This window comes from Roseicyclus marinus, assembly GCF_030163795.1.
GTDB lineage: Bacteria > Pseudomonadota > Alphaproteobacteria > Rhodobacterales > Rhodobacteraceae > Roseicyclus > Roseicyclus marinus.
In genome coordinates this window covers 440,578-541,581 of the sequence record NZ_JASJOF010000001.1, presented here as the reverse complement: position 1 = coordinate 541,581, position 101,004 = coordinate 440,578, and the positions used below count along the sequence as shown (strand labels likewise).

The window sequence follows — 101,004 nt, the reverse complement described above, 5'->3', positions numbered from 1 at the left end:
ACCTACGGGCTGGGCCTGATCGCGCTGGCGACCTTTCTGTCCTGTCTTGCGCTGCCGATGCCAGCCTCGCTGGTGATGCTGTCGGCGGGAGGGTTTGCGGCGGCGGCCGGATCGAGGCCGTGGGGCCGAGGGGACCACCGGAGGGCGTTTCGGCCTCGGTCACGATTTCGGTCGTGGCTTCCTCGGGCGCGGCTTCGGGCTGGGCCTCGGTCACTGTTTCAGCCGGGGCGGGTTCGCTGGCCTCCGGCGTCGCCTCGGGGGCGACGGCGACATCTTCCTCGGGCGCGGGTGCGGGCAGCGGCGCAACGCGGTCTGCGGAGCGCGGTGTCGGACGGCCATCGGGGGGCAGATCGGGCGCACCCGAGAGCGGCGCGGGCGGCGCGATCGTATCCGTCACCTCGCCCGGCGGGGTCGGTTCCGGCTGGGGTTCGGGTTCGGGCGGCGGTGCCTCGGCCTGCGGTTCCGGCGGCGCCTCGGGCTGGGGTGGCGGCGGCACGGGGCGCGGCGGCGGCGGGGTTGTCTGCACCGCCACGGGCGTGGGTTCGACGGCTGCGGTCAGCGCCTCGAATTCAGCGGTGGAGAGGATGGTTACGCCGGTGATCTCGAAGGGGACCGGATCGCTTTCGCGGAACAGCGAATCGCCGAAGGCGACCCAAAGAAGGATCGCCGCGTGGATCGCTGTCGAGGCGTAAAGGGACCGGCGCATGACGATCGCTTCCCCCTCACTGCCCGGTGCCGTCGAGACGCGGGCCGCCCGCGTCGGTCACAAGCCCGATCTCGCGGAAGCCGCCGGCGTTGAGCGCGCCCATGACGCGCATCACGTCCTCGTAGGGGATCGTGCCGTCGGCGCGCAGGAAGACGCGGGTCGAGTCGCGTTCGGCGGCGATGGCCTGAAGCCGGGGGATCAGGTCGGTGACCGGCACGGCGGTGGTCTGGATCATCACCTCGCCCTCGGGGGTGAGGGTGATGGTCAGCGGTTCCTCCTCCTCGGCGGGAAGCGCCTCGGCGGAGGTGTCGGGCAGGTCGATGGGAACGCCCACGGTCATCAGGGGGGCGGCGACCATGAAGATGATCAAGAGGCACAGCATGACGTCCACGAAGGGCGTCACGTTGATTTCCGACATGGGCTTCAGGTTGGCACGGCGGCCCCTGCCCCGGCGGCGCGAGCCGCTGTTGGTGGCCAGAGACACGCCCATCAGTCGAGCTGCCGCGACAGGAGGGTGGAGAATTCGTCGGCGAAACCTTCAAGGCCGGTCACGAGGCTATCGGCGTCGGCGCTGAGCTTGTTGTAGAGGATCACGGCGGGGATGGCGGCCAGAAGGCCGAGACCCGTGGCCAAAAGCGCCTCGGCGATACCGGGGGCGACGACGGCGAGCGAGGTATTGCCCGAGATCGCGATTTCCTGAAACGAGCGCATGATGCCCCAGACGGTGCCGAAGAGACCCACGAAGGGTGCCGCCGAGCCGGTGGTGGCGAGGAAGTTCAGGCCATGGGTCCAGCGTTCGCTTTCGCGGGCGATGGCCACGTCCATGGAGCGGTCCACGCGCTGCTGAACGCCGGGGATCAGCCCGCCATCGTCGCGCAAGGAACGCCGCCATTCGGTCATGCCCGCGACGAAGACGCGTTCATAGGCGCTGCCGGGATTGTCGGCCATCTGGTCATAAAGCTCGTCGAGCGGTTCACCGGACCAGAAGGCGGCATCGAAGGCGGTCGCGTTGGCGCGCGCGCGGCGATACATTTTCGTCTTGGTGAAGGTGACGGCCCAGACCCAGATCGAGGCGGCGATCAGGCCCAGCATGACGAGCTGCACGATCAAGGTCGCGCGGAAGAAGAGCGCAATCAGCGTATAATCCGCCTCTTGCGCCAGAGCGAGCGTTTCGGTTTCCATATCTGTGTCGGGTTCCTTTGCCCCAGCCTCAAGCGGTCAAGGGCGTTTTGCACGCCTCATTTGGGACTCAATTTAGCAGGTTGTCAGGGGGAATGCGAACACTTCCGCGTCAGTGGCCCGCTTCCGCCGCAAGGGAAGCCACGCGTGCGCGGATATCTGCCGGAAGACGACCGGGGCGGCCGGTTTCGGTCAGGATCACGATGGTGACGCTGGCGCGGAACAGGAGTGTTTCGGCGCGCCAGATCTCTTGCGTCATGGTGAAGCTCGCGCCCTTGAGATCGGTGAGGTCGGTGCGGACTTCGATCTGGTCGTCGAAGCGGGCGGGGCTGAGGTAATCGGCCTCCACCCGTCGGACGGCAAAGACGAGGCCCGCAGCCTTGAGCGCAGTCTGGTCGATGCCCGCGGCGCGGACCATTTCGGAGCGGGCGCGTTCGATGAAGCGCAGGTAATTGGCGTAATAGACGATGCCCGCGAGGTCGGTGTCCTCGTAATAGACGCGGAGGGGGAAGCTGTGGGTCATTGCGGCCTCGGCAGGCGGGCGGCCAGACGCAGCGCATGGGCGGGATCGGTGGCCTGCGCGGGCAGGACGGGATCGTAGGCCGCGCGGATCAGGTCGGCGATGGCGGGTTTGAGGATGGCGGGACCGCCGGCTTGGAGGATGGCAAGCGGCGAGGACCCGAGGAAGGCCGTGTCGGACCACAGGAGGATCGTCTGCACGACCTGGCTGAGCGCGATGGTTTCGGCGGGGGCCTGCGACAGGGCCTCATCCATGCGGAGGAAGACGAAAGCGGCCTTGATCGCGCCGGTCTGGTCGAAGCGGAAGGCGCGGTATTGGTTGGCGTCTGCCGCCTTGAGGCGGTCGACGAGGGGGGCGAGGTCGGGGATGAGCCGGTCGAGATTGGGGGTGGCGGTCAGTTCGTCCCAATCGCGGAGGAAAAAGACCATGAGGTTCGCGCCCAGTTCGGGGTCGGTTTCGGCCATCTTGTGACCCGCAAGCGCCACGACGGCCTCGATCGCGCCCTTGAGGATGGAGACGGTGCCATCCTCCACCCCGAAGACGACGGGCACGATCGGCCGCCCCCAGCGGGCGAAGAGATATTGGCCATCGGCGCGGGTGAAGAGCGCGGTGATCGCCTCGGGGGTCAGGGGGGAAAGGCTGGTGTCGATCATGGGAGCGTGTGTGGTCTTCACGGGCGATGGGCGGCGATGGCGGCGCGCAGGATCGGGTCGGTCGCGGCGGCAAGAGGCGCGAGGCAGGCGGGCATGATCCGGATCATCGCGGCGCCCCCCCTCAGAACAGATCGCCCTGCCCCTGCCCCGCCACGGGCGGCACGGGCAGGCCCAGATGGGTCCAGCCCTTTTGCGCCAGCATCCGGCCGCGCGGGGTACGGGCGATGAGGCCCTGTTGCAGGAGATAGGGTTCGATCACCTCTTCGATCGAGTCGCGGCTTTCGGACAGGGCCGCCGACAGGGTTTCGACGCCCACCGGGCCGCCGCCGTAATTCTCGGCCATGAGGCGCAGGTAGCGGCGGTCGGCCCCATCGAGGCCCAGATGGTCGACGCCGAGCCGCGTGAGCGCGGTATCGGCGATGGCACGGGTCAGTCGCCCGTCGCCTTCGACCAGTGCGAAGTCGATCACCCGGCGCAGGAGCCGGCCCGCGATGCGGGGCGTGCCGCGCGCGCGGGCTGCGATCTCGGCCACGCCGTCCGGGTCGGAGGAAATACCCGAAAGCCGCGCGCCGCGTTCGACGATGCGCGTCAATTCCTCGGTCGTGTAGAAATTGAGGCGGGTGGGAATGCCGAAACGGTCGCGGAGCGGCGTGGTCAGAAGGCCCATGCGCGTCGTCGCGCCCACCAGTGTGAAGGGTTGCAATTCGATGCGGACGGTGCGGGCGGCGGGGCCTTCACCGATCACGAGGTCCAGCTCGAAATCCTCGAGCGCGGGATAGAGCACCTCTTCGACGGCGGGGTTGAGGCGGTGGATTTCGTCGATGAAGAGGACGTCGCGCGCCTCAAGATTTGTGAGGATCGCGGCGAGATCGCCCGCGCGGGCCAGAACCGGACCCGAGGTCATGCGGAAATTCACGCCCAGTTCGCGCGCCATGATCTGCGCGAGCGTGGTCTTGCCCAGACCCGGCGGGCCGTGGAAGAGGACGTGATCCATCGCCTCGGCCCGCCGCCTTGCGCTTTCGATAAAGACCGACAGGTTCGCCCGCGCCTCGGCCTGACCGATGAAATCGGACAGCGTCTGGGGGCGCAGGGCGCGGTCGGCATCCTCGGGCAAGGGCGCGGGGCGCAGGGTGGGATCGGGCTCGGTCATCGGGGCCATCTATGGCGGAGCGGGGCGGATCGCGCCACCCCTTCAGTCCTTGGGGGCCAGAAGCCGGAGCGCGGCGCGGATCAGCGCCGGGGCCTCGGCCACGGGATCGTTTCCTGCGGCCTCGGCCACGGCGCGGGCGGCCTCGGACGGGGCATATCCGAGGTTCGACAGCGCGGAGAGCGCATCGGCCTGCGCGGCACCCGAGGAAGGTTTGGGCGGGGCGGCGGGCGTGGGCCGTTCGGGCGTGTCGGGGTCGATCAGCGGGTCGGGGATCACGCCGGCCGCCTGCCCCAGCGTGCCGCCCAAGGCCATGATGCCCGGCGCCTTGTCCTTGAGTTCATTGACGACACGCTGCGCGAGTTTCGGGCCGACGCCGGGGGCGGCCTTGACCGCGCCCCAATCGCCGATGGCGATGGCGCGCGCGATGCCGTCGGACCCCAGCGTGCCGAGGATCGCCATGGAGGCCTTGGAGCCCACGCCCTGCACCGAGATCAGGAGCCGGTGCCATTCGCGGTCATAAGGGGTGAGAAAGCCGAAAAGCTGCAACAAATCCTCGCGCACCAGCAATTCGGTATAGACTGCGGCCATCTGGCCGGGGCCGGGCAGCGCTGCCAAGGTGCGGTCGGAGCAATGCACCGTGTAGCCCACGCCGCCCACGTCGAGGAGCACGTGATCGGCCGCCTTGTAATCCACGCGGCCCGTCAGCTTGCCGATCATGACGCCGCCCCGATCGCCTGCGCCAGCCGCCCGGCGGTCTGGGCGTGGAAGGCGTGGCAGATGGCGATGGCCAGCGCATCGGCGGCATCGGGGCCTGCGGGATCGCAGCCGGGCAATTGCATCCGCACCATGTGATCGACCTGTTGTTTCTCGGCATGACCGACGCCGACCACGGTCTTTTTCACCGCGTTGGGGGCGTATTCGGCCACCGGAAGTCCGGCCTGCGCGGGGACCAGCATGGCGATGCCACGGGCCTGTCCCAGTTTCAGGGTGCCCGCCCCGTCGCGGTTGACGAAGGTCTGTTCGACGGCGGCCATCTCGGGGGCGTGGCGGGCCACGATCTCGGTCAGCTGGACATGGAGCGCCAGAAGGCGCGTGGCGAGATCGCCCGTGCCGCTGAGGATCTGCCCATTGGCGATATGGCGCAGACGCGGGCCATCGGCCTCGATCACGCCCCAGCCGAGGCATCTGAGCCCCGGATCGATCCCGATGATGCGCATCCGCCTGTTCCCCGCCGCCCTTGCCCGAACATGGCCGCTTGTTGCGACCTTTCTGCATCACTAGCACGAAAGGCGAACATTGCCTAGGGCGGGGTCCGTTTCGGCGCGGGAAATGTCGGTTTTTGCAAGTGTCGGAAAACTGGCATCCAAATACGTCATCCCTCAGTCTGAATGCGACATTCATGAGCGATTTTTTGCCAAGTATTCCGGGCCTTTAGGCGGGTTTCGCCGCCATGCAGAAATCGCATGTGACCCATGCGAAAAACGCGGCTTGTGTGACGCTTTCGCGCTCTCTAGATGCCGCTTGTTCTCAAACCGCCCAAGATCTGGGCACCGTCGCCCCAAGCACGCCCCCGGGGTGGCGACCCGCAAAAGGATACGACCCATGGCCATCATGACCAACCGCCCGCTCGGCGCCGGCTTTGGCGCCAACCGCCTTCTGGCCGATCTGGTCGGCCGGATCGCCGCGTGGAATGACGCCCGCATCACCCGCAAGAGCCTGTCGGCACTGACCGACCGGGAGCTGGATGATCTCGGCCTCGTGCGCGGCGACATCGACGATATCGCGCGCGGCACCTATTCCCGCGACTGATCCGTCGGACGACACAGGATCGGGGCGCCGCCGGACATGGTCCGCGGCGCCGTTTTTCTTGTGCCCGCTGCTCAGGGCCACAGGGCCGCCACCTGCTCCGCGATCCAGTCGTAGAGGGTGACCGTCCGCAGCGTCAGCCGGTCGGGCATGAGGATATGTGCGGCCGCCTGCTGGGCCCGGGTGCCGTCGAGCAGGCGCGCCATCTCGAGATTGTAGCGGTCGGGGCCGAGGACCCAGACAAGGTAGGCCTTGACGAGCACGGCGATGACCAGCGCCAAGACGAGCCCGCGCACCGGCAAGCGGACGCGCATCCTGCCGTTCGGGGGAACGCGCGGCCCGTCGGATCGCAGCACATGGCCGCCCGACGCGCGGGTGCGGCGGGCCTGCTCGATCCGGTCGAGGCGGGCGTGAAAATCCGGGCGATCCTCTGTCATCAAAGACCCCACCAGCGCGGCATGGTGCCCATGGGCACGCGTGAGGCTGCAGGTTAGGCCGCGAATGCGATGAAATTAAGGCCGAGCCTTAGCGGCGCAGGGTGAGCGTGCTCCATTCCCCGATCACGCGCCGGTCAACAAGCGCAAGGCCCGCATCGGTATAGGCCGCGATCACCGCCTCGGCCTGTTCGTTCAGGAGGCCCGACAGGATGACGTGGCCCGCGGGGGCGAGATGGGCCGCCATGTCGGGCGCAAGCTCGACCAGCGGGCCCTTGAGGATATTGGCGAAGATCAGGTCATAGGGCGCGCCTGCGCCGAGGTCGGGGTGGTCGAAGCCTGCCGCCTCGACGCAGGCGAGATCCGGCACGCCATTGGCCGCGGCATTGGCGAGGGCGACCTCGACCGCGACCGGGTCGATGTCGGAGGCGATCACGTCCGCCTCGAGCACCTTGGCTGCCGCGATGGCGAGAACCGCGGTGCCGCAGCCGATATCGGCGACCTTGTCGGGCGTGACCCCTGCCGCAAGCAGGCGGTCGAAGGCCTCGAGACAGCCCTTGGTGGTGCCGTGATGGCCGGTGCCGAAGGCCATCGCCGCCTCGATCAACAGGCCCACGCGATCCCCGGGCAGCCGGTCCGCGTCATGCGACCCGTAGAGGAAGAACCGCCCGGCCTCGACCGGGTGCAATTCGCGGCGGACATGGGCGACCCAATCGGTCTCGGGCACCTCGGAGACGGCAAAGGGCCGCGCGCCATGAGCCATGGCGAGGATCGTCAGGGCGATGTCGTCGGGCTGTTCGAGGAAATAGCCGCCCACTTCCCAAAGGCCCGATCCGTCCTCGAGCTCGAACACGCCGACGCCGGTGGGTTCGGGTTCCAGATCTTCCAGCGCCGCGCCGAGCGCTTCGGCCTTCGCCTTGTCGGAGAGCGTGGTGAGGGCGGTCCAGGTGGGCATGGGCGGAGCTTTCAGGCTGCTGCGGATCGCATTTGGCCTACGCGGATCGGACGCGATTGGCAACGCCGCCCGAAGGGCGGGACACGAACGATGCCGCCCGAAGGGCGGGACACGAACGATGCCGCCCGAAGGGCGGGACAGGAACGATGCCGCCCGGGAGCGCGCGTTTTGAAAGGCGACGCCTATTCGGCGGGGGCGGGCAGCGGGCGGGCGAGGATGGTCTCATGCCCCGGCACCGGATGGCGCGGCACCAGTAGCGACAGCAGGAGCGACACAAAGGCCATGCCGGCGGCAAGGAAGAAGACCGTCGTGGGCGAGGTCAGCCACAGATAGCCAAGGCCCGCGGGCAGGAAGACGGCGGCGATGTGGTTGATGGTGAAGGCCACGGCGGCGGTGGGGGCGATGTCGCCCGGCTCCGCGATCTTCTGGAAATAGGTCTTGATCGCCAGCGCCAGCGCGAAGAACAGGTGGTTCAGGACGTAGAGCGCGCCTGCCATCCACGGGCCCCAATCGTAGATGTAGAGCGCGGCATATAGCAGGAAGATCGCGCCCAGCCCCGCATATTCCACCACCAAGGCCAGCCGTTCGCCGAAGCGCGCGACGATACCGCCCAGAAGCGGGGCCGCGATCATGTTGGCCAGAAGCGTCCCCATGAACAGCGCCGTGATCTGGTGCACGTCGAAGCCGTAGCGTTCCACCATCATGAAGGCGGCGAAAACGACGAAGATCTGCCGCCGCGCGCCCGACATGAATTGCAGCGCGTAGTAGAGCCAGTAGCGGCGGCGCAGCACCATCTTCTTGCTCTGGGGATTGGGGCTTTCGAATTGCGGAAAGGCGAAAAACGCCACCAGCGCGATCAGCACCGTCGTGCCGCCCGCGACCCAATAGACCAGATCGTAGCTGAGGTCATAGGCGCGCCATGTCACCACGATCAGCCCATAGGCCAGAAGCGTCGCGCCCGACCCGATGGACAAAAGCCAGCCCAGCGTCTGGGGCGCCTTTTTCTTGTCGATCCACTGCAATTGCAGGGATTGGTTCACCGTCTCGTAATAATGAAAGCCGATCGAGCTGATCAGCGTGACGAACAAAAGCCCGCCGAGGCTGGGGAATTGCGCGGTGAGCGCGGTGGCCACCCCCAGCATCACCAAGGAGACCAGCGCCAGCACCTGTTCGCGGACAAACAGGATGATGGCGATGACGCCGATGGCGAGAAAGCCGGGGATCTCGCGCACGGTATGGAGCCAGCCGATATCAGCCCCGTCGAACCCCGCCATCTCGATGACGAAATTGTTCAGAAGCGCGGACCAGGTCGCAAAGGCGATGGGCATGCCGAAGGCCATCAGCGCCAGAAGCGCCACGGGCCGCCGCCAGATCGGCCAGCGCTCCGCGTCAGTCAGCGGAACGGTTCTGAGTGTATCGCCGAGTGCCATGTGGCTGGCCTTACGCCCGTTTTCTTTCGCCGTCCATCGCCAGAACCCCTGCAAAAGCGCACAGATGCGGCTTCATCTTTCCGAAAATACGGCGGGGGAGACAGCCAAAGGCTGTCGGGGGCAGAGCCCCCTGCCCGCTTGCCGCTCGCGTGCCACGTTCCTTCGCAGTCACGCGTCACGCTCTTTACCCTTTTAGGTCCGCATGTTCGAGAAGCGCAAAACCGGTTCCCACTTTTGCGCAACATGCTCCGGCTCAACTGGCCAGAACGTTGCGGAAGGCCCAAGGCTCCTCGGGGTCGATATCCTCGGGGAACAATTCCCAGCGGTCCTGCAGGGGGGTCCAGTCGGTGTAATGCGCTTCGAGCGGGCCGAGATAGGGGCGCTGCACCTGAAGGCAGCGGGCGTGGTCCATCTCGTCGGCCTCGACAATGCCCGCGCCGGGGTTTTCCAGCGCCCAGACCATGCCGGCCAGAACCGCCGATGTCACCTGAAGCCCCGTGGCGTTCTGATAGGGGGCCAGATCGCGCGCCTCGTCGTTGGATAGGCGCGAGCCATACCAAAGCGCGTTCTTTTCATGGCCGTAGAGCAGCACGCCCAGTTCGTCGATCCCCTCGACGATCTCGTCCTCGGCGAGGATGTGGTGACGCTCCTGCGCGCGGCCCGAGCCGAACATCTCGTGCAACGACAGGACGGCATCGTCGCAGGGGTGATAGGCGTAATGGCAGGTCGGGCGATACTCGGGCGCGGCACCCGCCCCGACCGTGTAGTAATCCGAGATGGAAATCGCCTCGTTATGCGTGACGAGGAACCCGAATTGCGGCCCCGGCGTCGGACACCAGGTGTGGACGCGGGTGATGGCGCCGGGGCGTTCGAGCCAGATCGCGGCCTGACAGCCGGTCTCGTGGCGGTGGCCGTTCTCGGGGAACCAAGGCTCATGCGTGCCCCAGCCAAGCTCGGCGGGCTGGAAGCCTTCGGCGATGAAGCCTTCGACGGACCATGTGTTGACGAACACGCCGCGCGGGCGCGGCACGCGGCGGGCCTGGGTGTCGCGTTCGGCGATATGGATGCCCTGCACGCCCAGTCCCAGCATCATCCGCGCCCAGCCTGCGCGGTCGGCGGGCGGCGTGGCATCCTGCCCGGTATCGCGGGCGAGCGTCAGAAGCGCCTCTTTGACGAACCATGACACCATGCCGGGATTGGCCCCGCAGCAGGAGATCGCAGTCGAACCACCCGGATTGGCGGCCTTTTCGTCGCGCATGGCCTGTCGCAGCGCGTAATTGGTGCGGGCGGCATTGTCGGTGGTGTTGAAGTAATAGCCCGCCCAGGGTTCGACGACCGTGTCGATATAGGGCACGCCCAATTCGCGGCAGAACCGGATCAGGTCGAGCGAGGAGACATCGACGCTGAGGTTGACGCAAAACCCCTTGCCGGGTTCCAGAAGGCGGCCCAGAACCTCGCGGTAATTCTCGGGGGTCAGCGCGGTGTCGACGACATTCAGCCGATGCTGGCGCAGGAAAGTGTGCTGGCCGGGATCGGGTTCGATGATTGTCAGCTTGTCGGCATCATAGTCGAAATGGCGTTCGATCAGCGGCCATGTTCCCTTGCCGATCGAGCCGAAGCCGATGATCACGATGGGGCCGTCGATGCGGCCGTAAACGGGATAGGCTTGGGTCATGGCGGGCTCCGGCCGGGGATCGGGACAGGCGGATCGTAGAATGCTGGTTCTGAAACGAAAAGGGCCGTGCCAGTGTGGCACGGCCCCGTGACATTCGCGTGCGGCAGATATCAGTTCTGCGCGTAATATTCGATGACGAGGTTGGGTTCCATCATGACCGGGTAGGGCACATCGCCCAGACCGGGGGTCCGCACGAAGGTGGCGGTCATCTTGGAATGGTCGGCCTCGATGTAATCGGGGACGTCACGCTCGGCCAGCTGGACGGCTTCGAGGAGGACGGCCATCTGCTTGGACTTCTGGCGCACCTCGATCACGTCGCCTTCCTTGACGCGGTAGGAGGGGATGTTCACGCGCTGGCCGTTCACGAGCACGTGGCCGTGGTTCACGAACTGGCGGGCCGCGAAGATGGTCGCCACGAACTTGGCGCGGTAGACCACGGCATCGAGGCGACGCTCCAGCAGGCCGATGAGGTTTTCACCGGTGTCGCCGCGCACACGCTCGGCTTCGGCGTAGATCCGACGGAACTGCTTTTCCGTCATGTCGCCGTAATAGCCCTTGAGCTTTTGCTTGGCGCGCAGCTGCAGACCGAAGTCCGACATCTTGCCCTTGCGGCGCTGGCCGTGCTGGCCCGGGCCGTAGTCGCGCTTGTTCACCGGGGACTTGGGGCGGCCCCAGATGTTTTCGCCCATGCGGCGGTCGATCTTGTACTTGGCAGAGGTGCGTTTGGTCACCGTCTGATCTCCTTCTGATGTGCCGACCCCGTGCGAGGCCTGCTGTGAAGGGCGTTGTCCTTTGCCCGAAGGCCGACAGGTCATCCCTTGCGGGAGCCACCAACACCAAAAATAGCAACCCGGCCCTTGCGGACCGGGAAACGTGCGCGGCTGATAGGCGCTGTCGCGCGGGGTGTCAATGCCGTGCGGTGACCGAAAGGGCGGGCGAGCCGCCCACAAGGATCGCGGCCTCGGCGCGGGTGACCATGCGGCGGACCGGCGGGCCGTAGAGATCGGGATTGGCGGCCAGTTCGGGGCGCAGGTCGAACATCAGGTCGCGCTGCATCCCCGTCAGGGTCTCGAGGCCCATGAAGCCGGGGTGGAAGGTTTCCACCTCGAGCCCGTTGGCCCAGATCACCTCGTGGCGTTCGAGCATGAGGTGGATGTACCATGTCTCGCGCAGGGAATGGTCGATGGTGATGTAGCGGTCGCCCACCAGGTCGGCGGCGCGCACCAGAACCTCGGGTTCGCCCCAGAGATCGCGGGCGGCGCGGCCGCGCAGCAGAACGCGGTGTTCGGGGCTGACGATCAGGTCGTCCTCGGGGCGGTCGACGCCCAGCGCGCCACGGCGGATGCGGACGGGCCGGGTTTCGGGCATGGCGAAGAGGCGCGCGCCGGACATGCGGCGGTGGCCGGTCCAGAGCACGGATTGCGGGCCGTTGTCACGGGTCAGAAGCCGATCTTCGGGGCCCAGATCCTCGATCGCGACCTCGCCCTTTTCGGTGCGCAGGCGCGTTCCGGGGGTGAAGCAGATGACCGAGGGCCGTTCGGAGGGCGTGGGGCGCAGCATCCGGTCGGAGCATTGCACGACCATGAGGTCGCGGTCGGGCGGCGGCACGTCATCGGCGAACATCAGCAGGGGCGTTGCGCCGTCTTCGACCAGGATGGGCACCATCGTGAAAAAGCGCACCCCGTCCGACACGACGAAGGCCCCGCGCAGGAGCGTATCGGTGTCGTCGAGCGCCAGTTCGGCGGGGCCGGGTTCGGGGCGTTGGAGGAGTTTGCGCACGACACGGGCGGCGCGGCCACGGATCGCATCGTGATCGCGGCTGGAGGGAAGCACGAGCGCCGCGCCATCGCCCTCGAGCGGGAGGGCCCGGCCGTGCCAGCTCCATGTCATGCCGGCGATCAGATCCGCCTGATCTTCCGCCGGAAATCCCTCGACGCGGGTTTGCGCCCATGAGATCACGAACGCGCCCCGAAAGCCCGTGCCCATCACCCTGCCTCATCAGGTTATGAAAGCCGGCCGTTGGTCGGCCGTGCTGTTCCGGACACCATATCAGAGGTGATTCGCTGTGTATAGCGTTCGAGAGGGCGGCACCCCCAAAATATCAGAAGCGGATATCGATGGAGAGCGATCCGATGGCTTGCCCGACGGGCTGGCCCACGAATTCCTCGGAGGCCCAGGTGATGCCGTAGAAGAGGTTGCTCTGGCCAAAGCCGTAATTGACGCCAAGGCGCGCGCGATGGCGATGTTCCTCGGCCAGAAAGCCGCGTTCCTCGGGCAGGAAGATGGAACTGTCGACCCATGCCGTATCGGCCCCGAGAAGGAGCGACCAGCCGCCTTCGTCGGCGATATTCGTGATGCCTGCGATGCGTTGGCCGGTGATCGGGTCGCGGGCGAGGAAACCGCCCTGCCCCAGCGAGCCGAAGGTCAGGTCGAAGCCGAGGCGGGCCATGTTCTCGACCCCGCCCTGAAGCTCGATGAAGGGGCGCATCTCGCCGCCCTGCCAGCGCAGGGAGCGGGCGACCTCGAGCGTGCCGTGCAGGTAGACGCCATCCTCGACCTGATAATTCTCGACCCCGATGCGCGACATCGAGAACGCGTCGTGGATGCCGGCCTGTAGCGACCGGATCCCCGATTGTTCGCCGGTGATGGCGATATCGGCCCCGGCCGAGACATCGAACCCGTGCAGGTCGTAATGGGTATGCACGCCGGCCCAGATCGTCCCGGCATAGAGACGGTCGCCACGGGCAGGATTGATCGTGTTGTCGGGCGAGATCGCCTCGCCGCGGAACCGGTATTCGAGGATCGAGAAAGCCTCGGTCGGGAGCGCGCCGGTCCAGGCGGGGCCGCGGAAGACGCTGACCGAGAAGGCCCCGGTGCGCCAGCGGTCGCGGCGATCGGCGAGCGTGTCGTTGGTGAACAGCCGCACCACGCCCAGCGTCTCGCGGCCCGAGGCGGCATCGCCCGATGTGGCCAGAACGGTTTCGCCGTAGGACAGCGGTTCGGCGGGGGCCGGGGTTTCGGCCAGCGCCGGGGCGACCAGCGCCAAGTATGCAAGGGATATCGCCCCGAAACGGGTAAAAATCTGCGCCATGTGACTGCCTCAAGTCCGATGGCGGTTAGCCCGCCTTCTGTTACCGGGCGAGACTAGCAATAGTTGCGCGCCTTTCCAAAGACGTGCTGTTCAGGCGCATTTCGAATGGCCGCAACTGTTGCAGGTGAGGCACCCTTCGGCCATGCGCATGTCGTATTGCCCGCAAGACGGGCATGCAGGCCCCGGCTTGTGCCCAAGATTCACGACCTGCGCCTGCGGGTCGGATTTGAGGCCCATCCCCTCGCCTTCGAGAAAGCCTATGGCGACCATGTGCCGTTCGATCACCCCGCCGATGGCCGCGAGGATGGAGGGCACGTATTTGCCGTTCATCCAGGCCCCGCCGCGCGGGTCGAAGACGGCCTTGAGCTCTTCGACCACGAAGGAAACGTCGCCGCCGCGCCGGAACACCGCCGAGATCATCCGCGTCAACGCCACGGTCCAGGCGAAGTGTTCCATGTTCTTGGAATTGATGAAAACCTCGAAGGGGCGGCGGTGACCGGAAAGCACGATGTCGTTGATCGTGATGTAGAGCGCGTGTTCGCTGTCGGGCCATTTGACCTTGTAGGTGTTGCCTTCGAGCGCCGCGGGCCGGTCGAGCGGTTCGGACATGTAGATGATCTCGCCGCCCGCGGCCTCGGTCGCGGTCTGGCCTTCGGGCTTGTCCTGCGTCTCGGAGACGGTGAGGACGGAGCCTGTTACGTCATTGGGGCGGTAGGTGGTGCAGCCCTTGCAGCCGGTGGCATAGGCTTGCGCGTAGACATCCTTGAAATCCTCGAAGGAGATGTCGGCAGGCACGTTGATGGTTTTGGAGATGGAGCTGTCGATCCAAGGCTGGGCCGCGGCCTGCATCCGCACGTGATCCATCGGCGCAAGCGTCTGGGCGGTCACGAAATGATCGGGAAGGGGCACGTCGCCCATGCGGTCGCGCCATGCGGCCACGGCGTAATCCACCACCTCTTCCTCGGTGCGGGTGCCATCGGGTTGCAGCACTTTGCGGGTGTAGGAATTGGCGAAGATCGGTTCGATCCCCGACGACACATTGCCCGCGAAAAGCGAGATCGTGCCGGTGGGCGCGATGGAGGTCAGGAGCGCGTTCCGGAGACCGTGTTCGGCGATCAGCGCCTGCACGTCGGACGAGAGCCGCGTGATCATCGGGGCCTTGGCATAGGCGGCGGCGTCATAGAGGGGGAAGGCGCCCTTTTCCTTGGCCAGAAGCGCGGAGGCGCGGTAGCTCGCGTTGGCGATGGCTTCCATCCATGCGCCCGTCTGCGCCACGGCCTCGTCCGAGCCGTAGCGCAGGCCGATCATGGCCAGCGCATCGGCCAGACCCGTGACGCCCAGACCGATCCGACGCTTGGCCTGCGCCTCCTGCGCTTGTGCCCCTAATGGAAAGCGGGAGGCGTCGACGACATTGTCCATCATGCGGACCGAAGTGGCGACGAGATCGGTCAACCGGGCGGGGTCGATCCGGGCGGCCTTGGTGAACGGCTCCTCGACCAGACGGGCGAGGTTGATGGACCCGAGCAGGCAAGCGCCATAGGGCGGCAGGGGCTGTTCGCCGCAAGGGTTGGTCGCGGCGATCGTCTCGGCGTAGTTCAGGTTGTTCTCGGCGTTGATGCGGTCGATGAAGATCACGCCGGGTTCGGCGTAATCATAGGTCGCGCGCATGATCTTGTTCCACAGGTCGCGGGCCTGCACCGTGCGGTAGACGCGGCCGCCGAAGGTCAGGTCCCACGGGCCGTCCTTGTCCACGGCCTCCATGAAATCGTCGGTGACGAGAACCGAGACGTTGAACATGCGCAGGCGCGCGGGATCGGATTTGGCGTCGATGAAAGCCTCGATATCGGGATGGTCGCAGCGCAGCGTCGCCATCATCGCGCCGCGGCGCGAGCCCGCCGACATGATGGTGCGGCACATCGCGTCCCAGACATCCATGAAGGACAGCGGGCCGGAAGCATCGGCGGCGACGCCATGCACCTCGGCCCCCTTGGGGCGGATGGTGGAGAAATCATAGCCGATCCCCCCGCCCTGCTGCATGGTCAGCGCGGCCTCTTTCAGATTGTCGAAGATGCCACCCATGCTGTCGGGGATCGTGCCCATGACAAAGCAGTTGAAGAGCGTGACCGACCGGCCCGTGCCCGCGCCCGCCACGATGCGGCCCGCAGGCAGGTATTTGAAATCCTCGAGCGCGGCATAAAAGCGGTCTTCCCACCCTGCCTTGTCCTGTTCGACGGTGGCGAGCGCGCGGGCGATGCGGCGCCACGTGTCTTCGACGGAATGGTCGAGCGGCGTGCCGTCCGCCTCCTTGAGGCGGTATTTCATGTCCCAGATCTGTTCGGCGATGGGGGCAGCGAAACGGGTCATGGCGGCTCTCCTTTGGGCAGGCAGTGAAGGTAGCGCGCCAGGCGCGGCGGATCAACAGATTGCACATCCCAATGACAGCACTACGATATGAAGTGGCATGGGATTCTGTGGAGAGAGCTGTGGGAAAACCGGGGACAACCCATATCATCAAGCTTTGTGTCGGCGCGGAGGCGGTCGAGGATCTGCTCGACTGGCAGCGCAATCCGCGCGCCAAGGGACCGGACGGGCTGCCGCGCCATGTCACGCGGATGTTTCCCAAACGCGTGGACGAGGTGCTGAACGGCGGTTCGCTTTATTGGGTATTCAAGGGCCTTGTGCTGTGCCGCCAGCGCATCTTGCGGCTGGACGAGGTGACGGGAGGCGACGGGATCCTGCGCTGCGGGATCGTTCTGGACCCCGAGGTGGTGCGGGTGGCGGCAAGCCCCAAGCGCCCGTTCCAAGGATGGCGCTACCTGACGCCCGAGGATGCGCCGCGCGATCTGCCCAAGGGCCGCGAGAGCGAAGAAGCGCTGCCGCAAAGCCTGCAGAACGCGCTGGCCGAAATCGGGGTTCTATAGCCCTTTGTCCGCATTTTCGAGAGGCGGAGAACCGGTGCCCGGTTCTGGGCAACGGTCGTGCGGTTTCACGCCACCCCGATGCGCGCCACCAGATCCTTGAGCGCGGCGCGTTCGGCATCGCCCCATTCCGCGCCGCGCGCGCGGAACAGCGTCGCCTCGGAGCGGTGGATCAGGCCATCGTCGAGGATGCGCAGGTGGTTGGCGCGCAGCGTCTCGCCGGTGGAGGTGATGTCGGCGATGGCTTCGGCATTGCCATGGGCGACGGTCCCTTCGGTCGCGCCCTGGCTGTCGACGAGCTGGTAATCGGCGACGCCTGCATCGCGCAGGAAATCGCGCACGAGCCGGTGGTATTTCGTGGCGATCCGCAGACGGAAGCCGTGGCGTGCGCGGAAGGCGGCGGCGACGGCATCGAGATCGTCCAGCGTGGCCACATCGACCCAGACCTTCGGCACGGCGATCACCAGATCGGCATGGCCAAAGCCCATGGGGGCCACGATTTCGACCGCCTGATCCCAGGCGGGGATGCGTTCCTGCACCAGATCGGAGCCGGTAACGCCGAGGTGGATGCGGCCCGCCGCCAGTTCGCGCGGGATCTCGCCCGCCGACAGCAGCATCAGTTCGACATCGGCACCCGCGACCTCGGCGGCATATTCGCGGTCGGACCCGCTGCGCCGCATGTCGATGCCGCGATCGGCGAACCATGCGAAGGTCTTGTCCATCAACCGCCCCTTGGAGGGCACGCCGAGCCGGATGGTCATGGCCGCCCCCCTTGGGCCGCACGGGCCAGAACCTCGGGGCGGATCACGCCGCCCACGGCCGGGATCTCGCGGCCCGCGCCGAGGATGCGGGTGAGTGCATCGTAGCGCCCGCCCGTCGCGGCAGGCGGCAGGTCGGGGCGGGAGGGGGCGAGAAAGCCGAAGACGAAACCGTCGTAATATTCCATCGTCGAACGGCCATAGCTGGCCTCGAACGGGATCGTGTCGACCCCAACGCCCGCCTTGGCGAGCGCATCGATCCGGGCCGCGAAACGGTCGACGGCGGGGACAAGCCCGGGCATGTCGACGCACAGATCACGCAGATGTTCGCAGGCCTCGGGCAAGTGCGCTTTCAGCGACAGGATCGTGGCCAGAACCTCGGCCTCGGGGGCCGGAATGGGCGGGGCTGCGGCATCTGCGATCAGCGTGTCGATGCGGGCCGCGATTTCGGCCGCGGACCGCAATCCGATCTCGGGACCGGCGGCGGCGATGAGGCTGTCCGCCCCCTGCCCCACCGCGGCCTCGATCAGGCTGGCGCGGGCGGGCGATTGGGCCGTGCGGTTCGTGAACCGGTCGATCAGGGCGCGGAAGCGGCGGGGCCGCCAGATGTGGCGGCGCAGCGCCGCCTTGCGCGCTGCCGTGGTCGACAGCGTGTCGATGGCGGCAAGGAGCAGGCCGATATCGCCCGTCACCGCGCGCAAGCCGTGGGGGGCGAGAAGGCGGGAGAAGAGCGCGAAAACCTCGGCATCGGCGCCGACGGGATCGGCGCGGTCAAAGACCTCGTAGCCGACCTGAAGATATTCCGAGGGGCGCCGCGCCCCTGCGGGTTGGGTGCGGAAGACCTCGCCCATGTAGGCGTAGCGGGCGGGATCGGCCCCGTTTGCCATGTGGCGCTGGACCACGGGGACGGTGAAATCGGGGCGCAGCATCATCTCGCCCCGGTCGGGGTCATGGGTGACGTAGGCGCGCGCGCGAATATCCTCGCCATAAAGGTCGAGGAGCGTTCCGGCCGGTTGCAAAAGGTCGGTTTCGACGGGCACGGCCCCCGCCGCCTCGAAGGCCGCCAAAAGGCGGGCGGCCTCGGCCCTGATGCTGGCTTTATCGGTCTTGGCCGTGTCCATGGTCCCGGTGTCGGTCACTGGTGGCGGCCCAGAAGCTTGCGAGTTTCTTCTGCAAGATCCGACAGCGGCACCTCGATCTGGGCGGGCTGGGATTTCCATTCCTCGAGCGTCGCTTCCTCGGCCAGTTTCGCGCCGAGGATCAGGTCCTTGAGCTGCACGACGCCGCGCGCGGCCTCGTCACCGCCTTGGATCACGGCGACGGGGGACCTTCGCTTGTCGGCGTATTTGAGCTGATTGCCGAAGTTCTTGGGGTTGCCCAGATAGACCTCGGCCCGGATGCCCGCCTGGCGAAGCGTCGCGGCCATGGCCTGATACTCGGCCATGCGGTCGCGGTCCATGACGGTGACGATGACGGGGCCGGGGGTTTCGCCGGTGAGCCGCCCCTTGGCGCGCAGCGCGGCCAGAAGGCGGTCGACGCCGATGGAAACGCCCGTGGCCGGAACCTCCTGCCCCGTGAAGCGCTTGACCAGATCGTCATAGCGCCCGCCGCCCGCCACCGAGCCGAATTGGCGGGGACGGCCCTTTTCGTCGAGGATTTCGAAGGTCAGTTCGGCCTCGAAGACCGGGCCGGTGTAGTAGCCGAGGCCCCGGACGACCGAGGGGTCGATGACGATGCGGTCGGGGCCGTAGCCTTGGGCGGCGAGGAGGTCGGCGATGGTTTCAAGCTCAGTCACGCCCTCGAGGCCGATGGCGGAGCCGGCCACCAATTCGCGCAGGCGCGCAACAGTCGCCGGCCCATCGGCGCGTTTGGCGTCCATGAAGCCCATGATCACATCGGCCTGAGCCTCGCCCAGCCCCGCGCCCTTGGTGAAATCGCCGCTTTCATCCTCGCGGCCCTTGCCCAGAAGCGCGCGCACGCCCTGTGTACCCAGACGGTCCAGCTTGTCGATGGCGCGCAGGACGATGCCGCGTTCGGCTTCCTTGTCCTCGCCCGACAGGCCCGCGACCTCGAGCACGCCGTTCAGGACTTTGCGGTTGTTCACCCGCACGATGTAATCGCCGCGCGGGATGCCCACGGCCTCGAGCGTATCGGCCAGCATCCCGCAGATCTCGGCATCGGCGGCGACCGACGGCGCGCCGACCGTATCGGCATCGCATTGATAGAATTGGCGGAACCGGCCCGGCCCCGGTTTCTCGTTCCGCCAGACCGGGCCCATCGCGTAGCGGCGATAGGGGAAGGGCAGATCGTTGCGGTATTGGGCCGCGACCCGCGCCAAGGGGGCCGTCAGGTCGTAGCGGAGCGCGAGCCAGGTGTCGTCCTCTTCGAAGGCGAAGACGCCTTCGTTCGGGCGGTCGACATCGGGGAGGAATTTGCCCAATGCCTCGACCGTTTCGACGGCGGACGTCTCCAACGGGTCGAAGCCGTGCAGGCGGTAAACCTCGGCGATCTTTTCCAGCATGTGCTGGCGTTCCGTCACCTCGGCGCCGAAATAATCGCGGAAGCCTTTGGGCGTCTCGGCCTTGGGGCGGGGGTGTTTTTTCTCTTTGGCCATGGCTGCGGGCAAGCCTCTGATCGGGGTCGCGCCCCCTCTAGCCCGTGGGGGCGTTGACGGCAAGGCGGCGAGCGGGCAAGGCCTGTGGGGAATTGGGCGCAGAAGGGGCCGGTCATGACGGATGCCACGAGACTGGAAGAACGGATGGCGCATCTGGAGCGGGTGGCCGAGGATCTGTCGGAGGTGGTCGCACGGCAAGATGCCGAGATCGCGCGGCTGACCCGGCGGGTCGAGATGCTGATGATGCGGGAGGCCGAGCGCGAGGCGGACCAGGGCGGGACCATTCCGCTTGCTGATCAGAAGCCGCCGCATTGGTGAGGCGGTTGTTTCTGGGGGCTCTGCCCCCGGCCTGCGGCCTCCCCCGGAGTTTTTTGGCCAAGATGAAGGGGGGCCGTTAACCTTTTTTTGGGTTACGCGGCTTGGGCCATGCGGGGGCTGCGCGGGCGGGAGCGCATCAGGATCATCAGCATGATCCCGACATTCAGGGCGTTGAAGGCGATGCCGTTGAGGAAGGCCCAGCGGTAGGAGCCGGTGAGGTCATAGATCAGCCCCGAGAGCCAGCCGCCCAGCGCCATGCCGAGGATCGTCGCCATGATGACGAAGCCCACGCGGGCGCCGGCCTCGCGCGCGGGGAGATATTCGCGGACGATGATCGCGTAGCTGGGTACGATGCCGCCTTGCGACAGGCCGAAGATGAGCGAGACGAGGTAGAGCGACGTCAGGCCCGTGGTCGGCAGGTAGAGCATCAGCGCGAGCATCTGGAGCGTCGAGCCGATCAGGAGCGTCATCACCCCGCCCAGCCGATCGGCCAGCACCCCGGAGAGAAGGCGCGAGGCGACGCCGCCCAGAAGCATGAGCGAAAGCATCTCGGCCCCCACGGCGGGGCCGTAGCCCAGATCGGTGCAATAGGCGACGATATGGACCTGCGGCATGGACATGGCGACGCAGCACCCGATGCCTGCCGCCGCCAGAAGCCACGTGAGCGTGCGGGGGCTGAGGCCCGTTTCACGGGCGCGGGCGGCGGCGGCGGTCTCGGAGGCGGCCAGCGCGCCATCGGGCAAGGGTTTGCGCAGGAGCCATGTAGCGGGCAGCATGAGCGCGAGGGTGGCGGCGGCGATGACCAGATAGGCCGTGCGCCAGCCGGGCCCTGCGAGGATATCGGCCAAGATGAGCGGCCAGATCGCACCCGAAAGGTAATTGCCCGAGGCGATGATCGCCACCGCGATGCCCCGGCGTTTGAGAAACCATTGGCTGACATCGGCGATGAGGGGGCCGAAGCTGGTGGCGGTGCCGAAACCGATCAGGAATTGCAGCGCCGAGAGCGTCGCGATGTTGGCAGAGGCCGCCGCCGCCGCATAGGCCGCGGCCATCAGAAGCGCCGAGGCGGCAAGCGAACGGGCGACGCCATAGCGGTCAACGGCGCGGCCGATCACGAAATTGCCCAAGGCAAAGCCCAGCATGGTGAGCGTGTAGGGGATCGACGCGGCCGCCCGTTCGGTGCCGAATTCGGCCTGCACGGCAGGCAAGATCACGATGATCGCCCACATGCCGACATTGCCGACGAGCGAGATCATCAGCGAGAGGGCAAGACGGATCCAGGAGGCGCGACTGTCGAGGGGTGACATGGGCGCGACGCTAGGGCGGAAGTTTCTTGGAGGGAAGCGGAAAGGTGGCGCTTTCGCTCAGACCTCTTCCACGGTCACCACGCCCTCCATGGAGCGCAGGGCGCCCTTGATCTGGGGGGAGACGGGGAAGGCATCGCCCAGAACCATCTCGACCTCGCCGGGCAGGTCGGGGTGGAGGAGACACAGGTGTATCGGCCCCCGCGCGCTGCGCGACGCCTCTTGGGCCATGCGGGTCAGAAGGGAGCGGACGGAGGCGATGCCCGTTTCCCCCTCGACGAAGACGCGCAGGCCGGTGGTCTCGGAAGCCACGGCGCTGTCGATGGGCTCGACGCGGCGGCACAGCAGTTTCAGCTGATCGGCCTCGAAGGTCGCCTCGACCTGCAAGATCACGTTCATGCCCGTCTCGAGATGGGGGCGGGCCACGTCGAGAACGTCGGAGAACAGGGTGACTTCGTAAAGGCCGGTGGGATCGGAGAGCGCGACGAAGGCGAAGCGGTTGCCCTTTTGGCTTTTGCGTTCCTGTTTCGAGGAAACGGCGCCGGCCATCTTGGCGACGAAGGCCCCGCCCTGCACCTTTTGTTCGACCTCGGCCAAGGTCTGGACACCCTTGCGGCGGAGCGCGGGGAGGTAATCGTCGAGCGGATGGCCGGAGAGGTAAAAGCCGATGGCCTGGTGTTCGCCCGCCAGACGTTCGGCGGGGAGCCAATCGTCGGGATCGGGCAGGCGGGGTTCGGGCAAATCCTCGCCCGCCGCGCCGAAGAGGCTCACCTGGTTGGAGGCGGCCGCGTCATGGACCGCCGCCGACCATGCGGTGAGCGCATCGAGCGCGGCAAAGACGCGGGCGCGGTTGCGGTCGAGCGTGTCGAAGGCACCCGCGCGGGCCAGCATTTCGAGGCTGCGCTTGCCCACGCGCTTGAGATCGACGCGGCGGGCGAAATCGAAGAGCGAGACGAAGGGTTTTGCCCCTCTTGCCTCATGGATCAGGCGCATCGCGTCGACGCCCACGTTCTTGAGCGCGCCCAGCGCGTAAAGGATCTTGCCGTTCTCGACGGTGAAGGTGGGGGCGGAGCGGTTGACGCAGGGCGCGATGACCTCGATGCCCAGCCGCGCGACCTCTTGCCGATAGACGCCCAGCTTGTCGGTGAGGTGGATATCGCAATTCATGACGGCGGCCATGAATTCGACCGGGTGGTTCGCCTTGAGCCACGCGGTCTGGTAGCTGACGACCGCATAGGCGGCAGCGTGGGATTTGTTGAAGCCATAATTGGCGAATTTCTCGAGCAGGTCGAACACCTCGCCCGCTTTTTCATGGCTCACGCCGTTGGCGGTCGCGCCTTCGATGAACTTCGGCCGCTCCTTGGCCATTTCCTCGGCGATCTTCTTGCCCATGGCGCGGCGCAGGAGGTCGGCCCCGCCAAGGCTGTAGCCCGCCATGACCTGGGCGATTTCCATCACCTGTTCCTGGTAGACGATGATCCCTTGGGTTTCCTTGAGGATATGGTCGATCGAGGGGTGGATGGATTCGAGCGGTCTGAGCCCGTTCTTGACCTCGCAATAGGTCGGGATGTTCTCCATCGGGCCGGGACGGTAGAGCGCCACAAGCGCCACGATATCCTCGATGCAGGTGGGTTTCATGCGCCGGAGCGCATCCATCATCCCCGAACTTTCCACCTGGAAGACCGCGACCGTCTTGGCGCTGGCATAAAGCTCGTAGGTTTTCGCGTCGTCCAAGGGGATCGCGTTGATCTGGTTTTCCGCCCCCGGTGCTGGGTCGTAGAGGCGGGTGCCATCGGGGGCTTCGTGCAGCTGGCGGCCCGAGGCATGGATGAGGTCGATGGCGTTCTGGACGACCGTCAGGGTTTTCAGGCCGAGGAAGTCGAATTTCACCAGACCGGCGGGTTCCACCCATTTCATGTTGAACTGGGTGGCGGGCATGTCCGAGCGTGGGTCGCGGTAGATGGGGACAAGCTCATCGAGCGGGCGGTCGCCGATGACCACGCCCGCGGCATGGGTCGAGGCGTTACGGAGCAGCCCCTCGATCTGTTCGGCATAGTCGAAAAGGCGCCGGACCGGGTTCGTGCGCCCCTCGCGCTTGTCCTGCTCGCTTTCGCGCATCTCGTCGCGGATGCGTTCTTCCTGCGCCACGGCCTGCGTGATGGAGACGGGCTTGACGCCTTCGACCGGGATCATCTTGGACAGGCGGTCGACCTGGCCAAAAGGCATCTGAAGCACGCGGCCCACGTCGCGGACGGCGGCCTTGGACAAAAGCGCACCGAAGGTGATGATCTGCCCCACCCGGTCGCGGCCGTATTTTTCCTGCACGTAGCGGATCACCTCTTCGCGGCGATCCATGCAGAAGTCGATGTCGAAGTCGGGCATGGACACCCGCTCGGGGTTCAGGAAGCGCTCGAACAGAAGCGAGTAGCGCAGGGGGTCAAGGTCGGTGATCGTCAGCGCATAGGCCACAAGGCTGCCTGCGCCCGATCCGCGCCCGGGGCCCACGGGAATATCCTGATCCTTGGCCCATTTGATGAAATCGGCCACGATCAGGAAATAGCCGGGGAACCCCATCCGCTCGATGATGCCCAGTTCGAAATCGAGGCGCTTGTGATACTCCTCGACCGGGGCGGCATGGGGGATGACGGCCAGCCGCGCCTCCAGCCCCGCGCGGGACTGACGGCGCAATTCCTCGACCTCGTCTTCGGCAAAGCGCGGCAGGATCGGGGGGTGGGTGCGCGCACGATAGGCGCAGCGGCGCGCGATCTCGACCGTGTTTTCCAGCGCCTCGGGCAGATCGGCAAAGAGCGCCGCCATTTCCTCGGGCGATTTGAAATGGTGCTGGGGCGTCAGGCGGCGGCGCGGCTCGGATTGGTCGACATAGGCGCCTTGGGCGATGCAGATCATCGCGTCATGGGCCTCGAACATCTTGGCCTTCGGAAAGTAGACGTCATTGGTGGCGACCAGCGGCAGGTCGCGGGCATAGGCCAGTTCGATGGTGGGACGTTCGGTGAGGCGTTCGGCCTGCGGCAGGCCGCCCTCGCCCGGATGGCGCTGCAATTCGAGGTAAAGCCTGTCGCCGTAGATCGCCTCCAACCGGGTCAAAAGCGCCTCGGCCTTGGCGGTGTTGCCGGTCTGCAAAAGCCGCCCGAGCGCGCCGTCAGGCCCGCCCGTCAGACAGATCAGGCCCGCGCCATGGGCGGCCAGTTCATCGAGCGTGACATGGGGCAGGCTGCCGTCGCCGCGCAGGTAAAGCGCGGAGTTGAGCTTCATCAGGTTTTCGTAGCCCTGCCGGTTCTGCACCAGAAGAACCAAGGCCGCGGGCGGCACGGGGCGTTCGCCGGGGCGGACAGGGTCATATTCGACATCGATCTGGCAGCCGAGGATGGGCTGCACCCCCGCCTTGGCGGCGGTTTCCGAAAATTCGAGCGCGCAGAACATGTTGTTCGTGTCGGTGACGGCGACGGCGGGCATTCCCGCCTCGGCCACCATGCCCGGCAGTTTCTTCACGCGCATTGCACCTTCGAGCAACGAATACTCGGTGTGCAGGCGAAGATGGATGAATCGCGGGGCGGCCATAAGCGCAGGCTAGCGCAAGGGATAGCGGCGTTCCAGCGCCATGGCCCGGTATCTTGTGGACACATGCGACAGATCGGGCGTGACGGCAGGCTGCCGCCGCGCAAGGCTTGCAATATGCGCCAAGGCCGGGTTTGCTGTTATCCGGTCGAACAGGGAAACGGGGCCGCGCTCTACGCCGCATCGAGCGCGGGATGACCACCCCGGACAGGTACCGCGGCGGGCAAATCACATGGAAACCAGGTTTCTTCTGAACGGGGAACCTCAGGTCGCGGATACGGGCGCGACCACCACGCTGCTCGACTGGCTGCGCGAGGAAAAGCGGCTGACGGGCACCAAGGAAGGCTGCAACGAGGGCGATTGCGGCGCCTGCACCGTCATGGTGACCGACCCTGACGGGACGGCGCGCGCGCTCAATGCCTGTATCCTCTTCCTGCCGCAGCTTGACGGGCGCGCGGTGCGCACCGTCGAGGGGATCGCGGGTCCGGATGGCGCGCTGCACCCGGTGCAGCAGGCAATGATCGACCATCACGGGTCGCAATGCGGATTCTGCACTCCGGGCTTCGTCGTCTCGATGGCGGTGGCGCATCTGAACGGGCGACAGGATCACGACGACCAGCTTGCGGGCAACCTGTGCCGCTGCACGGGCTATGCGCCGATCATCCGCGCCGCCGAAGCGGCGGTGGGGGCACCGGTGCCCGACTGGATGCGCGCGGATGCGAAAGCCTTGGCCGACCCCGGCTTCATCTTCCCCCAAATACGGACTTCGGGGGGCGTGCCCCCCGCCTGCCCCACCACTGCCGACGAGCTGGCCGAATGGTATGAAGCCCACCCCGACGCCACGCTGATCGCGGGCGCGACCGATGTGGGGCTTTGGGTGACCAAGGGCTTGCGCGACCTCTCGCCTGTCGCCTTCCTGAACCAATGCGCCGATCTGCGCGGGATTGTTGCCGATGACGAAACAATCCACATCGGGGCGATGACCAGTGTAGCAGAGTTGGGCGCGTTCATCTCGGACAGGCACCCCTCCCTTGCCGAGCTGATCCGGCGCTACGGCTCGGTGCAGGTGCGCAATGCGGCGACCATCGGGGGCAATATCGCCAACGGTTCGCCCATCGGGGACAGTCCGCCCGCCCTGATCGCGTTGGGAGCCAGCCTGCACCTGCGCAAAGGCGCGGCACGGCGGGTGATGGCGCTGGAGGATTTCTTTCTCGACTATGGCAAGCAGGACCGCGAACCCGGCGAATTCGTGGAAGCCGTGTCGATCCCGGTCCAGCCCGACCGGCTGGCCTGCTACAAGCTGTCGAAACGCTTTGACCAGGACATTTCCGCCGTCTGCGGCGCGTTCAGCATCACCGTGACGGAGGGAAAGGTCGCCACGGCGCGCATCGCCTTTGGCGGCATGGCGGGAACGCCGAAACGTGCGTCCCATGTGGAGGCGGCGCTGGTTGGCCAGCCTTGGAACGAGGCGACCATCCGCACAGCACAGGGGGAATTCGAGCGGGATTTCATGCCATTGTCGGACATGCGCGCCTCGGCCAGCTACAGGCTGCGCGCGGCCCAAGGGATGCTGATGCGATATTTCCTTGAGACGCAGGGTGCCGCGGCGAATGTGTTGGAGGTGCGGATATGAGCATCAAACCGGAGGTTTGCGCATGACCGTCGCGAAACCGCTGCCCCATGATGCCGCCCCTCTCCATGTCACGGGACAGGCGCGCTACATCGACGACATCCCGGTGCCTGCAGGCTGTCTGCACATCGCCTTTGGACTGTCGCCTATCGCCAAGGGGCGCATCGCCGCGATGGACCTCGACGCGGTGCGCGACGCGCCGGGGGTCGCGCTGGTGCTGGCAGGGACGGATTTCGAGGTCATCCCCGATTGCTCCCCTTCGGCCCATGACGAGCCGCTTTTGTCCGATGGCGACATCCATTACGCGGGCCAACCCCTGTTCCTTGTCGCTGCCGAGAGCCATCTGGCGGCCCGCAAGGCGGTGCGCCGGGCAAAGCTCGACCTGATCGAGGAACCCCCCATTCTGACCGTCGAGGAGGCGCTGGCGGCCAATTCCCGTTTCGAGGATGGGCCACGCATCTATGCCAAGGGCGATGTGGAGGCCGCGCTGGCGGGCGCGCCCCATGTGATCCAAGGCCAGATCGAGGTCGGCGGGCAGGAGCATTTCTACCTCGAAGGGCAAGCCGCCCTCGCCCTGCCGCAGGAAGGCGGGGACATGATCGTCCATGCCTCGACCCAGCATCCGACGGAGATCCAGCACAAGGTCGCCGATGCGCTGGGCCTGCCCATGCATGCCGTGCGTGTCGAGGTGCGGCGGATGGGCGGCGGTTTCGGCGGGAAGGAAAGCCAAGGCAATGCGTTGGCCATCGCCTGCGCGCTGGTCGCGGCGCGCACCGGGCGGGCGGTGACGATGCGCTATGACCGCGACGATGATTTCACCATAACCGGGAAACGCCACGACATCCGCGTCGAGTACCGGGTTGGCTTCGACGATGAAGGGCGGGTTCTGGGGGTGGATTTCACCCATGCGCTGCGCTGCGGCTGGTCGATGGACCTGTCGCTGCCGGTGGCCGACCGGGCCATGCTGCATGCCGACAATGCCTATGACCTGCCTGCCTGCCGCATCACCTCGCACCGGCTGAAGACCAATCACCAGAGCGCCACCGCCTTTCGCGGCTTTGGCGGACCGCAAGGGATGGTGGGGATCGAACGGGTCATGGACCATGTCGCCCATGCGCTCGGCCGTGACCCGCTGGAGGTGCGGCGGGTGAATTATTATGCCGAGGCGCAGGCGGAGAGTGCGGAAGCCTCCGGCGGGAGTTTTCCTGCCAAGATGAAGCGGGGGCCGCTCGACACCGCCGATCTGGCGGGGCGCGGGGCCGTGGCTGTGCCGCAGAGCGCGGGGGGCAGCCAGCGCTACGGTGGGGCGCATTCGCCGGTGCCGGTGCCCGCGCGCGACGGGCTGACGCCATATGGGATGAAGGTCGAGGATTTCATCCTGCATGGGCTGACCGACCGTCTGGCGGCAAGCTGCGATTATGCCGGCCGGCGTGCGGCCATCGCGAACTGGAATGCCGCCAATCCCGTACTCAAACGCGGCATCGCGCTGACGCCGGTGAAATTCGGCATCTCCTTCACGTTGACGCATCTGAACCAGGCGGGCGCGCTCGTCCATGTCTACCAGGACGGGTCGATCCAGATGAACCATGGCGGCACCGAGATGGGACAGGGATTGTTCCAGAAAGTGGCGCAGGTGGCGGCAAGCCGGTTCGGCCTCGGGATGGACAGGGTCAGGATCACGGCGACAGATACGGGGAAAGTGCCCAACACGAGCGCCACGGCGGCCTCGTCCGGGTCGGATCTGAACGGGATGGCCGTCAAGGCTGCCTGCGACGAGATCCGGGGGCGGATCGCAGCCGTCGTCGCGCCGGAGTTGCAGGCCGGGGCGGCGGAGATCGTTTTCGAAGACGGAATGGTCCGGGCAAATGGCGCGGAGATGCCCTTCGAGGACGCGGTCAAGCGCGCCTACATGGCGCGCGTCAGTCTGTCGGCGACGGGGTTTTACCGCACGCCCGATCTGCAATGGGACCGGATCGCGGGGAAAGGACGGCCATTCTTTTATTTCGCCTATGGCGCGGCCTGTTCGGAAGTGGTGATCGACACGCTGACTGGCGAGAACCGCATCCTGCGCACCGACATCGTGCATGACGCAGGCGCAAGCCTGAACCCCGCGCTCGATATCGGGCAGGTGGAGGGGGGCTTTGTCCAGGGCGCGGGCTGGCTCACGACCGAGGAACTGGTCTGGGACGGCAAGGGACGGCTCAGGACCCATGCGCCTTCGACCTACAAGATCCCGGCCTGTTCGGACCGGCCGCCCGTGTTCAACGTGGCGCTTTGGGACCAGCCGAACCGGGCCGAGACGATCTATCGCTCGAAAGCGGTGGGAGAGCCGCCCTTCATGCTGGGCATCTCTGTCCTGATGGCGCTGTCGGATGCCTGCGCGGCCTGCGGGCCGCATTATCCGGACCTTCAGGCCCCGGCGACGGCGGAGGCGGTTCTGGCGGCTGTCGACCGGGCGCGAGGCGCGGCACCATGAGCGGCATCCGCGTCACGGTCCTGTCCGTGCAGGGATCGGCGCCGCGCGAAGAAGGCGCGGCGATGCTCGTCCGGGGCAACGGGATCGAGGGAACCATCGGCGGCGGCGCGCTGGAATGGGAGGCGATGCGCATCGCCCGCCAGATGCTGGCCGATGGCCGCGCGCGGGCCGAGCATCGTTTTCCGCTGGGCCCTGCGCTGGGGCAATGCTGCGGCGGGGCCGTGGTGCTGGGTTTCGAGGCGGTCGCCGGACTGGAACGGGCGCGGGGTGCGGATCTCTGGGTCTGGGGGGCGGGCCACGTGGGCCGGGCCATCGTGGGGGTCATGGCCCCCCTGCCCCATGTGACGATCACCTGGGCGGATACGGGCCCAGCACGCTTTCCCGAAAGCCTGCCCGAGGGGGTTGAAACGATCTGCGCCGCCGATCTGCCGCGCCTGATGGCCCATGTGCCTGTCCATGCCCACCACCTGATCCTGACCTACAGCCACGACATCGACCTTGCGCTGTGCCACGCGGCGCTGAAACGGGGCTTTGCCAGTTGCGGGGTGATCGGATCGGCGACGAAATGGGCGCGGTTCCGGACGCGGCTTGCGGCACTGGGGCACGGGGATGCCGAAATTTCGCGCATCGACTGCCCGATTGGCGACCCGGCCCTTGGCAAGCACCCGCAAGCCATTGCCGTAGGGGTCGCCGGACGGCTAGTGAAAGAGCATCTGCACAAGGAATCGGCAGGGAAGCCGGTCCACAGGGGGAAAGTGACACGCTCGTGACTGCGCTGCTCGCCATCGAGGGGCTGACCAAGGCCTATCCGGGCGTCGTGGCCAATGACGATGTGTCCTTTGCGATCCAGACGGGCGAGGTTCACGCCCTGCTGGGGGAAAACGGCGCGGGAAAATCCACGCTGGTCAAGATGATCTACGGGCTGGTCAAACCCGACCGGGGCGTGATGCGATTGCGGGGCGCGCCCTATGCGCCGGCCGAACCGCGCGCCGCACGGGCGGCGGGCGTGGCGATGGTGTTCCAGCATTTCAGCCTGTTCGAGGCGCTGAACGTGGCAGAAAACATCGCGCTGGGGATGGAAAATCCGCCCAAGCCCCGCGATCTGGCCGAGCGCATCCGGAAGGTCAGCGAGACCTATGGTCTGCCGCTCGACCCGTTCCGGTTGGTGGGCGATCTTTCGGCGGGCGAGAGGCAAAGGGTCGAGATTATCCGCTGCCTGTTGCAGGACCCCAAGCTGTTGATCATGGACGAGCCGACCAGCGTCCTGACCCCGCAGGAGGTGGAGATCCTGTTCCATACCCTGCGCAAGCTGGCCGCCGAGGGCACCGCGATCCTCTATATCTCGCACAAGCTGGAGGAGATCCGCACGCTGTGCGACACGGCCACGATCCTGCGTCTGGGCAAAAAGGTCGCGACCTGCACCCCGCGGGATGTCACGGCGGCGCACATGGCCGAATTGATGGTGGGCAAGTCGCTGAGCGTGCCCGCGCGCGACGCCCATGAGCCGGGCGCGGTGCTTTTGAAGGTCGAGGGGTTGAGCGTCAGCGCCGCTTCGCCTTTTGGAACCAGCCTGCGCGACGTGACGCTGGAGGTTCGGGCGGGTGAGGTTCTGGGCATTGGCGGGGTCGCGGGCAACGGGCAGGATGAATTGCTGTCGGTCCTGTCGGGCGAGACACCGGTTGCAGCGGGTTCGGTGACACTGAAGGGCGTGGCGCTGGGCGCGCTGGGGCCGGAGGCACGGCGCGGTCTGGGCCTTTTGTGTGCACCCGAGGAGCGGCTGGGCCATGCGGCAGCGCCCGACATGAGCCTGACGGAAAACGCGCTGTTGACGGGGCGTGGGCGCAAGGGGCTCGAGGCGCGGGGGTTCGTCGATTGGAGCCGGACACGCGGCTTTGCCGAAGCGATCATCGCGCGGTTCGACGTGCGCACGCCCGGTCCGGGCGTGGCCGCGCGGGCGCTGTCGGGCGGGAATTTGCAGAAATTCGTCATCGGGCGGGAGATCTTGCAAGACCCGGTGGTGCTGGTGGTGAACCAGCCGACATGGGGCGTGGATGCGAGCGCGGCCGCCGCGATCCGGCAGGCGCTGCTGGATCTGGCGCAGGGTGGCGCCGCGGTGATCGTGATTTCGCAAGATCTCGACGAGCTTTTGGAAATCTCGGACCTGTTTTGCGCCTTGAACGAGGGGCGGCTGTCGGTGCCACGGCCCGCGCGGGGGCTTGGCATGGAAGAGATCGGCCTGATGCTGGGCGGGGCACATGACATGCACGAGGTCGCGCGATGATCCGCCTCGAGAAACGGCCCCAGCCCTCGCGGTTCTGGGTGGTGGGCGCGCCCGTTCTGGCCGTTCTACTGACCATGATCGCGGGCGGCATCATGTTCGCGGCCCTTGGCAAGAACCCGGTCGAGGCGATCCGGATCATCTTCTGGGACCCGCTTTTTTCCGAACGCTTCGCGGGCTTTTCGCGGCCGCAACTCTTGGTCAAGGCGGGGCCCCTGATCCTGATCGCGATCGGGCTGAGCCTCGGGTTTCGCGCCGGCATCTGGAACATCGGGGCCGAGGGGCAATACATCGTCGGTGCGCTTTTCGGAGCGGCCTTCGGCCTTGCCTTTTGGCCCTCCGAACATCCGCTGATCTTTCCTGGCATGATCGCAGCTGGATTGTTGGGTGGGTTTCTCTGGGCGATGATCCCGGCGCTTTTGCGCGTCTATGCGCGGACCAATGAAATCCTTGTCTCGCTCTTGCTGGTTTATGTCGCCGAGGCGCTGCTGGCCTCGGCCGCGACGGGCTGGCTGCGCAATCCCGAAGGCTCGGGCTTTCCGGGGTCGCGCAATCTGGCGCGCAATCCCGGCACTGACAATCCCGAGCTGATCGCAGGCACGGGAATGCATTGGGGCGTGCTGGCCGCCTTTGTCGCCGTGATCGCGGCCTATGTGATCTTTTCGCGCCATATCCTTGGCTACCAGATCCGGCTGGCAGGCGAGGCGCCGCGCGCGGCGCGCTTTGCGGGCGTCAACGCGGGGCGGCTGGTCATCTTGTGCCTTGGGGCCTCCGGCGCGCTTGCAGGGGCGGCGGGGCTTTTCGAAGTGGCGGGGCCTGCCGGCCGCATCTCGATCGATTTCAACGTGGGCTACGGGTTCACCGCGATCATCGTGGCCTTTCTGGGGCGGCTCAATCCCATCGGGATCTTGCTTGCGGGGCTCTTGATGGCGCTGACCTTCATCGGGGGCGAACTGGCGCAGCTGATGCTGGGGATACCCGCCGCGGCGATCCAGGCGTTCCAGGGGATGCTCCTGTTCTTCCTGCTGGCGCTCGATGTGCTGGCGAATTACCGATTCCGCTGGAAACGGGAGGTTGCGGCATGATCATCGATCCCGTCACGCTGATTGTTGCGCTGATCACGGTGGCCACGCCCGTGCTGCTGGCAGCCATCGGGGAATTGGTGGTCGAGAAATCGGGCGTCCTGAACCTCGGCGTCGAGGGGATGATGATCATGGGGGCCGTCTGCGGCTTCATCGTGGCGCATGAAACGGGGTCAGTGGCGATGGCCTTTGTCGCCGGGATGGGCGGGGCGATGGCCTTGGCGCTGGTCTTTGCCGTGCTGACGCAGGTGCTGATGGCAAACCAGGTCGCCTCGGGGCTGGCCCTGACATTGTTTGGCCTCGGATTGGCGGCATTGCTTGGATCGGGCTATTCCGGCCTGCCCGTGCCGGTCGCAAGCCGCCCCTTCCCCGAGGCCTTGCAGGCGATCCCGGTGGCGGGACCGATCCTGTTCTCGCATTCGGTGCTGGTCTATGTGGCCATAGCCCTTGTGGGCGCGGTCTGGTTCGTGCTGGCGCGCACGCGGGCAGGCCTCGTGATCCGGGCGGTGGGGGAGAACCACGACGCGGCCCATGCGCTGGGCTACAAGGTGGTGCGGATCCGCTTTGCCACGATCCTCTTCGGCGGGGCCTGCGCGGGGCTGGGCGGGGCCTTCCTGTCAGTTGTCCGGGTGCAGAACTGGTTCGACGGGATGACGGCGGGCGCGGGGTGGATCGCGCTGGCGCTTGTGGTCTTCGCCTCGTGGAAAGCGGGGCGGGTTCTGCTGGGGGCATGGCTTTTCGGCGGGATCGCCGCGCTGCAACTGCGGCTGCAGGCAGCCGAGGTGGGCGTACCTGTCGCGCTTCTGGATGCCTCGCCCTATCTGGTAACGATCATCGTCCTTGTCATCATCTCGTCGGACCGCAGACGCGCGGCACTGAATGCGCCCGCGGCACTGGGTCGGGCCTTCCATGCGGCAAGCTGAGGGCAAAAGGATGCGTGCAACACTCAGAATGGCCGGGGCGGCTGCGCCCTTTCCCCGGACCGGAAAGCCCGGCAGGTCACACGCGCCGGACGACACAACCAAAGACATACCCAAACCCATCCAACACGGAGGAAATGACATGAAAATGCTTCCCAGATTGCTGGCCTCGGCGGCGCTGGTCGCGGGGCTCGCGCTGCCCGCAGCGGCACAAGACGACCCGTTCCAGGTCGGCTTCATCTACGTGGGCTCGCCGGGCGACTACGGCTGGACCTATGAACACGACCAGGGCCGTCTGGCCGTGGAAGAGCATTTCGGCGACGCGGTCGAGACCGTGTTTCTCGAGAACGTTCCCGAAGGTGCGGATGCCGAGCGCGCGATCACCCAGATGATCCTCGGCGGTGCCGACATGATCTTCACCACCTCCTTCGGCTTCGGCGAGGCGACCAACGCGGTCGCGGCGCAATTCCCGGATGTCTATTTCGAACATGCGACGGGCTACATGCGCGAGCATCCCAATGTCTCAACCTACAACGCCCGCTTCTATGAGGGCCGCGCGGTTCTGGGCCATATCGCGGGCCACATGACCGAGAGCAACATCATCGGCTATATCGGGTCCTACCCGATCCCCGAGGTGATCCAAGGCATCAACTCGGCCTTCCTCCATGCCCGGGAAGTGAACCCCGATGTCGAAATCCGCGTGGTCTGGACCTACACCTGGTTCGACCCGGCGGTCGAAGCCGATGCCGCGCAGGCGCTGATCGACGCGGGCGTCGACGTTCTGATGCAGCACACCGACTCGACCGCGCCGCAGACCGTGGCGCAGGAAGCCGGCATCATCAGCTTCGGTCAAGCCTCCGACATGATCCAGTTCGCACCGCGTCCGCGCGTGGCCTCGATCATCGACAACTGGGCCCCCTATTACATCCGCCGCGTCGGAGAGGCGATGGAAGGAACCTGGGAACAGAGCGACATCTGGGAAGGCATCGACACCGGGATGGTCGTGATCGGCGAGATGACCGATGCCATCCCCGAGGATGTGCGGGCAAGCGCGCAAGCCATGATCGATGCAATCGCGGCAGGCGAATATCACCCGTTCACGGGCCCGATCAACCGGCAGGACGGATCCGTCTGGCTGGCCGATGGCGAAGTCGCGGATGACGGCACGCTCGCCGGCTTGAACTTCTACGTCGAGGGAATCACGGGCGAAATCCCGAACTGATCCGGACAGGCAGCACAGCGAAAGGCCCGCCCCCGTGGCGGGCCTTTTTCGTTCCGGGAAAGCCATGCCACATGAGTTTTCTTGCCAAGATGAAGGGACGCGCGCGCCCTTGTCGCTTTCGCGCGAATTTGCGTCGGGTGGGCGTGGCGCGGCGGAGCCACCTCGGGCAGGTAGGGTCAGCATTCCCGCGCGCATTGCCCGAAGGACCGGCCATGAAGACCCAAGTCAAAGCCCTCGTCGTCGGCGGCGGTGCCGTCGGCACCTCGATCGCCTATCACCTTGCCCGCGCGGGGTGGCAAGATGTGATGCTTCTGGAGCGCGACGAGTTGACGTCCGGATCGACATGGCATGCCGCAGGCCTCTTGCCGCTGTTCAACATGGGCTACGCGACCAGCCACATCCACGATTATTCCGTGCGGTTCTACAAGACGCTGGAGGAAGAGACGGGCCTGAACGCAGGCTTTTCGGTCGTGGGCAATCTGCGCATGGCGCAGACGCAAGACCGGATGAACGAATACATGCTTTATGCCGCGACGGCCGAAAGCGTGGGCATCCCGGTCGAGTGGATGACGCCCGCCGAGATCAAGGCGCGCTGGCCGCTGGTGCGGACCGAGGATCTGAAGGGCGCGATCTATCACCCGACCGACGGCTACATAAACCCTGCGGACGTGACGATGGCCATGGCCAAGGGCGCGCGTCAGCGCGGCGTCACGATCGAGCGAAAATGGCAGGTCGACGGCTACGAATGGACCGGTTCGGACTGGCGGGTTTCGGTGACGAAGATGGTGGAACAGGGCGGCAATCTGGTTCCCTCCGAGGAAAAGGCCGTCATCACCGCCGAACACGTGGTGACCGCGACCGGCAACCATGCCCAGCGCAGCGCGCGGCTTTTGGGGATCAAGATCCCCGCCATCCCGGTCGAGCATCAGTATATCGTGACCGAACCCGACCCCGCACTGGTCGACTGGCGCAAGGCGGGCAACCCCGAGCATCCCGTCCTGCGCGATGCCGATGCGAAATGGTATGTGCGCGAGGAGCGCGGTGGCTGGATCCTTGGCCCCTATGAACGCAATGCCCCCGCGCGGTTCCTCTACGACGTGCCCGAAAGCTTCCGCGCGGATCTCTTCCCCCTCGATCTTGAGCGGATCGAAGAGGAATACATGAGCATGATCCACCGCATTCCGACCTCGGAAACGGTGGGGCTGAAGGACGATTACAACGGGCCGATCTGCTACACGCCCGACGGCAACCCGCTGGTCGGCCCCGCGCCGGGCTTGCGCAACATGTGGCTCGCGGAAGGGTTTTCCTTCGGCATCACGGCGGCGGGCGGCACGGGCTATTACCTTGCCCAGATGATGGTCGAGGGCGAAGCCGAGATCGACATGGCCTCGCTCGACCCCAAGCGCTACGGGCCGTGGGTGACCACCGAATATGCCGCGCGCAAGAACGAGGAATGCTACGAACACGTCTTCATCCTGCACCACCCCGATGAAGAGCGCGAAGCCTGCCGCCCCTTGCGGACCGCGCCCGCCTATGACCGGCAGCGCGCGATGGGGGCGCAGTTCGGCTGCGTGAACGGCTGGGAACGGCCCAATTACTACGGGCCCAAGGACGCGCCCGCAGGGTTCGACCATGACACGCGGTCCTTCCGCCGGGGTGGCTGGTGGGACTATGCCAAGGCCGAGGCCGAGGCGATCCGGCAGGATGCGGGCCTTATCGACGCGACGGCCTTTGCCAAGCATCTGGTGCGGGGGCCGGGTGCGACCGCGTTCCTCGACCAATTCACCACCAACAAGCTGCCCAAGGTCGGGCGGATCAACCTGACCTATGCCCTGACCGGGGCCGGAACGGTGCGCACGGAATACACGATCGTCCGGCTGGCCGAACAGGAATTTTACCTCGTGTCCGCAGGCGCATGGGCGGCCTATGACGGCGACCACCTTCTGAAATCAGCGCAGGATTTCGTGGCGGCTGGCGGCGGTTACGTCGATATCCATGACGTGACGACACAATGGGGCGTCTTTGCCATCGCGGGCCCCAAATCGCGCGATGTGCTGAAGGAGATCGTCAAGGATGCCGATCCTGAGACGGTTCTGGGCAACAAGCGTTTTCCGTGGCTGTCGATGCGCAACATCGAGTTGGGCATGTGCCCGGTGCGCGCGATCCGGGTGGCCTATACCGGCGAATTGGGCTGGGAATTGCACCATCCGATCGAGATGCAGACTTACCTCTGGGATCAGCTGATGCGGGCGGGCGAGGCGCATGGCCTGAAACCCGCGGGCGCGCGGGCGCAGAACTGGCTGAGGCAGGAAAAGAGCTATCGCGCCTTCGGCACCGAACTGGGGCGCGACGCCACCCCGCTCGAGGCGGGGCTCGACCGCTTCGTCGATCTGGACAAGGACTTCATCGGCAAGGACCGCATGTTGGCGACGGGCATCCGCGCGGCTTGTGTGACGCTCCTGATCGACGGGCCTGCCGATGCCGACCCATGGGGCCGCGAAGCGTTGCTCCATGACGGGGAAAAGATCGGGCGCCTGACTTCGGGCGGCTATTCCGTCGCCTTCAGCAAGCAGATCGGCATGGGCTATGTGCGCCCGGACCTTTCCGCGGTGGGCACAAGGCTCAAGGTGCGGATGTTCCGCGAACTGTGGGATGCCGAGGTGGTGGAGGACAGCCCCCACGATCCGACGAATGCCCGCATCCGGCAAGATGGGTGAGACGGCTCAGGCGGGGCGTTCGAAAACCAGAAGCAGGTTGTTGGCAGGCATCGCCACCGTCTCGACATGGCGGACCCCTGCGCGAACCAGCGTCGCGCAGGTATCGATCACGTCCTTGTAGCCAATGGCGGGGTCCTGCGCCTTGAGGCTGGCGTGAAAGGCGGCGTCGCCCTCGCTCGTCGCCGCCCCGTCGCGCAGGAAGGGGCCGTAGAGGGTGAAGATACCGCCGGGGGCAAGGCTTGCCGCGACCTCGTGCAAAAGCGTCTCGACCTCGGGTCCCGAGATCAGATGCAGGAGATTTACCAAAACGATCAGGTCAGCGGGGCCATGTGTGGCCGCCCATCCGGGCTGCGCGGCATCGAGCGGCACGGGCGGCAGGATGTTGGGCAGATCCGCCGCTGCCGTCCAAGCGGTGATGGAGGCGCGGCGCAAAGGGTCGGGCTCGGTCGGTTGCCATGTCAGACCGGGACAGGCGGCGGCAAAGACCACCACATGTTCCCCGGTGCCGGAGGCGATTTCCAAGGCGCGCCCCCGGGCCGGGGCAAGGCGCGAAAGCTCGGCCGCGATCAGGTCGCGGTTGCGCAGTGCGGATGGCGCGGACAGGCGGGCATCGCCCAGTTCCGCGCCGCCGCCATCGGGCAGGTCCAGCCTGCGGATCACTGCGATTGCTGCATCATGACGCCCATGGCCCCGCTTTCGGCCATCCGCGTCATCATCAGTTCCATCAGCCCGCAACCCGACAGGACGGCCTGCGCCTCGGCCTCGTCGACACCCTCGGGCAGCATGGCATCATCGCCCATCTCGCCGGTCAGGATCGAGTCGACCGTGGCGGTTTCGAGCAGGGCTTCCATGCGGTCGAGCATCCCGTCGACGGCGCCTTCGCTGCTGGCGGCGACATAGCCATCAAGGATGCAGGCATAAGCGGTGCGCATCGGCTCGTCCCAGGCCGGATCGGGCATGTTGCCCTCCAGCGCGGGGATCTCGATGATCATCGCCTCGTTCATCAGGGCATTGGCCCGTTCGGACACGGCCTGCATCCGATCCAACCGGGATTGCGCGGCGGCGGGCAGCGCGGCGAGGCCGAGGCCCGTTGCAACAAGGATCGAGGCGCGAAGGGGGGTCATGGCGTCTTCCTTCCGGGTCAGGGACACGCGGCAGTCTAGGCCGTTCGGACGGCGGGGGAAACCGGGGGTTTCCCCGACCTCAGCGGAAGCGCGCCGGCGAGAGGGCCGCGACAGTTCGGGGGTCGAGGACAGGCGCGCGCCCCGCGACCAGATCAGCCACCAGCCGTGCGGCGGCAGGCGCGGTCTGAAACCCGTAGCCGCCCTGCCCCGCCACCCAGACGAAACCGGGCGTATCGGGATCGGGACCCAGAACCAACGTCCGGTCAGGGGCAAAGGTCCGCAAACCCGCCCAGCTTGCGGTCAGGCGCGTCACCTCGTCGGTCACGAAATGCTGGTAGCGCGCGATCCCTTCGGCGAGGCGCAGATCCTCGGGCCATGCGTCGTGGGGGGCATCGACGGGATCTTCCTCGGCGGGGGAGACGATGATCTGCCCCGCGTCCGGCTTGGCGTACCAGCGCTCGCCCGCGCCCAGAAGCATGGGCCAGCGGGATACGTCATGCCCGCCCGGCGCGGGGATGCGCGCGACCGACCGGCGGAGCGGGGTCAATCCGATGGGCGCGACCCCGGCCATGGCGGCAATGGCGTCAGCCCATGCGCCCGCCGCGTTCACCAGGATGCGGGCCTCGTGCGTTTCGCCCGCGGCGGTCACCTGCCAGCCATGGGCGGTGCGGGCGATGGCGGTGACGGCGGCCGAGGTCTGCACCCGACCACCATAGCTGCGAATGGCCCGTGCGAAATGCTGGATCAGGCGGTCGGTGTCGATGTCCCAAGCGTCGTCATGGACGGCGGCACCCGTGATGGCCTGCGGGTTCAGCGCCGGAACACGCGCCGCCGCCTCCTCCGGGGTGATGATGTCGAGACCCATCTGGCCTGCGTCATGGGCGAAAACCTCCTCCTCGTCCGGACCGGCCAGAAGCATCAGGCCACGGGGGCTGAGGACACCGCCGTCGATGGTCTCGTGATCGGTGCGGGAGGCGAGATTGAGCGCGATGGTCGTGGGCTTGCCATATTGCGCCTCGTAAAGCGCCGCCGACCGGCCCGAGGCATGATAGGCCAGCGCGGGTTCTGCCTCGAGCAACAAGACATTGCCCAGCTCTGCCAGATGCGCGCCTGCGGACAGCCCAGCGATGCCACCGCCGATGATGAGGAAGTCATGCGTCATGGGCGGAGGGGTGGCATGGGCGAAGGGGTGGTGGCAAGGGGTGGGGGTGGACGAAATCCGCGAACCGGAACGCCGGAGGGCAGCGGGTGGCCGCGGACTGCCGCTGCACCATCCGGGGTCTTCCCTTTATCGTGCCACATCCGGACGACCGCGATCCGCGCGCTGGCGTCACCAAAGCGGCTGGCCGGCGGGCGGCCATCCGCTGCCCGGGCCGCTGGCGCGGCTGTTCCGGGCGGGGGCAGTGTCTAGCCCGCGCCCGCGCTTCGGCGCATCAGCGCCAGCGCGCCCCACAACAGCAGCGCGGGCAACACCAAGGTGCGCAGCGCAAAGATCCCGATGATGGTCAGCGAGGCTCGGAACAGCTCGTCGGCCTGCGACATCAGCACCACGGCTGCCTCGCGGTAGCGGCCGACGGCCGCCACCGCCTCGCCCATGCCATCACCGGCCGCCTGCAACTGCGCGCCCAACCGCGCGAAAAGCCCGGCATCCGCCGCCGTTATGGGCACAGACGTCCCCCCGGCGGGCATCTCCTCGCCAGCGCCGGTCAGCACCCGCGCCTCCGTCGTCACGGCATCCAGCGCGGCAATCGCCGCCTCCCATTGCGGCGCCGTGATCCGCTCGCCCATGGCCACGCCACCGGCAAAGCCAAGGGGCACGACAATGGCCAGCACCGCGCCCAGCCGCATGGCATAGGCCGAGGACACACGCAGGCCGTCGATGACGGGCAGCAGGTCATCCACCGCGCGGAACAGCGCCCCGACCCCGAAGAGGCAGAGGCCCAGCGCCGCGACGGGCGCAAAACCGACCGTGGCAAGGGCCGCGCCCACCGCGACGGCAAAAACCACGCCCGCGACCCGTTCCACCGTATCGTCGACCGGCTCCAGCACCTTCAGGGGTTGCACGGTTGCCTGCGCGCCGACCGAGGCACCGACCTCGATCTCCTGCGCGGTCGAAAGCGCCGCGTTGATGATCCTGAGCGAGACATAGACCCCCGCCGTGGTTGCGGCGATGTCCTCGGCGGCGGCGCTTGCGGGGGCCAGTGCCGGGTTGATCGGCCCCCGCCCCGACAGTTCCCAGAGGCCGACGGCAAGAGACAGAAGTCCCAGTAGACCGATCAGCGCGCCCCGACGCATCACAACATGCTCGGCACGACCAGATCCGGCGGCCGGTGCCCATCGGCGAAGGTCTTGATGTTGATGATGACCTTTTCGCCCATCTCGATCCGCCCCTCCCGCGTGGCCGAACCCATATGCGGCAGCAAGACCACGTTGGGCAATTCGCGCAGGCGGGGGTTCACCTCGCGGCCCTTTTCGAACACGTCGAGCCCCGCCCCCGCGATCTCGCCCGCGCGCAGCATCCGCGTCAGCGCATTCTCGTCGATCACCTCGCCGCGGGAGGTGTTCACGATCACCGCCTGCGGCTTCATCAGCTTGAGCCTGCGGGCGTTCATCAGGTGAAAGGTGGAGGGCGTGTGCGGGCAGTTCACGCTGATCACGTCCATCCGGGAAATCATCTGGTCGAGGCTTTCCCAATAGGTCGCCTCCAACGCGGCCTCGGTGTCGGGATGGACGCGGCGGCGGTTGTGGTAATGCACCTGCATCCCGAAGGCATGGGCGCGCCGCGCCACCGCCTGACCGATCCGCCCCATGCCCAGGATACCCAACCGCTTGCCCGTGACGCGCCCACCCATGAAGGCGGTGGGGGCCCAACCGTCCCAATTGCCCGATTGCATCACAGCCATCCCCTCGGGCAGGCGGCGCAGCACGGCAAGGATCAGCGCCATCGCCATGTCGGCAGTGTCGTCTGTCATCACGCCCGGCGTATTCGAGACAAGGATGCCGCGCTGGCGCGCGGTCGCGACGTCGATATGGTCAACGCCCGCGCCATAATTCGCGATTAGTTTCAACCGATCGCCCGCCTGCGCCAGCATCGCCCCGTCGATCCGGTCGGCGATGCAGGGCACCACCACATCGGCCTGGGTCATCGCCGCGACAAGATCGGCGCGTGACATCGGCGCGTCATCCTCGCGCAGGCGGACATCGAACAATTCGGTCATCCGCGTCTCGACGATCTCGGGCAACCGTCGCGTCACGACAACACTCAAGCGCTGAGCTGGCATCGGACCCTTCCCTTTTCTGGCATTCGCGCGTCTGACGTGACACTCTCAGGTCCGAACCGGAGGCGCAAGCGGCAGGGCCGCCGCAGCCCCGGATCTGGCGATCCAACGCACCGGAAAAAGCACGCCCCGAACGACAAGGGGCGGCGAACGGGCAGACAGACCGGGCGGCAGCCCGGGCAAGGCAAGGGCAGGACAGGCGGGATGCGCAAGACCGTGATGAGGCGTGGCCTTCGGGCCGCAGCGATGGCCGTGATCCTCGGGATCGGCGGAGCCGCGCTGGCCGAGGTTCCCCGCACCGCCCCGGTTCCGCGCCCCATCAGCCTGACGGCCACAGCGACGGCCATGCCGCAAAGCGCGGTACCTGCCCCCGAAACCGGCACCGCGCCCGCCCTTGAAACCGCGCTGACGCTCGCCGCGGCCGACACCGCTGACACTGCCCTGCCCCGCGATCCGACGGTAGGTGCTGTCACGGGCTTTCCGATCCCGCGCTATGTCTCGATCAAGGCGGCCGAGGCGAATGCCCGGCGTGGCCCGTCGCGCAGCCACCGCATCGACTGGGTGTTCCAACGGCGCGACATGCCCGTGATGGTCGTGGCCGAACATGGCCATTGGCGCCGCGTGGTCGACCGGGACGGGGTCGGTGGCTGGGTCCATTACACGCTGCTCTCGGGCGAGCGTACCGCCATCGTCGAGGCCGCGCGGCTGCCGCTCTACCAGCGGCCCGACACCGGTTCGATGATCCGGGCCGAGGCCGAGCGCGGCGTGATCGGCAGCTTGCGCGAATGCCACGGCGATTGGTGCGAGATGGAAGTCGCGGGCTTTCGCGGCTGGGTCGAGGTCAACGGCCTTTGGGGCGTCGATCCCGGCGAAAGCTTCGACTGAGGCGCGGGTTCCGCAAGCCAGCACGAAAGCCATCCCCATGACCGCCTACACCACCCCCCTGCCCCGCGCGGCACTGGCCACGCGGCTGGCCTTTCTGGCGGCGGGCTTCGTCATGGCCGCCTGGGCCCCGCTCATCCCCTTTGCCAAAGCGCAGGTCGGCGCGACCGAGGGGGTTTTCGGCCTCCTGCTCCTGTGCCTCGGGCTGGGCTCCATCGTGGCGATGCCCCTGACGGGGTATCTGAGCGCGCGGACGGGCGCGCGGCCCATGATCCTGTTGGGCGGCTACGGGCTGGTGGCCCTGCTGCCGCTCTTGGTCCTCGCCCCCACTGTCACGCTGCTCGCCCTTGCGCTGGCCGTTTTCGGCGCGGCGCTCGGCACGATCGATGTGGCGATGAACGTCCATGCCGCCGAGGTCGAAAGCCGCGCCGGACGTCCGCTGATGTCGGGCTTTCACGCGATGTGGAGCGTGGGCGGCATCCTTGGTGCGGGGGGCGTCACGGCGATGCTCTGGATCGGGGTGACACCGCTTGTCGCGGCGATCTCGGCCAGCCTGTTGGCGCTGGCGATGATGGCCGTGGCCACGCCGCGGTTCATGCGCCGCGCCGCGGGCGAACCACCGAAACTCGCGCTGCCGCGCGGCCCGGTCCTTGTCTTGGCTGCGCTGGCGGCGATCACCTTCCTTGTCGAGGGGGCGGTGCTGGATTGGGGCGCGCTCCTGATCGTGGCCCGCGACCTGATGGAGCCTGCGGGCGCGGGGCTGGGGTACATGCTGTTCTCGGTCGCCATGACGGTCGCGCGGTTGACCGGCGACCGGATCGTGGCGCGGCTTGGCCAGCGTCTGGTTCTGTTCCTCGGCGGGCTGACGGCCATCGCGGGCATCGCCCTGACGCTCATGCCGGGCCTGATCGGGGTGGCGATGCTGGGCTTTGTCCTGATCGGGCTGGGCTGCGCCAACTTGGTGCCCGTGCTCTTCAGCCTTGCCGCGCGGCAACCGGGCATGGCCCCGGGCCTTGCCGTCGCCGCCGTCACCACCACGGGTTACGCGGGCATCTTGCTTGGACCCGCGATGGTGGGATTCATGGCCGAGGTCAGCAGCCTTGCCATGGCCTTTGTCTGCCTTGGTCTCCTGATGCTCGCCTTTCCGGCGCTCGCACGGCGCATCACCTGAACGCCCCGCGATGTGCCAGCCGGGGCCATCGCTTGAAACAATCCCACGCTTTGTTCCGTGCATGACGTGAAAAGACTGCGCTCAACCGGGTTCAACCGGCTCTTGGGGCATTGTTTTCATTGATTTTTTAAACGGCGCTCTGCTCACGCAGGTCTCGCGCCTTCTCACGGCTGCGTGGGAAACACGCCCGTGATTGGCACGTGATCGAAAGTTCGACGCAAGGTCAACTTGCCCGCCAGACAACCGGCGGTCGTAACGCAATCACAAGTAAACCGAACATCGGGAGCTCTTTCGACCATGACCATCGCCACCAAATCCTTCGCCCTCTTGGGTGCTGTCACCGCCGCCGTCACCGCCGCCGGCGTGACCGAAGTCCAGGCTCAGGAGCAGGAAAAATGCTACGGCATCTCGCTTGCGGGTGAGAACGATTGCGCCGCTGGCCCCGGCACGACCTGCGCCGGCACCTCGACCGTCGATTACCAGGGCAATGCCTGGACCTTCGTGGCCGCCGGCACCTGCGTGACCATGGAAAAGGACGGCGGCCGCATGGGCTCGCTCGAGCCGCTTGACCGCGACCTGCCGGCATAACTTGGCAATCCCTGGATCCCGCGGGCCGAACCGCGGGATCCTTTCCATCCGACGCAAGGCCCACCATGCTTGACTCATCCGCGCCCCGCGCCCTGCCCGCTGCCGCCGGTATCGGTTACAAGGCACAGCATTTCACCGGGTTGATGGCCGATCCCGGCCCCGTCGCATGGCTCGAAATCCATGCCGAGAATTACATGGGCGCGGGCGGCCGCCCCTTGGCGCAGTTGCGCGCACTGGCAGAGCGGTTTCCGATTTCGGTCCATGGCGTGGGCCTGTCGATCGGCGGCGAAGCGCCCCTCGACGCCGACCACCTCTCGCGCCTACGCCACCTGTGCGACTGGTTGGAACCCGCCAGTTTCTCCGAACATCTTGCCTGGTCGACGCATGAAACAGGCTTTTTGAACGATCTGCTGCCGCTGCCCTATACGGACGCGACGCTTGCCCGTGTTTGCGATCATATCGACCGCGTGCAGGAGGTGCTGGGCCGCCGGATGCTGCTTGAAAACCCGTCCACCTACCTCGCCTTTGCCGAGAGCGAGATGGACGAGGTAAGCTTCCTGTCCGAAATCGCCCGGCGCACCGGCTGCGGGCTCCTCCTTGACGTCAACAACGTCTTCGTCTCCGCCACCAACCAGGGGTGGGATGCACGCGCCTATGTCGATGCCTTCCCGCTTGATGCCGTGGGCGAAATCCACCTCGGTGGTCATGACGAAGATACCGATGATCACGGACGCCCGCTCCTGATCGACAGCCACGGCCGCGCCGTGATCGATCCGGTCTGGACGCTCTACGCCCACACCATCGCGCGCACTGGCCCGCGACCGACCTTGATCGAATGGGACAACGACGTTCCGCCCCTGCCCGAACTGTTGGCCGAGGCTGCCCGCGCCGCCGCGATCCTGACCCCGGTGGAGGCTGCAAGATGACCGGTCAGACAGGCTTTGCCACAGCTCTTCTCGATCCCGCCCGCCCCACGCCCGAGGGGCTGATGAACCCCTTCGGCGGGCCTGCGGGCAAACGCTTCGATGTCTATCGCAACAATGTCACCGTGTCGCTTACGGAGGCGCTGGAAACCGGCTTTCCCACGGTGCGCAAATTGGTGGGGGATGCGTTCTTCAAGGCGATGGCCGGCGTCTACCTGCGCGCCAATCCCCCCGCCGACCCCCGCCTCGCGCTTTACGGCACCTCCTTTCCCGGCTTTCTGGCGCGCTTCGGCCCCGTGGCGCATCTGGCCTACCTGCCCGATGTCGCGCGCCTCGATCTGGGCTTGCGCCAATCCTACCATGCGGCCGATGCCGCGCCCTTCGACACGGGCGGGATGGACCCGGCCGAGGTTCTGGCGCAAAGGCCCCGGCTTGCGCCCGCCACGCTGGTCCTGTCCTCGCGCCATCCGGTCCACGGGATCTGGCGGTTCAACACAGACCCCGATGCGCCGCGGCCACCCGCCGGGCAGCAGGATGTGCTGATCGCCCGCCGGCAGTTCGATCCCGTTCCGCATCTTTTGCCCCCGGGCGGGATCACGCTGGCCCGCGCGCTCAAGGGGCGGCTGACGCTGGCCGAGGCGATGACCCGCACACTGGCCGTTCACCCGAGTGCCGATATCGCGGCGCTGGTCACGTTGATGTTCACCTCGGGCGCGCTGACGCCGGGTGCCTGACGCCCTTGAAAGGACCCCCTCCCATGCACAGCCTGATCGCGCTCCATTCCCGCATCTTCGGTGCCCTCGAAACGCATGTCGCCCCGGCACTGTTACCCACGCTTGCGCGGTTCCTCTTCGTCGCCGCGCTGTTCCTCTATTACTGGAACTCGGGCCTGACCAAGGTGGGCGAGGGGCTGACAGGTCTCTTCCGGCTCGACCTCGGGGCCTATTTCCAGATCCTGCCCCGCGCGGTCGAGGCGGTGGGCTATGACCCCTCGGCGCTGGGTCCGCTGGCGCGCGCCGTGGTTCTGGCGGGCACCTGGGCCGAGTTTCTGTTGCCGATCCTGCTGCTCGTGGGGCTGTTCACCCGGCTGGCCGCGCTGGGGATGACCGGGTTCATCATGGTGCAGACATGGGTCGACGTGATGGGCCATGGCGTGGCGCTCGGCCAATGGTTCGACCGCCATTCCGACGGGCTGATCGATATCCGCGCCTTCTGGGTCTTTCCCTTGATCGTCCTCGTGCTCAAGGGCGCGGGGCCGCTGTCGCTCGACGCTTGGCTGTCGCGCCGTCAGACGCCCAGCGCCGCCCTGACACCCGTATCCCAGCCAAGGTAAAGCTTGCCCCCCGCCTCGATCACCGGCCGCTTCATCAGCGCGGGATGGGCGGCCAAAAGATCCTCGGGCGCACCCGCGCGCTCGGCCTCGGACAAACCCTTCCACGTGGTCGAGCGGCGGTTGACCAGCGCCTCCCCGAATTCCGCAAGGAACCGCGCCCGCGTCGCGGCATCCAGCGGCTCGGCCCGGATATCCACCAAAACCGCCCCCTGCCCTGCCAAGGCCTTCACCGCCGCGCGACAGGTGTCGCAGGTTTTCAACCCGTAGATCTTCATTCCGCCCTCTTTTTCAGCACCCGCAACCCAAGCCTACACGCCCTGCGCGAAAACCGGCCGGGCCTTCCCCCCGGCCCCGCCAGCGCCGCTTGTTTTTTACATATCCCGCGCCATGCTTTCCCATGTGGGGGGGAGGTGCAAGACGCGTATCCTGTCTCCGCGCCCGGGCGGATGTAGCCCCCGGGCTCCTGTGGACTTGAGAAGGAAAGACAGACCGATGCCCACTGGCACCGTGAAATGGTTCAACACCACCAAGGGGTTCGGCTTCATCGCCCCCGATGATGGCGGCAAGGACGTGTTCGTCCACATCTCCGCCGTTGAGCGCGCCGGCATGACCGACCTGCCCGACAACACCAAGCTCAGCTACGAGCTGCGCGCCGGCCGCGACGGCCGCGAATCGGCGGTGGAGTTGCAAAAGATCGGCTGAGGCCGGGTATTTCCCCAAGACAGACAGAGGGTGCGCCCCCCGGCGCACCTTTCCTCATCCCGATGCGACGCCGTAGGGTGGGCAATCTGCCCACCATGGGTCTCCCCCCAAACCACGTGCGACATCCCGCTGCGGGCGTGTGGTGGGTTTCACCCACCCTACAAAACGACAAGCGTAGGGTGGGTGAAACCCACCACGCGCCCGCCAAAAACCGCTCACCCAAACACCTCGACAAACTCCCGCCATTCCCCCTTGCTCATGCCGCTCGTCTCCTGCGTCACGGCCTCACCCGCAAGACGCCGCCGGATCACCTCGACCCCCTTGGCGCTGACCGACACGCCGCCCATCCGGTAATCTGCAAAGGCCGTATAGGCGAGCGGCACCCAATCGGCCACGAGCTTGCACATCAATTCCGCATAGACCCGGATTTCATACTGCGCATGGGCATCGGCCCTCAGCCGCAGGAAATGGAACAGGTTGTGCAGATCCGTCTTCCAATACCATTGCGTGTAGACATTGGCGGGCAGGTTCATCCGCGCCAATTCGCGGGCCAGCCCCTGCTGGCCGTCCTGGCTCAGCATCTCCTCGTAATGGTCATAGGCGCGCATCGCGTCGGATTTCAGCATCTCCAGCACGCGCGCGGCCTCCGCCCCTTCCAGAACCGCCCCCCGGCCCTGGTTGTTCACCGTCGATTGCGCGGCCAACTGGCCCGGCTCGGGGATGTAGAATTCTCGGTCGAGGATCGAATATCGCGCCGAATATTCGTTCACATTGGCCGTCCGGTGCCGGATCCATTGCCGCGCCACGAAGACCGGCAATTTGACGTGGAACTTGACCTCGCACATCTCGAACGGCGTCGAATGCCAATGCCGCATCAGGTAGCGGATCAACCCCTCGTCATTCGAAACATGCTTGGTGCCCGCGCCGTAGCTGACGCGGGCGGCCTGCACGATGGCGCTGTCATCGCCCATATAGTCGATGACGCGGACAAAGCCGTGATCCAGCACCGGGTGGGCGGTATAAAGCTGCGCCTCCATCCCTTCGCTGACGGCGCGCAACGTGGGGCGCGCGCTGGCGCGGGCGGCGTCGATCTCGGCCTGGGCTTCGGGTGTGATCGGCATCGCGCCTCTCCTTCCTGTCTGGGGTCTTTGGGGGCGAACCCCCATATCTTGCATCACGCACCCGCCTTGCCGCAAGATAAAGGGGGATGCAGGCGGCGCATTTACCCACAGGAAATTTACCGCACCCCGGGGCTGTGCCCCGCGCAGGGCCGCGCTAGACTGCGCTTCGAACGTGGAACAAGGAATGATGGCGATGACACTCAAATACCTGCACACGATGGTCCGGGTGAAGGATCTGGAGGCTTCGATGGCCTTCTACCGCCTGCTGGGGCTGGAGGAGACGCGCCGCACCGACAGTGAAAAGGGCCGTTTCACGCTGGTTTTCATGGCCCCCCCGGGCCAGCCGGAATGCCCGGTCGAACTGACCTACAACTGGGATGGCGATGACGGCCTGCCATCCGACAGCCGCCATTTCGGCCATCTCGCCTACCGGGTGGGCGATATCTACGCCGTGTGCCAGCACCTGATGGACAATGGCGTGACGATCAACCGCCCGCCACGCGACGGCTACATGGCCTTCGTCCGCTCGCCCGACAATGTCTCGATCGAGCTGTTGCAGGAAGGCGAGGCGCTGGCCCCCGCAGAGCCTTGGGCTTCGATGCCCAACACGGGTCACTGGTGAAACGCGCGGCGGCATTGGCGCTTGCGCTGGCGGCGGCGGGCCCCGCTGCGGCGCAGGATCAGTGCCGCCTTGCGCTGCTTTTGGGCGTCGATGTCTCGGCCTCGGTGGATCCCGCAGAATACGTTCAACAGACGTCGGGCCTCGCCTCGGCCCTCATCGCGCCCGAAATCGTCGAGGCGTTTCTGAACGGTCCGGGCCCGGTGGCGCTCTCGATCTTCGAATGGTCGGGCCGTTTCCAGCAAGATCTCGTGGTCGACTGGACGCTCGTCACCTCAGAAGAGGACCTGACGCGTATCGCCGAACGCATCGCACGCCAGCAGCGCCGCCATCAGGATTTCCCCACCGCGCTCGGCTATGCGCTGGGATATGCGGCGGGCCATTTCGCCACTGCGCCGCCCTGCCTGTTCCAAACGCTCGACATCTCGGGCGACGGGATGAACAATGACGGCTTCGATCCGGCTGCGGCCTTTGAACATTTCCCCTTCGACGGCATCACCGTCAACGCGCTGGCCATCGGCGGCGCCTCGCGCGGGATCGAGGATTACTACCTCGAAGAGGTCATCCGCGGCCCCGGCGCCTTCGTCGAATACGCCATGACGCATGACGATTTCGCCGCCGCGATCCGGCGCAAGCTCGAACGCGAATTGCGGGTGATGATCCTTGGCGGCCTCGCCCTGCCGACAGGCCAACTGCCCCGTTAACCCCGCATCAAGGTTAACGCACGCCCTGCCCTTCATCTTGGCCAAAAAACTCAGGCCCGCCGCCCATCACGGGCGCGCGGCCCGAGGCTCATACCGGCAGCGCCGCCAGCCCTACGCGCCGGCCCTCGGACAAAAGCACGTTATACGTCCGGCAGGCCGCAGGGCTCGCCGCGATCTCGACGCCCAGCCCCGCACCTTCCAGTGCCGCCCGCAACTCCCGCGGGATCTGTGCGATCTCGGCCCCCGTGCCGATGAAGATCACGTCGATCTCGCCCGCCGCCGCCACCAGCCGGGAGACATCGCCATAGCCCTCCCAGCCCGTCACGCCCGAGGGCAGGATGATGACCGCGCCTTGCACGATTTCTCCGCCCACGCGGAAGAAACCCGGCCCGTAGCCATCCACCGGGCGGCTGTCGTCGAATGTCACCTCGTTCATGCGCATCGCGGCATCCTTTCCTTCACGTCCAGACCGGCAATCCGACCAGCGCCGAGGCCGCGATGATCGCATAGGCCACGCGCCGGTAGATCGCTTCGGCTGCGGGATCGAACAGCGCCTGCCCGATCCGGTTCCCCAAAGCATAGGGCAGCACCAGCAAAAGGCCCAGCCACAGCGCCTCCGGGCGCAACAGGCCCTGCAGCCACAGATGCGGCAGCAGCAAAAGCGCGGACAAGGTCAGAAAGACCAGCGTGTTGGCCCGCGTCACCGCGGCGGGCGCCCCAGCGCCGAGGTTGAACAAGATGACCACAGGCCCCGTCAACCCGGTGGCCCCCCCGACGATCCCGGTGGCCGCCCCTACACCCAGCCGCGTCGCCGCGCCCGGCGCCGTCCGCATCCGCCATCCCGCCACCAGCGCCGCCAGCGTCACCAAGACGACGATCGAGACCGCCCAGCGGATCGTCCCCTCGTCGCCCGTGCGCAACACCCAGACCCCCAGCGGAAAGCTCAGCATGGTCGCCAGCAGCAATTGCCCCAACGCGCGCTTGTCCGTCTGTCCAAAGGCGCGCGGCACGACGGTGACAAGCGATGACAGGGCCGAGACCGAGAAGGCCGCCACCGCCAGTTCCGGCGGCACCAACGCGACCGCGACCGGCAAAAAGATCAGCGCCGCGCCAAAGCCTGCAAAGCCGAACACAAGGCCCGCCACCATCACCGCGCCGAGCAATCCCCAAAGACCCGGGAGCGACAGCGCCGCTGCAAGCCCGTCAGGCATCGATGTTGGAAAACTGCGTACCCGATTTCTGATCCGGCTTGGACCAATCCCGCTTCACCCCGATCATCAGAACGATGTTCTTGGCCACGAAGATGGAGGAATAGGTCCCCACGATCACGCCCCAAAAGATCGCGAAGACAAAGCCGCGGATCACGTCGCCGCCCAGCACCATCAGCGCCAAAAGCGCCAAAAGCGTCGTGCCGCTCGTCATCAAGGTGCGCGAAAGCGTCTCGTTCGCGGACAGGTTCATGACGTCCTGCAAACCACGTGTCTTGTACTTGATCAGGTTCTCGCGCAGCCGGTCGAAGATCACGACCGTGTCGTTGATCGAATAGCCCACGATGGTCAAAAGCGCCGCGATGGTCGCCAGGTCGAACCGGATCTGGAGCAGACTGAACAAGCCGATGGTCAGCACGATATCATGCACCAGCGCCGCCACCGCACCGACCGAAAACTGCCATTCGAACCGCAGCCAGATATAGACCAAGATCGCGGCAAGCGACGCCAGAACGGCAAGTATCGCGGTCTGGATCAATTCGCCCGACACCTTGGGGCCAACCGATTCCACGCTCGGGAACTGCATGGCCGGATAGACGGTCCGCAGGGCGTCTTGCACGGCGGTGATCGTCTCGGGCGTCACGCTTTCCTCGCCATCCTGCGCCTGAATGCGGATCATGGCAACATTCTCGTCCGGTCCGAAGGTCGGGTCGAACACCTCGGTAATCGACACATCGCCCAGATCCAGCGCCTCCAACGCGGCGCGATAGGCACCCACGTCCACGGGTTCCGTGCTTTCCGTGCGGATCGTCGTGCCGCCAAGGAAATCGATGCCGAAATTCAGCCCCATCGCGAACCAGATGCCGAGCGACAAGACCATCGCCACGACCGAGGCGCCAAAGGTCAGCCGCGCATGTTTGAAGAAATCGATGTTGGTCTCGTCGGGGATGAGGCGCAGGCGCATGGGATCAGACCTCGATTGTCTTTGGGCGGGCCCGGTCGAACCAGGTCACGATGATAAGGCGGGTGACATAGATCGCGGTGAAGACCGACGTGATGATCCCGATCCCCAGCGTCACCGAGAACCCGCGCACCGGGCCCGAGCCCAGAACGAAGAGGATCACCGCGATGATGAAGGTCGTCAGGTTCGCGTCCACGATGGCCGACAGCGCACGGGAATAGCCCAGTTCGATGGCCCGCGCCGGGCCCTTGGCGGTCTTCAATTCCTCGCGGATGCGTTCGAAGACCAGCACGTTCGCATCCACCGCCATCCCGATGGTCAGAACGATCCCCGCGATCCCGGGCAGGGTCAGCGTGGCCCCGATCAGGCTCAACACGCCAAAGATCAACCCCACGTTCAGGATCAGGGCGACCGAGGCAAAGACACCGAACAACCCGTAGCTCATCACCATGAAGACCAGCACGGCGGCAAAGGCGACCAGCGCCGCGATCTCGCCCGCCTGGATGCTGTCCGCGCCCAGTTCGGGGCCGATGGTCCGCTCCTCGAGGAACACCATCTCAGCCGGCAATGCGCCCGCGCGCAACAACACGGACAGTTCGGTGGATTCCGCCACCGTGAAATTCCCGGTGATCTGCCCGGACCCGCCGGTGATCGCCGATCGGATGACAGGGGCGGAGATGACTTCCTCGTCCAATACGATGGCAAAAGGTGCACCGATATTGGCCGCGGTATAATCGCCGAAATCGCGCGCGCCCGACGGGTTGAACCGGAAGGTTACGGCCGGTTGCCCGGTCTGTTGGTCGAAGGCAGGCTGGCTGTCGACCAGATCGTCGCCCGTCACGACCGGGGTCTGTTCCAGAACGTAATAGGCACCCGGCTCGTCCAGCGACGGCAACAGGATCTCGCGCGCATCGACACGCGCCTCCGGGTCTGTGGTGCGGCGGACGACCGGGTGAAAGGTCAGCCGCGCCGTGGTGCCGATCAGGTCTTTCAATTCCTGCGCCGATCCGATGCCCGGCACCTGGATCAGGATACGGTCCGACCCCTGCCGCTGGATCGTCGGCTCACGCGTGCCGGCCTCGTCGACGCGGCGGCGCACGATCTCCACGGATTGCTGCATGGTCCGGTCATCGGTCGCCTGCCGCTCGGCCTCCGACAGGGTGACGATCACCACGTCATTCTCGCCCCGCACATCCAGCGTCGGCGCGGCGATCCCGGTCAGGCCCACCACGGGCGTCGCCAGTTCGCGCACGGCGGCGACGGCCGCCGCGATCCCGGCGGGTTCACTGATGCGGACATGCAATTCGCCGGGCGGCGCATCCTGCCGCCGGATCGTGCCGACCTGATCGCGCGCATCACGCAGCGCGTCACGGACATCGGGCCACAGGCTGTCCATGCGCGCCTCGTAGACATCCGTGACCTGCACCTCGGCCAACAGATGCGCACCCCCCCGCAGATCGAGGCCAAGGTTCACCAGCGTCGAGGGCAGGAAATCGGGCCAAAGCGCCCGGTCGGCCTCCAGCGCATCCGTGCTGGCCCCCGTGGCCTCGATCGCGGCCACGGCGTCATTGTGCCGCTCGACCCGGTCGTAGAACAGGTTCGGCATGGCGAGCGACAGGCCCGCCAGCACCACGACAATGATCATCAGCCGGTTCCACAGCGGGATCTGCAACATCGCTCAGGGCCCTTTCCGAAGCTCCTGGTCCGACGGGGCGCAAACCGCCCCCACGGGATCAATCGTTGGCGGCAGCGGGCTCGGTCTTGGAACGGACCTGCGAGATGGTGGGACGCAGGACGCGGACCTTGACGCCGGTCGACAGTTCGACCTCGACCTCGGCGTCGTCCTTGACCTTGGTGATCTTGCCGATCAGCCCGCCCGCCGTCACGACCTCGTCGCCCCGGCGAAGCGCTGCGATCATAGCCTGATGCTCCTTCACCTTCTTCTGCTGCGGGCGGATCAGCAGGAACCACATGATCACGAAGATCAGGATAAGGGGGACGAACTGGGCGAAAGCTTCCATGGTCAGACGCGGTCCTTTTTGGCGGATCTCGAGGCGGATCGTTTTGGCGGATGAGGCACGCGGACACGCACCCCAGTCGAAATTCGGCGCACCCTACTTTCGGGTCTGGTCGAAGGCAAGGCACGCAAGCCCCAGATGGGCGCGACACCCCGCAGCAACAACCCCCGGCTCCCGGGGTGCGCGCTCCACCATCCGTAGGGTGGGCAATCTGCCCACGAAACGCCGCCCATAAACCCCTATCGTCGGCCGTGCCAGAGCCCGCTGCGTCCCACACCCCCGCACCAACCCACCGCCAACCGCCCCTCTCCGTGCGCCCAATGGTAACGCCCGATACACGACGCATTCCCTACAGCTTCCTTACACAATCCCTACAGCGCCACCGCCCCCTTTCCCCCCGCCCCCCGCTCTGGCATACCCCGCCCCGAGACAGCGCCAGACGAGGGCCCCATGCACGACATCCGCGCCATCCGCGACAATCCCGCAGCCTTCGACGCGGGCCTCGCCCGCCGCAACCTGCCGCCCCAATCCGCCGCCATCCTCACGCTCGACGAGGCGCGCCGCGCCTGCATCCTCGCGGCTGAGACCGCGCAGGCCGATCGCAACGCCGCCAGCAAGGACGTGGGCGCCGCCAAGGCCCGCGGCGACGACGCGGAATTCGAACGCCTCCGCGCGCTTGTCTCTGACAAGAAAGAAGAAATCGCCCGGCTTGAAGAAGAGGCCAAGGAAAAGGACGCAGCCCTCCGCGACCTTCTGGCCACCATCCCGAACCTGCCCGCGGACGACGTTCCCGAGGGCGCGGACGAGACCGGCAACGTCGAAATCAACCGGTGGGGCAATCCGCGCGCCTTCGATTTCCAGCCCAAGGAACACTTCGAAATCGCGGGCGTCTCCCATGGCCTCGATTTCGAGACGGCGGCGAAACTCTCGGGCTCGCGCTTCGTGGTCCTTCAAGGTGCCATCGCCCGCCTGCACCGCGCGCTGGCGCAATTCATGCTGGATATTCATACACTTGAGAACGGCCTGACCGAAGTGAACGGCCCCGTTCTCGTGCGATCCGAGACCATGTTCGGCACCGGCCAGCTGCCCAAGTTCGGCGAAGACAGCTACGAGACAACGAACGGCTGGTGGCTCATCCCCACCTCCGAAGTCTCGCTGACCAACCTCGTCGCGGGCGCAATCCTTGACGAGGCCGACCTTCCCAAACGCTTCACCGCCCATTCGCTCTGCTTCCGCTCCGAGGCCGGATCGGCCGGTCGCGACACGGCGGGCATGTTGCGCCAGCACCAGTTCGAAAAGGTCGAGATGGTCTCGATCACCCATCCCGATCAGTCCGACGCCGAACAAAAGCGGATGCTCGGCTGTGCCGAAGGTATCCTTGAACGCCTTGAAATCCCGTACAGAACCGTTGTGCTCTGCACGGGCGACATGGGCTTTGGCGCGCGCCGAACCTATGACATCGAGGCGTGGTTGCCGGGGCAGAACACCTATCGCGAGATCAGCTCCGTCTCGACCTGCGGCGATTTCCAGGCGCGGCGGATGAACGCCCGGTTCCGTCCTGCAGGCGGCGGCAAGCCGGATTTCGTCCATACGTTGAACGGCTCCGGTCTCGCCGTGGGCCGTTGCCTGATCGCTGTGGTGGAAAACGGCCAGCAGGCCGATGGCTCGGTCCTTTTGCCCAAGGCATTGCATCCCTACATGGGAGGCAAGACACATATCACGCCCGAGGGACAGCTTGCCTGATCTGGAACACCCCGACGATCCGCAGGACAGCGCCAAGCTCAAGGCGGTGCTGCTGGTTGTTGCTGCCGTGGCCTTCGTCGTCTCGCCGCTGATCTCGCAGCCCTTCACAGGTTTCGATCCGACACAACTGCCGATCCCCGTCGATGATCCGCCGATCCAACCGGCAGGCTGGGCCTTTTCGATCTGGGGCGTGATCTATCTCTGGCTGCTCGCCTCGGCAGGCTACGGGCTGCTCCGCCGCGACACCGCAGCCGATTGGGACCGGGGCCGCTGGGGCGCTTTCGTCAGCCTTGCCATCGGGGCCAGCTGGATCGCCGTCGCGCTCAGCGCGCCTGTGATGGCCACGGTCCTGATCTGGCTGATGCTCGGCGGCGCGCTCTGGGCGCTTGCCCATGCACCTGCCCGAGACCGGGGGTGGAATGCGCTTCCCTTCGGCCTTTATGCCGGTTGGCTCACCGCCGCCTCCTGCGTCGCGACGGGCACCGTCGCCATGGGCTACGGCTGGGGCAGTCCCGCGGCGCTCAGCTGGGTTCTGCTGGTCGCGGCATTGGGTCTGGCGATCGTTCTCACCCTGCGGCTGCGGGTGATGACCTATCCCATCGCGGTCGCTTGGGCGCTGGCTGGCGTCCTCGCCGAAAATGGCGCAACCACCTTCGGCCTCGCCGCTGGTTTGGGCGCGTTGGTCCTTGTGGCCCTCGCCCTCCGCCAATCGCGCGCCTGATCCCTTCCCCGTTTCTCAAACATACCGGGTGTATCGCCACGCTTGGTTGGGCATCGGCCTAAGCCTCTATGGGTGCACCCAAGCGTCCGAAAGAAACCGGGAGCGGTGCACGGCTGGACGCCAGTTCTTGCAGCATGTCGCGGGAAACGATCCTGATTTTCCCTATGGAATTTTTCCCGGAAACCCGCAAAGCTCAGCTTTGTTGCGCAAGATCAGAGTACGATAACGCCTGGTTTTTAGTGTGCTTGTGTACGTATGAACGGTACTTCTCGACGCCTTCATCTCTTACTTGAAATCTTGCGCCCCGAACGGCGAACGCGCATCGTGGATATTGGCGCCAATCCAATCAATGGCGTGTCTCCATACAAAAATCTGATCGACGCTGGTGCATGTGAGGTCTGGGGGGTCGAGCCTCAGAAGGCGGCATTGGCGAAGTTGCTGGATACGGCAACGCCTCACGAACGCTATTTACCTGACGCCATCGGCAGCGGAGACAAAGGGCTTTTGCGCGTTTGTGAAAGTGACGGTTTCACATCGTTTCTTCCACCGTCTCAAACCACGATCGGCTATTTGAATTACTTTCACAGCCATATGCGCGTCGTTGAAACCATCGAGATGGAAACATCGAAACTGGATGATGTGACCGGAATTCCCGGCATCGACCTTTTGAAGATAGATGTCCAAGGCAGCGAGGTGGACGTGTTTGAAGGCGGTGCCGCATCCTTGAGGGACGCAGTCGCCATCATTTCAGAGGTATCGTTCATTCGGCTCTATGAAAACCAACCGTTGTTCCATGATCAGGCCTCAGTTCTCGAACGACTGGGGTTCCAATTCACCAAGTTCCTGTTTCTAAAGGCGCGACACCTGCGGTCGCGCCACTCCGGGCGGCTCGACCCGAAGAAGAACAAAAACCAACTCATCGACGGAGACGCTGTTTTCATTCGCAATTTCCTTGAAGACAAAAACTACTCGGATGAACAGCTCAAGCATCTGGCAATCTGCGCAGATTCCGTTTTTGAGAGTTACGATCTGTCTCTGCGATGCATTAACACGTTGGTCGACCGTGGACGTGTCGGCGCGGAGAAGGTCGAAAACTATGTGGACCTTCTCCCGACGCTCAAATGAAACAAGACGGGCTACAGGAAGATGAAGCCCTTTGTATCAAGTGGCGAGGTGAGCAAAGCCCCCATCGGCCGCCTCCCGCTTGCCGCGCTGGTCCCCAGCCGCTAGACCCGGGACCAGCCCCGACACCCGGCAGGACGATCCCATGCGCATCCTCATCACCAATGACGACGGCATCAACGCCCCGGGCCTCGAGGTGCTGCATGCCATCGCCACCGAGATCGCGGGCGCCGGGGGCGAGGTCTGGACGGTTGCGCCCGCCTTCGAACAATCGGGGGTCGGGCATTGCATCTCCTACGTCCATCCCACGATGATCGCGGAATTGGCCCCGCGCCGCTTCGCCGCCGAAGGCTCGCCCGCCGATTGCGTGCTGGCAGGCGTCTATGACGTGTTGCGCGACAGCCCGCCCGATCTGGTCCTCTCGGGCGTGAACCGGGGCAACAACGCGGCCGAAAACGTGCTCTATTCCGGCACGATCGGCGGCGCGATGGAGGCCGCGTTGCAGGGCCTGCCCGCCATCGCCCTGTCGCAATACTACGGCCCCGGCAACCTCGCGCTCGACAACGGGTTCGAGGCGGCACGCGTGCATGGGGCGGGTGTCATCCGCAAGCTTCTGGACAGTGGCCATTGGGATGAGGACGATTACCGCGTCTTTTACAACGTGAACTTTCCGCCCCTGCCCGCGGCAGGGGTGCGCGGCACCCGCGTCACCACGCAAGGGTTCCGCCGCGAAACGCGCTTCGGGGTCGAGCCACATCTCGCGCCCAACGGGCGGCGGTTCCTGTGGATCAAGGGCGGACGTCAGGATATCCCGACCGAACCGGGCAGCGATGCCCATGCCAATCTCGATGGATATATCTCTGTCACGCCGATGCGCGCCGACCTCACCGCCCACGACCGTCTCGATGCCTTGAGGGCCGCGCTGGAATGACGCCCGAGGACGCCACGCGCAAGATGCAGTTCCTGTTTCAGTTGCGCCAGAAAGGCGTGACCGACAGCCGCGTCCTCAAGGCGATGGAGGCGGTGGATCGCGGGGCCTTCGTCCAGGGGCATTTCGCCGGTCGCGCCTATGACGACATGCCGCTTCCCATCGCCTCGGGTCAGACGATCAGCCAGCCTTCGGTCGTCGGGCTGATGACGCAGGCGCTGAACGTGCAGCCGCGCGATACCGTGCTCGAGATCGGCACCGGATCGGGCTATCAGGCGGCAATCCTTGGCGAATTGGCGCGCCGGGTCTACACGATTGACAGGTTCCGCACCCTGACCCGCGAGGCCGAGGCGCGCTTTGCAGCGCTTGGCCTGACCAATATCACCGTGCTGACGGGCGATGGCAGCTTCGGCCTGCCCGATCAGGGACCCTTTGACCGGATCCTTGTCACCGCGGCGGCCGAGGATCCACCCGGGCCGCTGTTGCAGCAGCTCAAGCCGGGCGGGATCATGGTTCTTCCCGTCGGCCAGTCGGATGCCGTGCAAAGCCTGATCAAGGTCACGCGCCGCGCGGATGGTGGCGGCTTCGACTATGCCGAGATCATGCCGGTCCGCTTCGTGCCATTGCTTGACGGCCTGCCGCGCGAGTGAGGCGCACCTTCGCCAATTCCCCGCTGCGGGGGTTTATCCGATCCCCGGTTTCGATGTAGAACAGGCTCAACAGGACGAGCGCCCCAAGACGAGGGGTCCGTAGAAGGTAAAGGCCGAGCTCGAGACCGGCCAAGACGTTGAGGAAAACCCGAGCGATGCGCCGCGCCCATCTGATCGCCCTTTGCCTGTGTCTGCCGTTTCTGGCGGGCTGCGTCGCCTCGGACCTCGATTTCGACCTGCGGCCCGACCGTATCTCGACCCGCGGCGCCGTGGCGACCGAGCCGCGCCCCGAACCCGATGCCAATGGGCTCATCACCTACGAAAGCTACCAGGTCGCCGTCGCGCGCCGGGGCGATACCGTCGGCTCCGTGGCTGCGCGCATCGGGATGGATGCCGAGGAGCTGGCACGGTTCAATGGACGCCAAGCCACCGATGTGCTGCGCGCCGACGAGATCCTTGCCCTGCCCCGTCGCGTGACGCCGGGGGGCGCGCCGGGCGGGCGCGATATCGCCGCCATCGCCTCTGGCGCGATCGACGCCGCCGAGGCGCGGCAGGGTGCGCCGTCGGCCGCCCAACCCTTGAGCGTGCAGGGCGGAGCGGAACCGGTGCGCCACCGCGTCGCCCGCGGCGAGACCGCCTATTCGATCGCGCGCCTTTACAGCGTGTCGGTGCGCGCTTTGGCGGAATGGAACGGGCTTGGCCCCGACCTGTCCGTCCGCGAGGGGCAGTACCTGATCATCCCGCTGGTGATCGAAGAGGCGGCGGCCCGCACAGGCCCGGCCACGCCGGGCGCGTCGGTCGCCCCGCTGCCGCCTTCTTCGGCGACGCCGCTGCCCGAACCGATCCAGCAAGCGACCCTGCCCGAGCGTGGCACGACGCCCGCACCGGCGCCCGCGCCCGCCGCGCAGGCAGCCCCATCGACGCGGTTCATCCAGCCGGTTTCCGGCAGCATCATCCGGCCCTACGGGCGGGGCAATGAAGGGATCGACATCGGGGCCGCGACCGGAACGGCGGTGCGTGCGGCGGGCGATGGCGAAGTGGCGGCGATCACGCAGGACACCGACCAGATCCCGATCCTCGTAGTGCGCCATTCCGACGGGTTGCTGACGGTCTATGCTAATATCCGCAACATCCGCGTCGCGCGTGGCGACCGTGTGACCCAAGGCCAGACCATCGCAGAGGTCGGGCCGGGCGATCCGTCCTTCCTGCATTTCGAGGTTCGGCGGGGATTCGAAGCGGTGAACCCGACGCAATACCTGCCCTGAGATCGAAGCGACCCTGAGCGCGCCGAAGGGGCGCTGCGGAGCCTGTGCGCGGTTAACCTCCGTTACCGGCATCTTGTTCGCTGGACGAAAGAGTGAGGGGTCATTAACCGCTGTCCTGCCCTCTCAGCCGGAGCCTCCATGTCCGCCGCCTTGATCGCAGGTTTCGCCCTGTCCTCGTCGCTCATCCTCGCCATCGGGGCGCAAAATGCCTTCGTGCTCCGGCAGGGGTTGCGGCGCGCGCATGTGGGCGCGGTGGTCGCGGTCTGCTGCCTGTCGGAAGCGATCCTGATCTTTTCCGGCGTGGCGGGGTTCGGGGCTATCGCCAGCCGCGCCCCTTGGGCGATCGAGGCGATGCGCTGGGGCGGCGCGGCTTTCCTCGTGATCTACGGCCTGCGCAGCTTGCGCGCGGCATGGATGCAGACGGACGCACTGGAGACCGGCACCGGGGCGGAGCAAAGCCTGCGCGCCGCGCTGGGAACGGCGGTTCTGCTCACATGGGCCAATCCGCATGTCTATCTGGATACTGTGGGCCTGATCGGAGCCATCGCGGCCACCTATGGCGCGGATCGTTGGACCTTTGGCGCGGGGGCGCTCTCGGCCTCGGTCCTGTTCTTCGCGGCGCTTGGCTACGGGGCGCGGATGCTGGCGCCGGTCTTTGCCCGGCCTGCGGCGTGGCGCGCGCTTGATGCCGTCGTGGGCGTGACCATGCTGGCACTGGCGATCAAACTGGTGCTTGGGGCGTGACCGGCTGGACACTCCCGTACGGCTGAGCCATGTCACAGGCATGGCCGCGCCCACAGACAGCCCCAGTTTGACCACACGACCGGCCGCGCGGCCCGTTGCGGGGATCGTCTGGATGATCGTCACGGGCCTGTGCTTTGTCGCCGTGACGGCCAGCGTCAAGATGGTCGGCACCCATGTCCCCGCCGGGCAATCCGCCTTTCTGCGCTATGCCCTCGGGATCGTGTTCCTGATCCCGATGTGGCCCGCCGTGCGCGCCGCCGTGATCGACAAACGCACTTGGGGTCTTTTCGGATTGAGGGGGCTATGCCACGCGGTCGCGGTGATCTTGTGGTTCTTTGCCATGACCCGCATTCCCATCGCGGATGTCACAGCGCTGAATTACCTGAACCCGATCTACGTCATGCTGATGGCCATAGTTCTTCTGAAAGAACGTTTGGGCCCGTGGCGGATCGGCGCGGTGGGTGTGGCGTTTCTTGGGACGCTTGTGATCGTGCGGCCCGGGTTCCGCGAGATCGACATCGGCCATGTCGCGATGCTGTTCACCGCCGTCTTCATGGCGGGCAGCTATTTCATGGCCAAGGTGCTGTCAGACCGCGCGCGGCCCGAAGTGGTCGTCTTCATGCTGTCGGTCGTGGTGCCTGCCGTTCTGTTGCCCTATGCGCTGGCGGTCTGGGTGCCGATCGGTTGGCGCGAGCTGGGCTGGCTGTCGCTGACGGCGATGTTCGCCACGGCCGGGCATTACACGATGACGCTGGCCTTCACCAAGGCACCGTTGACGGTGACGCAACCGGTGACCTTTCTGCAGCTGATCTGGGCGACGCTTCTGGGCGTCGTGATCTTCGGGGAGGCGGCGGATGTCTTCGTCATGCTTGGCGGTGCCATGATCATCGCGGCCATCAGCGTCGTGACATGGCGCGAGGCGCGGCGCAAACGCGCGATCACGCCGCCGCCGGATGCACCCGCAACCTGATCGCGGCTTTTTCCTTTCGCCTGCAAATTGTGCAGTCATGCACTCCCCCGCACAGGGCGGGATCAAAGCGCGTTGCCGCAGCGCAGCGATCTGCGGTCTGTCATTTCGATTACATCGGCAGCGGGCGTTCTATCGTCGTGAGCGGAGGATTTCATGACACTGGAAGCGCTGATCTTCGGGGGTATAGGCACCTTGGCCGAGGTGGCGGAATTGGACCGGGCCGCCTGGAACGCGGCGTTTCGGACGCATGGTATTGGGTGGAGCTGGTCATGGGATACCTATGCCGAGCTGATGCGCCCGGGCGGCGACAGGCAGCTGGCGGCGCGCTATGCCGCCCATCTGGGCCAGATCGTGGATGCCGAACTGCTGGACCACACACATCAGAACCATTTCGCCACGATGCTTGCGGGTGGCGTACCGCTGCGTCCCGGGGTGGCACGTGTGATGAACTGGGCCGCGCGAGGCGGCGTGAAATTGGCGCTGGTCAGCCGGTCCGACATGGAACCCGTGCGGGCGCTGCTGATGGCGACGGCACGGGCGCGGGGTGGCGTGCCCTTCGACGTGGCCATCCTGCGCGGAGATGTGACGCGCATGGCCCCGGACCCCGAGGCGATGGAGGCGGCGTTGATCGCCCTGAACCTTGGCCCGTCGCGAGCGCTGGCCATCGTGGATACGCCGGTCGCCTTGCAGGCGGGCCGCGCAGCGGGCCTGCGGACACTCGCCTTTCCCGGACGACTGGCAGAGACCGAGCCCGAAGACTTCGAGGGGATCACCGTCACCCATGCCCTTGGGCCAGAGGCGTTGATCGCCGCGTGGCGCGGTGAAAGCCAAGAGGCGGCGGAATGAGCGCAGCGGGTTGATCTGGCTCAAGGTCGGGGTGCGGCCCACCGGCCTAGTGTCCATGCGAACACATGGACCACAGGCAAGGAGACACGCATGTCGCACACACCCCATGAACTGGCCGAGGAATTCCCCCAGCACGCCGACAAGATCCACGCGCTGAAAACGACCGACGCGCATTTCGCCCGGCTGTTCGAAGCCTATCACGATGTGAACCGCGCCGTGCATCGCGCCGAGAGCGGGGTCGATCCGGTCGACGATTTCACCGATCAGAAGATGCGCAAGGAACGTCTGGCGCTGAAGGACGAAATCGCGACGATCCTGTCGAAGTGACATCCGCAGGGCGGGCCCGATACGGCCCGCCCACGCCCCTGTCCTCAGACGTGGCCCGGCCCTTCGACATGGGCCTGAAAGCGTTCGAAGAACTGGTCGGCCATGCGGGTTGCGAAGCTGTCGACCAGACGCGAGCCTAGCTGCGCGATCTTGCCGCCGACCTTGGCCTCCACATCGTAATGCAGCTCGGTTCCACCACCCTCGGCATCGCTGAGGCGCACCTGCGCGCCACCCTTGGCGAACCCCGCGACGCCGCCCTTGCCCTCGCCCGAGATGGTATAACCCTCGCCCGGCACGACATCGGACAGCGTCACCTCGCCCCGGAAGGTCGCCTTGACCGGTCCGACCTTCTGCGTGACGACGGCGGAAAAACCTTCCTCGGGCGAGCCGGTCAATTCCGAGCAGCCGGGGATGCAGGCCTTGAGCACCTCGGGATCGTTCAGCGCGGCCCAGACTTTCATCCGGTCGGCCGCAATGGTGCGGGTGGCGTGCATTTCCATGGTCGGTTTCCTCCCTGCCGATAGGGTCAGAATTAGGGGCCGGGGGGCGGCTGCGTCAACGCCCGATCTCGTAGGGAAGCGTGCCGCGCCGGTTCGGATCGACCACCAGATGCCGCTCCAAGGGCGGGACGGCGCGCTGGTGGCATTGGGCGCGGTCGCAGATCCGGCACGATATCCCGATCGGCTGGAAGGCGTTGTCGCGGTCGAGGTCCAGCCCGTCGGCATAGACCAGATCGGCGGCATGTTTCACTTCGCAGCCGAGCGAAATGGCGAAACGGCGCGTGGGCGTTCCCCAAGCCCCGCCCGATTTCGACACGTCACGGGCGATGATGACATAGCGCATCCCGTCCGGCGTTTCTGCGAGTTGGCGCAGGAAACGGGTGGGCGTCTCGAAAGCCTGATGCACGTTCCAAAGCGGGCAGGCCCCGCCGAAACGGGCGAATTGCAGACGCGTGGCGGAATGACGTTTTGTCACCGTTCCCGCCTGATCCACGCGGGCGAAGAAGAAGGGGATCCCTTTGGCGCCGGGCCTTTGCAGCGTGGACAGGCGATGGGCCACCTGTTCGATGGAGGCGCCGAACTGGATCGACAGGCGTTCGAGGTCATGGCGCGTTTCCCGCGCGGCGCTGGCGAAACGGGTATAGGGCATCAGCACTGCGCCCGCGAAATAATTGGCCATGCCGATGCGGGCGATTTCCCGGCTGGTGTCGGATTGGAACCGCGCCAGATCGAGCGTTGCCTCGATCAGCTGGGCCTGACCCAAGAGCGCGTATTGGTGCAAAAGCTGGAAGCGTTGGGTTTCGGGTGCCGCACGGGGGCTGAGCGTCAGGACACGGGTTGCGGGATCATAGGCGCGCACGCCCTGCCCCGCCTCGAGCCTGAGCGTGATGCCCATGGCGGCCAGAACGGTTTCGGTATGGGCCGCCAGATCGCCCGTGGCCTGCCCGGCGAAGCGTTCGGCGGCGCGGTCGACGGCGTCGATGTAATTGTCGCAATAGTGGAAGAAATCGCGCACCTCCTCCCACGGGGAAGGGGCGGCGCGGCGATCTTGCCCCAAGGCTTCATCAAGGCTGGCGAGCCGTTCATGCGTTTGGCGATAGGCGCGGTGCAGGTCGAGGAAGGCACGGGCGAGTGCGGGGGCGTTTGAGGCCGCAAGCCGGAGGTCCGCAAGCGGCGGGGCGGCATCGACAAAGACCGGATCGGCCAGCGCCTCACGCATGTCGGAGACGAGCCGTTCCGCATCGCCTGCGCGCAATTCGGTGACATCGACGCCGAATTCCTGCGCCAGCCCCAGAACCACGGCGGTGGAGACGGGGCGGTTGTTGTTTTCCATCTGGTTCAGATAGGGCAGCGATACGGCCAGTTTCGCCGCGAAATCCTTTTGCGTCAGGCCAAGGCGCGTGCGGATCTCGCGCAGCTTGGCCCCGACATAGAGCTTGGCGGGGGACATCGCGCCTCCGATTGGGTTTGCAAGGTCAGTTTGACGCTTTGCAAACCTTGGCGCAAGGCTCAGCCTTCGACCTCACGCTCGCGGCGGATGGTGTAGAGGATCGACAGAACGGCCAGAATGGAGGCAACAAGCATGATCCAGATCAGCGGATAGGCCCCGTTGCCGTCTGTCAGCATGATGCCCGCCAGCGCCGACAGCGCCGCGCCGCCGCCGACCATGATCGCGCCGCCCAGCCCGCTTGCCGTGCCCGCCAGATGCGGCCGCACCGACAGCATCCCCGAAGTGGCATTTGGCAGCACCATCCCGTTGCCAAGGCCCACGAAGGTCATGAAGCCGAAGAAGACGAGCGCGGTCTTGAACCCCATCAAGAACAACAAGAGCGACGCGACGAGCCCCGCCGCCGAGATGATCGTGCCCCACAGGATCATCGCGTTGATGCCCGCGCGGACCGAGTATTTGCCCGAGATCCAGTTGCCGAAGAAATACCCCAAGGCGGGCGCCCCGAAATACAGGCCCACGGCGGCGGGCGAGAGGCCGAACACCTCGGAACCGACATAGGGCGCGCCGCCCAGGTAGGCGAAGAAGGCCCCGGAGGCGAAAGCCGCGGCAAGGCAATAGCCCCAGAAGCGGCGCGAGGCCAAAAGCTCGGGATATTCGCGGAACTGGGCCGCGAAACTGCTGGACGTGGTGCGCGCGGTTTCGCCCAGATCGCGCCAAATGAGGATCAGGACCAGAACCCCGAGACCGAAAAGCAGCCAGAAATTCGCCTGCCAGCCGAAGCCCTCGTCAAGCACGCCCCCGATCGCGGGCCCCACCATCGGCACGACGGCCATGCCCATGGTGACATAGCCGATCTGGCTGGCTGCCTGATCGGCGGGATACATGTCGCGCACCACCGCGCGCCCCAGAACAAGCCCAACCACGACCACCGCCTGCAACATGCGGAAAACCAAAAAGACCTCGATGTTCGGCGCAAGAAGGCATCCCAAGGTGGCAACAAGGAAGATACCTACACCCCAGAGCAGCACGGGCCGCCGCCCGTAGCGGTCGGAGATCGGGCCGATCAGAATCTGAAGAGCCGCATTCACCGCGAGGTAGAGCGCGACCGACAGCTGCATCAGCCGGTAATCCGTCGCGAAATGCTCGGTCATCTGCGGCAGCGACGGCAGGAAAATGTTCATCGACAAGGCCCCGAGGCCCGTCAGAACGATCAGCGTGAAGATATGGGGCGGGGTCGCGCGGTCGAGGAACCGCACCGGAGAGATTGTTGCCATGGCAACGGAATTAGGCCGAAGCGCGCGCCGGGTCCAGCCCGTGCGACGTGCGGGGCCGCACGGGGGCCTGTGCGCTCAAGCCCAGCGATGGAACACGAAGAAAGCACCGGCCGCGATAAGGGCGAACCCCACGAGGTGGTTCCACGCCAGCGGCTCGCGCAGATAGAAGACGGAAAAGATGCCGAAAACGGTCAGGGTGATGACCTCTTGGATCGCCTTGAGCTCGGCGGCGGAGAAATGGCCGTGCCCGATCCGGTTGGCGGGAACCTGCAAGAGATACTCGAAAAAGGCGATACCCCAACTGATGAAGATCACCGCCAGAAGCGGCGCCGTCTTGAATTTCAGATGACCATACCATGCGAAGGTCATGAAGATGTTGGACAGGATGAGCAGGCCGATGGTGGTGACGGGCACGGGGATCTGCGGCATGGCGGCACTCGGGATTTGATGATGTGCCGGTGTATCGCGACGCGGGGATCACGGCGAGAGGCCGCATCGGGGCGCTTCGCAATTTTGCGAAATTCCACAAAGCACGGCAAACATATTTGCAAATATGCGCTTTCGGACTCGCCTGCGCATGCCCTGCGGCCTTAGGGTCAGCGACAACCCGGCTCCGCCCGCGCTATGGCTGTGCGGGACAAGGGGCCAGACCAGCCGGAAGGGGAGACGGATGAAGGACATCCTGCAAGAGCTCGAGCATCGCCGCGAGGAAGCGCGGCTGGGCGGTGGCCAAAAGCGGATCGACGCGCAGCATGCCAAGGGCAAACTGACGGCTCGGGAACGGATCGAGCTGTTGCTCGACGAAGGGTCCTTTGAAGAATACGACATGTTCGTTACCCATCGCTGCACCGATTTCGGGATGGAGAAATCCAAGCCGCGCGGCGATGGCGTCGTGACCGGCTGGGGCACGATCAACGGCCGCATGGTCTATGTCTTTTCACAAGACTTTACTGTTCTGGGCGGATCGGTCTCGGAAACCCACGCCGCCAAGATCTGCAAGATCATGGACATGGCGATGCAGAACGGTGCGCCCGTGATCGGCATCAACGACTCGGGCGGCGCGCGCATTCAGGAAGGCGTCTCGAGCCTTGCCGCCTATGGCGAGGTGTTCCAGCGCAACATCGAAGCCTCGGGCGTGGTGCCTCAGATCAGCATGATCATGGGCCCCTGCGCGGGCGGCGCGGTCTATTCCCCTGCCATGACCGACTTCATCTTCATGGTGAAGGACAGCTCCTACATGTTCGTGACCGGCCCGGACGTGGTGAAGACGGTGACCAACGAACAGGTCACGGCAGAGGAATTGGGCGGCGCCACCACCCATACCCGCAAGTCGAGCGTGGCCGATGCCGCCTTCGAGAACGATGTCGAGGCGCTGGCCGAGGTGCGGCGGTTGGTCGATTTCCTGCCGCTGTCGAACCGCGAAAAGCCGCCCGTCCGCCCCTTCTACGACAGCCCGGACCGGATCGAGGAAAGTCTCGACACGCTGATCCCCGACAACCCCAACAAGCCCTACGACATGAAGGAACTGATCCTGAAGGTCGCGGACGAGGGGGATTTCTACGAGATCCAGGAAGAATTCGCGAAAAACATCATCACCGGCTTCATCCGGCTGGAGGGGCAGACCGTGGGTGTGGTCGCCAACCAGCCGATGATGCTGGCGGGCGTTCTGGACATCGACAGCGCCCGCAAGGCGGCGCGGTTCGTGCGGTTCTGCGATTGTTTCGAGATCCCGCTGCTGACCTTTGTCGATGTTCCGGGGTTCCTGCCCGGCACGGGTCAGGAATACAACGGGGTCATCAAGCACGGCGCGAAACTGCTCTTTGCCTATGGGGAGGCGACGGTGCCGAAGGTGACGGTGATCACCCGCAAGGCCTATGGCGGGGCCTATGTGGTGATGTCGTCGAAACATCTGCGCGGCGATATCAACTACGCTTGGCCGACATCCGAGATCGCCGTGATGGGCGCAAAAGGCGCGGTCGAGATCATTCACCGCGGCGATCTGGCCGATGCGGAAAAGACGGCGGCCCATACCAAGGAATACGAGGATCGTTTCGCCAATCCCTTCGTCGCGGCCGAGCGCGGGTTCATCGACGAGGTGATCCAGCCGCGCTCCACCCGCAAGCGGGTCTGCCGGGCCTTTGCGCAGCTTCGGACCAAGCGCAAGCAGATGCCGTGGAAAAAGCACGACAACATTCCGTTGTGAGGGTGGGCAATTTGCCCACCTCACCGGGAATGGTGGGCAGATTGCCCACCCTACGGAGCCATGCATGACCGACCCCATCTTTCACATGATCACCGGTGGCCCCCGCCCCGTCGCGCCGTTTTCCCATGCGGTCGAGGCGGATGGCTGGGTTCTTTTGACCGGACAGATGCCCACAGACCCCGCCGCCCCTGACGCGCCGCTGCCCGACGGCGTGGTGGCGCAGACGCGGGCGGTGATGCGCAACCTCGAGATCGTGCTGAAGGGTGTGGGGCTAGACCTGTCCCACGTGGTGCAGATGCGCGCCTACCTGACGGAATTCGAACGCGACTACGCGGATTTCAACGAGACCTACCAAAGCTTCTTCCCCCCCGACCGCCGCCCGGCACGGACCACGGTGGGTGTCACGGCCTTGGCCGTGGGGGCCTTGGTCGAGATCGACTGCGTGGCGTGCCGCCCCGAGGGAGCGCGCCCGTGATGCTCCCCGCCCTTGGTCTTGTCGGAGCCTTGGCGCTTGGCCCTGCGGCCGCGCTGGCCGATCCTTGGCCTTTGGGCGAGGTGATGACCCCATCGGGCATGGCGGTGATGCTTGAGGCGCTGGTTTTCGAGGAAAACCCGTGGTCCGGCGAAAGCCTTGCGGTGGTGCGGCTTGTCGCGCCCAGCCTCGAGCGGGCGCTGAGCGACCCTTTCGCCCTGCGCGCGGACATGGATTGGGCCTGTGCGACATGGGGCCAGCCCGCCGCCGCTTCGGTCTCGATGACCCCCGATATCGTGGTGGTCGAGATGATGGCCGCGCCCGTCGAACGGGGCGCCCCCGACCCCGCCATCTTGCAGGTTTTCGAGCAATACAGGCTGGTTGGGCCTGACTGCATCTGGGAGCTTTTCTGATGTTTCCACAATATGTTGCGGAACGATCTCCAAGCGGACTCGGGTCTGATGCAGGCAGGCCACAACGCCGCACGGCGTGTGGAAAAGCCTGTGGAGAAAGTGCGTCGTGGGGTATCTTTGGAGACAGCCGAAACTTTGCGGCTGTACCTCTGGCCGTGTCCGACCTTGCGGAGGATCCGGCCCAATATGAAAGGAGAGCAGGATGGCACGCTTCATCCAAGCCCTTCTTGCCCTGGGCCTTGTGGCAGGCGTCGCAGCTTGCGCCTCTCCGGCGCCCGAGCAGGAAGAGATCATCTTCATCGAACCCGCACCGATCACCCACGATCCGGTGTCGAACAAATATCGCTGAAGGCACAGGACCCGGGCGGGCGACACCGCCTGCCCGGACCGCGCCCCGCGCAACAGGGGCGCAAGCATGATCAAGCATCGCGGATTTCCGGGCCGTTTCCCCGGCACCGACTACCAGTTCACGATCCGTCGCGCCAACAAGGACGGCGCGACCAAACTGATCGCCCGACAGCGCTATCCCGACCGAAAGCCCGCCGACCGACGCGCCGATGCCGCCTTCATGGAGGCGCTGTGGTTGTTTTTCGGGGACCAGCCGTTCGAGCGCGGTAATCTTGATGGGGGGCGGTTGTCGTGGCTGTTCGGCCGCGAGGTGATCCCCGCCGAAGATCCGTTCGATCCCGAAAGCTACGAGGCCCTTCTGGTGATCGACGAGGCGCGGGCACGCGCATCCTTCCCGGAAGCCTTCGAGGGCGACGGGTTCTGGGAGGATGGTTCGGCATGATCCTGCCAGCGACAGTCGAGGGTGCGCGGTTTCATGCGCATGTCAGGGGCGGCGTCGAAAACCGGCTTTCGCGACTCGGTTTCCATGCCAGTGTGTCTCTGTCGGCCCCTGTCCCCAATTCTCTGGCGGCCGATGACGACAAGACGTGTTACCCTTCCCCTTCGATGCGGTCGGCCAGCTTGCTGTGCCGACCGCCCTTTTCCTCCGACAGGATCGAACGGGGACCGACCCGCGCTATCGCGCCGCGGATTTTCATTGTATCCTGTGCGGCACGAGGCATATCGACAGGAGCAGACGCATCATGCGCGCCAACAAGACCACTTTCATCTCCGCAACCCTCTTTGCCGCGGCCATCGTGCTGTCGGGCTGTGTCAATTCGGACATCCAACGCGCCGGGATCGGCGCGGCGGCCGGTGGCCTTACCGCGGCGGCCTTTGACGGCAACATCGGCACAGGCGTCATCATCGGCGCGGCCGGCGGGGCGCTGTGCGACGACGCAGGCCTGTGCTGACCATCGTATAGATCCGACCCGCGGGCCGGACATCGCAACATCGAAACAAGGCCACCGGGGCAACAGACCCCCGGTGGCCTTTCTTGCGTCAGAACGGGGCAAAAGCCCCGCAAGGAAGGGACAGTGACCATGTTCAAGAAGCTCCTGATCGCCAACCGGGGCGAGATCGCCTGCCGCGTCATCAAGACTGCGCGCAAGATGGGCATCGCGACGGTCGCGGTCTATTCCGATGCCGACCGCGGCGCGCTGCACGTCAAGATGGCGGACGAGGCGATCCACATCGGCCCCCCACCCGCCTCCGAAAGCTATATCGTGATCGACAAGATCATGGCCGCGATCAAGGAAACCGGGGCAGAGGCGGTGCATCCGGGCTATGGCTTCCTGTCCGAGAACATGAAATTCGCCGAGGCGCTGGAAGCGGCGGGCGTCGCCTTCGTCGGGCCGCCCAGCCCCGCCATCGAGGCGATGGGCGACAAGATCACCTCCAAGAAAATCGCCGCCGAGGCAGGCGTTTCGACCGTTCCGGGCTTTATGGGCGTGATCGCGGATGCCGACGAAGCGGTGAAGATTTCCGCTGAGATCGGCTATCCGGTGATGATCAAGGCCAGTGCCGGCGGCGGCGGCAAGGGGATGCGGATCGCCTGGAACGAAACGGAGACCCGCGAAGGTTTCCAAGCATCGAAGAACGAGGCGAAATCCTCCTTCGGGGATGATCGTATCTTCATCGAGAAATTCGTCACCCAGCCGCGCCATATCGAGATCCAGGTTCTGGCCGACAAGCATGGCAATTGCGTCTACCTGGGCGAGCGGGAATGTTCGATCCAGCGCCGCAACCAGAAAGTGATCGAGGAAGCGCCCTCTCCCTTTCTCGATGCCGCGACGCGCAAGGCGATGGGCGAACAGGCCGTGGCCCTTGCGCAGGCGGTGGGCTATGCCAGCGCGGGCACGGTGGAATTCATCGTCGACGGGAACCGCAACTTCTATTTCCTCGAGATGAACACCCGGTTGCAGGTGGAACATCCCGTGACCGAACTGATCACCGGCGTCGATCTGGTCGAGCAGATGATCCGCGTTGCGGCGGGCGAAAAGCTGCCCTTTGCACAAGAGGACATCAAGTTGACTGGCTGGGCGATGGAAAGCCGGCTATATGCCGAGGATCCCTATCGCAACTTCCTGCCCTCCATCGGGCGGCTAACGCGCTATCGCCCACCGGTCGAGGTTCAGGCCGGGCCGCTGCACGCGACGGGCAAATGGCAGGGCGAGGCGCCGGTGGGTGAGACCGCCGTGCGCAACGACACCGGCGTTTTCGAAGGCGGCGAGATCAGCATGTTCTACGACCCGATGATCGCCAAGCTTTGCACCTGGGCTCCCGACCGCGCGGGCGCGATCGAGGCGATGCGCGTGGCGCTGGACGGGTTCGAGGTGGAAGGGATCGGCCACAACCTGCCCTTCCTCTCCGCCGTGATGGACCATGCGCGGTTCGCCAGTGGCAACATCACCACTGCCTTCATTGCGGAAGAATATCCCGAGGGGTTCCAAGGGGCCAGACTGGGCGACGAGGACATGGCGCGTGTGGCCGCTGCCGCCGCCGCGATGCACCGGGTGGCCGAAATTCGGCGCACGCGGCTTTCGGGGCGGATGGACAACCACGAGCGCCGTGTGGGCACCGATTGGATGGTGACCTTGCAAGGCGTGGATTTCCCGGTGGTCATCGCCGCCGATCATGACGGGTCGACCGTGACCTTTGCCGATGGGCGCGCGATGCGCGTGACATCGGACTGGACACCGGGCGACAGCCTTGCCCGCCTGATGGTCGATGGCAGCCCGCTGGTTCTTAAGGTCGGCAAGATTTCCGGCGGCTTCCGGATCCGGACGCGTGGTGCGGATCTGAAGGTGCATGTGCGCAGCCCGCGTCAAGCAGAGCTTGCCCGCCGCATGCCCGAGAAACTTCCGCCCGACACGTCCAAACTGCTGCTCTGCCCGATGCCGGGCTTGATCGTCCGCATCGATGTGGAGGTCGGACAGGAAGTTCAGGAAGGCCAAACGCTCTGCACCGTCGAGGCGATGAAGATGGAGAATATCCTGCGCGCCGAACGCAAGGGCGTGGTGGCCGCGATCAAATGCGGACCGGGCGACAGCCTGGCCGTGGACGAAGTCATCATGGAGTTCGAGTGACGCCGTGACCCGTGCCGTGCCGCATATCGACGATGCGATGGGGCCTTATTGCCCCATGCGCAGCTCTTCTTGCCGGAACGAGAAATTGTCGATGCCCCGGATGATCTCGCGCACGTCGCGGGGGCTGGGGCGGCGGAAACCCACGGCACCGTCCTTTTGCATGATGACGATGGAAAATCCACGCGGCCGCAAAGCCGTGCGGATCGCCGACTGGGCCGCGGGATCGGTATCCACGAGGATGACGACATCGCGTTCCAACAAGGGTGTGGGCCGGTCAGCCAGCAGCGACAGTTGTTCGGCGACGCGCGGGTCATTGGGGCTGTCGGCGAAGATGATGATCGGGCGCGCGACCCAAATGAAATCCTCGAGCGTCAGCAGCGTCGCGTCGCGCGGTTCCAGCGGATCAACGGCCTCCATCCCGGTCTCGCCCGCCTCGGCGGCGGCGATGGCGCGGGTATCGGCGTCGGTCTGTGCGGGGGTCTGGCCCGCTATGGTCAGGGATGCCGCAAGGGCAAGAAAGATCGGTCGCATTCATCCTCCGTTCCCTGTCGATATAGGCACTCGCCCCGGGAAAGCGAAGGATTTCGGACAGGTGCGACCGGCCCTGCCGCAAAGGCAGGGGCATAGTAGGCCGGGCCATGCGGCGCAGAGGCCGGACCAGCGCGACGAAGGTCGCCGGGGCGAGCCCCCGCGCCTGACAGGACAAGACAGAGGATCGACCGATGACGGACATCAATCTTGGCGATTGGCGCAACCTGGCCGCAGAGGAACTGCGCGGGAAAGACCCCGACAGCCTGACCTGGGAGACGCTGGAAGGCATCCGGGTCAAGCCGCTCTACACCGCAGCCGACACCGAGGGGCTGGGGCATATGGGCAGCCTGCCGGGCTTTGCGCCCTTCACGCGCGGGGTGAAGGCGACGATGTATGCAGGGCGCCCCTGGACGATCCGGCAATATGCCGGGTTTTCAACGGCAGAGGAAAGTAACGCCTTTTACCGCAAGGCGCTGGCGGCCGGCCAACAGGGTGTTTCGGTCGCCTTCGATCTGGCCACCCATCGCGGCTATGACAGCGATCACCCGAGGGTCGAGGGCGACGTGGGCAAGGCCGGTGTCGCCATCGACAGCGTCGAGGACATGAAGATCCTGTTCGACGGCATCCCGCTCGACAAGGTGTCGGTCTCGATGACGATGAACGGCGCGGTGATCCCGGTTCTGGCCAATTTCATCGTCACGGGCGAGGAACAGGGGCATGACCGCCGGGTGCTGTCGGGGACCATCCAGAACGACATCCTCAAGGAGTTCATGGTCCGCAACACCTATATCTACCCGCCAGAGCCGAGCATGCGGATCATCTCGGACATCATCGCCTATACCTCGGACAACATGCCGAAATTCAACTCGATCTCGATCTCCGGCTATCACATGCAGGAGGCGGGCGCGAACCTGGTGCAGGAACTGGCCTATACGCTGGCTGACGGGCGCGAATATGTCCGCGCGGCGGTGGCGGCCGGCATGGATGTGGACAAATTCGCGGGGCGGCTGTCGTTCTTTTTCGCCATCGGCATGAATTTCTTCATGGAAATCGCCAAACTGCGGGCGGCGCGCACGCTGTGGCACCGGGTCATGACGGAATTCGGCGCGCAGGACGACCGCTCCAAGATGCTGCGCACGCATTGCCAGACCTCGGGCGTGTCGTTGCAGGAACAAGACCCCTATAACAACGTCATCCGCACCGCCTACGAGGCGATGAGCGCGGTTCTGGGCGGTACGCAATCGCTGCATACAAATGCGCTCGATGAGGCCATCGCTTTGCCAACCGAGTTTTCGGCCCGCATTGCCCGCAACACGCAGCTGATCTTGCAGGAAGAAACCGGGGTGACCAAGGTGGTCGATCCGCTGGCGGGTTCCTACTACGTCGAGGCCTTGACCGGCGACCTGATCGAACAGGCCTGGGCGCTGATGCAAGAGGTCGAGGAGATGGGCGGCATGACCAAGGCCGTAGCCACCGGCATGCCCAAGCTCCGCATCGAGGAATCGGCCGCGCGGCGTCAGGCGATGATCGACCGCGGCGAAGAGGTGATCGTTGGCGTCAACAAGTACCGCAAGCAGGTCGAGGACCCGATCGACATCCTCGACATCGACAACATGAAGGTGCGCGACAGCCAGATTGCGCGGCTCGAGCGTGTGCGCGCGAGCCGCGACGAGGTCGCCTGCCAAAACGCGCTGGCCGAATTGGAACGGCGCGCGAAGGAGGGTGGTAATCTGCTCGACGCCGCGGTCGACGCCGCGCGCGCGCGGGCCAGCGTGGGGGAAATCAGCATGGCGATGGAAAAGGTGTTCGGCCGCCACCGGGCCGAGGTCAAGACGCTGGCCGGCGTCTATGGCGCGGCCTACGATGGCGATGCGGGCTTTGCCGCAATCCAGGCCGACGTGGAGAAATTCGCCGAGGAAGAGGGCCGCCGCCCCCGGATGCTGGTTGTGAAGATGGGGCAGGATGGGCACGACAGGGGCGCAAAGGTGATCGCCACCGCCTTTGCCGACATCGGGTTCGACGTCGATGTCGGCCCGCTTTTCCAAACGCCCGAGGAAGCGGCTCAGGATGCCATCGACAACGATGTCCATGTCATCGGCATCTCGTCCCAGGCGGCGGGTCACAAGACACTGGCACCCAAGCTGATCGAGACGCTGAAGGCACAGGGTGCGGGCGATATCCTTGTCATCTGCGGCGGCGTGATCCCGCAGCAGGATTACGAGTTCCTGAAGGCGGCTGGGGTCAAGGCGATCTTCGGGCCGGGTACGAACATCCCCGATGCAGCCAAAGATATCCTGTCGCTGATCCGGGCGGCGCGCGCGGCGTAAGGGGGGCCAAGACCGCTTTTTTTCGTGAGGAAAACTGCGGTTCTCGCAACCTGACAACGCGCGTTTTCCGCGTCGTCACGAACTGCACCCCTTGCCCGGTGGTCGCGCGTGGCGCATCTAGGATCCAGCAACAGGAGAGTGCATGGCCCTGCCCGTCCGACAGCAAGTGACCTATTGGGGCATCGCCACGGCGGTGTTCCTGTTCCTGCTTTGGGCACTGGGCAATGTGATCCTGCCCTTTCTGGTCGGCGCGGCCATCGCCTATTTCCTTGATCCCGTGGCCGATCGTCTGGAGCGGTTGGGCCTGAGCCGGGTTCTGGCGACAGTCCTGATCTTTGTCGTCATGCTGGGTGTTGTGACCGTCGCGCTGTTGGTGATCGTTCCGTTGCTTATCCAGCAGAGCAACGACCTGATCCAATCCGCGCCCGACCTGTTCAACCAGCTGCGCACTTGGCTGACCGAGCGCTTTCCGCAGATCATGGACAACGGCTCTCCGCTGCGCCAGTCGCTGGCCTCTATCGGCGAAACGATCCAGGCGCGCGGGGGCGAATTGCTCCAGCAGGTGCTGACCTCGGCGGCGGGGGTGGTCAACGTGCTGGTGTTTCTGGTGGTCGTGCCGGTCGTCGCCTTCTACATGCTGCTCGATTGGGACCGGCTGGTGGCGCGCATTGACGACCTTTTGCCGCGCGATCATGCCCAGACGATCCGGATGCTGGCCGGGCAGGTCGACCGGACGCTGGCCAGTTTTATCCGGGGCCAAGGCACTGTCTGCCTGATCTTGGGCACCTTCTACGCGGTCGCACTGATGGTGGTGGGGCTACAATTCGGGCTGGTGGTTGGGCTGGTTGCGGGGCTTTTGACCTTCATTCCCTATGTCGGCGCGCTGGTCGGCGGGGCACTGTCGGTCGGGCTGGCGCTGTTCCAGTTCTGGGGTGACTGGTGGTTGATCGTGGCGGTCGCCGCGATCTTTCAGGTCGGTCAGATGGTTGAGGGCAATATCCTGACCCCCAAGCTGGTCGGCAGTTCGGTCGGTCTGCACCCGGTCTGGCTGATCTTTGCGCTATCGGCCTTCGGCACGCTTTTCGGCTTCGTCGGAATGCTGGTGGCGGTGCCCGTCGCCGCAGCCATCGGCGTTCTGGTGCGCTTTGCCATCGAGCAATACAAGGGCGGCCTGCTCTACCGGGGCCTTGAGGGCCGGGCGCGCGAAGGCGACGAGGACGACGCCTGATGCCACGTCAACTGGTGCTCGATCTGCCGTTCCGGGCAGCGATGGGGCGCGCCGATTTCTTTGTCTGCGAGAGCAATGCCGCCGCCGTGGTGGGGCTTGACGGCTGGAACGGCTGGCCGGGGGGCAAGATGCTTCTGATCGGCCCCGCGGGATCGGGCAAGACGCATCTGGCCCATGTCTTCGCCGCCCAGACGGGCGCGCGCATCTTGTCCGCCGCGGACCTGCCGGGAATGGATGTCGCCGCCTTGGCCGAGGGGGAGGCACTGGTGGTCGAGGATGCCGACCGCATCGCGGGCAGGCCCGAGGCCGAAGAAGCGCTGTTTCACCTGCACAACGCCTGCGCCGACCGGCGCGTGGCGCTTTTGGTGACCGCGGCGACACCGCCCGCGCGCTGGGGCATGACGCTGCCCGATCTGGCCAGCCGCATGCAGCAAGCGGGACAACTGACCCTGTCGCCGCCCGATGACGCGCTGATGGCCGCTGTCTTGGTAAAGCTGTCTGCCGACCGGCAATTAGCCCTGACGCCTGCGCTGGTCGCGCATATCCTGCCCCGTATCGAACGCTCGCTCGACTACGTGCAACGTTTCGTGGCAGCGCTCGATGCCGAGGCATTGGCCGCAAAGCAAAAGCCCGGGCTTCGGCACGTCAAGACGGTGATCGCACGTCTGGCGGCGTGATCCGATCGCCTCTCGACGCCACCTTGCCCCCGTCGCATCATGGGGCGCACGCGTCACGCAACCGTCACAGAACCGCACTAGGCCCAAGCGCATGAGTTTCGCCGATTTTCTGACCGCCCCCCTGCCCGAGCCCGTGACCCTGCCCGAGGCGCAGATCACGGGGCCGCAGCGGTTCTTCAACCGGGAATTGAGCTGGCTTGCCTTCAACTGGCGCGTGCTGGAAGAGGCGGGGAACCCCCGTGTGCCGCTTCTGGAACGGGTGCGGTTCGTGTCGATCTCGGCGGGCAATCTGGATGAATTCTACACGGTACGCGTCGCGGGCCTGCGCGAACTGGCGCAGGAGGGGAACATGACCCCTGCCGCCGATGGCCGCACGCCGGCCGAACAACTCAAGCTGATCAATGCCGATGCGCGCCGCCTGATGCAGCACCAGCAGGCGGCGTGGAACGCACTCAAAGCCGAGATGGAAACCCACGGGCTGAGCGTGGTCAGCCAGTCCAAGCTGACGGCGGCGGATCGCAAGCATCTGGAAGAGGCGTTCTTTGCCCGCGTGTTCCCGGTCCTGTCGCCACTGGCGATCGACCCCGCGCATCCCTTTCCCTTCATCCCGAACGAGGGGATCGCGCTGGCGCTGCAATTGACGCGGGATCGGGACGGGCGCGTTCTACAGGCGCTACTGCCCATTCCCGGCCAGATCGACCGCTTCATCCGCCTTCCCGCGCCAGACGGGCAGATGCGGTTCCTGCCGCTCGAGGACCTGTTGCGCTTGCATATCGGGGCGCTTTTCCCCGGCTACAAGTTGACCGGATCCTGCCTGTTCCGCGTGCTGCGCGACAGCGATCTGGAGGTCGAGGAAGAGGCCGAGGATCTCGTGCGGGAATTCGAAACCGCGCTCAAGCGCCGCCGCCGGGGCGAGGTGGTGCGGCTTCAGATCAGCGCGGGCGCGCCTGCCGACCTGAAGGCCGAGATCGTGCACCAGCTGCACGTCAAGGATACCGAGATTGTCGAGGTCAAAGGCATGATCGGGCTTGTCCGTCTCAAGGAACTGGTAGTGGACGACCGCCCCGATCTGATGTGGCCAAGCTTTACCCCGCGCGTGCCTGAGCGGGTACAGGATCATGACGGCGACATGTTCGCTGCGATCCGGCAAAAGGACATGCTGCTGCATCATCCCTATGAGACCTTCGACATGGTGATCCGCTTTCTGAGCCAAGCGGCGCGGGACCCCAATGTCGTGGCGATCAAGCAGACGCTCTATCGCACGTCCAATGAATCCCCCATCGTCGACGCGCTGTGCGAAGCGGCGGAAAACGGGAAATCGGTCACGGCGCTGGTGGAATTGAAAGCCCGCTTCGACGAGGCGGCCAACATCCGCCAATCCCGCAAACTGGAGCGCGCGGGCGCGCACGTGATCTACGGTTTCATCAACTACAAGACACATGCCAAGATCAGCACCGTGGTCCGCCGCGAGGGCGACCGCTTGGTCACCTACACCCACTTCGGGACCGGCAATTACCATCCCATCACCGCGCGCATCTACACCGACCTCAGCCTGTTCACCTGCGATGACGCCCTTGGGCGGGATGCCACCAAGGTGTTCAACTATGTCGGCGGCTATGCCGAGCCGGAGCGGCTGGAAAACCTTGCGATCTCGCCGCTATCGCTGAAATCCACGATCCTTGACGGGCTTCAGGCCGAAATCGACCATGCCACGGCAGGCCAACCCGCCATGGTCTGGGTCAAGATGAATTCGGTGATCGACGCCGATGTGATCGATGCGCTCTATGCCGCAAGCCGTGCCGGCGTTCGGGTCGATCTTGTGGTGCGCGGCATCTGCGGCCTGCGCCCGGGAGTGAAAGGCCTGTCCGAGAATATCCGCGTCAAATCCATCGTCGGCCGCTTCCTCGAACATTCACGGATCATCTGTTTTGGCAATGGCCACGGCCTGCCGTCGAAAAAGGCGCGCGTCTACATCAGTTCGGCGGATTGGATGGGGCGTAACCTGAACCGGCGGGTGGAAACGCTGGTCGAATGCCGCAACCCCACCGTCAAGGCCCAGATCGTGAGCCAGATCATGGCCGCCAATCTGGCCGATGTGGCGCAGAGCTGGGTCTTGCAGCCCGATGGCAGTTTCCTGCGACCCGATCTTGCGGCGATCGAGAACCCGTTTTCCTGCCACCGCTTCTTCATGGAAAACCCCTCGCTCTCGGGGCGGGGGTCGGCCGGGGCCAAGGATGTGCCCGACCTGACGCACAGTCACGACTGACGCGGCCAACACGCCCGATTGACGCCTGCTGGTCGCCTGTGCACAAGGGGGCATGGTCAGGCAGATGCGCGCCGAAACGCCGCCCGGCGGCCCCGAACACCACCCCGAATGGGGACCGTTCGGCGTACCGCTTTTCGACGGACCCGAGGCGCAATCGCTGCAACGCGTCGGCGTGATCGACATCGGATCGAATTCGGTCCGCATGGTGATCTTCGACGGGGCGGCCCGCAGCCCGGCCTATTTCTTCAACGAAAAGATCCTGTGCGGGTTGGGCGCGGGCTTTTCCGAAACCGGTCGGCTGAACCCCGAGGGCAAGGACCGTGCGATGGTCGCGCTGCGCCGCTTTGCCCGTCTGGCCGAGGCGGCGGAGGTCGCGCCGCTTTTGGCGGTGGCGACGGCGGCCGTGCGCGACGCCGAGGATGGCCCCGAATTCCGCGAGAGCGTGCGCCGGGAAACGGGCCTGGAGATTCGCGTGATCGACGGGACGGAAGAGGCCCGTCTGTCGGCGCAGGGCGTGCTTCTGGGCTGGCCGGGGGCCGAAGGCATCATCTGCGACATCGGCGGCTCCTCCATGGAACTGGCCGAACTCAAGGGCAGCGGCAAGGTCGGGCAGCGCGCCACATCGGATCTGGGTCCGCTCAAGCTCATGGGGCTGACCGGCGGCAAGAAAGCGTTGCGCGCCCATATCAAGGCAGAGATCGGCAAACTGGCCAAGGATTTCGCCGAACGCTCGGACCGGTTGTTTCTGGTCGGCGGGTCGTGGCGGGCCATTGCCCGGATCGACATGGAGCGGCGGGGCTATCCGCTCAAGGTGTTGCACGAATACAGGATGACACCGCAGGGCATTCTCGACACGATCAAGTATATCGGCAAGACCGACCTCGAGGCTCTGCGGGCCACGACCGGGACCAGCATGGAGCGGATGCGACTGGTGCCCCATGCCGCCGAGGTGCTGCGGGTGCTGGTGCGCAAGCTCAAACCCCGCGAAATCGCCGTCTCCTCCTACGGAATCCGTGAGGGTCTGCTCTACGAACAGATGTCCGAGGCTTTGCGCAAGCGCGACCCGCTGATCGAGGCCGCCCGCCATTCCGAGGCGCAATCGGCCCGCATGCCGGGCTTTGGACGGCAGCTTTACCGCTTTGTCGAGCCGCTGTTCCCCCGCGCGCGGGCTGACAAGAAACGGCTGATCCGCGCGGCCTGCCTGCTGCATGATGTCAGTTGGCGCGCGCATCCAGATTACCGGGCCGAGGTCTGTTTCGACAACGCGACGCGCGCGAACCTCGGCGGGATGACCCATGCGGAACGCGTCTATCTGGGGCTGGCGCTTCTGCACCGCTACAAGTCGAGCCGCACAGGCACGGGTTTTGACCCCGCGCTGCTCGATCTGCTGCCCGAGGCGCAGGTGCAAGAGGCGGAAATTCTGGGCCGTGCCATGCGGTTCGGAGCGATGTTCGCGGTCGCTAACCCGTCGGATCACGGCACTCTGTCCTTCCGGCCCAAGCGCAAGGAATTGATCCTGACGCTGCGCACCGATGCTGGTCGCGACCTGTTCGGCGAAGTCGCGCAGGCGCGATTCAAGGCGCTGGCCACGGCCATGGGGGTCGTGCCCATCGTCAAGGGCGGGGCGTAACGCTTCGGTAGGAGTTTTCGGCCTAGGGTTCGTGGGAAGCTTGGCACGCCTGTTGCAAAGCTTCTCGCAAGTGACCCGGATCGGAGACATGGTGATGAGTGTTCTGAATACCCTTGCAGTATCCCTCGTGTTCCTCGTGCTCGTCGTGTTCAGCGTACTGATTTTCGGTTCCGGGTCACTTGCCCCGGCGTGATCCCTCGTCACGCCGACCTCCCTGTTGGACTGGCCCTCGGAGAAATCCGAGGGCCTTTTTTGTGCACAGAGGCGGGGGACGAACCTGCCATGCCGGATCGCCGCCTTGTGAGGCGAAACCCTTTGGCGTATGCGTCGCCCAACACATCTGACCAAAAGGTTTCCCATGCGTCTGAGCCGCTATTTCCTGCCCGTTCTCAAGGAAACGCCGTCCGAGGCGCAGATCGTCAGCCACCGCCTGATGCTCAGGGCCGGCATGATCAAGCAGGCCAGCGCCGGCATCTATTCGTGGCTGCCGCTTGGCTACAAGGTGCTCAAGCGCATCGAGCAGATCGTACATGAGGAACAGATCCGCGCGGGCCATATCCCGATGCTGATGCCGACGCTGCAATCGGCGGAATTGTGGCGCGAATCCGGGCGTTACGACGCCTATGGCCCCGAAATGCTGCGTATCCGCGACCGGCATGACCGCGACATGCTTTACGGTCCGACGAACGAGGAGATGATCACCGACATCTTCCGCAGCCACGTGGCAAGCTACAAGGATTTGCCGCTGACGCTCTATCACATCCAGTGGAAATTCCGCGACGAGGTGCGGCCGCGGTTCGGCGTGATGCGCGGCCGAGAGTTCCTGATGAAGGACGGCTACAACTTCGATTTGACGAAGGAAGACGCCCTTCACGCCTATAACCGCCACCTGGTGAGCTATCTGCGCAGCTACGAGCGGATGGGCTTGCAGGCGATCCCGATGCGCGCGGACAGCGGGCCCATCGGCGGCGACGACACCCATGAATTCCTGGTGCTCGCCGAAACAGGCGAGAGCGAGGTGTTCTACGACAGCCAGATCACCGATCTGCGCTTTGGCGACCGGGCGATCGATTACGATTCGGTCGAACAGTGCCAGTCTGTCCTGGAAGAGTTCACATCCCGTTACGCGCGGACCGACGAGACCCACGATCCGGAGGTTTTCGCACAAATTCCGCAGGAACGTCAGCGGGTTGCGCGCGGGATCGAGGTCGGCCAGATCTTCTATTTCGGGACCAAGTATTCCGACGCGATGGGCGCCACGGTCGACGACGGCCAAGGTGGCAAGGTGCCCGTGCACATGGGCTCGCACGGGATCGGCGTGAGCCGCCTCGTGGGCGCGATCATCGAGGCCAGCCATGACGACAAGGGCATCATCTGGCCCGAGGGGGTGACGCCCTTCCATGTCGCGATCGTGAACCTCAAACAGGGCGACGCGGCCTGCGACGGAGCCTGCGAAGATCTCTATAAAGCGTTGACCGCCAAGGGGTTGGAACCGCTTTACGACGACCGCGCCGAGCGGGCCGGAGCGAAATTCGCGACCATGGATCTGATCGGTCTGCCCTGGCGGATCACGGTCGGCCCGCGCGGTCTGGGGGCGGGTGTGGTCGAACTGACCAGCCGCAAGACGGGCGAGAGCGAGGAGCTGTCGCCCGAGGCCGCCGTGGCGCGGGTGGCGGAGATTTACGCGCCCCATAGGTAGGGTCGAACCCCCAGTAGGGTTTCCGGCGTGATCCCGTAGGGGAGCTGTAGCGCATCCGTAGCTACAGCCGCCCTACAGCGATTTTTAACCGATTTGTCGGACGCTGCCCCCATGGACCGGATTTGGGGGGGCCCATGATCGACACCGACAAACGTCTGACCGCGCGCGAGCGGGAGCATCACTATTACCTGGTCGACGCGATGCGCCGCTTCGAATGGGACATGCATTCACGCATCTGGGTCGACCAACGCATCCCGCCCGACTGGCACGAGATCGCGGACCGGCGGGACAGCGCCAAGGTGCAGCTGACCGTCCGCTTCGACGCGGATGTGGTGAAATGGTTCAAGTCGATGGGTCCGGGCTATCAGCCCCGGATGAACGACGTGCTGCGCGCCTTCATGCATGCGAAACTGTCGGGGCTGTTGCACGGGGATGCGACGATCGAACCGTTTAGGGAGAATGCGACGGGGCGGATGCCGATGCCGGACTGGGGCGACACGGCGCGGGAAAGCGCGGAACGGAAGGCGCGGTTGGGGGAGTGAGTTGCGTTGCCAGATAGCTACAAACGTGCTGGAGTTTGGGTGGCGAGCATGGAAAAGCGACACCACGGCGAGGTTCACATTGAGACTTACTCCATCACTCCAATACGCGGGAGGGGATTTCGCGGCATGGGACGGCGTATCACTGAACCAGGTCATCGCCCCAGCACAGGTGGAAAAGGCCTAGACGATGGGTACCGCCACTTTTTTTGTCGAGTGCCGTAAAGGTGTGGATGCGGTATGCGCGGTACAGTTTCTGGAGGGGTGGCCGGGGTGAGGGGAGCGTCATGGCTTCTTCTCGTGGCGGTTGTAGCGGCTGCGGTTTGGACGTTGCTAATACCAGATCGTTGGCTGGCTACGGTCTATCCAGAAGCTCCCAGCCTGCTCAGCCACGTCCATCTTGATGAATATGACACGCTTGAAGAATGTCGGATGGCTGCCCGAAGCTATCTGCTGCAACTGGGCGCGACCAATGGCTTGTACGAGTGTGGACTGAATTGCGAGCCCTTCGGAAGCTCCGACGACATGATGCTTTGCGACGAAACAACAGAGTAAGCACGCTCACAATTGCGCCTCCTCTCTGTTTGCGGCGCTTGTGAAGGTCGCTCGGGCGCCGGGCTGAAGCCCGGCCTACGGGGTGAAGGGGTGGAAACCCACCCGACGGGGTATGGCACGGTGCGCCTTTAGGTGCACAAAACGCGCGTTGGTTGAGGTGCCGGGTGGTGGTTTTCACCCACCCTACCGGCGTGGCCAAGGTGTGCCTTCCGGCGAACCTGCCGCAGGTCGGGTAAGAGACGGGTGGTGCGCCTGAAGGCGCACCCTACATCGCGGCGGGCGTCACGCCTGCAGCGACCGAACCCCCAGCTCCCCTTCCCGACTCGCGCGCATCGCCTGCGCCGCGGCATGGCTGGCGGCGAGCGTCGTGAAATAGGGGATCTTGTCGGCGAGCGTCACCGCGCGCATAGAGCGGCTGTCTTCCACCGCCTGCGCGCCTTCGGTCGTGTTGAGCACCAGCTGCACCCCGCCATCCTTGATGATGTCGACGATGGAGCGTCCGCCCTCGTAGGCCTTGTTGACCACGTCGGAGGGGATGCCGTGCTGGCCGAGGAAATCGGCCGTGCCGCGTGTGGCCAGAAGCGAGAAGCCCAAAGACCGCAGGATTTCCGCCGCCTCGATCAGGAGCGGGCCCTTGTCAGCATCCTTGATCGAGACGAAGACGGTCCCTTCCTCGGGGAGCCTTGTGCCTGCGCCCAGCTGCGCCTTGAGGAAGGCGCGGGGGAAGGTGCGGTCCCAGCCCATGACCTCACCGGTCGAGCGCATCTCGGGGCCGAGCAGCGTGTCGACGCCGGGGAAACGGCCGAAGGGCATCACGGCCTCTTTCACCGAGAACCACGGCGTGCGGTAGGAGGCGAGCGACATGGGATCGCCGGGGATGATGGGCGTCGCGTCATCCACGGGGGTATGCGGCTCGGCCACGGGGAAGGCCGACAGCTTCTCGCCCGCCATCAGCCGCGCGGCGATGGAGGCGATGGCTGAATCGGTGGCCTTGGCCACGAAGGGCACGGTGCGGGAGGCGCGGGGGTTCACCTCGATCAGGTAGATCTCGTCATCCTTGACCGCGAATTGCACGTTCATCAGGCCCACGACATTGAGGGCATGGGCGAGCGCCTCGGTCTGGCGGATGATCTCGGCCTGGATCGCGTCGCTGAGGGTGTGGGGCGGGAGCGAACAGGCGCTGTCGCCGGAATGGACGCCCGCTTCCTCGATGTGCTGCATGATGCCCGCGACATGGACATCGGTGCCGTCGCAGAGCGCGTCGACATCGACCTCGACCGCGCCGTCGAGATAGCTGTCGAGGAGGACCGGGCTGTCGCCCGAAACCACCACCGCCTCGCGGATGTAACGATCGAGCTGGGCGGTGTCGCGCACGATTTCCATCGCGCGGCCGCCAAGGACGTAGGAGGGCCGGATCACGAGCGGATAGCCCAGCGCCTCGGCCGCGGCCTTGGCTTGGGCATCTGTGGTGGCGATGGCGTTTTCGGGCTGTTTCAGGCCGAGGCGCTGCACGAGCTGCTGGAAACGTTCGCGGTCTTCGGCGAGGTCGATGGCGTCGGGCGTGGTGCCGAGGATCGGGATGCCCGCATCATGGAGCGCATTGGCGAGCTTGAGAGGCGTCTGGCCGCCGAACTGGACGATCACGCCATGTAGCGTGCCGCGCGCTTGTTCGACGCGGAGGATTTCCATCACATGTTCGAAGGTGAGCGGTTCGAAATAGAGGCGATCCGAGGTGTCATAGTCCGTGCTGACCGTCTCGGGGTTGCAATTGACCATGATGGTCTCGTAGCCGACATCCGACAGCGCATAGCAGGCGTGGCAGCAGCAATAGTCGAATTCGATCCCCTGCCCGATCCGGTTGGGGCCGCCGCCGAGAATGACCACCTTCTTGCGGTCGGAGGGGCGCGCCTCGCATTCCGGCTCGCCCATGGTGGGGTGTTCGTAGGTGGAATACATGTAGGGCGTCTGCGCCTCGAATTCGGCGGCGCAGGTGTCGATGCGCTTGAACTGCGCGGTGACGCCGAGGTTGAGGCGCGCGCGGCGGATGTTGCTTTCCTCGCGGCCGGTCAGTTTCGCAAGGCGGGCGTCGGTGAAGCCCATCATCTTGAGCGCGCGCAGGCCTTCCTCGGTCACGGGCAGGCCGTCGCGGCGGATGCGGGCCTCGGTCTCGACGATTTCGCGGATGCGCGACAGGAACCACGGGTCGAATTTGGTGACATGGTGGATCGTGTCGTCGGACAGCCCGTGGCGCATGGCCTGCGCGATGATGCGGATGCGGTCGGGGGTCTGGCGCGACAGGGCCTTGATGATCGCGGCCTGATCTGGGGCGCCGGGGATCTCGATCTCGTCAAAGCCGGTAAGGCCGGTTTCAAGGCTGGCCAGCGCCTTTTGCACGCTTTCGTGGAAGGTGCGGCCGATGGCCATCGCCTCGCCCACGGATTTCATGGCGGTGGTGAGCGTCGGTTCGGAGCCGGGGAATTTCTCGAAGGCGAAGCGGGGGATTTTCGTGACGACATAGTCGATGGTCGGCTCGAAGCTGGCGGGCGTGACCTTGGTGATGTCGTTGTCCAACTCGTCGAGCGTGTAGCCCACGGCGAGTTTCGCGGCGATTTTCGCGATGGGGAAACCCGTGGCCTTGGAGGCCAGCGCCGAGGAGCGGGAGACGCGGGGGTTCATCTCGATCACGACCATGCGGCCATCGGCGGGGTTCACCGCCCATTGCACGTTGGAGCCGCCGGTTTCCACGCCGATCTCGCGCAGGACGGCGATGGAGCCGTTGCGCATGATCTGGTATTCCTTGTCGGTCAGCGTCAGCGCGGGGGCGACAGTGATGCTGTCGCCCGTGTGCACGCCCATCGGATCGACGTTTTCAATGGAGCAGACGATGATCGCATTGTCCGCCTTGTCGCGGACAACCTCCATCTCGTATTCCTTCCAGCCCAGAAGCGACTCGTCCACGAGGATCTGGGCCACGGGCGAGGCTTCCATGCCGGTGCGGCAGTAATATTCGTATTCCTCGCGGTTGTAGGCCACGCCCCCGCCGGTGCCGCCGAGGGTGAAGGCGGGGCGGATGATGGCAGGAAGGCCCACGTATTCGATGGCGTCGATGGCCATCTGGAGGCCGGCCTTGATGTCGTATTTGCCGTTTGCCAGCTTGGGCGCGGAGATGATCGTGGCCTTGGGGTTTTCCAGCCCGATCCGGTCCATCGCCTCGCGGAAAAGTTTGCGGTCCTCGGCCATTTCGATGGCATGGCGCTTGGCGCCGATCATCTCGACCCCGAATTTCTCGAGGACACCCATTTCCTCGAGCGCAAGGGACGTGTTCAGGCCGGTCTGACCGCCCATCGTCGGCAAAAGCGCGTCGGGGCGTTCCTTTTCGATGATGCGGGCCACGACCTCGGGGGTGATGGGTTCGATGTAGGTGGCATCGGCCAGCCCCGGGTCGGTCATGATCGTCGCGGGGTTCGAATTGACGAGGATGACCCTGTAACCTTCCTCGCGCAGCGCCTTGCAGGCCTGAGCACCGGAATAGTCGAATTCGCAGGCCTGCCCGATGACGATGGGCCCGGCACCGATGATCATGATCGACTGGATATCGGTTCTCTTAGGCATCTCGACCCCCGGGCGGCTTGGCGCAAATTGCCTGCGTTATAGACAGGGACGGACCGGGCGCAAGGTGCGAATGGGCGCGGACGGCAAGGGGTGCATCTTGCAAGCCGCAGACTACTCGGCGGCGCGGAGCTGGCGGGATGGTTTTGCGGGGTAGAGATAGTCGCGCGTCAGCGGCACCGCATCGGGGCGATGGGCGATCTGCATCTGGAACACGGCCTGCCGGTTGTGGCGGAACGTGTGTTCGGAGGCCTTCAGATAATAGCGCCACATCCGGCAGAAGCGGTCGTCGTAGAGCGCGCGGGCGCGATCCTGATTGGTCAAAAAGCGGTCATGCCAATGGCGAAGCGTTTGAGCATAGTGCAGCCGCCAGACCTCCAGATCGGTGGGGTAGAGGCCGACATCCTCGACCGCCGAGGACATCTCGGACAGGGCGGGCACATAGCCGCCGGGAAAGATGTATTTCGTGATCCACGGGCTTGTGGCGCCGGGCGGCGCGATACGCCCGATGGTATGGACCAGCGCGACGCCGTCGGGGCGCAGCCTGTCGCGGACAGTGTCGAAATATTCGCGGTAATGCGGCACGCCCACATGTTCGAACATGCCGATGGAAACGATCCGGTCGAACTGCCCCCGGACTGACCGGTAATCCCGCAGTTCGAAACTCACCCGGTCGGACAGGCCCGCGCGGGCGGCGCGCTCTGTCGCGATCTTGTGCTGTTCGGTCGAGAGCGTCACGCCCAGCACACGCACCCCGTAATCTTGCGCAAGCGTCAGCGCCATGCCGCCCCAGCCGCAGCCGATCTCGAACACTTCCATGCCCGGGGAGAGACAGAGCTTGGCCGCGATATGGTGTTTCTTGGCCGCCTGCGCCTGTTCGAGCGTCATGTCGGGACGCGTGAAATAGGCGCAGGAATATTGCCGGTCGGCATCGAGGAAGAGATCGTAGAGATCGCCAGAGAGGTCGTAGTGATGCGCAACGTTCACGCGCGCGCGATGGGCGGGATTGTACTGGTCGATGAGCCGTTTCGCCCGCCGCAACCGCAGCGCCCAGCGCCGCCATGATGCATCGCTTTGCGCGGCATTGGTCGAGACGAGTGTGAAAAAGCCGTCCAGATCATCCCCGTCGATCAGGAGGGTGCCGTCCATGTAAGCCTCGCCAAGGGCCAATTCGGTGGACAGGACCAGCCGCCGTGGCAGGGCGGGATCGGTCAGGGTAAGCCGAAGTGCCGGCCCCTGCCCCGGCCCGTAGCGGCGGCATGTGCCGTCGGGATAGATCATGTCCAAAGCGCCGGTCACGAAGAATTGGCGCAGCATACGGTCAAGAACCCGGTCCCACATCGCGTTTTCCCCCTCGCGCTTGTGACCTGCCGAAACCTGAGGGATGAAGTTTACCGCAAAGGCGGCGTAAAAAAAACCGGGGGCGCGGGCGATGGATGCGCGCTTGATCTGTGTCAATTTAGATTGACAGTTTTTGTGGTCAAATTTCCTGACATATCGGGAGTGCGGCCATGCGAATCTGTCTCATCCATCCCAACTATCATTCGGGAGGGGCCGAAATCGCGGGCAACTGGCCGCCCGCTTGGGTCGCCTATATCGCGGGGGCGCTGAAGACGGCGGGCTTTACCGATATCCATTTCATCGACGCGATGACCGATCATGTCAGCCCCGAGGAGTTGCGGGTCAAGCTGGCCGAGATCCAGCCCGATGTCGTGGGCACGACCGCGATCACGCCGTCGATCTATGTAGCCGAGGAAACGCTGCAAATCGCCAAGGAAGTGGTCCCGAACGCGCTGCGCATTCTGGGCGGCATCCACGCGACCTTCATGTACAAGCAGGTTCTGTCCGAGGCGCCACAGGTCGACGTGATCGTGCGCGGCGAGGGCGAGGAGATCATCGTCGAACTGATCCGGGCCTATCACCAGGGGCTGTGGCCCGATCAGCGCGGGGCGATCAAGGGCATCGCCTATCGCGACGGCGACGAGATCGTGGCGACGCCCGCGGCCTCCACGGTCAAGGATCTGGACGCGATCACGCCCGATTGGTCGCTTCTGAAATGGGACCAGTACATCTACGTGCCGCTGGGCGTGAAGGTCGCGATCCCCAACATGGCGCGCGGCTGTCCCTTTACCTGTTCCTTCTGTTCGCAATGGAAATTCTGGCGCGACTACCGGGTGCGCGACCCGATCAAGGTGGTGGACGAGATCGAAAAGCTCGTGAACGAGCACGGTGTGGGGTTCTTCATCCTTGCCGACGAGGAACCGACGATCAACCGGCGCAAGTTCATCCAGTTCTGCGAGGAATTGATCAGGCGCGATCTGCCGCGCCGGGTGCAATGGGGGATCAACACGCGGGTGACGGATATCTACCGCGACCGCGATCTGCTGAAATTCTACCGCTCGGCGGGGTTGGTGCATATCTCGCTCGGGACGGAGGCGGCGGCGCAGCTGAAGCTCGACCAGTTCAACAAGGAAACCAAAGTCGAGGAGAACAAGGAGGCGATCCGGCTGTTGCGGGAGGCCGATATTTTCACCGAGGCGCAGTTCATCGTGGGGCTCGACAACGAGACGCCCGAGACGCTGGAAGAGACCTATCGCATGGCCTGGGACTGGCAGCCTGACCTGGCGAATTGGGCGATGTATACGCCCTGGCCGTTCACGCCGCTGTATCAAGAGCTAGGCGACAAGGTCGAGATTTTCGATTTCTCGAAATACAATTTCGTCACGCCCATCATGAAGCCCGAAGCGATGGACCGCGACGAGTTGCTCGACCGGGTGATGAATAATTACCGGCGGTTCTATTCGAAAAAGGCGCTGTTCCATTACCCGTGGCGCGGCACGGGCTATCGGCGGCGGTATCTGCTGGGGTGCCTCAAGGCGTTCCTGAAGGCCGGTTTCGCGCGGCAGTTCTATGATCTGGGCAAGGTGGATTACTGGGGGCCGCAATCCAAGGGCAAGCTGAACTTCAACTTCGACCGGACGCGGACGATCGCGCCTGCACAGATGGAGGATTGGCAGTCCAAGCAGGATATCGCGGCACAGAAGCGGGCGGCGAAGCTGTCGCGCAACGCGGGCTTCAAGATGCCCAACGGAGCGGAGGTGAAGGCCAACACGCGCTCAAGCAGCGAAGCGGTAGCGCAGGAAGAAAAATCGCGCTCAAGCAGCGAAGCGGTAGCGCAAGGAAGCATGAAAGCTTGCGGCGGCGGCGATCAGCAGATGGAGGAGGCGGGCCAGATCCCCGCCGAATGATCCCATGGCCGAGGCAAGCGCCCGGATCGGGCCCAATGCGATCTTGCAGTTCGTGCCGGTTCTGGAGGCGGCACGGGGGCCAGATGAGACCGCCCATATCCTTGCCATGGCGGGGATCATCGCGCTGCCTGATCCGGCAGGCGGCCTGATCGAGGAGGGCCCCGCCGCCCGGCTGCATCAGGTGGTGCGACAGGCAATGCCGGGGGATGCCGCGCGGCTGGCGATGGAAGCGGGGCGACGGACGGGGGATTACATCCTGGCCCATCGCATCCCGAAACCGGCGCAGACAGTGCTGAAGCTCTTGCCCGCGCGGCTGTCGGTGCCGATCTTGTCCAAGGCAATCGCCAAACACGCCTGGACCTTTTGCGGGTCGGGGGCGTTTCGGCTAGGCGCAGGCCGCCCGCCGGTTTTCGAGATCTTGGACAACCCGGTGGTGCGCGGCGAGGTGTCGGAGGTGCCGCTGTGCCATTGGCATGCGGCCGTGTTCGAGCGGCTTTTCTGCGCGATATGTGGCAAGGATTGGCAGGTGGTCGAGACGACCTGCTGCGCGCAGGGCGCGCAGGCCTGCCGGTTCGAGCTGCGGCGGGTGCGGTGAGGGGGCGGAAAACCCGGGTTTTCCGCACCGGAAACCTCGAGGTTTCCGGCACGCGAAGCTGCAGCTTCGCGGTTAGGAAAGCTGCCGTTTTCCCGCGACCTTTATTCCGTGATCGGTTCCGGCGACTGGAAGACCCGGTCGCGGCCGGTGGCATCGGTGATCGTCACGGTGGCCAGCGGCCGGATCAGGCGGTCGCCGAAAATCTCTTGCAAGATGAAGCGCACGGGGTTGGTGCCGGGGTCGATCTCGACCGTGTAGGGATAGGGGGTCGCGCAGTCCGTGAGCGTGCCGGACCAGCCGGTTTCCGCCCCGGTTTCGGGCGCGGGGCCAAGACAGGTCGTGCCATTGCTCATCCCCACGGTCAGAAGCGTGGCGTCAAGCGTCACCCGTTCGGGCATGGCCGGCCCCGCGGCGCAGGCGGCCAGCGTGGCGAGGGTCAGGGCGGAAAGCAGGGCGCGGCGCATGGCGGGACCTTTCAGGTCTGGGATCAGAGCGGCCAAAAGAGCGGGATCGCAAGACAGACGACCACCCCGAGGCTCAGGTTCAGCGGTATACCGATCCGCATGAAATCGGTAAAGCGATAGCCCCCCGGCCCATAGACCAGCATGTTGGTCTGGTAGCCGATGGGCGTGGCGAAACAGGCGGAGGCCGCGATCATCACCGCCACGACCAGCGGGCGCGGATCAACGCCCACAGCCTCGGCCAACGCGATGGCGATGGGGGCCATGATGACGGCGATTGCATTGTTCGAGACAAGCTCGGTGAGCGTGGTGGTGATGAAATAGACCGCCCAGACCAGCACCCAGGGCGGCAGGTCCATCAGGGTAGGTGCCACCTGCCCCACGATCAGTTCGATGCCCCCGGTATGGTCCAGCGCCGCGCCGACGGCAAGCATGGCGAAGATCAGCGCCAAGAGCCGCCCTTCGACAAAGGAAAACGCCTCGTCCGCGTCGATGCAGCCCGTCATCAGAACGATGGCGACCGCGATGACGGCCAACACGAGGATCGGCGCCACGTCGAGCGCTGCCAGCACCACGATGGCCGCCATGGCACCGATGGCGATGGGCGCCTTGGCGCGCCTGTAGGCGCGTTCGGAGGGCTGGGAGACATCGACCAGATCCATGTCGGCGGCCAGACGCTGGATATCGGCCGGATCGCCTTCGAGAAGCAGCGTGTCGCCTACGCGGATCGACAGGTTGTCGATCTGGGTCCCGATGTTCTGGTTCCGCCTGTGCACGGCCAGCGGATAGACCCCGTAGCGGCGGCGCAGGCGCAAATCGCCCAGCGTCCGGCCCACCAGCCGCGCACCGGGCGTGATCAGAACCTCGACCGTGGTGGTGCGGACCGAGGACAGTTTGTCCACCGTCTTGAGTTCCTTGGAAGCCTGGAGGCCGAGGACCTCGGCCATGTCGGTGCGCAGAACGACGCGGTCGCCTGCCTGCAGCACGACCTGATCCATGGCGCGCCGCAGCGAGGCATCGCCGCGCAGCACGTCGATCAGGCGCACACCCTCGCGGCTGAACATGTCGACCTCTGTCACGTTCTGGCCGATGAGGGCGGAATCCTCGGGCACCGCCACCTCGGTGAAGAACTTGGCCTTGGACCGGCCCGCCCCCAGCATCGCGGCCATGGAGCTGCGTTCGGGCAGAAAGTGGCGGCCGATGAGCGTCAGGTAGATCATCCCCCATGCGACGACCACAAGGCCGATGGGCGTGATCTCGAAGATGGTAAAGGGCTCCAGCCCTTGGGTCCGGGCGACACCATCGACCAGCAGGTTGGTGGAGGTTCCGATCAGCGTCAGCGTACCGCCCATGATTGCGGCATAGCTGAGCGGGATCAGAAGCTTGGAGGCGGAGGTGTTCAGGATCCGCGAGATCTGAACGAACACCGGGATCATGATCACGACGATGGGCGTGTTGTTCATGAAGGCCGAAGCCAGCGCCACGATACCCAGAAGGGCGGTGATCGCGATGGCGGGGTTGGAGGCGGCCTTGGCCTCGGCGAATTTGGTCAGGCGGTCGAGGCTTCCGGTGCGCACCAGCGCGCCCATGACGATGAACATCGCCGCGATGGTCCATGGTGCGGGGTTGGCCAGCACCTCGGTCGCGCTGTCGAAGGGCAGGAGCCCGAGGATCATCAGGACGGAAACGCCCGCGATCGCCACCACCTCGGTCGGCCAACGCTCCAGCAGAAAGAGCGCGAACATCACTAGTAAGAGCGCCAGCGTCAGCAGGCCTTCGCCGGTCTGGGACAAGGGCAGATCGATCATAATGCTACCTTGCGCGGAAAGCGCGCCGAGGTCCGAGTGTAGCGATAGGGTTGGGCGCGGCAAGCGCAAGTAACGGGGCGGCGCTGCCTATTCGGCGGGCAGGGGTTCGGGCGGCTTGCGCGGTTGGACGAGCGCGAGGCCCGCCATCATCAGTGCAAGGGCCGCCCAGACCCATGGCGAATAGGTCTCATCGAGGATCAGCTTGGCCCAGAGGATGCCAAAGCCGGTCACGAGGTAGGAGACCTGCGCGGCAAAGACCGATCCCGCCCGCGTCACAAGCCAGACATAGGCGGTATAAGCCAGCGCATGGCTGACCGATGACACGATGATGGCGACATCGGGCGCGCCCCAGGGCGGCAGGGGCGAGATGAATTGCCCGGTCATCGCCGCCAGCGGCAGGGCAAGGATCATTCCCACGATGGAGGCGCCAAGCAGAACCTGAAGTGCATCCAGCCCCTCGGTCCCGTAGCGGGCGACGAAATTGCCCTCCACCGCGTAAAAGAGCGGCGCGATGAGGGCCACGGGCAACCACCAGGCCATGGCGGGATCGGGCAGGCTGGTGCCCGGTGCGGCGATCAGCACGATAGCCGAAAGCCCAAGGCAAAGCCCCAAGAGACGCCGGGCCGAGAACCGGTCGAGCCCCCATGCCAGCGCGATGGGAAAGGCCAGCATCGGGATCAGCGACAGCACGATGGACAAGATGCCCGAGGGCAGGTGGATCGCGGCGGTATAGCTTGCCGAATTGGGCAGGAGCGTCCCGATCAAGGCGATGAGCGTGTAGAACAGGAGGTGGCGCGGTTCGCGGGGCAAGCGCCCGCCGCGCGCGAGGTTCATCGCGCCCAGAAGCAGGGCGGCGATGGCGAATTGCCAGAAGATGATGCCGAAATGGCGATAGCCTTCGGAGACCGCGATCTTGGACATGGGTTGGCCCAGACCCCAGCCCGCGCCGCACAGGATCAGGATCAGGACGTAACCCAGCCTCTCGCGCGGCAGATCACGCCACATCGGGCGGACCCTGCGGCGCAAGCCGCCCGCCGAGCCGGATCGCATGGGCGGCGGTCGCAGCCCCGGTCTTGTCATCGGTTTCGACGAAAAGACCGGACAGCGTCGCAGGCCCTTCGGCGGGGGTGAAGCGATCCTTGGGCATTCCGGTGATGAAGCGGCGCATGGGCTCGGCCTTTTCCATGCCGATGACGGAATGGTAATCGCCGCACATGCCGGCATCGGTCTGGTAGGCGGTGCCGCCGGGCAGGATCATCGCATCCGCCGTGGGCACATGGGTGTGGGTGCCCACGACCACACTGGCGCGCCCGTCGCAAAAATGGCCTGTCGCCATCTTTTCGGACGTCGCCTCGGCATGGATATCGATGAGCGCCGCCTGAACCGCGCCGCCGCGCGGGTATTTGCGCAAGATGCCGTCGAGCGCGGAAAACGGATCGTCGAAGGGGCGTTTCATGAAGACCTGCCCCAAAGCCTGCGCGACAAGGACCTGACGGCCCCGCGTCGTCTTGAACACGCGCGCGCCTGCGCCCGGCGCATCCTTGGCATAATTCAGCGGCCGCAGGATGCGCGGTTCCTCGGTGATGAATTGCAGCATCTCGCGCTGGTCGAAGGCGTGATCGCCAAGCGTGATGCAATCGGCCCCTGCCTCCAGCACCGCCTTGGCATGGGCCGCCGAAAGCCCCGCGCCGCCGGTCGCGTTCTCGGCGTTGACCACGACGAAATCGAGCCGCCAATCTGCGCGCAGGCGCGGCAGGGTTTCCGTGATCGCCGCCCGGCCCGCGCGGCCCATGACATCGCCGAGAAAGAGGATACGCATGCCGTGGGCTTAGGTCGCGGAGGGCGGTTGGGCAAGGTGCAAATGGCCACCCGTGGTCAGGGGCGGAGGATCCCGTCCTCGGTCACGATGGCGTCGAGCGCCACATCGGTGGGTTCGGTCGGAATGGCAGGCAGGCGCTGCGCGGCAAAGGCAAGGCCCAGCGCGCGGACGGGCCGCGTGGCCGCCAGGCGCGCAAGCGTCCGGTCATAGAAGCCGCCGCCATAGCCCAGACGGTTGCAGGTAGGATCGAAGGCCACCAGCGGCACGATCAGAATATCGGGCGTCAGCCAATCGCCGCTTTCGGGGATGCGCGCGCCGAAAGGGCCGTCGATCATCGGCGCCTCGGGCGTCCATGCGCGGAAGTCGAGCGGCTGGCCACGGCCCGCGATCACCGGCACGCAGATCCGCGCGCCCTGTCCGTGCAGGGCCGTCATGGCGGGCAAAGGATCCATCTCCGATCGCATGGGCATGTAGCCCGCAACGGTCAGGCCATGGGCCGGGCCGATCAGCGCCAGAAGATGCGCGGTGGCACGCGTGACCGCCCCGCTTTGGTGCCGCAGGTCGAAGGCGCGCTGGCGCGCGGCAAAGGCGGATTGGCGCAGGCTGGCCTTGACGTCACTCATGCGGCCGACCCAAAACCCTTTGGGCGGCGCGCGCAAGGCGGGGCGCGACAGGGCGGCAGGGAAAGGCGACAGGATGCTCACACTCGACCATATCGCGGTGGCGGCCGAGGTGCTGGAAACGGGGGCCGCGCACGTCGAGGCGGCGCTTGGCCTGCCCCTGCAGGCGGGCGGGCAACATGCCGCGATGGGCACGCACAACAGGCTCATGGGGCTGGGGGTCGATTACCTCGAGGTGATCGCCATCGACCCCGAGGGGCAGGCCCCGGCACAACCGCGCTGGTTCGATCTGGATCGCTTTGCGGGGCCTGCGCGGGCCACGACATGGATCTGCCGCTGCGACGATCTGGAGGCGGCGCTGGCCGCCTGCCCACCCGGTGCGGGTGTGCCATGGTCGTTGGCGCGCGGCGATCTGCGTTGGCGGATGGCGGTGCCGGTCGATGGCATCTTGCCCTTTGACGGACTGTTCCCCGCGCTGATCCAGTGGGAGGGGACGGCCCACCCTGCCCCGCGCCTGACGGATGTGGGGGCAAAGCTTGCGGGATTGCGGCTGTTTTCGCCGCAGGCCGCGGCGCTGAAGGCTGCGCTTGCGCCCCTGATCGCGGATGCGCGGATCTCGGTGACCCAAGCCGATGCGCCCCGGATGGAGGCCGTGATCGCAACGCCGAAGGGCGAGGTCGTGCTGTGATCCGCGCGGGCCGGCCCGAAGATGCAAGCGCCATTGCCGCGATCTGGAACGTCATCATCCGCGAGACGAACCAGACCTTCACCACGGCACAAAAGGATCCCGCCACGCTTGCGGTTCAGATCGCGCAACAGCCCTATTTTGTCGCCTGTGAGGGGGGCGTTTTGGTGGGTTTCGTCACATGGTCGCAATTCCGCGCGGGCCCCGGCTATGCCCATACGCAGGAACATTCGATTCATATCGCCGAGGGCGCACGCGGGCGGGGTCTGGGCCGCGCGCTGATGACCCGAGCCGAGGCAGAGGCGAAGGCCGCGGGCCATCATTCGATGATCGCGGGCGTGGCGGGCGAAAATGCGGGGGGTGCCGCCTTTCATGCCGCCATCGGCTACCGCGAGATCGCGCGCCTGCCGGAGGTCGGCTGGAAATTCGGGCATTGGCACGATCTGGTCTTGATGCAGAAAATGCTCTGATCGCGGGCAGTTTCCCCTGACATCGCTGCAGGCTTCGCGTTAAATGGGGCCATGTCGCTCTGGACCCGCATAACCGAGGCCTTGACCGCACTTGCCAAGGGCGAAGGCCTGTCCGCGGTCTTTGACAAGCTGCGCGCCCCCCCCGAACGCACCGTGGCCTTTACCATCGCCGTCATCGCGCTGTCGGCCAAGATGGCCAAGGCCGACGGGCTGGTGACGCGCGACGAGGTGACGGCCTTTCGGCAAGTGTTCCACATCCCGCCCGAGGATGAGCGCGCGGCAGCCCGCGTCTTCAACCTTGCGCGCGAGGATGTGGCGGGGTTCGAGACCTATGCCGCCCGCATCGCCGCGATGTTTCGCGCCGAGGGGCGCCCCTGCGGGGTCGACAGTGTGCTGTGCGACCTGATGGAAGGGTTGTTTCACATCGCCACCGCCGATGGGGACTACCACCCGGCGGAGGATGCGTTCCTCCATCGCGTCGCCGAGATTTTCGGGATGGAAGAGGCGCAGTTCCGCCGGATGCGCGCGCGCCATGTGCCCGATGCCGCCCCCGATCCCTTTGCGGTTCTAGGCGTCAGCCCCGACACCCCGATGGAAGACATCCGCGCGGCGTGGCGGGCAGAAGTGCGCATGACCCATCCCGACCGGATGATCGCGCGCGGCGTCCCCGAGGAAGCGGTGAAACTGGCCGAGAAACGCCTGATTGCCGTCAATCGGGCTTGGGAGGAAATCTCGGCCCGATCCTCGGAACGCACGCCAGAGCGGGTGTGATGGACCGGCGCTCCCTGCGCATCGCGACCTACAACGTGGAATGGTTTCACGCGCTCTTCGACGATGCGGGAAGGCTTTTGGACACCAACGCGTGGTCGGGGCGGCACAACGTGACGCGGGCCGAGCAGATCGCGGCGCTGATCACCGTCTTTCGGGCGATGGATGCGGACGGGGTGCTGGTGGTCGAAGCCCCCGATGTGTCGCGGCACCGGAACGGGGCGGTGGCGCTGGAGACCTTCGCGCGCAAGGCGGGCCTCAGGGCGCGCGAGGTCTGTCTGGGCTTTGCCAATGACACGCAGCAAGAAATCATGCTGCTCTACGATCCCGACGTGATCCGGGCGCGCCATGCGCCGAGCGATCTGGGCGCGCCGCGGTTCGATCACAGTTTCCGGATCGATCTGGACGTGGATGCGACCGAGGATGTCGTGACCTTTTCCAAGCCGCCGCTGGAGATGCGGCTGGACACGCCACTGGGCGTGATGCGGATGATCGGGGTGCATGTGAAATCGAAAGCGCCCCATGGCGCGCGCGATGCCGATCACGCGATGAAGCTGGCCATCGCGAACCGACGCAAGCAGTTGGCGCAATGCATCTGGCTGCGCCAAAGGGTTGTCGCCCATCTGGACGAAGGGGAGCCGCTGATCCTTTTGGGCGATCTCAACGATGGTCCGGGCCTCGATGTGTTCGAGGATCTGTTCGGGCGGTCGGGGATCGAGATCGTCATGGGCTGGGGCGAGGATCCGGCGCGGGCCTTGCACGACCCCAATGCCGCCCGCGCGCTGGAACGCCGGATCATGGCCGCGCCCACCACGGCACGGTTCTACATCGCCTCCGAGGGGCGCTATATCTCGGCGCTTCTGGATTACATCATGGTCTCGCCCGACCTGCGGCCCATGGCCCGGCGCTGGCGGGTCTGGCATCCGTTCGAAGATCCGGATTGCTGGGAGAACGAGGGGTTGCGCGACGCGCTCTTGGCGGCCTCGGATCATTTCCCGGTGACGCTGGACATGGCGGCGGAGGGATGACAGCGCGCTCGGGCCTTCCCATATGCCGGGTAACGGAATGGAGGGGATGATGATGCGGTTCACGATCCTTCTTGCGGGGTTTCTTGCGGCGGCCGCCCCCGTGGCGGCGCAAGACGAGGGTGGCGGGTTCGGTGAGGGGCTCGACCTTTTGGGGGAGGGCAGCCGGATGATCCTCGAGCGGCTGCTCGAAGACATGCGTCCGATGCTCGACAGCGCCCGACCCTTTTTCGAGCAGGAGCTGATGCCGCTGTTGGAGCGTCTGGGCGAAGTGGTGGACGATCTGTCCTACTACGAATTGCCCGAGCGGCTGCCCAATGGCGACATCTTGATCCGGCGAAGCACCGATGCGCCACCATGGGGTGAAGCCCCCATGCCCGAGGTTGGCGAGGGGGGCGAGGTGGAGCTGTAATAGGGGGCTCTGCCCCCCGGCCCTTGCGGGCCTCCCCCCGCCGTATTTTCGGGAAGATGAAGGGGCGGGCGCGCGGTGGGTTGAGACTGGGCGCGCTGGGGGCCATATCTGGCGGGAACACGAATTCCGAAAGGTCTGTCCATGCTGATGTCCCAGTTTCCTATCCCCCTGCCCCGTGACGCCGCGCGCGATGGGGGCGGGGCGCCCTTGGGCGATCTGCCGGATTGGGACCTGAGCGATCTTTATGCGGCGCCCGATGCGCCGGAGCTGACGAAGGATCTGGACTGGCTGGCGCAGGAATGCGCGGCCTTCGCCGCCGAGTACGAGGGCAAGCTGGCGGATCTGGACACGGCCGCCATGCTCGACTGCGTGCGCCGCTACGAGAAGATCGACGTGGTAGCCGGGCGGATCATGTCCTACGCAGGCTTGCGCTATTACCAGCACACGACGGATGCGGGCCGCGCCAAGTTCATGTCCGACATGCAGGACAAGATCACCACCTACACGACCGCCTTGGTGTTTTTCGGTCTTGAGTTCAACCGCATCCCCGATGCGGGCTACGAGGCGGTTTTCGGCGGCGATCCGGCGCTGGCGCGCTACAAGCCGGTTTTCGACCGGATGCGGGCGATGAAACCCTACCAGCTGTCGGATGAGCTGGAGAAATTCCTGCACGATCAATCGGTCGTGGGGGCGAGCGCGTGGAACAAGCTGTTCGACGAGACGATCGCGGGGATGTCCTTCGAGGTGGACGGCGACCGGCTGGGGATCGAAGCGACGCTGAACCTGTTGACCGACCATGACCGGTCGCGGCGCGAGGCGGGCGCGCGGGCGCTGGCCGAGGGCTTTGCCGAACGGCTGCCGCTGTTCGCGCGTGTCCACAACAC

96 protein-coding genes and 1 pseudogene (1 of these 97 only partly in view) are annotated in these 101,004 nt (G+C 65.7%); 52 read left to right on the top strand and 45 right to left on the bottom strand.

Annotated elements, in window-relative coordinates; all coding sequences use genetic code 11:
• The 8 genes and pseudogenes from QQK63_RS02800 to ruvC all read right to left on the bottom strand — a co-directional run.
• Positions 1-706, bottom strand: a pseudogene (locus tag QQK63_RS02800) (cell envelope biogenesis protein TolA); the annotation flags it as partial.
• A gap of 16 nt (positions 707-722) precedes the next feature.
• Entirely contained in the window at positions 723-1,196 is a 474-nt protein-coding gene (gene tolR, locus QQK63_RS02795; RefSeq protein WP_277826788.1) for a protein TolR, read from the bottom strand.
• Positions 1,196-1,888, bottom strand: coding sequence for a protein TolQ (gene tolQ, locus QQK63_RS02790; protein WP_277826786.1), 693 nt, complete (start codon positions 1,886-1,888; stop codon positions 1,196-1,198). The genes tolR and tolQ overlap by 1 nt, the downstream gene beginning before the upstream one ends.
• A 109-nt stretch (positions 1,889-1,997) precedes the next feature.
• Complete coding sequence (gene ybgC, locus QQK63_RS02785) at positions 1,998-2,408, bottom strand: tol-pal system-associated acyl-CoA thioesterase (protein WP_277826783.1); 411 nt, start codon at positions 2,406-2,408, stop codon at positions 1,998-2,000.
• On the bottom strand, positions 2,405-3,058 hold the full coding sequence (locus QQK63_RS02780) for a hypothetical protein (RefSeq protein WP_277826781.1): 654 nt from the start codon (positions 3,056-3,058) through the stop codon (positions 2,405-2,407). Before QQK63_RS02780 ends, ybgC begins: the two co-directional genes overlap by 4 nt.
• Positions 3,059-3,179: 121 nt before the next feature.
• Complete coding sequence (ruvB, locus tag QQK63_RS02775) at positions 3,180-4,208, bottom strand: Holliday junction branch migration DNA helicase RuvB (RefSeq protein ID WP_277826779.1); 1,029 nt, start codon at positions 4,206-4,208, stop codon at positions 3,180-3,182.
• Between the two features lie 42 nt (positions 4,209-4,250).
• Positions 4,251-4,925, bottom strand: a complete 675-nt coding sequence (gene ruvA / locus QQK63_RS02770) for a Holliday junction branch migration protein RuvA (RefSeq protein ID WP_277826777.1) — start codon at positions 4,923-4,925, stop codon at positions 4,251-4,253.
• A complete protein-coding gene (gene ruvC / locus QQK63_RS02765) occupies positions 4,922-5,425 on the bottom strand; it encodes a crossover junction endodeoxyribonuclease RuvC (RefSeq protein ID WP_277826775.1) in 504 nt (167 codons plus the stop codon). Before ruvC ends, ruvA begins: the two co-directional genes overlap by 4 nt.
• Positions 5,426-5,810: 385 nt before the next feature.
• On the opposite strand from ruvC, the gene QQK63_RS02760 reads away from it, so the two are divergent.
• A complete protein-coding gene (locus tag QQK63_RS02760; RefSeq protein ID WP_277826773.1) occupies positions 5,811-6,017 on the top strand; it encodes a DUF1127 domain-containing protein in 207 nt (68 codons plus the stop codon).
• Positions 6,018-6,088: 71 nt separating this feature from the next.
• Here the strand turns inward: QQK63_RS02760 and QQK63_RS02755 are convergent, their stop codons facing one another.
• The 8 genes from QQK63_RS02755 to QQK63_RS02720 all read right to left on the bottom strand — a co-directional run bounded on the left by QQK63_RS02755 (position 6,089) and on the right by QQK63_RS02720 (position 15,963).
• Entirely contained in the window at positions 6,089-6,451 is a 363-nt protein-coding gene (locus QQK63_RS02755; protein ID WP_277826771.1) for a hypothetical protein, read from the bottom strand.
• Positions 6,452-6,539: 88 nt separating this feature from the next.
• On the bottom strand, positions 6,540-7,403 hold the full coding sequence (locus QQK63_RS02750) for a 50S ribosomal protein L11 methyltransferase (protein ID WP_277826769.1): 864 nt from the start codon (positions 7,401-7,403) through the stop codon (positions 6,540-6,542).
• A gap of 182 nt (positions 7,404-7,585) precedes the next feature.
• A complete protein-coding gene (locus tag QQK63_RS02745) occupies positions 7,586-8,833 on the bottom strand; it encodes an MFS transporter (RefSeq protein ID WP_277826767.1) in 1,248 nt (415 codons plus the stop codon).
• A 253-nt stretch (positions 8,834-9,086) separates the two neighbouring features.
• Positions 9,087-10,508, bottom strand: a complete 1,422-nt coding sequence (locus QQK63_RS02740; protein WP_277826765.1) for a homospermidine synthase — start codon at positions 10,506-10,508, stop codon at positions 9,087-9,089.
• 110 nt (positions 10,509-10,618) lie between these two features.
• Positions 10,619-11,239 carry a 30S ribosomal protein S4 gene (gene rpsD / locus QQK63_RS02735; protein ID WP_277826763.1) on the bottom strand — a complete coding sequence of 207 codons (621 nt, stop codon included), beginning with the start codon at positions 11,237-11,239 and terminating at the stop codon, positions 10,619-10,621.
• 175 nt (positions 11,240-11,414) lie between these two features.
• The gene (locus QQK63_RS02730) at positions 11,415-12,494 is read right to left on the bottom strand and encodes a Hint domain-containing protein (protein ID WP_277826760.1); all 1,080 of its coding nucleotides are present in this window, start codon (positions 12,492-12,494) and stop codon (positions 11,415-11,417) included.
• A gap of 115 nt (positions 12,495-12,609) precedes the next feature.
• A complete protein-coding gene (locus tag QQK63_RS02725) occupies positions 12,610-13,599 on the bottom strand; it encodes a lipid A-modifier LpxR family protein (protein WP_277826758.1) in 990 nt (329 codons plus the stop codon).
• Between the two features lie 90 nt (positions 13,600-13,689).
• Positions 13,690-15,963 carry an adenosylcobalamin-dependent ribonucleoside-diphosphate reductase gene (locus tag QQK63_RS02720; protein WP_277826756.1) on the bottom strand — a complete coding sequence of 758 codons (2,274 nt, stop codon included), beginning with the start codon at positions 15,961-15,963 and terminating at the stop codon, positions 13,690-13,692.
• A 119-nt stretch (positions 15,964-16,082) separates the two neighbouring features.
• Here QQK63_RS02720 and QQK63_RS02715 point away from each other — a divergent pair, with 119 nt between their 5' ends.
• Positions 16,083-16,520: a DUF1489 family protein gene (locus tag QQK63_RS02715; RefSeq protein ID WP_277826753.1), complete on the top strand. Its 438-nt coding sequence runs from the start codon at positions 16,083-16,085 to the stop codon at positions 16,518-16,520.
• Positions 16,521-16,585: 65 nt separating this feature from the next.
• Here QQK63_RS02715 and hisG read toward each other — a convergent pair whose 3' ends face one another.
• Genes hisG through hisS form a run of 3 tightly spaced genes read right to left on the bottom strand, consistent with a single transcriptional unit; the run spans position 16,586 to position 19,889 of the window.
• On the bottom strand, positions 16,586-17,278 hold the full coding sequence (gene hisG / locus QQK63_RS02710; protein WP_277826751.1) for an ATP phosphoribosyltransferase: 693 nt from the start codon (positions 17,276-17,278) through the stop codon (positions 16,586-16,588).
• On the bottom strand, positions 17,275-18,396 hold the full coding sequence (locus QQK63_RS02705; protein ID WP_277827794.1) for an ATP phosphoribosyltransferase regulatory subunit: 1,122 nt from the start codon (positions 18,394-18,396) through the stop codon (positions 17,275-17,277). The genes hisG and QQK63_RS02705 overlap by 4 nt, the downstream gene beginning before the upstream one ends.
• 14 nt (positions 18,397-18,410) lie before the next feature.
• Positions 18,411-19,889, bottom strand: a complete 1,479-nt coding sequence (hisS, locus tag QQK63_RS02700; protein ID WP_277826749.1) for a histidine--tRNA ligase — start codon at positions 19,887-19,889, stop codon at positions 18,411-18,413.
• A 114-nt stretch (positions 19,890-20,003) separates the two neighbouring features.
• Between hisS and QQK63_RS02695 the strand changes: the two genes are divergently transcribed.
• Positions 20,004-20,207, top strand: coding sequence for a SlyX family protein (locus QQK63_RS02695; RefSeq protein WP_277826746.1), 204 nt, complete (start codon positions 20,004-20,006; stop codon positions 20,205-20,207).
• A gap of 92 nt (positions 20,208-20,299) precedes the next feature.
• Here QQK63_RS02695 and QQK63_RS02690 read toward each other — a convergent pair whose 3' ends face one another.
• Positions 20,300-21,514 (bottom strand): MFS transporter, encoded by a 1,215-nt coding sequence (locus QQK63_RS02690; RefSeq protein ID WP_277826744.1) that lies wholly within the window; start codon positions 21,512-21,514, stop codon positions 20,300-20,302.
• Positions 21,515-21,571: 57 nt separating this feature from the next.
• On the bottom strand, positions 21,572-25,090 hold the full coding sequence (gene dnaE / locus QQK63_RS02685; RefSeq protein ID WP_277826741.1) for a DNA polymerase III subunit alpha: 3,519 nt from the start codon (positions 25,088-25,090) through the stop codon (positions 21,572-21,574).
• 229 nt (positions 25,091-25,319) lie between these two features.
• On the opposite strand from dnaE, the gene xdhA reads away from it, so the two are divergent.
• From xdhA to QQK63_RS02645, 8 genes are all read left to right on the top strand, one after another.
• Positions 25,320-26,720 carry a xanthine dehydrogenase small subunit gene (xdhA, locus tag QQK63_RS02680; RefSeq protein WP_277826739.1) on the top strand — a complete coding sequence of 467 codons (1,401 nt, stop codon included), beginning with the start codon at positions 25,320-25,322 and terminating at the stop codon, positions 26,718-26,720.
• A gap of 22 nt (positions 26,721-26,742) precedes the next feature.
• The gene (locus tag QQK63_RS02675) at positions 26,743-29,193 is read left to right on the top strand and encodes a xanthine dehydrogenase molybdopterin binding subunit (protein WP_277826737.1); all 2,451 of its coding nucleotides are present in this window, start codon (positions 26,743-26,745) and stop codon (positions 29,191-29,193) included.
• The gene (gene xdhC, locus QQK63_RS02670) at positions 29,190-29,963 is read left to right on the top strand and encodes a xanthine dehydrogenase accessory protein XdhC (RefSeq protein WP_277826735.1); all 774 of its coding nucleotides are present in this window, start codon (positions 29,190-29,192) and stop codon (positions 29,961-29,963) included. Before QQK63_RS02675 ends, xdhC begins: the two co-directional genes overlap by 4 nt.
• Positions 29,960-31,474 carry an ABC transporter ATP-binding protein gene (locus tag QQK63_RS02665; RefSeq protein ID WP_277826733.1) on the top strand — a complete coding sequence of 505 codons (1,515 nt, stop codon included), beginning with the start codon at positions 29,960-29,962 and terminating at the stop codon, positions 31,472-31,474. Before xdhC ends, QQK63_RS02665 begins: the two co-directional genes overlap by 4 nt.
• On the top strand, positions 31,471-32,556 hold the full coding sequence (locus QQK63_RS02660; protein WP_277826731.1) for an ABC transporter permease: 1,086 nt from the start codon (positions 31,471-31,473) through the stop codon (positions 32,554-32,556). The genes QQK63_RS02665 and QQK63_RS02660 overlap by 4 nt, the downstream gene beginning before the upstream one ends.
• Positions 32,553-33,476: an ABC transporter permease gene (locus QQK63_RS02655; protein WP_277826729.1), complete on the top strand. Its 924-nt coding sequence runs from the start codon at positions 32,553-32,555 to the stop codon at positions 33,474-33,476. The genes QQK63_RS02660 and QQK63_RS02655 overlap by 4 nt, the downstream gene beginning before the upstream one ends.
• A gap of 139 nt (positions 33,477-33,615) precedes the next feature.
• On the top strand, positions 33,616-34,695 hold the full coding sequence (locus QQK63_RS02650) for a BMP family ABC transporter substrate-binding protein (protein ID WP_277826727.1): 1,080 nt from the start codon (positions 33,616-33,618) through the stop codon (positions 34,693-34,695).
• A gap of 212 nt (positions 34,696-34,907) precedes the next feature.
• Complete coding sequence (locus QQK63_RS02645; protein WP_277826725.1) at positions 34,908-37,412, top strand: GcvT family protein; 2,505 nt, start codon at positions 34,908-34,910, stop codon at positions 37,410-37,412.
• A gap of 6 nt (positions 37,413-37,418) precedes the next feature.
• Here the strand turns inward: QQK63_RS02645 and QQK63_RS02640 are convergent, their stop codons facing one another.
• The 5 genes from QQK63_RS02640 to QQK63_RS02620 form a co-directional block, all read right to left on the bottom strand.
• A complete protein-coding gene (locus tag QQK63_RS02640) occupies positions 37,419-38,072 on the bottom strand; it encodes a DUF938 domain-containing protein (RefSeq protein WP_277826722.1) in 654 nt (217 codons plus the stop codon).
• A complete protein-coding gene (locus QQK63_RS02635; RefSeq protein WP_277826720.1) occupies positions 38,069-38,536 on the bottom strand; it encodes a hypothetical protein in 468 nt (155 codons plus the stop codon). Before QQK63_RS02635 ends, QQK63_RS02640 begins: the two co-directional genes overlap by 4 nt.
• Before the next feature lie 79 nt (positions 38,537-38,615).
• Positions 38,616-39,698, bottom strand: a complete 1,083-nt coding sequence (locus QQK63_RS02630) for an NAD(P)/FAD-dependent oxidoreductase (protein ID WP_277826718.1) — start codon at positions 39,696-39,698, stop codon at positions 38,616-38,618.
• A 245-nt stretch (positions 39,699-39,943) separates the two neighbouring features.
• Positions 39,944-40,831, bottom strand: coding sequence for a hypothetical protein (locus QQK63_RS02625; protein ID WP_277826716.1), 888 nt, complete (start codon positions 40,829-40,831; stop codon positions 39,944-39,946).
• Entirely contained in the window at positions 40,831-41,817 is a 987-nt protein-coding gene (locus tag QQK63_RS02620) for a 2-hydroxyacid dehydrogenase (RefSeq protein WP_277826714.1), read from the bottom strand. Before QQK63_RS02620 ends, QQK63_RS02625 begins: the two co-directional genes overlap by 1 nt.
• A 216-nt stretch (positions 41,818-42,033) precedes the next feature.
• Between QQK63_RS02620 and QQK63_RS02615 the strand changes: the two genes are divergently transcribed.
• The 6 genes from QQK63_RS02615 (at position 42,034) to QQK63_RS02590 (ending at position 46,711) form a co-directional block, all read left to right on the top strand.
• A complete protein-coding gene (locus QQK63_RS02615; RefSeq protein ID WP_348540423.1) occupies positions 42,034-42,699 on the top strand; it encodes an SH3 domain-containing protein in 666 nt (221 codons plus the stop codon).
• A 37-nt stretch (positions 42,700-42,736) separates the two neighbouring features.
• Positions 42,737-43,867 carry an MFS transporter gene (locus QQK63_RS02610; protein ID WP_277826712.1) on the top strand — a complete coding sequence of 377 codons (1,131 nt, stop codon included), beginning with the start codon at positions 42,737-42,739 and terminating at the stop codon, positions 43,865-43,867.
• 297 nt (positions 43,868-44,164) lie between these two features.
• A complete protein-coding gene (locus QQK63_RS02605; protein ID WP_277826710.1) occupies positions 44,165-44,455 on the top strand; it encodes a BufA1 family periplasmic bufferin-type metallophore in 291 nt (96 codons plus the stop codon).
• Positions 44,456-44,520: 65 nt separating this feature from the next.
• A complete protein-coding gene (gene bufB, locus QQK63_RS02600; protein WP_277826708.1) occupies positions 44,521-45,381 on the top strand; it encodes an MNIO family bufferin maturase in 861 nt (286 codons plus the stop codon).
• Positions 45,378-46,112 (top strand): HvfC/BufC N-terminal domain-containing protein, encoded by a 735-nt coding sequence (locus tag QQK63_RS02595; protein WP_277826706.1) that lies wholly within the window; start codon positions 45,378-45,380, stop codon positions 46,110-46,112. The genes bufB and QQK63_RS02595 overlap by 4 nt, the downstream gene beginning before the upstream one ends.
• Positions 46,113-46,135: 23 nt before the next feature.
• On the top strand, positions 46,136-46,711 hold the full coding sequence (locus tag QQK63_RS02590; RefSeq protein ID WP_277826704.1) for a DoxX family membrane protein: 576 nt from the start codon (positions 46,136-46,138) through the stop codon (positions 46,709-46,711).
• Here QQK63_RS02590 and QQK63_RS02585 read toward each other — a convergent pair.
• Complete coding sequence (locus QQK63_RS02585; RefSeq protein ID WP_277826702.1) at positions 46,666-46,986, bottom strand: arsenate reductase family protein; 321 nt, start codon at positions 46,984-46,986, stop codon at positions 46,666-46,668. The two genes, QQK63_RS02590 and QQK63_RS02585, sit on opposite strands and share 46 nt — an antisense overlap.
• A 217-nt stretch (positions 46,987-47,203) precedes the next feature.
• On the opposite strand from QQK63_RS02585, the gene QQK63_RS02580 reads away from it, so the two are divergent.
• A complete protein-coding gene (locus QQK63_RS02580; protein WP_277826700.1) occupies positions 47,204-47,413 on the top strand; it encodes a cold-shock protein in 210 nt (69 codons plus the stop codon).
• Positions 47,414-47,628: 215 nt separating this feature from the next.
• Here QQK63_RS02580 and thyX read toward each other — a convergent pair whose 3' ends face one another.
• A complete protein-coding gene (thyX, locus tag QQK63_RS02575; protein WP_277826698.1) occupies positions 47,629-48,534 on the bottom strand; it encodes an FAD-dependent thymidylate synthase in 906 nt (301 codons plus the stop codon).
• 193 nt (positions 48,535-48,727) lie between these two features.
• Here thyX and QQK63_RS02570 point away from each other — a divergent pair, with 193 nt between their 5' ends.
• Together QQK63_RS02570 and QQK63_RS02565 are read left to right on the top strand one after the other, a co-directional pair.
• Positions 48,728-49,156 (top strand): VOC family protein, encoded by a 429-nt coding sequence (locus QQK63_RS02570; RefSeq protein ID WP_277826696.1) that lies wholly within the window; start codon positions 48,728-48,730, stop codon positions 49,154-49,156.
• Positions 49,153-49,857 carry a DUF1194 domain-containing protein gene (locus QQK63_RS02565; RefSeq protein WP_277826693.1) on the top strand — a complete coding sequence of 235 codons (705 nt, stop codon included), beginning with the start codon at positions 49,153-49,155 and terminating at the stop codon, positions 49,855-49,857. Before QQK63_RS02570 ends, QQK63_RS02565 begins: the two co-directional genes overlap by 4 nt.
• A gap of 88 nt (positions 49,858-49,945) precedes the next feature.
• Here QQK63_RS02565 and QQK63_RS02560 read toward each other — a convergent pair whose 3' ends face one another.
• From QQK63_RS02560 to yajC, 5 genes are read right to left on the bottom strand one after another with little or no spacing between them, the layout of a single operon-like run.
• The gene (locus tag QQK63_RS02560) at positions 49,946-50,299 is read right to left on the bottom strand and encodes an Mth938-like domain-containing protein (protein ID WP_277826691.1); all 354 of its coding nucleotides are present in this window, start codon (positions 50,297-50,299) and stop codon (positions 49,946-49,948) included.
• 16 nt (positions 50,300-50,315) lie between these two features.
• A complete protein-coding gene (locus QQK63_RS02555) occupies positions 50,316-51,068 on the bottom strand; it encodes a sulfite exporter TauE/SafE family protein (RefSeq protein WP_277826689.1) in 753 nt (250 codons plus the stop codon).
• Positions 51,061-52,029, bottom strand: a complete 969-nt coding sequence (gene secF / locus QQK63_RS02550; RefSeq protein WP_277826687.1) for a protein translocase subunit SecF — start codon at positions 52,027-52,029, stop codon at positions 51,061-51,063. The genes QQK63_RS02555 and secF overlap by 8 nt, the downstream gene beginning before the upstream one ends.
• Before the next feature lie 4 nt (positions 52,030-52,033).
• Positions 52,034-53,701, bottom strand: a complete 1,668-nt coding sequence (secD, locus tag QQK63_RS02545) for a protein translocase subunit SecD (RefSeq protein WP_277826685.1) — start codon at positions 53,699-53,701, stop codon at positions 52,034-52,036.
• Between the two features lie 58 nt (positions 53,702-53,759).
• The gene (yajC, locus tag QQK63_RS02540; RefSeq protein WP_277826683.1) at positions 53,760-54,047 is read right to left on the bottom strand and encodes a preprotein translocase subunit YajC; all 288 of its coding nucleotides are present in this window, start codon (positions 54,045-54,047) and stop codon (positions 53,760-53,762) included.
• A gap of 447 nt (positions 54,048-54,494) precedes the next feature.
• Here yajC and serS point away from each other — a divergent pair, with 447 nt between their 5' ends.
• The 10 genes from serS to QQK63_RS02490 all read left to right on the top strand — a co-directional run bounded on the left by serS (position 54,495) and on the right by QQK63_RS02490 (position 63,360).
• A complete protein-coding gene (gene serS / locus QQK63_RS02535; protein WP_277826681.1) occupies positions 54,495-55,787 on the top strand; it encodes a serine--tRNA ligase in 1,293 nt (430 codons plus the stop codon).
• The gene (locus tag QQK63_RS02530) at positions 55,780-56,508 is read left to right on the top strand and encodes a tryptophan-rich sensory protein (RefSeq protein ID WP_277826679.1); all 729 of its coding nucleotides are present in this window, start codon (positions 55,780-55,782) and stop codon (positions 56,506-56,508) included. The genes serS and QQK63_RS02530 overlap by 8 nt, the downstream gene beginning before the upstream one ends.
• A 324-nt stretch (positions 56,509-56,832) precedes the next feature.
• On the top strand, positions 56,833-57,633 hold the full coding sequence (locus tag QQK63_RS02525) for an FkbM family methyltransferase (RefSeq protein WP_277826677.1): 801 nt from the start codon (positions 56,833-56,835) through the stop codon (positions 57,631-57,633).
• 142 nt (positions 57,634-57,775) lie between these two features.
• Positions 57,776-58,561 (top strand): 5'/3'-nucleotidase SurE, encoded by a 786-nt coding sequence (surE, locus tag QQK63_RS02520; RefSeq protein ID WP_277826675.1) that lies wholly within the window; start codon positions 57,776-57,778, stop codon positions 58,559-58,561.
• Positions 58,558-59,208: a protein-L-isoaspartate(D-aspartate) O-methyltransferase gene (locus tag QQK63_RS02515; RefSeq protein WP_277826673.1), complete on the top strand. Its 651-nt coding sequence runs from the start codon at positions 58,558-58,560 to the stop codon at positions 59,206-59,208. The genes surE and QQK63_RS02515 overlap by 4 nt, the downstream gene beginning before the upstream one ends.
• 155 nt (positions 59,209-59,363) lie before the next feature.
• The gene (locus QQK63_RS02510; RefSeq protein WP_277826671.1) at positions 59,364-60,473 is read left to right on the top strand and encodes a peptidoglycan DD-metalloendopeptidase family protein; all 1,110 of its coding nucleotides are present in this window, start codon (positions 59,364-59,366) and stop codon (positions 60,471-60,473) included.
• 138 nt (positions 60,474-60,611) lie between these two features.
• The gene (locus QQK63_RS02505) at positions 60,612-61,217 is read left to right on the top strand and encodes a LysE/ArgO family amino acid transporter (RefSeq protein ID WP_277826669.1); all 606 of its coding nucleotides are present in this window, start codon (positions 60,612-60,614) and stop codon (positions 61,215-61,217) included.
• Between the two features lie 67 nt (positions 61,218-61,284).
• Positions 61,285-62,187 carry a DMT family transporter gene (locus QQK63_RS02500; protein WP_377134537.1) on the top strand — a complete coding sequence of 301 codons (903 nt, stop codon included), beginning with the start codon at positions 61,285-61,287 and terminating at the stop codon, positions 62,185-62,187.
• 153 nt (positions 62,188-62,340) lie between these two features.
• On the top strand, positions 62,341-63,033 hold the full coding sequence (locus tag QQK63_RS02495) for an HAD family hydrolase (RefSeq protein WP_277826664.1): 693 nt from the start codon (positions 62,341-62,343) through the stop codon (positions 63,031-63,033).
• A 90-nt stretch (positions 63,034-63,123) separates the two neighbouring features.
• A complete protein-coding gene (locus tag QQK63_RS02490) occupies positions 63,124-63,360 on the top strand; it encodes an HP1242/YdcH family protein (RefSeq protein ID WP_277826662.1) in 237 nt (78 codons plus the stop codon).
• A gap of 44 nt (positions 63,361-63,404) precedes the next feature.
• Here QQK63_RS02490 and QQK63_RS02485 read toward each other — a convergent pair whose 3' ends face one another.
• The 4 genes from QQK63_RS02485 to QQK63_RS02470 all read right to left on the bottom strand — a co-directional run bounded on the left by QQK63_RS02485 (position 63,405) and on the right by QQK63_RS02470 (position 67,013).
• On the bottom strand, positions 63,405-63,860 hold the full coding sequence (locus tag QQK63_RS02485; RefSeq protein ID WP_277826660.1) for an SRPBCC family protein: 456 nt from the start codon (positions 63,858-63,860) through the stop codon (positions 63,405-63,407).
• Positions 63,861-63,915: 55 nt separating this feature from the next.
• Positions 63,916-65,310, bottom strand: a complete 1,395-nt coding sequence (locus QQK63_RS02480) for a helix-turn-helix domain-containing protein (protein ID WP_277826658.1) — start codon at positions 65,308-65,310, stop codon at positions 63,916-63,918.
• A gap of 59 nt (positions 65,311-65,369) precedes the next feature.
• Positions 65,370-66,584 carry a multidrug effflux MFS transporter gene (locus QQK63_RS02475; RefSeq protein WP_277826656.1) on the bottom strand — a complete coding sequence of 405 codons (1,215 nt, stop codon included), beginning with the start codon at positions 66,582-66,584 and terminating at the stop codon, positions 65,370-65,372.
• Between the two features lie 75 nt (positions 66,585-66,659).
• Positions 66,660-67,013, bottom strand: coding sequence for a DMT family protein (locus tag QQK63_RS02470; protein WP_277826654.1), 354 nt, complete (start codon positions 67,011-67,013; stop codon positions 66,660-66,662).
• Between the two features lie 241 nt (positions 67,014-67,254).
• Between QQK63_RS02470 and QQK63_RS02465 the strand changes: the two genes are divergently transcribed.
• From QQK63_RS02465 to QQK63_RS02435, 7 genes are all read left to right on the top strand, one after another.
• Entirely contained in the window at positions 67,255-68,787 is a 1,533-nt protein-coding gene (locus QQK63_RS02465) for an acyl-CoA carboxylase subunit beta (protein ID WP_277826652.1), read from the top strand.
• 64 nt (positions 68,788-68,851) lie between these two features.
• Entirely contained in the window at positions 68,852-69,262 is a 411-nt protein-coding gene (locus tag QQK63_RS02460) for a RidA family protein (RefSeq protein ID WP_277826650.1), read from the top strand.
• Positions 69,262-69,672 carry a DUF6497 family protein gene (locus QQK63_RS02455; RefSeq protein WP_277827790.1) on the top strand — a complete coding sequence of 137 codons (411 nt, stop codon included), beginning with the start codon at positions 69,262-69,264 and terminating at the stop codon, positions 69,670-69,672. Before QQK63_RS02460 ends, QQK63_RS02455 begins: the two co-directional genes overlap by 1 nt.
• Positions 69,673-69,874: 202 nt before the next feature.
• Positions 69,875-70,021 (top strand): hypothetical protein, encoded by a 147-nt coding sequence (locus QQK63_RS02450; protein ID WP_277826648.1) that lies wholly within the window; start codon positions 69,875-69,877, stop codon positions 70,019-70,021.
• 66 nt (positions 70,022-70,087) lie between these two features.
• Positions 70,088-70,462, top strand: coding sequence for a hypothetical protein (locus QQK63_RS02445; RefSeq protein ID WP_277826645.1), 375 nt, complete (start codon positions 70,088-70,090; stop codon positions 70,460-70,462).
• 301 nt (positions 70,463-70,763) lie between these two features.
• Positions 70,764-70,973, top strand: a complete 210-nt coding sequence (locus tag QQK63_RS02440) for a hypothetical protein (RefSeq protein ID WP_277826643.1) — start codon at positions 70,764-70,766, stop codon at positions 70,971-70,973.
• A gap of 129 nt (positions 70,974-71,102) precedes the next feature.
• A complete protein-coding gene (locus QQK63_RS02435; RefSeq protein ID WP_277826641.1) occupies positions 71,103-73,148 on the top strand; it encodes an acetyl-CoA carboxylase biotin carboxylase subunit in 2,046 nt (681 codons plus the stop codon).
• A 45-nt stretch (positions 73,149-73,193) separates the two neighbouring features.
• Here QQK63_RS02435 and QQK63_RS02430 read toward each other — a convergent pair whose 3' ends face one another.
• Positions 73,194-73,679, bottom strand: a complete 486-nt coding sequence (locus QQK63_RS02430) for a DUF4174 domain-containing protein (protein ID WP_277826639.1) — start codon at positions 73,677-73,679, stop codon at positions 73,194-73,196.
• A 191-nt stretch (positions 73,680-73,870) separates the two neighbouring features.
• Here QQK63_RS02430 and scpA point away from each other — a divergent pair, with 191 nt between their 5' ends.
• From scpA to QQK63_RS02395, 7 genes are all read left to right on the top strand, one after another.
• The gene (scpA, locus tag QQK63_RS02425; RefSeq protein ID WP_277826637.1) at positions 73,871-76,006 is read left to right on the top strand and encodes a methylmalonyl-CoA mutase; all 2,136 of its coding nucleotides are present in this window, start codon (positions 73,871-73,873) and stop codon (positions 76,004-76,006) included.
• A 142-nt stretch (positions 76,007-76,148) separates the two neighbouring features.
• Complete coding sequence (locus tag QQK63_RS02420; protein ID WP_277826635.1) at positions 76,149-77,234, top strand: AI-2E family transporter; 1,086 nt, start codon at positions 76,149-76,151, stop codon at positions 77,232-77,234.
• On the top strand, positions 77,234-77,911 hold the full coding sequence (locus tag QQK63_RS02415; RefSeq protein WP_277826633.1) for a P-loop NTPase family protein: 678 nt from the start codon (positions 77,234-77,236) through the stop codon (positions 77,909-77,911). The genes QQK63_RS02420 and QQK63_RS02415 overlap by 1 nt, the downstream gene beginning before the upstream one ends.
• A 91-nt stretch (positions 77,912-78,002) precedes the next feature.
• The gene (locus tag QQK63_RS02410; protein WP_277826631.1) at positions 78,003-80,177 is read left to right on the top strand and encodes an RNA degradosome polyphosphate kinase; all 2,175 of its coding nucleotides are present in this window, start codon (positions 78,003-78,005) and stop codon (positions 80,175-80,177) included.
• 64 nt (positions 80,178-80,241) lie between these two features.
• Positions 80,242-81,807 (top strand): Ppx/GppA family phosphatase, encoded by a 1,566-nt coding sequence (locus tag QQK63_RS02405; RefSeq protein ID WP_277826629.1) that lies wholly within the window; start codon positions 80,242-80,244, stop codon positions 81,805-81,807.
• Between the two features lie 358 nt (positions 81,808-82,165).
• Entirely contained in the window at positions 82,166-83,506 is a 1,341-nt protein-coding gene (gene proS, locus QQK63_RS02400; RefSeq protein WP_277826626.1) for a proline--tRNA ligase, read from the top strand.
• A 134-nt stretch (positions 83,507-83,640) separates the two neighbouring features.
• Positions 83,641-84,048, top strand: coding sequence for a BrnA antitoxin family protein (locus QQK63_RS02395; protein ID WP_277826624.1), 408 nt, complete (start codon positions 83,641-83,643; stop codon positions 84,046-84,048).
• Positions 84,049-84,882: 834 nt separating this feature from the next.
• On the opposite strand, the gene carB is transcribed toward QQK63_RS02395, so the two are convergent.
• Positions 84,883-88,212, bottom strand: a complete 3,330-nt coding sequence (gene carB, locus QQK63_RS02390) for a carbamoyl-phosphate synthase large subunit (RefSeq protein WP_277826622.1) — start codon at positions 88,210-88,212, stop codon at positions 84,883-84,885.
• 111 nt (positions 88,213-88,323) lie between these two features.
• On the bottom strand, positions 88,324-89,667 hold the full coding sequence (locus tag QQK63_RS02385; RefSeq protein WP_452596413.1) for a class I SAM-dependent methyltransferase: 1,344 nt from the start codon (positions 89,665-89,667) through the stop codon (positions 88,324-88,326).
• Positions 89,668-89,720: 53 nt separating this feature from the next.
• Here QQK63_RS02385 and bchE point away from each other — a divergent pair, with 53 nt between their 5' ends.
• Together bchE and bchJ are read left to right on the top strand one after the other, a co-directional pair.
• The gene (gene bchE, locus QQK63_RS02380) at positions 89,721-91,457 is read left to right on the top strand and encodes a magnesium-protoporphyrin IX monomethyl ester anaerobic oxidative cyclase (RefSeq protein WP_277826620.1); all 1,737 of its coding nucleotides are present in this window, start codon (positions 89,721-89,723) and stop codon (positions 91,455-91,457) included.
• 4 nt (positions 91,458-91,461) lie between these two features.
• Positions 91,462-92,052: a bacteriochlorophyll 4-vinyl reductase gene (gene bchJ, locus QQK63_RS02375; protein WP_277826618.1), complete on the top strand. Its 591-nt coding sequence runs from the start codon at positions 91,462-91,464 to the stop codon at positions 92,050-92,052.
• A 101-nt stretch (positions 92,053-92,153) separates the two neighbouring features.
• Here the strand turns inward: bchJ and QQK63_RS02370 are convergent, their stop codons facing one another.
• The 5 genes from QQK63_RS02370 to QQK63_RS02350 form a co-directional block, all read right to left on the bottom strand.
• Complete coding sequence (locus QQK63_RS02370) at positions 92,154-92,516, bottom strand: hypothetical protein (protein WP_277826616.1); 363 nt, start codon at positions 92,514-92,516, stop codon at positions 92,154-92,156.
• Between the two features lie 23 nt (positions 92,517-92,539).
• On the bottom strand, positions 92,540-94,321 hold the full coding sequence (locus QQK63_RS02365; protein ID WP_277826614.1) for an SLC13 family permease: 1,782 nt from the start codon (positions 94,319-94,321) through the stop codon (positions 92,540-92,542).
• A gap of 87 nt (positions 94,322-94,408) precedes the next feature.
• Positions 94,409-95,326, bottom strand: a complete 918-nt coding sequence (locus QQK63_RS02360) for a DMT family transporter (protein ID WP_277826612.1) — start codon at positions 95,324-95,326, stop codon at positions 94,409-94,411.
• Positions 95,316-96,140 (bottom strand): TIGR00282 family metallophosphoesterase, encoded by an 825-nt coding sequence (locus QQK63_RS02355; protein ID WP_277826610.1) that lies wholly within the window; start codon positions 96,138-96,140, stop codon positions 95,316-95,318. Before QQK63_RS02355 ends, QQK63_RS02360 begins: the two co-directional genes overlap by 11 nt.
• 56 nt (positions 96,141-96,196) lie before the next feature.
• Positions 96,197-96,763: a 5-formyltetrahydrofolate cyclo-ligase gene (locus QQK63_RS02350; protein ID WP_277826608.1), complete on the bottom strand. Its 567-nt coding sequence runs from the start codon at positions 96,761-96,763 to the stop codon at positions 96,197-96,199.
• 73 nt (positions 96,764-96,836) lie between these two features.
• Between QQK63_RS02350 and QQK63_RS02345 the strand changes: the two genes are divergently transcribed.
• The 6 genes from QQK63_RS02345 to QQK63_RS02320 all read left to right on the top strand — a co-directional run.
• Positions 96,837-97,448 carry a VOC family protein gene (locus QQK63_RS02345; protein WP_277826606.1) on the top strand — a complete coding sequence of 204 codons (612 nt, stop codon included), beginning with the start codon at positions 96,837-96,839 and terminating at the stop codon, positions 97,446-97,448.
• Positions 97,445-97,915 (top strand): GNAT family N-acetyltransferase, encoded by a 471-nt coding sequence (locus tag QQK63_RS02340; RefSeq protein ID WP_277826604.1) that lies wholly within the window; start codon positions 97,445-97,447, stop codon positions 97,913-97,915. The genes QQK63_RS02345 and QQK63_RS02340 overlap by 4 nt, the downstream gene beginning before the upstream one ends.
• Before the next feature lie 51 nt (positions 97,916-97,966).
• Positions 97,967-98,686, top strand: coding sequence for a molecular chaperone DjiA (locus tag QQK63_RS02335; protein WP_277826602.1), 720 nt, complete (start codon positions 97,967-97,969; stop codon positions 98,684-98,686).
• A 14-nt stretch (positions 98,687-98,700) separates the two neighbouring features.
• Positions 98,701-99,711, top strand: a complete 1,011-nt coding sequence (locus QQK63_RS02330) for an endonuclease/exonuclease/phosphatase family protein (protein ID WP_277827786.1) — start codon at positions 98,701-98,703, stop codon at positions 99,709-99,711.
• Positions 99,712-99,757: 46 nt separating this feature from the next.
• Positions 99,758-100,120, top strand: a complete 363-nt coding sequence (locus QQK63_RS02325) for a hypothetical protein (protein WP_277826600.1) — start codon at positions 99,758-99,760, stop codon at positions 100,118-100,120.
• A 147-nt stretch (positions 100,121-100,267) separates the two neighbouring features.
• Positions 100,268-101,004, top strand: partial view of a M3 family oligoendopeptidase gene (locus tag QQK63_RS02320; protein WP_277826598.1) — the 5' portion only. Its footprint extends 1,090 nt past the window's final position; the window shows 737 of its 1,827 coding nt (coding positions 1-737); the start codon lies at positions 100,268-100,270; the stop codon falls past the right edge of the window.

Coding starts and splice junctions, on each gene's coding strand:
- bchJ (WP_277826618.1), top strand. CDS start 91,462: ATGGCCGAGGCAAGCGCCCGGATCGGGCCCAATGCGATCTTGCAGTTC.
- QQK63_RS02610 (WP_277826712.1), top strand. CDS start 42,737: ATGACCGCCTACACCACCCCCCTGCCCCGCGCGGCACTGGCCACGCGG.
- hisS (WP_277826749.1), bottom strand. CDS start 19,889: ATGGCCAAAGAGAAAAAACACCCCCGCCCCAAGGCCGAGACGCCCAAA.
- QQK63_RS02695 (WP_277826746.1), top strand. CDS start 20,004: ATGACGGATGCCACGAGACTGGAAGAACGGATGGCGCATCTGGAGCGG.
- QQK63_RS02480 (WP_277826658.1), bottom strand. CDS start 65,310: ATGTCCCCCGCCAAGCTCTATGTCGGGGCCAAGCTGCGCGAGATCCGC.
- QQK63_RS02430 (WP_277826639.1), bottom strand. CDS start 73,679: ATGCGACCGATCTTTCTTGCCCTTGCGGCATCCCTGACCATAGCGGGC.
- xdhA (WP_277826739.1), top strand. CDS start 25,320: ATGGAAACCAGGTTTCTTCTGAACGGGGAACCTCAGGTCGCGGATACG.
- QQK63_RS02555 (WP_277826689.1), bottom strand. CDS start 51,068: ATGCCTGACGGGCTTGCAGCGGCGCTGTCGCTCCCGGGTCTTTGGGGA.
- QQK63_RS02750 (WP_277826769.1), bottom strand. CDS start 7,403: ATGCCCACCTGGACCGCCCTCACCACGCTCTCCGACAAGGCGAAGGCC.
- yajC (WP_277826683.1), bottom strand. CDS start 54,047: ATGGAAGCTTTCGCCCAGTTCGTCCCCCTTATCCTGATCTTCGTGATC.
- ruvC (WP_277826775.1), bottom strand. CDS start 5,425: ATGCGCATCATCGGGATCGATCCGGGGCTCAGATGCCTCGGCTGGGGC.
- bufB (WP_277826708.1), top strand. CDS start 44,521: ATGCTTGACTCATCCGCGCCCCGCGCCCTGCCCGCTGCCGCCGGTATC.
- QQK63_RS02455 (WP_277827790.1), top strand. CDS start 69,262: ATGCTCCCCGCCCTTGGTCTTGTCGGAGCCTTGGCGCTTGGCCCTGCG.
- tolQ (WP_277826786.1), bottom strand. CDS start 1,888: ATGGAAACCGAAACGCTCGCTCTGGCGCAAGAGGCGGATTATACGCTG.
- QQK63_RS02490 (WP_277826662.1), top strand. CDS start 63,124: ATGTCGCACACACCCCATGAACTGGCCGAGGAATTCCCCCAGCACGCC.
- secF (WP_277826687.1), bottom strand. CDS start 52,029: ATGCGCCTGCGCCTCATCCCCGACGAGACCAACATCGATTTCTTCAAA.
- tolR (WP_277826788.1), bottom strand. CDS start 1,196: ATGGGCGTGTCTCTGGCCACCAACAGCGGCTCGCGCCGCCGGGGCAGG.
- QQK63_RS02410 (WP_277826631.1), top strand. CDS start 78,003: ATGAGTTTCGCCGATTTTCTGACCGCCCCCCTGCCCGAGCCCGTGACC.
- QQK63_RS02395 (WP_277826624.1), top strand. CDS start 83,641: ATGATCGACACCGACAAACGTCTGACCGCGCGCGAGCGGGAGCATCAC.
- QQK63_RS02420 (WP_277826635.1), top strand. CDS start 76,149: ATGGCCCTGCCCGTCCGACAGCAAGTGACCTATTGGGGCATCGCCACG.
- QQK63_RS02730 (WP_277826760.1), bottom strand. CDS start 12,494: ATGGGCACGGGCTTTCGGGGCGCGTTCGTGATCTCATGGGCGCAAACC.
- QQK63_RS02450 (WP_277826648.1), top strand. CDS start 69,875: ATGGCACGCTTCATCCAAGCCCTTCTTGCCCTGGGCCTTGTGGCAGGC.
- QQK63_RS02615 (WP_348540423.1), top strand. CDS start 42,034: ATGAGGCGTGGCCTTCGGGCCGCAGCGATGGCCGTGATCCTCGGGATC.
- QQK63_RS02505 (WP_277826669.1), top strand. CDS start 60,612: ATGTCCGCCGCCTTGATCGCAGGTTTCGCCCTGTCCTCGTCGCTCATC.
- QQK63_RS02470 (WP_277826654.1), bottom strand. CDS start 67,013: ATGCCGCAGATCCCCGTGCCCGTCACCACCATCGGCCTGCTCATCCTG.
- surE (WP_277826675.1), top strand. CDS start 57,776: ATGCGCATCCTCATCACCAATGACGACGGCATCAACGCCCCGGGCCTC.
- thyX (WP_277826698.1), bottom strand. CDS start 48,534: ATGCCGATCACACCCGAAGCCCAGGCCGAGATCGACGCCGCCCGCGCC.
- QQK63_RS02690 (WP_277826744.1), bottom strand. CDS start 21,514: ATGTCACCCCTCGACAGTCGCGCCTCCTGGATCCGTCTTGCCCTCTCG.
- QQK63_RS02595 (WP_277826706.1), top strand. CDS start 45,378: ATGACCGGTCAGACAGGCTTTGCCACAGCTCTTCTCGATCCCGCCCGC.
- QQK63_RS02570 (WP_277826696.1), top strand. CDS start 48,728: ATGACACTCAAATACCTGCACACGATGGTCCGGGTGAAGGATCTGGAG.
- QQK63_RS02625 (WP_277826716.1), bottom strand. CDS start 40,831: ATGCGTCGGGGCGCGCTGATCGGTCTACTGGGACTTCTGTCTCTTGCC.
- QQK63_RS02495 (WP_277826664.1), top strand. CDS start 62,341: ATGACACTGGAAGCGCTGATCTTCGGGGGTATAGGCACCTTGGCCGAG.
- QQK63_RS02580 (WP_277826700.1), top strand. CDS start 47,204: ATGCCCACTGGCACCGTGAAATGGTTCAACACCACCAAGGGGTTCGGC.
- QQK63_RS02355 (WP_277826610.1), bottom strand. CDS start 96,140: ATGCGTATCCTCTTTCTCGGCGATGTCATGGGCCGCGCGGGCCGGGCG.
- QQK63_RS02445 (WP_277826645.1), top strand. CDS start 70,088: ATGATCAAGCATCGCGGATTTCCGGGCCGTTTCCCCGGCACCGACTAC.
- QQK63_RS02365 (WP_277826614.1), bottom strand. CDS start 94,321: ATGATCGATCTGCCCTTGTCCCAGACCGGCGAAGGCCTGCTGACGCTG.
- proS (WP_277826626.1), top strand. CDS start 82,166: ATGCGTCTGAGCCGCTATTTCCTGCCCGTTCTCAAGGAAACGCCGTCC.
- scpA (WP_277826637.1), top strand. CDS start 73,871: ATGACGGACATCAATCTTGGCGATTGGCGCAACCTGGCCGCAGAGGAA.
- QQK63_RS02660 (WP_277826731.1), top strand. CDS start 31,471: ATGATCCGCCTCGAGAAACGGCCCCAGCCCTCGCGGTTCTGGGTGGTG.
- QQK63_RS02620 (WP_277826714.1), bottom strand. CDS start 41,817: ATGCCAGCTCAGCGCTTGAGTGTTGTCGTGACGCGACGGTTGCCCGAG.
- QQK63_RS02405 (WP_277826629.1), top strand. CDS start 80,242: ATGCGCGCCGAAACGCCGCCCGGCGGCCCCGAACACCACCCCGAATGG.
- QQK63_RS02350 (WP_277826608.1), bottom strand. CDS start 96,763: ATGAGTGACGTCAAGGCCAGCCTGCGCCAATCCGCCTTTGCCGCGCGC.
- QQK63_RS02655 (WP_277826729.1), top strand. CDS start 32,553: ATGATCATCGATCCCGTCACGCTGATTGTTGCGCTGATCACGGTGGCC.
- QQK63_RS02335 (WP_277826602.1), top strand. CDS start 97,967: ATGTCGCTCTGGACCCGCATAACCGAGGCCTTGACCGCACTTGCCAAG.
- QQK63_RS02650 (WP_277826727.1), top strand. CDS start 33,616: ATGAAAATGCTTCCCAGATTGCTGGCCTCGGCGGCGCTGGTCGCGGGG.
- QQK63_RS02585 (WP_277826702.1), bottom strand. CDS start 46,986: ATGAAGATCTACGGGTTGAAAACCTGCGACACCTGTCGCGCGGCGGTG.
- QQK63_RS02760 (WP_277826773.1), top strand. CDS start 5,811: ATGGCCATCATGACCAACCGCCCGCTCGGCGCCGGCTTTGGCGCCAAC.
- QQK63_RS02755 (WP_277826771.1), bottom strand. CDS start 6,451: ATGACAGAGGATCGCCCGGATTTTCACGCCCGCCTCGACCGGATCGAG.
- QQK63_RS02675 (WP_277826737.1), top strand. CDS start 26,743: ATGACCGTCGCGAAACCGCTGCCCCATGATGCCGCCCCTCTCCATGTC.
- QQK63_RS02370 (WP_277826616.1), bottom strand. CDS start 92,516: ATGCGCCGCGCCCTGCTTTCCGCCCTGACCCTCGCCACGCTGGCCGCC.
- QQK63_RS02465 (WP_277826652.1), top strand. CDS start 67,255: ATGAAGGACATCCTGCAAGAGCTCGAGCATCGCCGCGAGGAAGCGCGG.
- hisG (WP_277826751.1), bottom strand. CDS start 17,278: ATGACCATCCGGCTCGGCGTGCCCTCCAAGGGGCGGTTGATGGACAAG.
- ybgC (WP_277826783.1), bottom strand. CDS start 2,408: ATGACCCACAGCTTCCCCCTCCGCGTCTATTACGAGGACACCGACCTC.
- ruvB (WP_277826779.1), bottom strand. CDS start 4,208: ATGACCGAGCCCGATCCCACCCTGCGCCCCGCGCCCTTGCCCGAGGAT.
- QQK63_RS02345 (WP_277826606.1), top strand. CDS start 96,837: ATGCTCACACTCGACCATATCGCGGTGGCGGCCGAGGTGCTGGAAACG.
- QQK63_RS02705 (WP_277827794.1), bottom strand. CDS start 18,396: ATGGACACGGCCAAGACCGATAAAGCCAGCATCAGGGCCGAGGCCGCC.
- serS (WP_277826681.1), top strand. CDS start 54,495: ATGCACGACATCCGCGCCATCCGCGACAATCCCGCAGCCTTCGACGCG.
- QQK63_RS02725 (WP_277826758.1), bottom strand. CDS start 13,599: ATGGCGCAGATTTTTACCCGTTTCGGGGCGATATCCCTTGCATACTTG.
- carB (WP_277826622.1), bottom strand. CDS start 88,212: ATGCCTAAGAGAACCGATATCCAGTCGATCATGATCATCGGTGCCGGG.
- QQK63_RS02325 (WP_277826600.1), top strand. CDS start 99,758: ATGATGATGCGGTTCACGATCCTTCTTGCGGGGTTTCTTGCGGCGGCC.
- secD (WP_277826685.1), bottom strand. CDS start 53,701: ATGTTGCAGATCCCGCTGTGGAACCGGCTGATGATCATTGTCGTGGTG.
- xdhC (WP_277826735.1), top strand. CDS start 29,190: ATGAGCGGCATCCGCGTCACGGTCCTGTCCGTGCAGGGATCGGCGCCG.
- QQK63_RS02560 (WP_277826691.1), bottom strand. CDS start 50,299: ATGCGCATGAACGAGGTGACATTCGACGACAGCCGCCCGGTGGATGGC.
- QQK63_RS02740 (WP_277826765.1), bottom strand. CDS start 10,508: ATGACCCAAGCCTATCCCGTTTACGGCCGCATCGACGGCCCCATCGTG.
- QQK63_RS02630 (WP_277826718.1), bottom strand. CDS start 39,698: ATGACGCATGACTTCCTCATCATCGGCGGTGGCATCGCTGGGCTGTCC.
- QQK63_RS02415 (WP_277826633.1), top strand. CDS start 77,234: ATGCCACGTCAACTGGTGCTCGATCTGCCGTTCCGGGCAGCGATGGGG.
- QQK63_RS02485 (WP_277826660.1), bottom strand. CDS start 63,860: ATGGAAATGCACGCCACCCGCACCATTGCGGCCGACCGGATGAAAGTC.
- QQK63_RS02435 (WP_277826641.1), top strand. CDS start 71,103: ATGTTCAAGAAGCTCCTGATCGCCAACCGGGGCGAGATCGCCTGCCGC.
- QQK63_RS02605 (WP_277826710.1), top strand. CDS start 44,165: ATGACCATCGCCACCAAATCCTTCGCCCTCTTGGGTGCTGTCACCGCC.
- QQK63_RS02780 (WP_277826781.1), bottom strand. CDS start 3,058: ATGATCGACACCAGCCTTTCCCCCCTGACCCCCGAGGCGATCACCGCG.
- QQK63_RS02745 (WP_277826767.1), bottom strand. CDS start 8,833: ATGGCACTCGGCGATACACTCAGAACCGTTCCGCTGACTGACGCGGAG.
- dnaE (WP_277826741.1), bottom strand. CDS start 25,090: ATGGCCGCCCCGCGATTCATCCATCTTCGCCTGCACACCGAGTATTCG.
- QQK63_RS02515 (WP_277826673.1), top strand. CDS start 58,558: ATGACGCCCGAGGACGCCACGCGCAAGATGCAGTTCCTGTTTCAGTTG.
- QQK63_RS02635 (WP_277826720.1), bottom strand. CDS start 38,536: ATGACCCCCCTTCGCGCCTCGATCCTTGTTGCAACGGGCCTCGGCCTC.
- bchE (WP_277826620.1), top strand. CDS start 89,721: ATGCGAATCTGTCTCATCCATCCCAACTATCATTCGGGAGGGGCCGAA.
- QQK63_RS02460 (WP_277826650.1), top strand. CDS start 68,852: ATGACCGACCCCATCTTTCACATGATCACCGGTGGCCCCCGCCCCGTC.
- QQK63_RS02440 (WP_277826643.1), top strand. CDS start 70,764: ATGCGCGCCAACAAGACCACTTTCATCTCCGCAACCCTCTTTGCCGCG.
- QQK63_RS02475 (WP_277826656.1), bottom strand. CDS start 66,584: ATGGCAACAATCTCTCCGGTGCGGTTCCTCGACCGCGCGACCCCGCCC.
- QQK63_RS02510 (WP_277826671.1), top strand. CDS start 59,364: ATGCGCCGCGCCCATCTGATCGCCCTTTGCCTGTGTCTGCCGTTTCTG.
- QQK63_RS02360 (WP_277826612.1), bottom strand. CDS start 95,326: ATGTGGCGTGATCTGCCGCGCGAGAGGCTGGGTTACGTCCTGATCCTG.
- QQK63_RS02720 (WP_277826756.1), bottom strand. CDS start 15,963: ATGACCCGTTTCGCTGCCCCCATCGCCGAACAGATCTGGGACATGAAA.
- QQK63_RS02590 (WP_277826704.1), top strand. CDS start 46,136: ATGCACAGCCTGATCGCGCTCCATTCCCGCATCTTCGGTGCCCTCGAA.
- QQK63_RS02645 (WP_277826725.1), top strand. CDS start 34,908: ATGAAGACCCAAGTCAAAGCCCTCGTCGTCGGCGGCGGTGCCGTCGGC.
- ruvA (WP_277826777.1), bottom strand. CDS start 4,925: ATGATCGGCAAGCTGACGGGCCGCGTGGATTACAAGGCGGCCGATCAC.